98 protein-coding genes and 1 tRNA gene (2 of these 99 only partly in view) are annotated in these 115,343 nt (G+C 62.4%); 44 read left to right on the forward strand and 55 right to left on the reverse strand.

Annotation, left to right across the window (positions count from 1 at the left end):
• The 4 genes in view from IWW33_RS03035 to IWW33_RS03050 are tightly spaced (at most 26 nt apart) and all read right to left on the reverse strand, a layout consistent with a single transcriptional unit that may run on beyond the window.
• Positions 1–980 carry the 5' portion of a glutathionylspermidine synthase family protein gene (locus tag IWW33_RS03035; RefSeq protein WP_125923185.1) on the reverse strand. The gene continues 178 nt to the left of window position 1, outside the view, so 980 of the gene's 1,158 nt are visible here — the first part of the coding sequence; the start codon lies at positions 978–980; its stop codon lies off the left edge, out of view.
• A 2-nt stretch (positions 981–982) separates the two neighbouring features.
• On the reverse strand, positions 983–1,684 hold the full coding sequence (locus IWW33_RS03040; RefSeq protein WP_174141772.1) for a DUF1190 domain-containing protein: 702 nt from the start codon (positions 1,682–1,684) through the stop codon (positions 983–985).
• A gap of 26 nt (positions 1,685–1,710) precedes the next feature.
• A complete protein-coding gene (locus IWW33_RS03045) occupies positions 1,711–2,136 on the reverse strand; it encodes a DUF350 domain-containing protein (RefSeq protein WP_115275394.1) in 426 nt (141 codons plus the stop codon).
• Between the two features lie 12 nt (positions 2,137–2,148).
• Complete coding sequence (locus tag IWW33_RS03050; protein ID WP_119688583.1) at positions 2,149–2,748, reverse strand: DUF2491 family protein; 600 nt, start codon at positions 2,746–2,748, stop codon at positions 2,149–2,151.
• 558 nt (positions 2,749–3,306) lie between these two features.
• Between IWW33_RS03050 and dusA the strand changes: the two genes are divergently transcribed.
• From dusA to IWW33_RS03065, 3 genes are all read left to right on the forward strand, one after another.
• Complete coding sequence (gene dusA, locus IWW33_RS03055) at positions 3,307–4,314, forward strand: tRNA dihydrouridine(20/20a) synthase DusA (RefSeq protein ID WP_119688582.1); 1,008 nt, start codon at positions 3,307–3,309, stop codon at positions 4,312–4,314.
• 232 nt (positions 4,315–4,546) lie between these two features.
• A complete protein-coding gene (tal, locus tag IWW33_RS03060) occupies positions 4,547–5,473 on the forward strand; it encodes a transaldolase (protein ID WP_046787893.1) in 927 nt (308 codons plus the stop codon).
• A gap of 144 nt (positions 5,474–5,617) precedes the next feature.
• Positions 5,618–7,477 (forward strand): alkaline phosphatase D family protein, encoded by a 1,860-nt coding sequence (locus IWW33_RS03065; protein WP_174141774.1) that lies wholly within the window; start codon positions 5,618–5,620, stop codon positions 7,475–7,477.
• A gap of 67 nt (positions 7,478–7,544) precedes the next feature.
• Here the strand turns inward: IWW33_RS03065 and rssC are convergent, their stop codons facing one another.
• Positions 7,545–8,027: an anti-sigma factor antagonist RssC gene (gene rssC, locus IWW33_RS03070; RefSeq protein WP_039602918.1), complete on the reverse strand. Its 483-nt coding sequence runs from the start codon at positions 8,025–8,027 to the stop codon at positions 7,545–7,547.
• Entirely contained in the window at positions 8,024–9,208 is a 1,185-nt protein-coding gene (gene rssB, locus IWW33_RS03075) for a two-component system response regulator RssB (RefSeq protein WP_039602919.1), read from the reverse strand. The genes rssC and rssB overlap by 4 nt, the downstream gene beginning before the upstream one ends.
• 269 nt (positions 9,209–9,477) lie before the next feature.
• Here rssB and IWW33_RS03080 point away from each other — a divergent pair, with 269 nt between their 5' ends.
• Positions 9,478–9,777, forward strand: coding sequence for a PilZ domain-containing protein (locus IWW33_RS03080; RefSeq protein WP_125923182.1), 300 nt, complete (start codon positions 9,478–9,480; stop codon positions 9,775–9,777).
• 51 nt (positions 9,778–9,828) lie between these two features.
• On the opposite strand, the gene IWW33_RS03085 is transcribed toward IWW33_RS03080, so the two are convergent.
• Positions 9,829–10,536: a VacJ family lipoprotein gene (locus IWW33_RS03085; RefSeq protein ID WP_012313585.1), complete on the reverse strand. Its 708-nt coding sequence runs from the start codon at positions 10,534–10,536 to the stop codon at positions 9,829–9,831.
• Positions 10,537–10,724: 188 nt separating this feature from the next.
• Here IWW33_RS03085 and IWW33_RS03090 point away from each other — a divergent pair, with 188 nt between their 5' ends.
• Both IWW33_RS03090 and IWW33_RS03095 read left to right on the forward strand, forming a co-directional pair.
• A complete protein-coding gene (locus IWW33_RS03090) occupies positions 10,725–11,288 on the forward strand; it encodes a hypothetical protein (RefSeq protein WP_046786445.1) in 564 nt (187 codons plus the stop codon).
• 123 nt (positions 11,289–11,411) lie between these two features.
• Complete coding sequence (locus IWW33_RS03095) at positions 11,412–11,675, forward strand: DUF4404 family protein (RefSeq protein WP_012313583.1); 264 nt, start codon at positions 11,412–11,414, stop codon at positions 11,673–11,675.
• A gap of 105 nt (positions 11,676–11,780) precedes the next feature.
• Here the strand turns inward: IWW33_RS03095 and queF are convergent, their stop codons facing one another.
• Both queF and IWW33_RS03105 read right to left on the reverse strand, forming a co-directional pair.
• Entirely contained in the window at positions 11,781–12,611 is an 831-nt protein-coding gene (gene queF, locus IWW33_RS03100; RefSeq protein WP_119688581.1) for an NADPH-dependent 7-cyano-7-deazaguanine reductase QueF, read from the reverse strand.
• Between the two features lie 68 nt (positions 12,612–12,679).
• Positions 12,680–13,183 (reverse strand): cupredoxin family protein, encoded by a 504-nt coding sequence (locus IWW33_RS03105; protein WP_046786447.1) that lies wholly within the window; start codon positions 13,181–13,183, stop codon positions 12,680–12,682.
• Between the two features lie 153 nt (positions 13,184–13,336).
• Here IWW33_RS03105 and cinR point away from each other — a divergent pair, with 153 nt between their 5' ends.
• Positions 13,337–14,017 carry a two-component system response regulator CinR gene (gene cinR / locus IWW33_RS03110; protein WP_115275399.1) on the forward strand — a complete coding sequence of 227 codons (681 nt, stop codon included), beginning with the start codon at positions 13,337–13,339 and terminating at the stop codon, positions 14,015–14,017.
• Entirely contained in the window at positions 14,017–15,354 is a 1,338-nt protein-coding gene (locus IWW33_RS03115) for a heavy metal sensor histidine kinase (RefSeq protein WP_281072859.1), read from the forward strand. The genes cinR and IWW33_RS03115 overlap by 1 nt, the downstream gene beginning before the upstream one ends.
• 116 nt (positions 15,355–15,470) lie before the next feature.
• Here the strand turns inward: IWW33_RS03115 and IWW33_RS03120 are convergent, their stop codons facing one another.
• The 3 genes from IWW33_RS03120 to IWW33_RS03130 are packed head-to-tail and all read right to left on the reverse strand — an operon-like array spanning position 15,471 to position 18,710.
• On the reverse strand, positions 15,471–16,712 hold the full coding sequence (locus IWW33_RS03120) for a lipoprotein-releasing ABC transporter permease subunit (protein ID WP_125923177.1): 1,242 nt from the start codon (positions 16,710–16,712) through the stop codon (positions 15,471–15,473).
• Between the two features lie 56 nt (positions 16,713–16,768).
• Positions 16,769–17,452 (reverse strand): lipoprotein-releasing ABC transporter ATP-binding protein LolD, encoded by a 684-nt coding sequence (lolD, locus tag IWW33_RS03125; RefSeq protein ID WP_172655298.1) that lies wholly within the window; start codon positions 17,450–17,452, stop codon positions 16,769–16,771.
• Positions 17,453–17,459: 7 nt separating this feature from the next.
• Positions 17,460–18,710, reverse strand: coding sequence for a lipoprotein-releasing ABC transporter permease subunit (locus IWW33_RS03130; RefSeq protein ID WP_174141775.1), 1,251 nt, complete (start codon positions 18,708–18,710; stop codon positions 17,460–17,462).
• A 93-nt stretch (positions 18,711–18,803) separates the two neighbouring features.
• On the opposite strand from IWW33_RS03130, the gene IWW33_RS03135 reads away from it, so the two are divergent.
• Together IWW33_RS03135 and IWW33_RS03140 are read left to right on the forward strand one after the other, a co-directional pair.
• On the forward strand, positions 18,804–19,388 hold the full coding sequence (locus tag IWW33_RS03135; protein WP_115275403.1) for a PilZ domain-containing protein: 585 nt from the start codon (positions 18,804–18,806) through the stop codon (positions 19,386–19,388).
• Between the two features lie 31 nt (positions 19,389–19,419).
• Positions 19,420–20,136 (forward strand): glycerophosphodiester phosphodiesterase, encoded by a 717-nt coding sequence (locus tag IWW33_RS03140; protein WP_046786451.1) that lies wholly within the window; start codon positions 19,420–19,422, stop codon positions 20,134–20,136.
• Positions 20,137–20,184: 48 nt separating this feature from the next.
• On the opposite strand, the gene sthA is transcribed toward IWW33_RS03140, so the two are convergent.
• From sthA to IWW33_RS03155, 3 genes are all read right to left on the reverse strand, one after another.
• Positions 20,185–21,579: a Si-specific NAD(P)(+) transhydrogenase gene (gene sthA / locus IWW33_RS03145; RefSeq protein ID WP_012313573.1), complete on the reverse strand. Its 1,395-nt coding sequence runs from the start codon at positions 21,577–21,579 to the stop codon at positions 20,185–20,187.
• A gap of 204 nt (positions 21,580–21,783) precedes the next feature.
• Entirely contained in the window at positions 21,784–22,782 is a 999-nt protein-coding gene (locus IWW33_RS03150; protein WP_174141777.1) for an FAD:protein FMN transferase, read from the reverse strand.
• Between the two features lie 224 nt (positions 22,783–23,006).
• Positions 23,007–24,470, reverse strand: coding sequence for a glyceraldehyde-3-phosphate dehydrogenase (locus tag IWW33_RS03155; RefSeq protein ID WP_012313571.1), 1,464 nt, complete (start codon positions 24,468–24,470; stop codon positions 23,007–23,009).
• A gap of 168 nt (positions 24,471–24,638) precedes the next feature.
• On the opposite strand from IWW33_RS03155, the gene mfd reads away from it, so the two are divergent.
• From mfd to IWW33_RS03170, 3 genes are read left to right on the forward strand one after another with little or no spacing between them, the layout of a single operon-like run.
• Positions 24,639–28,088, forward strand: coding sequence for a transcription-repair coupling factor (mfd, locus tag IWW33_RS03160; protein ID WP_115275405.1), 3,450 nt, complete (start codon positions 24,639–24,641; stop codon positions 28,086–28,088).
• A 9-nt stretch (positions 28,089–28,097) separates the two neighbouring features.
• Positions 28,098–28,670 carry a CsiV family protein gene (locus tag IWW33_RS03165; protein ID WP_115275406.1) on the forward strand — a complete coding sequence of 191 codons (573 nt, stop codon included), beginning with the start codon at positions 28,098–28,100 and terminating at the stop codon, positions 28,668–28,670.
• A 1-nt stretch (position 28,671) separates the two neighbouring features.
• Positions 28,672–31,998, forward strand: a complete 3,327-nt coding sequence (locus IWW33_RS03170; RefSeq protein WP_174141779.1) for a DEAD/DEAH box helicase — start codon at positions 28,672–28,674, stop codon at positions 31,996–31,998.
• A gap of 88 nt (positions 31,999–32,086) precedes the next feature.
• On the opposite strand, the gene nagZ is transcribed toward IWW33_RS03170, so the two are convergent.
• Genes nagZ through IWW33_RS03185 form a run of 3 tightly spaced genes read right to left on the reverse strand, consistent with a single transcriptional unit; the run spans position 32,087 to position 34,380 of the window.
• Positions 32,087–33,085, reverse strand: coding sequence for a beta-N-acetylhexosaminidase (nagZ, locus tag IWW33_RS03175; RefSeq protein WP_174141844.1), 999 nt, complete (start codon positions 33,083–33,085; stop codon positions 32,087–32,089).
• A gap of 25 nt (positions 33,086–33,110) precedes the next feature.
• Positions 33,111–33,632: a L,D-transpeptidase gene (locus IWW33_RS03180; RefSeq protein ID WP_115275409.1), complete on the reverse strand. Its 522-nt coding sequence runs from the start codon at positions 33,630–33,632 to the stop codon at positions 33,111–33,113.
• A gap of 40 nt (positions 33,633–33,672) precedes the next feature.
• On the reverse strand, positions 33,673–34,380 hold the full coding sequence (locus IWW33_RS03185) for a TetR/AcrR family transcriptional regulator (RefSeq protein WP_119688577.1): 708 nt from the start codon (positions 34,378–34,380) through the stop codon (positions 33,673–33,675).
• A gap of 220 nt (positions 34,381–34,600) precedes the next feature.
• Here IWW33_RS03185 and lexA point away from each other — a divergent pair, with 220 nt between their 5' ends.
• On the forward strand, positions 34,601–35,209 hold the full coding sequence (gene lexA / locus IWW33_RS03190; protein ID WP_012313564.1) for a transcriptional repressor LexA: 609 nt from the start codon (positions 34,601–34,603) through the stop codon (positions 35,207–35,209).
• A 13-nt stretch (positions 35,210–35,222) separates the two neighbouring features.
• Positions 35,223–35,699, forward strand: coding sequence for an SOS-induced cell division inhibitor SulA (sulA, locus tag IWW33_RS03195; RefSeq protein ID WP_012313563.1), 477 nt, complete (start codon positions 35,223–35,225; stop codon positions 35,697–35,699).
• A 38-nt stretch (positions 35,700–35,737) separates the two neighbouring features.
• Here sulA and IWW33_RS03200 read toward each other — a convergent pair whose 3' ends face one another.
• The 7 genes from IWW33_RS03200 to IWW33_RS03230 form a co-directional block, all read right to left on the reverse strand.
• On the reverse strand, positions 35,738–35,971 hold the full coding sequence (locus tag IWW33_RS03200; RefSeq protein ID WP_003248777.1) for a hypothetical protein: 234 nt from the start codon (positions 35,969–35,971) through the stop codon (positions 35,738–35,740).
• Positions 35,972–36,021: 50 nt separating this feature from the next.
• Positions 36,022–36,537 carry a DUF6586 family protein gene (locus IWW33_RS03205; protein ID WP_119688575.1) on the reverse strand — a complete coding sequence of 172 codons (516 nt, stop codon included), beginning with the start codon at positions 36,535–36,537 and terminating at the stop codon, positions 36,022–36,024.
• A 115-nt stretch (positions 36,538–36,652) separates the two neighbouring features.
• The gene (topA, locus tag IWW33_RS03210) at positions 36,653–39,262 is read right to left on the reverse strand and encodes a type I DNA topoisomerase (protein WP_046786461.1); all 2,610 of its coding nucleotides are present in this window, start codon (positions 39,260–39,262) and stop codon (positions 36,653–36,655) included.
• 100 nt (positions 39,263–39,362) lie between these two features.
• Positions 39,363–39,614: a DUF1653 domain-containing protein gene (locus IWW33_RS03215; protein WP_115275412.1), complete on the reverse strand. Its 252-nt coding sequence runs from the start codon at positions 39,612–39,614 to the stop codon at positions 39,363–39,365.
• An 80-nt stretch (positions 39,615–39,694) separates the two neighbouring features.
• Entirely contained in the window at positions 39,695–40,870 is a 1,176-nt protein-coding gene (gene fadA / locus IWW33_RS03220; protein ID WP_003248768.1) for an acetyl-CoA C-acyltransferase FadA, read from the reverse strand.
• A gap of 40 nt (positions 40,871–40,910) precedes the next feature.
• The gene (fadB, locus tag IWW33_RS03225) at positions 40,911–43,058 is read right to left on the reverse strand and encodes a fatty acid oxidation complex subunit alpha FadB (protein WP_125923171.1); all 2,148 of its coding nucleotides are present in this window, start codon (positions 43,056–43,058) and stop codon (positions 40,911–40,913) included.
• Between the two features lie 486 nt (positions 43,059–43,544).
• Positions 43,545–43,982 carry a hypothetical protein gene (locus IWW33_RS03230; protein WP_039601787.1) on the reverse strand — a complete coding sequence of 146 codons (438 nt, stop codon included), beginning with the start codon at positions 43,980–43,982 and terminating at the stop codon, positions 43,545–43,547.
• Positions 43,983–44,090: 108 nt separating this feature from the next.
• On the opposite strand from IWW33_RS03230, the gene IWW33_RS03235 reads away from it, so the two are divergent.
• Positions 44,091–44,531 (forward strand): universal stress protein, encoded by a 441-nt coding sequence (locus IWW33_RS03235; RefSeq protein WP_012313557.1) that lies wholly within the window; start codon positions 44,091–44,093, stop codon positions 44,529–44,531.
• 88 nt (positions 44,532–44,619) lie between these two features.
• Here IWW33_RS03235 and IWW33_RS03240 read toward each other — a convergent pair whose 3' ends face one another.
• Positions 44,620–46,548: an ATP-binding cassette domain-containing protein gene (locus IWW33_RS03240; protein ID WP_046786465.1), complete on the reverse strand. Its 1,929-nt coding sequence runs from the start codon at positions 46,546–46,548 to the stop codon at positions 44,620–44,622.
• Between the two features lie 221 nt (positions 46,549–46,769).
• On the opposite strand from IWW33_RS03240, the gene IWW33_RS03245 reads away from it, so the two are divergent.
• A complete protein-coding gene (locus IWW33_RS03245; protein ID WP_174141781.1) occupies positions 46,770–48,698 on the forward strand; it encodes a transglycosylase SLT domain-containing protein in 1,929 nt (642 codons plus the stop codon).
• A gap of 54 nt (positions 48,699–48,752) precedes the next feature.
• On the opposite strand, the gene IWW33_RS03250 is transcribed toward IWW33_RS03245, so the two are convergent.
• Positions 48,753–49,556 carry an MOSC domain-containing protein gene (locus IWW33_RS03250; protein ID WP_115275413.1) on the reverse strand — a complete coding sequence of 268 codons (804 nt, stop codon included), beginning with the start codon at positions 49,554–49,556 and terminating at the stop codon, positions 48,753–48,755.
• Positions 49,557–49,611: 55 nt separating this feature from the next.
• Positions 49,612–50,547, reverse strand: a complete 936-nt coding sequence (locus tag IWW33_RS03255) for a chemotaxis protein CheV (protein WP_046786468.1) — start codon at positions 50,545–50,547, stop codon at positions 49,612–49,614.
• Between the two features lie 354 nt (positions 50,548–50,901).
• Here IWW33_RS03255 and IWW33_RS03260 point away from each other — a divergent pair, with 354 nt between their 5' ends.
• From IWW33_RS03260 to IWW33_RS03270, 3 genes are all read left to right on the forward strand, one after another.
• Positions 50,902–51,327 (forward strand): histidine kinase, encoded by a 426-nt coding sequence (locus IWW33_RS03260; RefSeq protein ID WP_115275576.1) that lies wholly within the window; start codon positions 50,902–50,904, stop codon positions 51,325–51,327.
• 461 nt (positions 51,328–51,788) lie between these two features.
• Positions 51,789–52,679 carry a sensor histidine kinase gene (locus IWW33_RS03265; RefSeq protein ID WP_046786469.1) on the forward strand — a complete coding sequence of 297 codons (891 nt, stop codon included), beginning with the start codon at positions 51,789–51,791 and terminating at the stop codon, positions 52,677–52,679.
• Positions 52,676–53,335: a response regulator transcription factor gene (locus IWW33_RS03270; RefSeq protein WP_046786470.1), complete on the forward strand. Its 660-nt coding sequence runs from the start codon at positions 52,676–52,678 to the stop codon at positions 53,333–53,335. The genes IWW33_RS03265 and IWW33_RS03270 overlap by 4 nt, the downstream gene beginning before the upstream one ends.
• On the opposite strand, the gene yegS is transcribed toward IWW33_RS03270, so the two are convergent.
• A complete protein-coding gene (gene yegS / locus IWW33_RS03275; RefSeq protein ID WP_046786471.1) occupies positions 53,319–54,203 on the reverse strand; it encodes a lipid kinase YegS in 885 nt (294 codons plus the stop codon). The genes IWW33_RS03270 and yegS overlap by 17 nt on opposite strands.
• Before the next feature lie 454 nt (positions 54,204–54,657).
• Between yegS and IWW33_RS03280 the strand changes: the two genes are divergently transcribed.
• The gene (locus tag IWW33_RS03280) at positions 54,658–55,905 is read left to right on the forward strand and encodes a glycosyltransferase family 4 protein (RefSeq protein ID WP_115275415.1); all 1,248 of its coding nucleotides are present in this window, start codon (positions 54,658–54,660) and stop codon (positions 55,903–55,905) included.
• Here the strand turns inward: IWW33_RS03280 and glp are convergent.
• Both glp and moaB read right to left on the reverse strand, forming a co-directional pair.
• The gene (gene glp, locus IWW33_RS03285; protein ID WP_174141783.1) at positions 55,894–57,120 is read right to left on the reverse strand and encodes a gephyrin-like molybdotransferase Glp; all 1,227 of its coding nucleotides are present in this window, start codon (positions 57,118–57,120) and stop codon (positions 55,894–55,896) included. The two genes, IWW33_RS03280 and glp, sit on opposite strands and share 12 nt — an antisense overlap.
• Positions 57,104–57,643 (reverse strand): molybdenum cofactor biosynthesis protein B, encoded by a 540-nt coding sequence (moaB, locus tag IWW33_RS03290; protein WP_039604205.1) that lies wholly within the window; start codon positions 57,641–57,643, stop codon positions 57,104–57,106. Before moaB ends, glp begins: the two co-directional genes overlap by 17 nt.
• Positions 57,644–57,819: 176 nt before the next feature.
• On the opposite strand from moaB, the gene IWW33_RS03295 reads away from it, so the two are divergent.
• A complete protein-coding gene (locus IWW33_RS03295; RefSeq protein ID WP_046786473.1) occupies positions 57,820–58,041 on the forward strand; it encodes a YgdI/YgdR family lipoprotein in 222 nt (73 codons plus the stop codon).
• Positions 58,042–58,123: 82 nt separating this feature from the next.
• A tRNA-Pro gene (locus IWW33_RS03300) sits at positions 58,124–58,200 on the forward strand.
• 53 nt (positions 58,201–58,253) lie between these two features.
• Here the strand turns inward: IWW33_RS03300 and IWW33_RS03305 are convergent.
• Positions 58,254–59,870, reverse strand: a complete 1,617-nt coding sequence (locus tag IWW33_RS03305; RefSeq protein WP_174141785.1) for a methyl-accepting chemotaxis protein — start codon at positions 59,868–59,870, stop codon at positions 58,254–58,256.
• A gap of 190 nt (positions 59,871–60,060) precedes the next feature.
• Positions 60,061–61,824 (reverse strand): ABC transporter transmembrane domain-containing protein, encoded by a 1,764-nt coding sequence (locus IWW33_RS03310; protein ID WP_174141786.1) that lies wholly within the window; start codon positions 61,822–61,824, stop codon positions 60,061–60,063.
• 203 nt (positions 61,825–62,027) lie between these two features.
• On the opposite strand from IWW33_RS03310, the gene IWW33_RS03315 reads away from it, so the two are divergent.
• A complete protein-coding gene (locus IWW33_RS03315; RefSeq protein WP_174141787.1) occupies positions 62,028–62,201 on the forward strand; it encodes a PA1571 family protein in 174 nt (57 codons plus the stop codon).
• Between the two features lie 68 nt (positions 62,202–62,269).
• On the opposite strand, the gene pdxB is transcribed toward IWW33_RS03315, so the two are convergent.
• The 3 genes from pdxB to rlmM all read right to left on the reverse strand — a co-directional run bounded on the left by pdxB (position 62,270) and on the right by rlmM (position 65,638).
• Positions 62,270–63,412, reverse strand: coding sequence for a 4-phosphoerythronate dehydrogenase PdxB (pdxB, locus tag IWW33_RS03320; protein WP_046786476.1), 1,143 nt, complete (start codon positions 63,410–63,412; stop codon positions 62,270–62,272).
• Positions 63,413–63,472: 60 nt separating this feature from the next.
• Positions 63,473–63,715 carry a sulfurtransferase TusA gene (gene tusA / locus IWW33_RS03325; protein ID WP_012313540.1) on the reverse strand — a complete coding sequence of 81 codons (243 nt, stop codon included), beginning with the start codon at positions 63,713–63,715 and terminating at the stop codon, positions 63,473–63,475.
• 855 nt (positions 63,716–64,570) lie between these two features.
• On the reverse strand, positions 64,571–65,638 hold the full coding sequence (rlmM, locus tag IWW33_RS03330) for a 23S rRNA (cytidine(2498)-2'-O)-methyltransferase RlmM (RefSeq protein ID WP_174141789.1): 1,068 nt from the start codon (positions 65,636–65,638) through the stop codon (positions 64,571–64,573).
• Between the two features lie 223 nt (positions 65,639–65,861).
• Here rlmM and acnA point away from each other — a divergent pair, with 223 nt between their 5' ends.
• Positions 65,862–68,603 carry an aconitate hydratase AcnA gene (gene acnA, locus IWW33_RS03335; RefSeq protein ID WP_115275419.1) on the forward strand — a complete coding sequence of 914 codons (2,742 nt, stop codon included), beginning with the start codon at positions 65,862–65,864 and terminating at the stop codon, positions 68,601–68,603.
• 260 nt (positions 68,604–68,863) lie between these two features.
• Complete coding sequence (locus tag IWW33_RS03340; protein ID WP_115275420.1) at positions 68,864–70,429, forward strand: PAS domain-containing methyl-accepting chemotaxis protein; 1,566 nt, start codon at positions 68,864–68,866, stop codon at positions 70,427–70,429.
• Positions 70,430–70,469: 40 nt separating this feature from the next.
• Here IWW33_RS03340 and IWW33_RS03345 read toward each other — a convergent pair whose 3' ends face one another.
• The 5 genes from IWW33_RS03345 to IWW33_RS03365 form a co-directional block, all read right to left on the reverse strand.
• Positions 70,470–71,354: a pseudouridine synthase gene (locus IWW33_RS03345; protein WP_174141790.1), complete on the reverse strand. Its 885-nt coding sequence runs from the start codon at positions 71,352–71,354 to the stop codon at positions 70,470–70,472.
• Positions 71,355–71,405: 51 nt separating this feature from the next.
• On the reverse strand, positions 71,406–71,714 hold the full coding sequence (locus tag IWW33_RS03350) for a hypothetical protein (RefSeq protein ID WP_039603809.1): 309 nt from the start codon (positions 71,712–71,714) through the stop codon (positions 71,406–71,408).
• A 71-nt stretch (positions 71,715–71,785) separates the two neighbouring features.
• Positions 71,786–72,217, reverse strand: a complete 432-nt coding sequence (locus tag IWW33_RS03355; RefSeq protein ID WP_115275421.1) for a D-Ala-D-Ala carboxypeptidase family metallohydrolase — start codon at positions 72,215–72,217, stop codon at positions 71,786–71,788.
• Between the two features lie 104 nt (positions 72,218–72,321).
• Positions 72,322–72,561: a glutaredoxin family protein gene (locus tag IWW33_RS03360; protein WP_039603811.1), complete on the reverse strand. Its 240-nt coding sequence runs from the start codon at positions 72,559–72,561 to the stop codon at positions 72,322–72,324.
• Between the two features lie 74 nt (positions 72,562–72,635).
• Complete coding sequence (locus tag IWW33_RS03365; protein ID WP_196914196.1) at positions 72,636–73,844, reverse strand: ammonium transporter; 1,209 nt, start codon at positions 73,842–73,844, stop codon at positions 72,636–72,638.
• 313 nt (positions 73,845–74,157) lie between these two features.
• On the opposite strand from IWW33_RS03365, the gene IWW33_RS03370 reads away from it, so the two are divergent.
• The 6 genes from IWW33_RS03370 (at position 74,158) to IWW33_RS03395 (ending at position 81,187) form a co-directional block, all read left to right on the forward strand.
• Positions 74,158–74,472, forward strand: a complete 315-nt coding sequence (locus IWW33_RS03370; protein ID WP_012313531.1) for a YqjD family protein — start codon at positions 74,158–74,160, stop codon at positions 74,470–74,472.
• 9 nt (positions 74,473–74,481) lie between these two features.
• Positions 74,482–74,856 carry a phage holin family protein gene (locus IWW33_RS03375; protein WP_115275423.1) on the forward strand — a complete coding sequence of 125 codons (375 nt, stop codon included), beginning with the start codon at positions 74,482–74,484 and terminating at the stop codon, positions 74,854–74,856.
• Positions 74,853–75,182 carry a hypothetical protein gene (locus IWW33_RS03380; protein ID WP_046786484.1) on the forward strand — a complete coding sequence of 110 codons (330 nt, stop codon included), beginning with the start codon at positions 74,853–74,855 and terminating at the stop codon, positions 75,180–75,182. The genes IWW33_RS03375 and IWW33_RS03380 overlap by 4 nt, the downstream gene beginning before the upstream one ends.
• A gap of 162 nt (positions 75,183–75,344) precedes the next feature.
• Positions 75,345–76,676 carry a deoxyguanosinetriphosphate triphosphohydrolase gene (locus tag IWW33_RS03385; RefSeq protein WP_046786485.1) on the forward strand — a complete coding sequence of 444 codons (1,332 nt, stop codon included), beginning with the start codon at positions 75,345–75,347 and terminating at the stop codon, positions 76,674–76,676.
• Between the two features lie 279 nt (positions 76,677–76,955).
• Complete coding sequence (locus IWW33_RS03390; RefSeq protein ID WP_046786486.1) at positions 76,956–77,576, forward strand: response regulator transcription factor; 621 nt, start codon at positions 76,956–76,958, stop codon at positions 77,574–77,576.
• A gap of 8 nt (positions 77,577–77,584) precedes the next feature.
• Positions 77,585–81,187, forward strand: a complete 3,603-nt coding sequence (locus tag IWW33_RS03395; protein ID WP_174141793.1) for a transporter substrate-binding domain-containing protein — start codon at positions 77,585–77,587, stop codon at positions 81,185–81,187.
• 39 nt (positions 81,188–81,226) lie between these two features.
• Here the strand turns inward: IWW33_RS03395 and IWW33_RS03400 are convergent, their stop codons facing one another.
• Positions 81,227–81,571, reverse strand: a complete 345-nt coding sequence (locus tag IWW33_RS03400; protein WP_012313525.1) for a YggL family protein — start codon at positions 81,569–81,571, stop codon at positions 81,227–81,229.
• A gap of 187 nt (positions 81,572–81,758) precedes the next feature.
• Here IWW33_RS03400 and dacB point away from each other — a divergent pair, with 187 nt between their 5' ends.
• Complete coding sequence (gene dacB / locus IWW33_RS03405; protein WP_046786488.1) at positions 81,759–83,222, forward strand: D-alanyl-D-alanine carboxypeptidase/D-alanyl-D-alanine-endopeptidase; 1,464 nt, start codon at positions 81,759–81,761, stop codon at positions 83,220–83,222.
• Positions 83,223–83,285: 63 nt separating this feature from the next.
• Here dacB and IWW33_RS03410 read toward each other — a convergent pair whose 3' ends face one another.
• Together IWW33_RS03410 and rlmKL are read right to left on the reverse strand one after the other, a co-directional pair.
• On the reverse strand, positions 83,286–85,676 hold the full coding sequence (locus IWW33_RS03410) for a diguanylate cyclase (protein WP_196914197.1): 2,391 nt from the start codon (positions 85,674–85,676) through the stop codon (positions 83,286–83,288).
• 94 nt (positions 85,677–85,770) lie between these two features.
• The gene (gene rlmKL, locus IWW33_RS03415; RefSeq protein WP_046786490.1) at positions 85,771–87,963 is read right to left on the reverse strand and encodes a bifunctional 23S rRNA (guanine(2069)-N(7))-methyltransferase RlmK/23S rRNA (guanine(2445)-N(2))-methyltransferase RlmL; all 2,193 of its coding nucleotides are present in this window, start codon (positions 87,961–87,963) and stop codon (positions 85,771–85,773) included.
• A gap of 562 nt (positions 87,964–88,525) precedes the next feature.
• Between rlmKL and IWW33_RS03420 the strand changes: the two genes are divergently transcribed.
• Complete coding sequence (locus tag IWW33_RS03420; RefSeq protein ID WP_003248687.1) at positions 88,526–88,741, forward strand: ribosome modulation factor; 216 nt, start codon at positions 88,526–88,528, stop codon at positions 88,739–88,741.
• Positions 88,742–88,839: 98 nt separating this feature from the next.
• Here IWW33_RS03420 and IWW33_RS03425 read toward each other — a convergent pair whose 3' ends face one another.
• A complete protein-coding gene (locus tag IWW33_RS03425) occupies positions 88,840–89,865 on the reverse strand; it encodes a quinone-dependent dihydroorotate dehydrogenase (protein WP_046786491.1) in 1,026 nt (341 codons plus the stop codon).
• 128 nt (positions 89,866–89,993) lie between these two features.
• Here IWW33_RS03425 and IWW33_RS03430 point away from each other — a divergent pair, with 128 nt between their 5' ends.
• The 5 genes from IWW33_RS03430 to cobA all read left to right on the forward strand — a co-directional run bounded on the left by IWW33_RS03430 (position 89,994) and on the right by cobA (position 95,605).
• Entirely contained in the window at positions 89,994–91,196 is a 1,203-nt protein-coding gene (locus IWW33_RS03430; RefSeq protein ID WP_115275427.1) for a CmpA/NrtA family ABC transporter substrate-binding protein, read from the forward strand.
• An 11-nt stretch (positions 91,197–91,207) separates the two neighbouring features.
• Entirely contained in the window at positions 91,208–91,783 is a 576-nt protein-coding gene (locus tag IWW33_RS03435; RefSeq protein ID WP_039602393.1) for an ANTAR domain-containing protein, read from the forward strand.
• Between the two features lie 165 nt (positions 91,784–91,948).
• Positions 91,949–93,160, forward strand: a complete 1,212-nt coding sequence (locus IWW33_RS03440) for a nitrate/nitrite transporter (RefSeq protein ID WP_046786493.1) — start codon at positions 91,949–91,951, stop codon at positions 93,158–93,160.
• Between the two features lie 9 nt (positions 93,161–93,169).
• On the forward strand, positions 93,170–94,837 hold the full coding sequence (locus tag IWW33_RS03445) for a bifunctional protein-serine/threonine kinase/phosphatase (protein ID WP_196914198.1): 1,668 nt from the start codon (positions 93,170–93,172) through the stop codon (positions 94,835–94,837).
• Between the two features lie 27 nt (positions 94,838–94,864).
• Positions 94,865–95,605: a uroporphyrinogen-III C-methyltransferase gene (gene cobA, locus IWW33_RS03450; RefSeq protein WP_174141795.1), complete on the forward strand. Its 741-nt coding sequence runs from the start codon at positions 94,865–94,867 to the stop codon at positions 95,603–95,605.
• A 97-nt stretch (positions 95,606–95,702) separates the two neighbouring features.
• Here the strand turns inward: cobA and IWW33_RS03455 are convergent, their stop codons facing one another.
• The 8 genes from IWW33_RS03455 to ppsA form a co-directional block, all read right to left on the reverse strand.
• A complete protein-coding gene (locus IWW33_RS03455; protein WP_039603738.1) occupies positions 95,703–96,740 on the reverse strand; it encodes an OmpA family protein in 1,038 nt (345 codons plus the stop codon).
• Between the two features lie 110 nt (positions 96,741–96,850).
• Positions 96,851–97,417, reverse strand: a complete 567-nt coding sequence (gene sigX / locus IWW33_RS03460; RefSeq protein ID WP_039603739.1) for an RNA polymerase sigma factor SigX — start codon at positions 97,415–97,417, stop codon at positions 96,851–96,853.
• Positions 97,418–97,530: 113 nt separating this feature from the next.
• Positions 97,531–98,355, reverse strand: coding sequence for a mechanosensitive ion channel domain-containing protein (locus IWW33_RS03465; protein ID WP_012313513.1), 825 nt, complete (start codon positions 98,353–98,355; stop codon positions 97,531–97,533).
• Positions 98,356–98,357: 2 nt separating this feature from the next.
• Positions 98,358–98,621, reverse strand: a complete 264-nt coding sequence (locus tag IWW33_RS03470) for a CrfX protein (protein WP_115275429.1) — start codon at positions 98,619–98,621, stop codon at positions 98,358–98,360.
• Positions 98,622–98,733: 112 nt separating this feature from the next.
• Positions 98,734–99,729, reverse strand: coding sequence for a zinc transporter ZntB (locus IWW33_RS03475; protein ID WP_046786497.1), 996 nt, complete (start codon positions 99,727–99,729; stop codon positions 98,734–98,736).
• Between the two features lie 27 nt (positions 99,730–99,756).
• Positions 99,757–100,248, reverse strand: a complete 492-nt coding sequence (rraA, locus tag IWW33_RS03480; RefSeq protein ID WP_012313510.1) for a ribonuclease E activity regulator RraA — start codon at positions 100,246–100,248, stop codon at positions 99,757–99,759.
• Between the two features lie 139 nt (positions 100,249–100,387).
• Entirely contained in the window at positions 100,388–101,380 is a 993-nt protein-coding gene (locus IWW33_RS03485) for an alpha/beta fold hydrolase (RefSeq protein WP_223255122.1), read from the reverse strand.
• Between the two features lie 101 nt (positions 101,381–101,481).
• Positions 101,482–103,857, reverse strand: coding sequence for a phosphoenolpyruvate synthase (gene ppsA, locus IWW33_RS03490; RefSeq protein WP_012313508.1), 2,376 nt, complete (start codon positions 103,855–103,857; stop codon positions 101,482–101,484).
• Positions 103,858–104,032: 175 nt separating this feature from the next.
• Here ppsA and IWW33_RS03495 point away from each other — a divergent pair, with 175 nt between their 5' ends.
• Positions 104,033–104,851 carry a pyruvate, water dikinase regulatory protein gene (locus tag IWW33_RS03495; protein ID WP_012313507.1) on the forward strand — a complete coding sequence of 273 codons (819 nt, stop codon included), beginning with the start codon at positions 104,033–104,035 and terminating at the stop codon, positions 104,849–104,851.
• A 210-nt stretch (positions 104,852–105,061) separates the two neighbouring features.
• Here the strand turns inward: IWW33_RS03495 and IWW33_RS03500 are convergent, their stop codons facing one another.
• A complete protein-coding gene (locus tag IWW33_RS03500; protein ID WP_046786499.1) occupies positions 105,062–109,927 on the reverse strand; it encodes an NAD-glutamate dehydrogenase in 4,866 nt (1,621 codons plus the stop codon).
• Between the two features lie 249 nt (positions 109,928–110,176).
• Between IWW33_RS03500 and IWW33_RS03505 the strand changes: the two genes are divergently transcribed.
• The 4 genes from IWW33_RS03505 to IWW33_RS03520 all read left to right on the forward strand — a co-directional run bounded on the left by IWW33_RS03505 (position 110,177) and on the right by IWW33_RS03520 (position 114,078).
• A complete protein-coding gene (locus IWW33_RS03505) occupies positions 110,177–110,530 on the forward strand; it encodes a hypothetical protein (RefSeq protein ID WP_012313505.1) in 354 nt (117 codons plus the stop codon).
• Between the two features lie 167 nt (positions 110,531–110,697).
• Positions 110,698–111,408, forward strand: a complete 711-nt coding sequence (locus IWW33_RS03510) for a FadR/GntR family transcriptional regulator (RefSeq protein WP_012313504.1) — start codon at positions 110,698–110,700, stop codon at positions 111,406–111,408.
• 103 nt (positions 111,409–111,511) lie between these two features.
• Positions 111,512–112,705 (forward strand): L-2-hydroxyglutarate oxidase, encoded by a 1,194-nt coding sequence (gene lhgO, locus IWW33_RS03515; protein WP_115275431.1) that lies wholly within the window; start codon positions 111,512–111,514, stop codon positions 112,703–112,705.
• 44 nt (positions 112,706–112,749) lie between these two features.
• Entirely contained in the window at positions 112,750–114,078 is a 1,329-nt protein-coding gene (locus tag IWW33_RS03520) for an MFS transporter (RefSeq protein WP_012313502.1), read from the forward strand.
• 48 nt (positions 114,079–114,126) lie between these two features.
• Here IWW33_RS03520 and IWW33_RS03525 read toward each other — a convergent pair whose 3' ends face one another.
• On the reverse strand, positions 114,127–115,343 hold the 3' portion of the coding sequence (locus IWW33_RS03525; protein ID WP_174141797.1) for a DUF2235 domain-containing protein. The gene runs 91 nt beyond the window's last position; 1,217 of the gene's 1,308 nt are visible here — the last part of the coding sequence; the start codon falls outside the window, past its right edge — the gene reads right to left on this strand; it ends in the stop codon at positions 114,127–114,129.

The following is a 115,343-nucleotide window of genomic DNA, read 5'->3' on the forward strand; positions in this document are numbered from 1 at the left end:
TAAGGCCCGTCTTCAAAAACCCGCCGGCCATCCTCGGTGCGGATATCCACGTTGGCGCCCTCACGGGAGAAGTACGGCTTGCGCACCCAGCCTTTGGGCACCGGGGCCTGCGGGTTGTCGTCGACGAAGGCCGGCAGCAGGTTCGGATGCCCCTCGAACCACTCCCACAACAACGGCAGGATGCCTTTGTTGGAGATCAGTGCCTTCCACGGCGGCTCGACGAACTGCGTGTCGCAGCCGGTGATCGCCTGGCCGAAGTCCTCATGAAAGATATGCTCCCAGGCATGCAGCTTGAACAGGCGCTGGATGGGCTGGCCCTGCAGGTCGACGAACCGGCCGTTGTCGTGCAGGCCGATGTCTTCCAGGTCGATATGCCGTGTGCGAACACCCGCATGCTCGGCCATCCTGCGCAGGAAATCCGTGGTGCCACGGTCTTCCAGCGAGCCTGAGATGGTCGAAAAATAGAACGCGCCCTGCCCCGGCATAGCGGCAAACGCCTGCACCAGGTCTTCAGCCAGGGTATTGAACTGGCTGGCGTGTGCAGGCAGCAGCCCACGCGCTATCTGCTCCTCCAGCCAGATCAGCTGGAAAGCGGCCGCCTCGTAAAGTGAGGTTGGCGTATCGTAATTGGCTTCGATGAGTTTCGCCGGGCCATTGCCGTCGTAACTGAAGTCGAAGCGCCCGTACAGGTGGGGCTGTGCCTGCTTCCAAGACCTGCGCACCAGGTCGAAGAAGGCCGGCGGGATAGCCAGGCGGGCCATCAGCGCTTCGCTGTCGACGATGCGCCCGACCGCCTCCAGGCACATGGCGTGCAGCGCTTCGGTCGGTGCTTGCAGGTCGCGCACCACCTGGGCTTCGCTGAATTGGTAGTAACCGCGCTCGTCCCAGTAACGCTCGCCATCGATGGTGTGGAAGGCGAACCCCTCACGCTCGGCAGTCGCGCGCCAGTCGGGGCGCTCTGCCAGCTCGACCTTGCGCATGCTCACCCCCCGAAAAAGCTGCCGGACTTGCCACCCCAGCCGCTACGGGCTGTGGCCTGGCTGCCAAAGCCACCACGGGTGATCGATGCCGACGAGGCTGGATGAGATTCCTTGCGGCTCCATCTGCCGCCACCGCCGCCACCGCCGGACGAACCTCCACTGCTGTTTTGTTCATCCTCCCTGGCTCGCTGGATTCCACCCAAGGCCCCATTGTGCGGCCCAAGGCGCGTTCCATTGCGGTTGGCATACAAAGGCTGTGCGCGAAAACGACGGTCGCTGTTGCTGACCACCTGCCCGAGCAGGATACCGGCCACCGCTGCGCTGGCGACATGCCCATAGCCCCCGCCCTGAGCGTAGCCAGCGTCAAGTTGTGACTGGGTCACCTCAGCGGCACTTTCCAACTCGAACCCATTCATGAGCGGCATGTATCGCCCACCGACAGTGGCCTGGCAATTGCCTGCACCGAACTGCGCCTCACACTCGCTCTGGAACGCGAACGTTGGCGCCTGGCGTTGATAGTCGCTCTGCGCCTGCTGGAAGGCATCGGTGCAGATAGCGTTCGGCACTTTGTCATCTACACAGGCAGCGACGGTGTCGTAATTGACCTTTTGGCTGACCGTATACAGTTGTTCCTGCGGACCACAGGCCGTCAGCGCCAGTGGTAACGAACCGGCCAGTACCAGCTTGAAGGAGCTACGTTTCATCGGCGATTTCATTGGCATCCTCCCGCTCAGGCCGAAGGCGTCATGCAGGCCGAGTTCAGAAAGCCGACGCTGATCGCCACGCTGGCGGCGTAGATGGCAGCTGCCATCTCGCCCTGGGCGATGCGCCGTGACAGGCCACGCAGCACCAGGCTGGTGAGGCCGAAGGCAATCAACTGCACCACAGCTGCGATCACCACCCAGGCGACAAAATCGAGAATGCTGACGCTGTAGGCGATGATGTTGCTGGCCGGCAGCGAAAACCCGATCAGCGAACCACCCAGCGCAATAGCGGCCGCCGGGTTGTTTTCGCGGATCAGGGCGAACTCGCGGTGCGGCGTGAGGCGGGTATAGATGAACTGGAACAGCCAGAACATCAGCAGGGCCACACTGATATAGAGGATGAAGCCAGTCACCGCCGAGGCGTTGAGGGACAGGCGCAAAGCGTCGAGCATGGGAGATCCTTGTCAGGTTACGTGAAAGTCCGTGGGGAACAGGGTGATACCCAGCGAGGTGGTGTAGGTAAGCGCTCCGTGCTCATCTTCTTCGACCGAGAGCAGCAGAAATTCGCGCCGCCCTGGCAAACCGGTGTCACGGGCATACAGCATGGACCGGTGCTGGATGCGGTAGCGTGCCTCGGGGCTGGTAACCGCTTCGCATAGCGCAACCCATTCGGCGAGCCCCGCTTCGCGGCCCCATTGCCGGGAGTACAAACTGCCTTCGTGCTCGAAGATCGGCATTCCGGCCTTGGGCACGCTGCCGGTCAGGCGTTGCAGGTGCGCCTGGTCATGGACGGGTACTGCGCTGTGGTAGCCGAACAGCACGATATCGCCCGGTACGGCGCCGTTCATCAGCACCTGCAACCAGTAGTCTTCGTTGTCCAGGTAGAAACGCAACAGGCGCACCGATTGGCCGAGGTCGACCTCGCCAATGGCCCAGACCGCTTCCGGGCCAGGCACCTGAAGCTCCGAGATGCCGTCCAGCAACGGTTTCAGTGAATGGGCAGGCGTGAAGTTGCTGCCACTGCGCAGGCCAAATGGCAGGCTGGCCTGGTGTAAAAGCGACATCGAATACTCCCTGGGGTCGCGGCTTTCCTTGCTGGGGGGCGACACATTAGCGGGTTTCATTGCTAGGGCCAATGCTGATCCTCTGTGGAGGGTTTTCGCAGGTGATAGTTGAGGCCAAAACCAAGTTCGGGCTTGCAGACCCGGCCGCTGTTTTTTGCAGCGGCCCAGCGAGACTAGGGAGCTCAGTTTTCCATCGCAATGGCTCAAGGGCGCGGAAAGGGTGATTCAGAAATGGACTACAGGCTAGAGGGAAAATCTGATCCCACATCTGTAGGAAACCGTTAAAACCATCGCCCCGAAAAGACGGACAAAGAATTTTCACCTCGTTCACTCACGCTTTCCGCGCCCCTCACTTGCCTATGAACAGGCGAACATCCAGCGCTCTTGGTAAACTAGGACATCCTTTTTATGAGGCTGGTATCGACGGGGTAGCTCACCGCCACATCGGCCTTGTTCCTTGCTTGTATTCCTTGCCATTTTTTTCGGCGTTACTCACGTGAATGAGGCTGGTTCACAGCAAAACCCCGAATAAATTGGTACAAAAGTGCGTAGACCTGAATGCCCCTAGATACCGCAACCCCACAAACCACGCGCCCTGAGCCCTCCCGCCGCTTCAGCGTTGCGCCGATGATGGACTGGACCGACCGCCACTGCCGGTTCTTCCTGCGCCTGCTCTCCAGGCACACCCTGCTCTACACCGAAATGGTCACCACTGGCGCCCTGCTGCACAACGACGCGCACCGTTTCCTGCGCCACGATGTGTCCGAGCATCCGCTTGCCCTGCAGCTGGGCGGTAGTGTGCCGGCCGACCTGGCAGCCTGTGCGCGCCTGGCCGAACAAGCGGGCTATGACGAGGTCAACCTCAACGTCGGCTGCCCGAGCGACCGGGTGCAGAACAACATGATCGGCGCTTGCCTGATGGCCCACCCGGCGCTGGTGGCCGATTGCGTCAAGGCCATGCGTGATGCGGTGTCGACGCCGGTGACGGTCAAGCACCGCATTGGTATCAATGGCCGTGACAGCTATGCCGAGCTGTGCGACTTCGTCGGGCAGGTACGTGACGCCGGGTGCCGCAGTTTCACCGTGCACGCGCGCATCGCGATTCTCGAAGGGCTGTCGCCGAAAGAGAACCGCGAGATCCCGCCGCTGCGATATGACGTGGCTGCGCAGTTGAAAGCAGACTTCCCGGACCTTGAGATTGTGCTCAATGGCGGGATCAAGACCCTGGAGGAATCTAAGGCGCACCTGGAGACCTTCGATGGGGTGATGCTGGGCCGCGAGGCTTACCACAACCCGTATGTGCTGGCTGAGGTGGATCAGGTGCTGTTTGGCAGTGATGCGCCGGTGGTCAGCCGTAGCGAGGCGATGGCCAAGCTGCGGCCTTATATCGTGGCGCACATTGAAAGCGGGGGCGCGATGCACCACGTCACCCGGCATATTCTGGGGCTGGGCCAGGGGTTCAAGGGGGCGCGGCGGTTCCGGCAGTTGCTTTCGGCGGACATTCACAAGGCGCCGGAGCCGCTGGTGGTGTTCGACCAGGCGGCGGAGCTGTTGCAGGGGCGGTGAGGTGAATGGGCGGGCCCTATCGCCGGCAAGCCGGCCACAGGGACGGTGCTGTCCTTGGGGGTATCTCCCTGCTTGTGCAGGGTTTGCTGCAGTGTTGCAAGGCGGTGGGGAACCTCGTGCTGGCTGGTGACTCGAATCATCACCCCAGACAATTCGCCACCGCCCCACTGGCCCCTTGAGCGGCCGTCGGGGCTCGGGTAATGTCGAAACATCGCACAGGACAGAGCACGCCATGACTTCCAAGCTGGAACAACTCAAGCAGTTCACCACCGTGGTCGCCGACACCGGGGACCTGGACGCCATCACCCGCCTCAAGCCGGTCGATGCCACCACCAACCCCTCGTTGCTGCTAAAAGCTGCCGCCATCCCAGGTTATGCCGACCTGCTAAAGCAGGTAAAAAGCGATGCCAAGGGCAATGTCGACCTGGCGTGCGACAAGTTCGCCGTGGCGGTGGGCGCAGGCATTCTGAAAGTGATCCCTGGGCGCATCTCCACCGAAGTGGATGCGCGTTTGTCGTTCGACGAACCGGCACTGCTAAGCAAGGCACGCCAACTGATCGAGCTTTACCAGGCCGCCGGCATTTCCAAAGACCGCGTGCTGATCAAGCTGGCCTCCACCTGGGAAGGCATCCGCGCCGCCGAGCAGTTGGAGAAGGAAGGCATCCAGACCAACCTGACCCTGCTGTTCTCCTTCGCCCAGGCCCAGGCCTGCGCCGATGCCGGTGTATTCCTGATTTCGCCGTTCGTGGGCCGTATCTACGACTGGTACAAGAAAAGCACCGGTCAGGAGTACGTGGGTGCCGAAGACCCGGGCGTACAGTCGGTCACGCGCATCTACAACTACTACAAGGCCAACGGCTACAACACCGTGGTCATGGGCGCCAGCTTCCGTAATATCGGCCAGATCGAACAACTGGCAGGCTGCGATCGCCTGACCATCAGCCCGGAGCTGCTGCAGCAGCTGAGCGATGACCAGGGCGAGCTGCCGCAGGTGCTCAAGCCGGGCAATGCCGGCGAGGCCAAGCAGGTGCTCAGCGAAAGCCAGTTCCGCTGGGCCATGAACGAAGACGCCATGGGTACCGAGAAGCTGGCCGAGGGCATTCGCCAGTTCGCCCGTGACCAGGAGAAGCTGGAAAAGCTGATGGCTGACAAAGCCTGATACATATCCGGTTTGCCAGGCGGGCGGTGAATGTTCAGCATTTTCCGCCCGCTTTGCTTTAGCCGTTCAAAAAAGCGTCTTGAATTCAAGGGCCTGTTCGCGACGGTTCGACGCGAATGGGCCGATTAGCCACCAGAGCTGTCCATGACTTCCTCCCCTTTGCCCCTTGTTCTCGCCGGCCCTGTACTGCGCCGCCTGGAGCCTCAGCGCCTGGCCATCTGGCTGGTCGGCAGCCAACCCTTGCAGCCCGAGTTCACCTTGGACGGCGCGGCCAAGGTGGATTGCCAGGTCGTACCGATCGGCCAGCACGCCTTCATCCACCTGCTGGACATTCACTTTGCCCAGCCGCTGCCCAGCAACGTCGAACTCGAATACGACCTGCTGATCAATGGCCAAGGTATCGCTGGCTGGGCGCCGCACCTGCTCTACCCAGGCCGCCGGCGCCCGAGCCTGGTGCTGCGCGACCGCCTGGACCAGTTGCTGCACGGCTCTTGCCGCAAGCCGCACCACCCCGCTGCCGATGGCCTACTTTGCGCCGACCGGCTGCTGCAGGCCTGTACGCGCCCCGAAGAGCGCCCGGCCGTGCTGTTGATGACCGGCGACCAAGTCTATGCCGATGATGTCGCAGGGCCGATGTTGCGGGCGATTCATTCGCTGATCGAGCGCCTTGGCCTGTTCGATGAACACTTGGACGGCGCGGTCGTGGCCGACAGCAGGTCGCTCTATGACCACCCGGCCAGCTATTACCACCGCGCCGACTTGCTGCCTGCCCAGGAACGTAATGAAACCCTGCGTGAGCGATTCTTCGGCGGCAAGCGCAAACCGATCTTCTCCTCAAGCAATGCCGACAACCATCTGGTGACCTTCGCCGAGGTCATGGCCATGTACCTGCTGGTCTGGTCACCAACACCTTGGCAACTGGTCGCACTCGACATGCCTGCGGGCCTTGCCGACCCGCACCAGGCGCGCTACCGCAAGGAACTGCCGCTGATTCAGGCGTTCGCCGACGACTTGGGCCAGGTGGCGCGGGTAATGGCGCATTTGCCTTGCCTGATGATCTTCGACGACCACGACATCACCGATGACTGGAACCTCTCGGCGCAGTGGGAAGAAACAGCCTACGGCCATCCATTCTCGCGACGAATCATCGGCAATGCCCTGCTTGGCTACCTGCTGTGCCAGGCCTGGGGCAACGACCCGCAAGGCTGCAAGGCTATGGTCGGGCAGTGCCAGGCGCTGGCCAGCCCACAACTGGACAGCGAGCAACAGGACCATCTGATCGGTGAACTGCTGCGCTTTCAGGGCTGGCAGTTCAGCCTGCCCAGCAACCCGCCCCTGCTGGTGCTGGACACCCGCACACGCCGCTGGCGCAGCGAAAGCGACCTGGCCAAGCCTTCCGGCCTGCTCGACTGGGAGGCGTTGTGCGAACTGCAGCAAGCGTTGCTGGACCACCCTTCGGCGATCATCGTGTCACCGGCGCCGATCTTCGGGGTAAAGCTGATCGAGACGGTGCAGAAAGTGTTCAGCTGGCTGGGCCACCCGCTGCTGGTGGATGCCGAGAACTGGATGGCACACCGCGGTGCCGCCCGGGTGATCCTGAATATCTTCCGCCACTCGCGCACGCCGGGGCATTACGTGATCCTGTCAGGGGACGTGCATTATTCGTTCGTGTACGAGGTGCTGATCCGCCATCGCCAGCGCAGCCCGCACCTGTGGCAGATAACCAGCAGCGGGATCAAGAACGAGTTTCCCCGCCGCTTGCTGGACGTGCTGGACCGGCTCAACCGTTGGCTTTACTCACCGCGCTCGCCTCTGAACTGGTTTACCCGGCGGCGGGAGATGGAAGTGGTGCCGCGTACGCCCAGCCACAGCAAGGCCGGGGAACGTCTGTGGAATGGGGCGGGGCTGGGGCAAGTGTTTTTCGATGAGCAGGGGCGGCCGGCACGAGTGCTTCAGTTGGATGCCCAGGGGGGTGAAGCTACGGAGTTTGCGCGGCCGGATTAATCGATAGGGTTGCCGTTGCGGGCCGCTTCGCGGGTTTAACCACCAAGAGGCCCAGGGAGGCGGTAGATCAGGACCGCTCCAGCGCGTTCACCAGGTCATGGAACGCTTCACGGTTGGAGTCATTCAGGCCCATGAGGATCTTGTGCGCCTCCAGCACCTTGGAGCGCACCACCTCTTCGTTCTGGTCCTGGGATGGCAGGTCGGTCAGGCATTCCGGGCACGGCACCGGGCGATCGACGATGTTGAACACCTGATCGAAGCCCATCGATTGCAGCAGGCGCGAAATATCCGGGTTGGTGGTGACCACGGTCGGCAGCAGGCCGACCTTTTGCCGCGACAGGATCGACAGCTTGGCCAGCAGGCCCAGGGTGGTGCTATCGATGCTCTCGGTTTCGGTGAGGTCGATGACGATGGCCGAGAAATTCAGCGCAGTGAAGATTTTCTCGATCGTCGCATCCAGCGCCGAACACAAGGTCAGGCGCACTTCACCGACGAATTTCAGCACGAAGGTACCACTTTGCTCGGCGAACTGGATTCTACCGGTACTCATTGAAGGTTCCTGCTTAACACCAATAGGGCGATATCATCCGGCATCTCCCCAAGCGTAGCCAATCCAAATCGTTGGCGCAGCCCATCCAGGCTACCACCCGCTGCCTTGACGATGTCCGGCAAGGCGGCCTCTTTATCTTTGAGCGTGTCCCCTGGCAAAAGATCCAGGATGCCGTCTGACATCAGGGTCAGGCTGAACTGCGGTGGCAGTTCCATCACCAGGTCCTGGTAGGTTGCCTCATCGAACAGGCCCACCGGAAGGCCGCGGCCTTCCAGGTAGCGGGCCTGGCCTGGGGTATACAGCACCGGCAGTGGCAAGTGGCCGCCCACGGCATAGGTCAGCAGGCCGGTTTCTTCATCGATCACACCACCGACCATGGTCACGTGTTTGCCCAGCTTGCAGTTGATCAGGCCACGGTTGATGTGGCTGAGCACTTCCGAAGGCTTGAATTCGCGCAGCTTGCTGCTGCGCTTGAATTCGAACATCAGCCGGGTGGTCATGAACTTCAGCAGCACGGTGACGAAAGCCGACGACGCGCCATGCCCGGAGACGTCGGCAAGGTAGAAGGCAATGCGCCGCTCATCCACGCGGAAATAGTCGGCGAAGTCGCCCGACAGGTACAGCGACGGGATGATCTGGTGCTCGAAGGCAAACTCCCCGGCAACCCAGGGGCTCTCTGGCAGCATGTTCATCTGCACCTGGCGACCGGCAGTCTGGTCCTCCTGCAACAGGTGCAGGCTGGCCTCCAGTTCCCGGTTGGCTGCCTCGAGCTTGTCGCGGTAACGCTGGTTTTCCACCACCAGGCGCGAACGGTCAAGCGCACGGCGCACCGAATGTTCGAGCACGGCAAGGTCTTCCAGCGGCTTGATCAGGTAGTCGGCGGCACCCAGGCGCAAGGCCTCGACTGCATCGCTCATCACGCCGGCACCCGATACCACGATCACCGGCAACTGCGGCGCGCGCTCACTGACCTGGCGGATCAATTCCAGGCCGCCCATCTGCGGCATGCGCAGATCGCAGATCACGAGGTCGGGCTGGTGTTCTTCAAAGACCTGGAGCCCCTGCTGGCCATTACCGGCCTGGAGGACGCTGAAGCCACTGTCTTCCAGATAGGCGGCGAGGCTCGCACGGACCACGTCGTCATCATCGATGATCAGCAGCGTTGCACTGATTTTCTGCATGTGGGCGAACGGCGCCGATTTGGGTTGGTGCAGGGGCGTCTGCAAGGCTGACATCCAACTGCTGGAATACTCTGTGGTAACACTCTACTTGAGTTGTAGGCCAAGAACACGGCCCAGGCAACCGGCAGAGGTACTGTGTAAGGCGCAGACGGTACTCCCATCCGCCAGGCGTTTCAAGCATGCATGGGTCGAGTCTGGTGCTCTTTACAGGCTAAATCACCGAGAGTTATAAGAATGCGACCTGTGCAACCCGATGAGAAGGATGCAGCATGCCAAACACGCCCTCCAACCACAGTGAGAAACGCGACTTCATTCGCATGCGCATCGACACCGAAGTCAGCCTGCTGCATGCCGGCCAGGTGATCGCAGCGGTATGCCTGGACCTGTCCAGTAGCGGCATGCAGGTGCAGGCGCCGCAGCGCTTTCAGGTAGGCGACACCTTGGAGGTACGGATCGACTCCGACCACCCTGCCCTCAAAGGCCTGCATGCCAGCACCGAAGTAGTCTGGATCGCCGACCAACCCGGCGGGCAGCAGAAATTTGGCCTGCGCATCCTGGCCATGCATTGATCTGTTACGAAAAAGGCGACCCGAAGGTCGCCTTTTTCGTGCACGCATGAATCAAAAGTCGTCTTCGACCTCGCCATCCTTGACCTTGAACTCGCGGTTCTGCAGGTAGGCGTTGCGAATGAAGATGTACTTGTCGCCCTGAATCAGCTTTTCTGCCGACAACAGGCTGGCACGGGTATCGACCACATCCAGGGCGAAGATAGAGTTGCGGGTCGGCACATGGTCGATGTAGCGGTACGGCTTGGTATAGCCGTCCGGGTACTTCGCCAGGCCGTCGCGCACGGTGCTCGGGCCCAGCAGCGGAATGACTACGTACGGGCCGCTGGGCAAGCCCCAGTAACCGAGCGTCTGGCCGAAGTCTTCGTCGCTGCGCTGCAGGCCCATCTTGGTGCCCACATCGAAGAAGCCGCCCAGGCCGAAGGTGGTATTGACGATCAGCCGCGCCGTATCAACACCCGCCGCATGCGGCTTGAGCTGCAGCACATTGTTGGCCAGGTTGGTGACATCGCCCAGGTTACGGAAGATATTGTGAATACCGTCTTCGAGGAACTGGGGGGTGACAGCCTGATAGCCCTGGGCCAATGGCTTGAGGGCATAGGTGTCGAGGACATCGTTGAAGCGGAAGATCGGCCGGTTGACCGCCTCCCAGGGATCATCCTCGGTGGCAGCCTGGGTAGCCGCCACAGGTGCCAGCAGCAAGCTGGCACAGACACAGGCCTGGGTGACTCGCTCGATCACACCGGCACCGATCCTACGCATAGATGTTTCTCCATCGAATTTCTCGGCCGCTGGCGCAACGCATGCGCCGCAGGTAAGGCGGCAGTATAGAGGCTTGCGAGCTGATAAACACCTTTACACATTTTTCCTAAATATTTGTGAGCAGCTATTACAAGTCACAGAGACGTAACAATCGCCCAATAGCCTGCAGTGTATTTAGGGACGCTGCCATGCATGATGCACCTGCCTTCACCGCTGTGCTGTTCGGCCTGCGCGGTTGCCTGGTCCAGGCTGCCAACGGCAGCCCCTTGCCCGCCCCCGGCGCCCTCGAAACCCTGGCCGGCCTGCGCCGCCGACAGGTGCCATGTATCTGGCTCGATGACCTTAGCAGCCCCCAGGGCAAACGCCTGGCCAGCGTGCTGCCGGAGTGGTTGCCGGGGCACACCGCCAATGGCGTGCGATTGCCCGCGCCCAACGCCTGCTGGCAGGCACTGATGGCGCTGGACAGCCAACGCCTGGACGGCTGCGTGCTGGTCAGCGGCGAGCCGCGGCTGTTGCAATCAGGCCTCAACGCCGGGCTGTGGACCATCGGCCTGGCCGCCTGCAGCCCGTCCTGCGACCTCGGCTCACAGCAATGGCAAGCCATGACCCCGCAGGAGCAGGAGCTGGCACGGGGCAAGGCCACGCTGGACCTGTTTCGCCTGGGCGTGCACTCGGTGATCGACCACCTCGAAGCGCTGGACACCTGCCTGACCGACATCGCCCTGCGCCGGCGCAAAGGCGAAAAACCCTGACACAGCAGCGTTGATACGGATCATGCAAAGCAACGGCGAGTGGATTACGCTAGAAGACAGGTGCGAACCTTTGCCGCTTCGCTGAGGTCCATGCCTTGCCAAGCCATTGATGGAGAACAGCCAATGCCTGCCCGCGAATTGCAAGAGCGCCTGAACAGCTTGCGCGAGCAACTGGATCGAAACATACCGCTTACGGATGAGGAGCTGGCCGCGCTGCATGAGGAAGCCAGACAGATCGAGGCGCAACTGAAGCTTGAGGAAGCTACGCCAGACAACAACCTGGTCGATGGTGTGAACCTGGCCATAGAGCGTTTCGAGGCCGACCATCCCGACCTCACCGCCACCCTGCGCAGCATTGCCAACTCGCTGCACAGTATGGGTATTTAGTAATAGCTGGGGCCGCTTCGCGCCCCTTTCGCGACACAAGGCCGCTCCTACAGAAGCGGCCTTGTGTCGCGAAAGGGGCGCGAAGCGGCCCCAATCACTCGAACCTTACTGACGCACCAGCCGCACGTTTTCAGGGCTGATCGCCCCAGTACTACGGTACGGATTGATATCCAGCCCACCCCGGCGCACATAACGCGCGTACACGGTCAGATGCTCCGGCTGCAGCAGGCTCTTCAAATCCAGGTAGATCCGCTCCACGCACTGCTCATGAAAGTCCGCATGCTGGCGGAAGCTGATCAGGTAGGTCAGCAGGCTGGCATGGTCCAACGCCCTACCCTTGTACTCAACCACAACACTGCCCCAGTCCGGCTGGCCGGTCACCGGGCAGTTCGACTTGAGCAGGTGACTGTGCAGGGTTTCCTCCACCACCCGCTCGGGGTTGCAGCGCAGCAACTCTGGCTGCGGCTGCTCGTAGTTGCTGATGGTCACATCCAATGCATCAATGCACTGCCCCGGCAGCGCAACCACACCTTGCGCCTCCACTTCTGCCAACGTGCGCACCTGCACGCTCACAGGCTTGCCAGCGGCAGCCGACAGGTCTTTCTCAAGGCATGCCTGCAACTCGCAGATGGTGGCGAACACCGTCTGGTTCAGTGAGTTCAGGTAGAGCTTGAACGACTTCGACTCGATGATGTTCGGCGAATCGGCAGGGATGGCGAACTCCCCTATCGCCACCACAGGTTTGCCGGACGGCAACAGCCAGGACAGCTCGAAGCAGTTCCAGTAATCCACGCCGTACCAAGGCAGGGTCTGGGCGGTCACACCCAGTTCGGCCCACTTGGCCGTGCGCGGGATGGGGAATAGCAACGAAGGCGTGTAGGTGGCAATGTATTCGCTGGATTTGCCCAGCGGGGAATGTTCGGCGGCGGGATGCATGGAAACTGACCTGAAGGTTCGGAAATACCCTTAGTCTACCGGTTTTACATCCCGCCTTGGAGCGCCAGTCACTCGATGGTCAATGCCCCGACCATGCCAGCCTGGTAGTGCCCAGGTACGTTGCAGGCGAATTCGATGGGCGCCGACTGGCGGAAGGTCCAGGTCAGCTCGGCGCGCTGGCCGGGCTGCAACAGCACCGTATTGCCAGCATCATGGCCATGGGCACCGTGGTCCATCTGGCCATGGCCCATACCCTCGTGGCTCATGCCGGCGGTGAACAGCTTGCCTTGCATGGCGATCATTTCTTTCTGGTGCTGGGCGTGCATGGCCTTGTCACCCAGGTTGAACTCATGGGGCAGCTTGCCTTCGTTGATCAGGACAAACCGTACGGTCTCGCCCGCCTTGACCTGCAGGTTCCCGGGCTCGAAGGCGATGTCCTTGAGCACGACCTCGACAGTGCGCGTGGCCTTGGCCGCCGGGGCCGGCTCGCCGAAAGCGAAGCTTTTACCGGTGCCCGCGAGGGTGGGCAGGCTCAACAGGGCAAGCGTAGCGGCGACGAACAGGTGTTTCATGATGACTCCAGTACTTGCAACGGATATGAGGCCACTTTAGAAAGGGCTGACTGGCAGCTACCTGACGGCAAGATTACAACTTTGTCAGCTTGGGTGGAGGCCGGGATAGTCACGTATCATTTCAGCCATTACAGCGCCCATTCTGGACACCGCATGAAACTGCTGATCGTCGAAGACCAGGCCCGCACCGGCCAGTACCTGAGCCAGGGCCTCAGCGAGGCCGGCTTCGCCACTGAGCTGGTCGCTGATGGCGAAACCGGCCAGCACCTGGCCCTGAGCGGCGATCACGACCTGCTGATCCTTGATGTGATGCTCCCAGGCCGCGACGGCTGGCAGATCCTCCAGGCGGTGCGCCAGGCCGGCCTGGACACGCCGGTGCTGTTCCTCACTGCTCGCGATGCAGTGGAGGACCGCGTGCGCGGCCTGGAATTAGGTGCCGACGATTACCTGGTCAAGCCTTTCGCCTTTTCCGAACTGCTGGCCCGGGTGCGCAGCCTGCTACGCCGCGGTGCCAGCCCCAGCCAGGAGACGCAGCTGACCTTGGCCGACCTGCGCCTGGACTTGTTCCGCCGCCGGGCAGAGCGTGCAGGCCAACGCATCGACCTGACCGCCAAGGAGTTCGCCCTGCTTGAATTGCTGCTGCGCCGCCAAGGCGAAGTATTGCCCAAATCGTTGATCGCCTCGCAGGTTTGGGACATGAATTTCGACAGCGACACCAACGTCATCGAGGTCGCCATCCGCCGCCTGCGCCTGAAAATCGATGACCCGCACCGCAACAAGCTGATTCACACCGTGCGCGGCATGGGCTATGTGCTCGAGGAGCGCCACGACTGATGCGCAGGCTTTCCCTTGGCAGCCGTCTGGCCCTGTTGTTCGCCGCCTGTACCGCTGCCGTTTCGCTGGGGGCGGGGCTGCTGTTCAACCGCGCCAGCGAGCAACATTTCGTCGAGCTGGACCAGCAACTGCTCGAATCACGCGTGTCGCTTTTACGCACCCGGCTTTCCGGCCTGCAACGCCCTGCCGACCTGCAAGCACAGCTGGCAGCCCTGCGCAACGAGCTCAGCCACCAGGCCGACCTGGCCTTGCGCATCAATGGCAGCGATGGCAGCCCTTGGTACGCCAGCCGCTCCGCGCTGCCAGACGCGCCGGCCGGCCCAGGACTGGCAACGGTGCATGCCGACGGTGTCGATTACCGCAGCCTGGCCGTGCAACTGAACGACAGCGCCCGACTGACGCTGTTTCTCGACATCACCCATCACCAGCACTTTCTGCAGGGCATGCAACGCCTCATCTGGCTCACCGTCGGCCTGTCCGCGCTGGCCACGGCACTGCTCGGCGCCTGGGCCGCGCGCCGTGGGCTAAAGCCGTTACGGCAGATGGGCCAGGTGGCCGCCGGGGTATCGGCGCGCTCGCTGACCACCCGCCTGCCGGTGGCGCAGCTGCCGGAAGAGCTGGCGGAACTGGGCAGCACCGTGAACGCCATGCTGCAGCGCCTGGATGACGCCTTCCAGCGCCTGTCGGCGTTCTCGGCCGATATCGCCCACGAGCTGCGCACGCCACTGTCAAACCTGCTGACCCACACCCAGGTCACCCTCACCCGCCCCCGTAGCCTCGAGGAATACCGCGAAGCACTGCACGGCAACCTTGAGGAGCTGCAGTGGATGGCACAGATGATCAACGACATGCTTTTCCTGGCCAAGGCCGACCATGGGCTGCTGGCACCAGGGCAGGCAATGCTGGCGTTGCATGAAGAGGTGGACGCGCTGCTGGAGTATTACGCCCCCCTCGCCGAGGACAACGAAGTGCAGCTGCTGCGTGAGGGTGAGGCGACATTGAAGGGCGACCGGCATATGCTGCGCCGGGCACTGTCCAACCTGCTCGACAATGCACTGCGGTTTACGCCGGCAGGCGGGCAAATACGCGTGACGCTGGAGCCTGGGGGGAAGGTTTGCGTGGCCAATACCGGCAAGCCGATCGAAGCTGCTTCATTGCCTAGGCTGTTTGACCGGTTTTATCGGGTGGACCTGGCGCGGCGCGAGGGCAGTAGCGAACATGCGGGGCTGGGCCTGGCAATCACCCGGTCGATCATCCAGGCCCATGGCGGGAGCATCCGGGCACAGTGCAAGGACGGCTGGACGCGGTTTGTAATCGAGTTCAGCGAGCCGCTTTAGATCGCGTGGGCTGATTTGCAGCCCCTTCGCGACACAAGGCCACTCACAAAGCTGACGTGATCGCTGTAGGAGCGGCCTTGTGTCGCGAAAGGGGCGCAAAGCGCCCCACAGTGCAATCAACCAGCCAGCCCGATCGCCGGCTGCACCTGCGAAGCGCGGTATGCCGGGTAGATGGTCGCCAGGAAGCTCATCACCAGCCCGGCGGTGCAGATGATCGCCACATCGCCCCACTGCAGCTCGGACGGCAAACTGCTGATGAAGTACACATCCGAGGTAAAGATGTGCTGCCCGCTCACCCGCTCCAGCCAGCCGACGATCTGGCTGACATTGAACGCAGCAATCACCCCGAGCACGCCACCGATCAATGTGCCGACGATACCGATCAGGCTGCCCTGGACCATGAAGGTGCCCATGATCTGTGCCGGGGTGGCGCCCAGGGTACGCAGGATGGCGATGTCCGGCCCCTTGTCGTTCACCACCATCACCAGGGTGGCGATGATGTTGAACGCCGCCACGGCGATGATCATCATCAGCAGCAGGCCGATCATGGTCTTTTCCATCTTCATGGCACTGAACAGGCTGCCCTGGGTGTGCGACCAGTCATCGGCGCGGTAGGCATCGCCCAGGCTGGCAGCAATGGCCTTGGACACCTGCGGTGCGGCATACAGGTCGTGCAGTTTCAGGCGCACGCCCTGCACCTGGCCTGGCGCCCAGCGCTGCATCTCGCCGGCATCGGCCACGTGCATGTAAGCCTGCGAACCGTCCAGCTCGGCACCCACCTTGAAGATGCCGACCACCGTCAGGCGCTGCATGCGCGGGGTGATGCCGCCCGGCTCCTTGCTGATTTCCGGCACGATCAGGGTCAGTTTGTCGCCGGTATTGAGGCGGAACCGGCGCGCAGTCAGCTCGCCGATCACCACCCCATACTCACCCGGCTGCAGGGCCTGCAGGCGCCCCTGCACGATGTGCTGACCGACGATCGAGACCTTGCCCTCTTCGGCCGGGTCGATACCGCTGACCTGGATGGGCTGCATCGCACCTTTGTAGGAGAGCATGCCCTCCATCTCGGTGATCGGCGCAGCGGCCATCACTGCCGGGTTCTGTAGCGCCGCGTCGGCAGCCTTGCGCCAGTCGTCCAGCGGCTGCACACCGAGGATGCTGGCGTGTGGCACCAGGCCGAGGATGCGCGAGCTCATTTCGCGCTGGAAGCCATTCATCACCGACAGCACCACGATCATCGCCAGCACACCCAGGGACAGGCCGATCATCGAAGTCATCGAGATGAACGAGATGAAATGGTTGCGGCGCTTGGCACGGGTGTAGCGCGCACCGATGAACAAGGGCAAGGGTCTGAACATGTAAAACACCCACTGAAAAAGTTGCGGGGCGGCTCAGGCCACCCCGTGCAAGCGGCTCAGATCGCCACCAGATGACCGTCGTCGAGTTTCAGCACGCGGTCCATCTGGCGCGCCAGGTTGAGGTCGTGGGTCACCACCAGGAATGCCGTGCGCGACGCGCTGGACAGTTCCTGCATCAATTCCTGGATGCCTTGGGCGGTGTGGTGGTCGAGGTTGCCGGTCGGCTCATCGAGCATCACCAGGCCCGGCCGGTTTACCAGCGCCCGGGCAATGGCCACCCGCTGACGCTCACCACCGGACAGCTCGGCCGGCTTGTGGTGCAGGCGGTGGCCCAGGCCGACACGCTTGAGCAGTGCCTCGGCGCGCTCACGCGCCTCGGGGATCGCGGTGCGGCCGATCAGCAGCGGCATGCACACGTTCTCCATGGCGGTGAACTCGGGCAGCAGGTGGTGGAACTGATAGACAAAGCCCAGCTCGCGATTGCGCAGCAGGCCGCGGGCGCGCTCGCCAAGCGCCGACAGCTCTTCGCCGGCCAGCCAGACGCTGCCCTGGGTCGGCCGATCGAGGCCGCCCAGCAGGTTGAGCAAGGTGCTCTTGCCCGAACCCGAACTGCCGACAATGGCCACCCGCTCCCCGGCGTGCAGTTCGAGGTTGAGCCCGGCCAACACTTGTACCGACTCCGGGCCCTCGTCGTAGGACTTGCCCAGGTTGCGGCAACTCAGAACGGCTTTATCACTCATGCGCGACTCACTCATAACGTAGCGCCTCTGCAGGCTGGGTGCGGGCCGCACGCCAGGCCGGGTACAGGGTGGCGAAGAAACTCAGGACCAGCGCCGCACCGCAGACCATGTACACGTCCTGGGCCTGGATCTGCGAGGGCAGGTAATCGATGAAATACACGTCAGCGTTGAGGAACTTGTGCCCGATCAGTTTCTCGATGCCGGCGATCGCCGCGCTGACGTTGAGCGCAGCGAGGATACCGACCACTGCACCGATCAGGGTGCCAATCACCCCGATCACCGTACCCTGAACCATGAAGATGGCCATGATCTGCCCGGGCGTGGCGCCCAGGGTACGGAGGATGGCGATGTCACCGCGCTTGTCGTTGACCACCATCACCAGGGTGGAAATGATGTTGAACGCCGCCACCGCAACGATCAGCAACAGCAGCAGGCCGATCATGGCTTTTTCCATGCGGATCGCCTGGTACAGGTTGCCGTGGGTACGGGTCCAGTCGCGGCTGTAGTACTCCTGTTCACCCAAATGCTGGGCGATGCTCCAGGCCACGCGTGGTGCCTGGAACAGGTCGTCGAACTTCAGGCGCAGGCCCTGCACCTGGTCCGGCTTCCAGCGGTGCAGGCGTGACAGGTCAGCGATGTTGGTCAGGCCCAGGTAACCGTCGATCTCGCCGGCACCGACGTGGAAGGTGCCGACCACGGTGAAGCGCTTCATGCGCGGGAACATGCCGGCCGGCGTCACGCTGACCTCAGGGGCGACGAAGGTCAGCTTGTCGCCGATGGCCACCCCTAGCTTGGCGGCCGCCTTGTCACCGATCATGATGCCCCACTCGCCCCGCGCCAGCTGGTCGAGGCGCCCTTGCTGAATGAAGTTGTCGATGATCGACACCTCACGCTCGCGGCCTGGGTCGATACCGTTGAGCAACACCTTCTGCACCTTGCCATCATGGGTCAGCAGGCCCTGCATCTGGGTATAGGGCGCAACGGCCAGCACCTGCGGATTCTGCTTTACTTGTTGGGCAAGGGCAGGCCAGTCGTTGATCGGCTGGCCGCTCTCGAGCGTGGCGTGAGGGACCATGCCCAGCACGCGGGTACGCATCTCGTGGTCGAAACCGTTCATTACCGAGAGCACCACGATCATCACTACCACGCCCAGGGCGAGGCCGATCATCGAGGTCAGGGAAATGAACGAGACGAAGTGATTACGGCGCTTGGCACGGGTGTAGCGCGTACCAATGAATGCGAAAAGAGGTCTGAACATGTCGGGGCTTGTTCGGATGAAAGGGAACGTCCTTGTGGCGAGGCGCCTGCGGCGGCTTTACACTCGGACCACCGCCGCTACCATGGGTTCGCCATGACGACATTAGACGAAGAAGATCGCCGCGAATACTACCGCATCGAAGATCGGATCGCACTGGAAATCAGCCCCCTGAGCGCGGCCGAAGCCCTTGAGCCAGAACTGTTGCAGGATGATTCACCACTGTTCAACCTGCTCAGCGAGCTGCACCTGTCCGACTTCGAGTCCCAGCACCTGTTGCGTCAGCTAAGCGAAAAGGACCGCACCCTGGCGGCGTTCCTGCGGGCGCAGAACAAGCGCCTGGACCTGCTCAGCGCGGTGGTCGCGCAAACCCTGATCGGCGAGATCGGCCAGCCCCAGCGGGTGATCATCTCCGAAGGCGGCATCGAATTCGCACAAGCCCAGCAAATCGCCCCGGGCACCCGGGTCAAAGTGAAGATGGTGTTGATGCCCCGCGCCCACGGCCTGCTGCTGCGCGGCAAGGTTACCCACTGCGACCCGCGCGCCGATGGCAGCTTCGAACTCGGCACCGAATTCACCGACATGACCGATGCCCAGCGCCAGTTGCTGGCCCGCTACATCCTGCAGCGCCAACAGCAGCAACGGCGCCAGCAGCTGGAACAGGGCGACCCTGCCTCCTGAGCCTTTTCATTTTTGACCTGAAGGAACGAACGTGACCCTCATCTATGGCCACCGCGGCGCCAAGGGCGAAGCGCCCGAGAACACTCTGCACAGCTTCCGTCAGTGCCTGTCCCACGGCGTGACCCGCTGCGAACTGGACCTGCACCTGTCGGCCGACAATGAGCTGATGGTCATCCACGACCCTACCCTCAAGCGCACCACCGGCCGGCGCGGCAAGGTGGTCGAACACCCGGCAGCCGACCTGGTCACCTACGACGCACGCAAGGGCGGCCCGGGCCATGTGCAGCCCTGCCCTATCCCACGGCTGGAAGAACTGTTCGAAAAATGCCCCTTCGAGCACTGGCAACTGGAGGTCAAGAGCGCCTCGCGGACCCGTGCCGCCACCACGGTGCTGGCGATTCGGGAACTGGCACAGCAGTACGGCCTGCTGGACAAGGTGACCATCACCTCAAGCTCGCGGGAAGTACTGGGTGCTGCGCTGGAACTGGTGCCTGACGTGAAGCGCGGCCTGGTCGCCGAGTACGCCTGGCTCGACCCGCTGAAGGTCGCGCAGAACTATGGCTGCGATCTGCTGGCCTTGAACTGGACATTGTGCACTCCCGAGCGCCTGCTCAAAGCACAGGGCCAGGGTTTGCATGTGTCGGTGTGGACGGTCAACGAGCCGGCACTGATGCGCCGGCTCGCTGATTTTGGCGTGGACAGCCTGATTACAGACTTTCCCGGTTTGGCCAAGACCACCCTCGGGTAGGGCTGAAATCGGTCTCCCCGACCGGCTCAGGCCACCGGCCGGAGCCGCTCAAAAAAGCCGGTTCAGGCCGTCATAGGCAGCTACCCGATAGGCTTCGGCCATGGTCGGGTAGTTGAACGTGGTGTTGACGAAGTACTTCAGGTTATTCAGTTCGCCCGGCTGGTTCATCACCGCCTGGCCGATGTGGACGATTTCCGAAGCCTGGTAGCCGAAGCAATGCACGCCGAGGATTTCCAGGGTCTCGCGGTGGAACAGGATCTTCAGCATGCCTTGCGGCTCGCCGGCGATCTGTGCACGCGCCATGCTCTTGAAGAATGCCTTGCCCACTTCGTACGGCACCTTGGCCTGGGTCAGCTCCTGCTCGTTCTTGCCGATCGAGCTGATCTCCGGAATGGTGTAGATGCCGGTCGGCACGTCGTTGACGAAACGCCAGCTGCCGTTGTCGACGATACTGCCTGCCGCCGAGCGGCCCTGGTCATGGGCGGCACTGGCCAGGCTCGGCCAGCCGATCACGTCACCGGCACCGTAGATGTTCGGCACGCTGGTGCGGTAAGCCTCGTCGACTTCGATCTGGCCACGGCTGTTGACCTTGATGCCGATGTTCTCAAGGCCCAGCTTGTCGGTATTGCCGGTGCGGCCGTTGCACCACAGCAAGGCGTCGGCCTTGATCTTCTTGCCAGACTTCAGGTGCAGGATCACACCATTGTCCAGGCCCTCGACCCGCTCGTAGTCTTCGTTGTGGCGCACGGTGATGTTGTTGTTGCTGAAGTGGTAGCTCAGCGCCTGGGAAATTTCCGAATCCAGGAAGCTCAGCAACTGGCCGCGGTTGTCGACCAGTTCGACCAGCACGCCCAGGCCACTGAAGATCGAGGCGTATTCGCAGCCAATTACGCCGGCGCCGTAAACGATGAGTTTGCGCGGGGTGTGGCTGAGGCTCAGGATGGTGTCACTGTCATAGACACGCGGGTGATGGAAGTCGATGTCGGCCGGGCGATACGGACGCGAGCCGGTGGCGATGATGATGTGCTTGGCGTTGAGCTTTTCCACCACGCCATTGGGGCAGACCACTTCGACGGTCTGCTCATCGGCGAAGCTGCCGGTACCGAAGAACAGGTCGACGCGGTTGCGGGCGTAGTAGCCGGTACGCGAAGCGACCTGCTTGGAAATCACCTTCTCGGCGCTCTTGAGCACGTCCGGGAAGGAGAACCAGCGCGGCTCACCGATGGCTCGGAACATCGGGTTGGTGTTGAACTGCATGATCTGCCGCACCGAGTGACGCAGTGCCTTGGACGGGATGGTGCCCAGGTGGGTGCAGTTGCCACCGACCTGGCGACGGCTGTCGACCATCGCCACCTTGCGCCCTGCTTTGGCGGCGTTCATTGCCGCACCTTCTCCGGCCGGGCCGGAACCCAACACCACTACGTCGTAGTTGTAGACAGCCATGCGTACTCCTTCAGAACTGGCCCGCTGGCCACGGTCGCCGCGGGACTCGATCATGCCGCCGGGGCGCCATGAGAAAATTCGGGTGCAGTCTAATCAAGCGTGAACGCCGCGCACATTAACCCTTGGTCGCGTCGTAGGCCAATTTTGCCTGCACTACATGTGCATCCACCGATTCCCTGGCAGCTACCGTCCCTGCTTGCGCTTTCACCTGCCTTTGAGCGCCCGCTCGAAAGCAGGCGTAGCTCGGGAGACGAAGCCACCCTCTGCCCGAGTCACCAATACCGCCGCCAGGTCATGAGCGATGGCAAAATCCCAGCCGCGCTCGGGCCCGAGGATCAGCAATAGGGTCGAGTAGCCGTCGGCCTGCAGCGCCGAGGCATCGAGCACGGTGACGGCAGCCAGGTCATGATCGACCGGGCGCCCGAGACGGGCATCGAAGGTGTGCGAATAGCGCCGGCCATTCTGCTCGAAATAGTGCCGATAGTCACCCGAGGTCGATACACCCAGGCCGTTGGCCGGTATTACCTGGCGGGCGATCTGACGGTCTTCGCGGGGCAATTCCAGGGCGATGCGCCATGGGCTGCCATCGGGTTTGCCGCCCACCGCCTTGAGCTCGCCGGTAACTTCGGCAATGAAGCTGGCGATACCCATGGCACGCAGGCGTGCAGCAATCAGGTCCACGGCGTGGCCAGCGGCGATGCTGTTGAAGTCCAGTTGCACCGGGGCGTCCTTGCACAATGCCTGGCCCTCGATGCGCAAGTGCTGGTAGCCCACACGCAGGCGGGCATTGGCCAGCGCCTGCGGTTCTGGCACCTGCTCATGGCGGGCCTGGGGGCCGAAACCCCAGAGGTCGAGCAGCGGCTCGACAGTGAGGTCAAAGGCACCATCGCTCTGTTCGGCCAAGTGCTGGCCGAAGGTGACCAGTTCGAGCATGTCTGACGGCAAAGCCAGGCACTGGTTGCCGGGGAGCTGATTGAACTGGCTCACCGCAGAGTCGCCGCGGTAGGTCGAGTAGTGCTGATCTATGCCCTGCAGGATCGTTTCGACCGCCGCCTGTACCTGGACAGGCGCCGGCCCGCCTGGCTCGCGGACGTACTGGATGCTGTAGCTGCTACCCATGGCAGGGCCACCGAGGCGCTCCAGGGTGGGGCCTTGGTTGCAGCCGGTCAGCAGCATGAGGATGAACAGGAAGGCTGTGCGCAAATGTATAGTTCTCGGTTGCCAGCACCGGCGCGACCTTGTAGGAGCGGCCTTGTGTCGCGAAAGGGCTGCGCAGCAGCCCCAGCAATTTGTGTTGCTCAGCTGAGACCTGGGGCCGCTTTGCGGTCCTTTCGCGACACAAGGCCGCTCCTACAAATTGCTGGCCGGTGCAGCCATAAAAAACGGGAACCCGAAGGTTCCCGTTTTTTCATTGCCTTACAAGCGAATTAGCGTGGAAACGCTGGCGGGTTCACACCAGCCATGTCTTCCATCACGCGAACCACCTGGCAGCTGTAACCGAATTCGTTGTCGTACCAGACGTACAGGACAACGCGGTTATCGTTGGCGATGGTCGCTTCGGCGTCAACCACACCCGCGTGGCGCGAACCTACGAAGTCGGTGGAAACCACTTCCTGCGAGCTGACGTAATCGATCTGCTTGTGCAGCTCCGAGTGCATGGCGGTCTGGCGCAGGTACTCGTTGATTTCTTCGCGGTTGGTGGCCTTTTCCAGGTTCAGGTTCAGGATGGCCATCGACACGTTCGGCGTCGGTACGCGAATGGCGTTGCCGGTCAGCTTGCCCTTGAGCACCGGCAGCGCCTTGGCGGCAGCAGTGGCAGCACCGGTTTCGGTGATGACCATGTTCAGCGGCGCGGCGCGACCACGACGGCTGCCCTTGTGGAAGTTGTCGATCAGGTTCTGGTCGTTGGTGAACGAGTGAACGGTTTCGACGTGACCATTGACGATGCCGTACTGGTCGTTGATGGCCTTGAGCACCGGCACGATGGCGTTGGTGGTGCACGAAGCTGCCGAGATGATCTTGTCCTCGGCGGTGATGTCACCGTGGTTGATGCCGTGCACGATGTTCTTCAGCGCGCCCTTGCCAGGTGCGGTGAGGATCACGCGGGCAGCGCCCGGGCAGGCCAGGTGCTGGCCCAGGCCGTCGGCATCACGCCATACGCCGGTGTTGTCGACGATCAGGGCGTTGTCGATGCCGTACTGGGTGTAGTCGACTTCGCTCGGGCTCTTGGCGTAGATGATCTGGATCAGGTTGCCGTTGGCAGTGATGGTGTTGTTGGCTTCGTCGATGGTGATGGTGCCATCGAACGGGCCGTGCACCGAGTCACGGCGCAGCAGGCTGGCGCGCTTGACCAGGTCGTTTTCGGCACCCTTGCGCACAACGATTGCACGCAGGCGCAGGCCGTCGCCACCACCGGTCTTCTCGATCAGGATGCGCGCCAGCAGGCGGCCGATGCGGCCGAAACCGTACAGGACAACGTCGGTGCCCTTGCGCGCCGAAGCGTTCTGCTGGCCAACCACGTCGGCCAGTTCTTCACGCACGAACTGCTCGGCGGTCTTGCCGTTGCCTTCCTGCTTGAACTTGTTGGCCAGCTTGCCCAGGTCGACCGAAGCGGCGCCCAGTTTCAGCTCGCTCATGGCTTTGAGCAGGGGGAATGTCTCGTGGACGGACAGTTCGGTTTCGTCGGTCTGACGGTGACGCGCAAAGCGGTGGGCCTTGAGGATCGAGATAACCGAACGGTTGATCAGGCTGCGGCCATAGATCGAGCTCACCACGTTGTTGTTGCGGTAGAGCTGACCGATAAGCGGGATCATCGCTTCAGCCAGAGCTTCACGATCGATCCACTCACCAAGACACTGGTCGGGCTTCTGAGTCACGGGAACCTTCCACATGTAGGGGGAGAAAAAAGGGGCTACATTATGACGCCCCAACGCGTAACCGGCAATGAGCGCCTGTCGTGGGAGCCAAAGCCCGTGCTCATGCCCTTTCCGAGCCTGACAGCACGCACCGGCACCGGTACAATCGGTCTCTTTGCCGCAACGCTTGGAGTGCAATCTCCCGTGTCAGTTCTGCGCCTACCGCAAATGTCGGCCACGGCCGGCAAACAAACCTGGGGCAACCTGCCCGGTGCCGCCCTCAGCCTTGCCATCGCCGAGGCCGCCAGCAGTGCTGGCCGCTTCACCCTGCTGCTGACCGCCGACAGCCAGGCTGCCGACCGTCTGGAGCAGGAGCTGCGCTTCTTCGCCCCCGGCCTTCCGGTGCTGCCGTTCCCAGACTGGGAAACCCTGCCCTACGACCTGTTCTCGCCACACCAGGACATCATTTCCCAGCGCATCGCCAGCCTCTACCGGCTGCCGGAGTTGAGCCATGGCATCCTCGTGGTGCCGATCACCACGGCCCTGCACCGCCTGGCCCCCACGCGCTTCCTGCTCGGCAGCAGCCTGGTGCTGGACGTCGGCCAGACCATCGATGTAGAGCAGATGCGCTCACGCCTGGAGGCCACTGGCTACCGCTGCGTCGACACGGTCTACGAACATGGCGAGTTCGCCGTACGCGGCGCGCTGATCGACCTGTTCCCGATGGGCAGCAAGCTGCCCTACCGCATCGACCTGTTCGACGACGAGATCGAGACCCTGCGCACCTTCGACCCGGAGACCCAGCGCTCGATCGACAAGGTCGACTCGATCCGCCTGCTGCCGGCACGCGAATTCCCCATGCAGAAAGAGGAAGTGACGCGCTTCAAGGCACGCTTCCGTGAGCGTTTCGATGTCGACTTCCGCCGCAGCGCGATCTTCCAGGACCTGGCCAGCGGCATCATCCCCGCCGGCATCGAGTACTACCTGCCGCTGTTCTTCGAAGAAACCTCGACCCTGTTCGACTACCTGCCAAGCGACACCCAGGTGTTCTCGCTGCCGGGCGTCGAGCAGGCTGCCGAGCACTTCTGGAACGACGTGCGCGGGCGCTACGAAGACCGCCGCGGCGACTTGAGCCGCCCATTGCTGCCGCCTTCTGAACTGTTCCTGCCGGTGGAAGACTGCTTCGCCCAGCTCAAGCAGTGGCCGCGCGTGGTGGTCAGTGCCGATGATGTCGAGCCTGGTACCGGCCGTGAGCGCTTCCCCGCCCGCACCCTGCCCAACCTGGCCATCGAAGCCAAGGCCAACCAGCCGCTGGCGGCATTGTCCGACTTCCTCGACCAGTTCAGCGGCCGGGTGTTGTTCACCGCCGAATCGGCGGGCCGTCGCGAGGTGCTGCTGGAGCTGCTCGAGCGCCTCAAGCTGAGGCCGCAGACAGTCGAGGGCTGGGCTGACTTCATCACCGGCAGCCAGCGCCTTGCGATCACCATCGCCCCGCTGGACGAAGGCCTGCTGCTCGAAGACCCTGCCATCGCCCTGGTCGCCGAAAGCCCACTGTTCGGCCAGCGCGTGATGCAGCGCCGGCGCCGCGACAAGCGCGGCGAGGCCGCCAATGATGCAGTGATCAAGAACCTTACCGAGCTGCGCGAAGGCGCCCCGGTGGTGCACATCGACCATGGCGTGGGCCGCTACCTGGGCCTGGCCACGCTGGAGATCGACGGCCAGGCCGCCGAGTTCCTGACCCTGGAGTACGCCGAGGGCGCCAAGCTCTACGTCCCAGTGGCCAACCTGCACCTGATTGCCCGCTACACCGGCAGCGATGACGCCCTGGCGCCGCTGCACCGGCTGGGCTCGGAAGCCTGGCAGAAGGCCAAGCGCAAAGCCGCCGAACAGGTCCGCGACGTGGCCGCCGAGCTGCTCGACATCTACGCCCGCCGCGCCGCGCGCAAGGGTTACGCATTCGCCGACCCGGCTGCCGACTATGCCACCTTCAGCGCAGGTTTCCCTTTCGAAGAAACCCCCGACCAGCAGAATGCCATCGAAGCGGTACGCGCCGACATGCTCGCCGCCAAGCCGATGGACCGCCTGGTGTGCGGCGACGTAGGCTTCGGCAAGACCGAGGTCGCCATGCGCGCGGCTTTCATCGCCGTGCACAGCGGCCGCCAGGTAGCGGTGTTGGTGCCTACCACCCTGCTTGCACAGCAGCACTACAACAGCTTCCGCGACCGCTTCGCAGACTGGCCGGTGACGGTCGAGGTGATGAGCCGTTTCAAATCGGCCAAGGAAGTGGCCAGCGCTGCAGCGGACCTGGCCGAAGGCAAGATCGACATTCTGATCGGCACGCACAAGCTGCTGCAGGACGATGTGCGCTTCAAGGACCTGGGCCTGGTAGTGATCGACGAAGAGCACCGCTTTGGCGTACGCCAGAAGGAACAGCTCAAGGCCCTGCGCAGCGAGGTGGACATCCTCACCCTGACCGCGACACCGATTCCGCGAACACTGAACATGGCCGTGGCCGGCATGCGCGACCTGTCCATCATCGCCACGCCGCCGGCCCGGCGCCTGTCGGTGCGCACCTTCGTCATGGAGCACAACAACAGCACGGTGAAAGAAGCGCTGCTGCGTGAACTGCTGCGCGGCGGCCAGGTGTACTACCTGCACAACGATGTGAAAACCATCGAAAAATGCGCCGCCGACCTTGCCGAACTGGTCCCCGAAGCGCGTATCGGCATCGGCCATGGGCAGATGCGCGAGCGCGAGCTGGAACAGGTGATGAGCGACTTCTACCACAAGCGCTTCAACGTGCTGATCGCCTCGACCATCATCGAGACCGGCATCGACGTGCCCAGCGCCAACACCATCGTCATCGAGCGCGCCGACAAGTTCGGCCTGGCCCAGTTGCACCAGTTGCGTGGCCGGGTCGGCCGCAGCCACCACCAGGCCTACGCCTACCTGCTGACACCGGCGCGGCAAAAAGTGAGCGCCGACGCCGAGAAACGCCTGGAAGCCATTGCCAACACCCAGGACCTGGGCGCCGGCTTCGTGCTGGCCACCAACGACCTGGAAATCCGCGGCGCCGGCGAGCTGCTGGGCGAAGGCCAGAGCGGGCAGATCCAGGCCGTGGGCTTTACCCTTTACATGGAAATGCTCGAACGGGCGGTCAAGGCCATTCGCAAGGGCACCCAGCCGAACCTGGAACAGCCGCTGGGCGGCGGCCCGGAAGTCAACCTGCGCCTGCCGGCACTGATCCCCGAGGACTACCTGCCCGACGTGCATGCGCGGCTTATCCTCTACAAGCGCATCGCCTCGGCGACTGACGAAGAGGGCCTCAAGGACCTGCAGGTGGAGATGATCGACCGCTTCGGCCTGCTGCCCGAGCCGACCAAGAACCTGATGCGCCTGACCCAGCTCAAGCTGCAGGCGGAAAAGCTCGGCATCAAGAAAGTCGATGCCGGCCCGAACGGCGGCAAGCTCGAGTTCGAGGCCGAAACCCCAGTCGACCCGCTGACCCTGATCAAGCTGATCCAGGGCCAGCCAAAACGCTACAAGTTCGAAGGCGCAACCCAGTTCCGCTTCCTGGTACCGATGGAACGGCCCGACGAACGCTTCAACACTCTGGAGGCGCTGTTCGAGCGCCTGACCCCACAGACAGCCTAAGGAAGATCCATGCGTGCCATCCGTTGCCTGACCTTGTTGCTTGCGCTGTTCGCGCCGGCCGCCTTCGCTGAAGGTCTTTATCAGGTGGAAATGATCCTTGTGCGGCAAAACAGCGTGCCGGCCTTCACCAGCCCGTACGCCCCTGAGGACTGGAGCGCCGGCGCCCTGCGCCTGGAAAAGAGCGCCGAACGCCCACTGGCGCTGGAAGATGAAGCCACCCGCCTGCAAGCCACGGCCGACTACACCGTGCTGCTGCACAAGGCCTGGCAGCAGCAGGTCGGCGACACGCCAAGCCGCATCGCCCTGGGTGATGGCCAAGAGCAGTTCGGCCACTTCCCGATCGAAGGCAACCTGAGCATCACCGAAGGGCGCTTCATCGCCGTGGAGGCCAATTTCTGGGTCAACCAGCTCGACAGCAACGGCAATGTGCTCAAGAGCGAGCAGTTCAAACAGAGCAACAGCACCATCAAGGGCGGCCAACTGACCTTCCTCGATGGCGGCCATCTGGCGGTGCTGCTGAAGGTCACCCCGCCAGGTACACGGAAGATGCCGGTGATGGACCCGGAGATGATGGAGCAGTGATGTGACTGAGGGCGACGCACGGCAACTGCTCAGAGCCCATCCGGACTGGGTCGATTTTATCGACGCGGGCGCACTGGCCCGAGGCCGTAAATATGCAGCGCAGGAACGAACGCGAATCCTTTCGCTGCAGGGCCATTCCATCGAGGCGAGGTGCGAGGGCTCGGCGGGCCAGATTTACCATCAGGATATCAAGCTGGTGTTGAATTACGGCGACCTGCGCGTCTTTGGGAGCTGCTCCTGCCCGGTAGGATTGAATTGCAAGCACTGCGTCGCTGCGTTGCTGCAACTGGAGCTCGAAGGTGGAAACCTTGAGGCAGCCGCAACTCAGGAGCAAGCCGCGCTGTCGCTGCCGCCCGACCTGAACCTGTGGGTGCAGGGGCTCGAATCGCCCTCCAAGGCTGCAGCCAGTAGCGAACCGGCACGCAAAGGTCCGGCCATCTACTACCGCATTCACAGCGATAGCGAACACTTTCAGCTCGAGCCGATCAAGGGCACGCTACAAACCGACGGTACGCTGAAAATCGGCCGCATCACCTCAATGCCGGAGATGATCTACTACACACCCCGTTACGTTACGGAAGATGACGCTCGGCTGTTGCGCCTGATCGATGCCCGCAGCAAAACGCTGACGCCCGTGGCGCAACTGGAAGGCAAGCAAGGGGCGGAGCTTTTGAGCTACGCCTTGGCGACCGGGCGCCTGCTGTATGAAGACGACCCCACGCCTTTGCATGCCGGGCCGCAACTGCATGCCGAGTTCCGCTGGGTCAGGCTGGACAACGGCAGCTACAGGGGCGCCTGGCACCATGACCAGCACCTGCAGCTGCAGGTACTGCCCATCGAGCCTTTGCACTACATCGACCGGCATTCGCATCAGACCGGCGAGCTGCAGCATGATCTCGACCCCTTCATCGCCAGCCAGCTGGCACGCGCGCCAACCGTACCTGAACACCTGGTAGTACCTTTGAGTCATCGACTGAACGCCTTGAACCGGCAAGTCCCGACCCCCACCGCCGTGGTCACCGAGCAGATCGAAAACGTCCAGCCCAAGGGCCGGCTGACCCTTGGCAGTCTCGAATTCAGCGCCTACATGCCCAAGACCGGGCGTATGCAGCGCCAGATGCAACACCGCGCCGCCCTTTCCTTCGACTACGATGGGCTGCGCGCCAGTGGCAGCGACGACAAGCCATTGACCCGACTGGTGGATACCACCAGCCAGCGCATCCGCCGCCAGCCCCCGGCCGAACAGGCACTGCGCAAGGCACTGCGCGAGCTGGGTTTCAAGCCCGCCACCCGGCAAAGCAAGGCGCTGCCAGACAGCGCGGGCGAGATGCTTCAGCTGCCCGACGACGAAGCCTGGCTACGCTTCGCCCGCGACGGCCTGCCGCGCCTGCGCGAGGCAGGCTGGGAAGTCGACATCCACCGCGACTTCGCCTTCAACCTGCATGAGGTGGACGACTGGTACGCCAGCATCGAGGAAGCACCAGGCCATGAATGGTTCGACCTGGAGCTGGGCATCGTCGTCGAAGGCCAGCGCCACAGCCTGCTGCCCATCGTGCTGCAGCTGCTGCGCAGCAACCCCGAGTTGCTGCGGCCCAGCGAGCTGGCCCGGCGCAGCGACGACGAACACCTGCTGATCGACCTCAACCGCGGCCGGCTGGACGCCCCCGCGCTGCGCGTCGCCCTGCCCTACGGGCGAATCAAGTCGGTCATGGGCACCCTGGGTGAACTGTACCTGCACGAGGACAACGTCGGCCCCACCCTGCGCATGGACCGCGCCGACGCGGCACGCCTGAACGACATCGAACATTTGCCCCTGCACTGGGAAGGTGGCGCCCATGTGCGCGACCTGGGCCGGCGCCTGCGCGATGCACGCGACCTGCAGGTCGCGCCGCCCGCAGCGCTCAACGCCACCCTGCGCCCCTATCAGCAGCAGGGCCTGAACTGGTTGCAGGCCCTGCGCGAAATGGGCACCGGCGGCATCCTTGGCGACGACATGGGCCTGGGCAAGACCTTGCAGGCCCTGGCCCACCTGCTGCTGGAAAAGCAGAACGGGCGCCTCGCCCACCCTGCCCTGGCAGTGATGCCGACCAGCCTGGTGCCAAACTGGCTCGACGAAGCCCAACGCTTCGCCCCCGACCTACGCGTCCTGGCCCTGCACGGCCCCGGCCGCAGCAAGCATTTCGCCAAGCTGCACGAATACGACCTGGTACTGACCACCTACGCCCTGGTGCCGCGCGACCTCGAGCACCTGCGCGCGCAGCAGTGGAGCGTACTGGTGCTGGACGAGGCGCAGAACATCAAGAGCAGCACCAGCAAGGCCGCCCAGGCTGTCTGCGAGCTGCAGGCCAACCAGCGTCTGTGCCTGACCGGCACGCCAATGGAGAACAACCTGGGCGAGCTGTGGTCGATCTTCCACTTTCTCATGCCCGGCTGGCTGGGCGAGCTCAAACGCTTCAATCAGGATTACCGTACGCCTATCGAACGCCATGGCGACGCGGAACGTCTGGCGCACCTGGTCACCCGCATCCGCCCGTTCCTGCTGCGCCGCACCAAGGAGCAGGTAGCGACCGAATTGCCTCCCAAGACCGAAATGGTCCATTGGGTCGAGCTCAGCGACGCCCAGCGTGATACCTACGAGGCCGTACGCGTGGCGATGGACAAGAAAGTGCGCGACGAAATCGCGCGCAATGGCGCGGCACGCAGCCAGATCGTGATCCTCGATGCCCTGCTCAAGCTGCGCCAGGTATGTTGCGATTTACGCCTGGTCAAAGGGGTCGAGACCAAGGGCAATCAGGCTGACAAGGGCAAGCTCGGCGCGCTGCTGGACATGCTCGAAGAACTGCTCAGCGAAGGGCGCCGGGTGCTGTTGTTCTCGCAGTTCACCTCGATGCTGGCACTGATCGAACAAGAGCTGGAAAAGCGCAAGATCCGCTACAGCCTGCTCACCGGCGACACCCGTGACCGGCGCACACCGGTGCAGCAGTTCCAGCAGGGCGAGAGCGAAGTGTTTCTGATCAGCCTCAAGGCCGGCGGCGTGGGGCTGAACCTGACGGCTGCCGACACCGTGATTCACTTCGACCCGTGGTGGAACCCGGCCAGCGAGAACCAGGCCACCGACCGCGCGTACCGCATCGGCCAGGACAAGCCGGTGTTCGTGTTCAAGCTGATCACGCGCGGTACCGTTGAAGAGAAGATTCAGCAGCTGCAGCAGGAAAAAGCAGCGCTGGCAGCAAGCTTGCTCGACGGGGCAGAGGCTGGGCAGTGGCGTCTGGGGGATGAGGAAATCGAAGCGTTGTTTGCTCCGCTACCCGGAAAGCGGGCGCGCTAGCAGTCAGTCCCGGCTACTTCGCTGGCAAGCCCCCACAGGACTTTCACTGCCTTGGACAGCAGCGAGATACCTGTGGGGGCCGGCACAGTCAATCGACCAATTGCGCCTCGCGCAACGCCCCTAGCGCCTCCAGCCAACGCGGCTGCTGGCGATAATCGGTCCGCGCAAAACCCTGCCCGCGCATGCGTGCAATCCGCGGCGATGGCTTTACCTTCAGCCGCTGCGCCGCGCTCAAAGCCAGCTCTGCTGCCGCCCGGTCATTGCACACCAGGCCCATGTCACAACCCGCACTCAGCGCCGCCTCGATCCGATTGGCCGCATCGCCGACCACATGCGCACCGGCCATCGACAGGTCGTCACTGAAGATCACCCCGTCAAAGCCCAGTTCGCCGCGCAGGATGTCCTGCAACCAACGGCGCGAGAACCCGGCCGGCTGGTTGTCCACCTGCGGATAGATGACATGCGCCGGCATCACTGCCGCCAGCTTCCCGCTGAGGCGGGAGAACGGCACCAGATCTGCCTGGCGCAGTTGCTCGAGGCTGCGCTCGTCCGTCGGAATGGCCACGTGGGAGTCCGCCTCCGCCCAGCCATGCCCCGGGAAATGCTTGCCACAGGCAGCCATGCCCGCTGCATTCATCCCGCGGATGAAGGCGCCGGCCAGCTGCGTGGCACGTTGCGGGTCGCCTTCGAACGCGCGGCTGCCGACCACAGCGCTACGCTGGTGATCCAGGTCGAGCACAGGGGCGAAGCTCAGGTCCAGGCCAACCGCCAGCACCTCAGTGGCCATCAACCAACCGCACTGCTCGGCGAGGTACTCGGCATTGGCGTTATCGGCGATCGCGCGCATGGCTGGCAGGCGCACGAAGCCCTGACGCAAACGCTGCACACGCCCACCTTCCTGGTCGACGGCCAGAATCAGATCGGGACGAATGGCGCGAATGGACGCGCACAGTTCACGCACCTGGCGCGGGCTGTCGATGTTGCGGGCAAAGATGATCAGGCCAGCCACTTCCGGCTGGCGCAGGAGCTGGCGGTCTTCGGCGGTCAGCCATTTACCGGCGATATCCACCATCAGGGAGCCTTGCAGGCTGACGGTCATAGGCAATCCTTCATTACAGACTTAAAGAAGCCCACTGGGGGCATGCGGCCTCCTCGATACGCACCGGGCAATGCGCCGGTACGCGCTCGAACAGGCCAAGCAGATCGGTGTTGCGCAGGCGAATGCAGCCATGGGACAGCGGTATGCCCAAGGGTTCCGTGTCGGGCGTGCCATGCAGATAGATATAGCGACGGAACGTGTCCACGGCGCCCAGACGGTTGACCCCGGCCTCGCAACCGCTGAGCCAGAGGATGCGGGTAAGCACCCAGTCACGCCCGGGATGCTGTGCGTGCAACGCCGGCGACCAGACCTCACCGGTCCAGCGCCGCCCACGCAGCACGGCATTGAGCGGCAAGCCCGCCCCGATCCTCGCTCGCACCTGGTGCAGGCCGCGTGGCGTGCAGCCGGAGCCATTGCGCTCACCGGCGCCATTGCGTGCGGTCGACACCGCCAGGCGCACGCACAACTGCCCATTGGCAAAGCCATAGAGGCGCTGGTCAGCGAGGGAAATGTGCAGGAGATCGAGGTCGGGCATGGGCGCTAGCTTAGCCCAAGCGCCCTGCCCCGCCCAGCCTTCAGGCCTTGGCGGTGGTGCTGGCGGTTTTACTGCGCGGGCGCAACTGTGCGGTGGCCATCGCCTCGTCGGTGACACCGCTGTCGGCGCGCATGCCAGCGGCCAGGAACGGCACCATCAGGCGCATGACCTGCTCTATGGAGGTGTTGATACCAAAGTCGGTTTCGGCAATGGCGCGCAATGCCTTGATGCCGGACATGCTGAACGCCGCGGCACCGAGCATGAAGTGCACGCGCCAGAACAGTTCGAGCGCAGGGATGCGTGGCGCGGCTTCATTGACCAGCAACATGTAGCGGCGGAACACCTTGCCATACATGTCTTCCAGGTAGCGCCGCAGGTGCCCCTGGCTCTGGCTGAAGGCCAGGCCCAGCAGGCGCATGAAGATCGACAGGTCGTTGTTGCTGCGTGGCTGCACCACCAGTGCCTGCTCCACGAGCATTTCCAGCAGTTCTTCGAGGCTGGGCTTTTGTTCCGGCTTGGCCTGGCGACGCTCCAGCTCACGTTCGAGGCTGGCGCAGAACGGCCCGAGGAAACGGGAAAAGACCGCCTGGATCAGCGCCTTCTTGGAGCCGAAATGGTAATTGACCGCCGCCAGGTTGACCCCGGCCTTGCTGGTAATCAGCCGCAACGAGGTTTCCGCGAACCCCCTTTCCGCGAACAATTGCTCGGCAGCATCGAGAATGCGTTCAACGGTTTCCGATTGGGCCATGACTACTCCGCCAGACAGACAAACAGGTGTTTGAAACATACGTTTCAGGCCTACGGATGTCAAGGCTCGGTGACTGTGCGGTCGCCATTAGAAAGCCCAGAGCTGCAAGCTGCAAGCCGCAAGAGGTGTGCGCGCTGCTTTTTCTTGTCGCGTGGAGCTTGCAGCTCATCCAGTACTGTATATAATCCCAGTCACTGTATAAAAAGACAGAGCGCCCGCCATGTTGAAACTGACGCCCCGCCAAGCCGAAATCCTGGCCTTCATCAAACGCTGCCTTGAAGACAACGGCTTCCCGCCGACGCGCGCAGAGATCGCTCAGGAGCTGGGCTTCAAGTCGCCCAACGCCGCCGAGGAGCACCTCAAGGCCCTCGCGCGCAAAGGCGCGATCGAGATGACCCCAGGCGCATCCCGCGGCATCCGCATCCCCGGTTTTGAAGCCAAGGCCGAAGAAAACGGCCTGCCGATCATCGGCCGGGTAGCAGCCGGTGCACCGATCCTTGCCGAGCAGCACATCGAACAATCTTGCAACATCAATCCATCCTTCTTCCACCCCCGCGCCGACTACCTGCTGCGCGTACACGGCATGAGCATGAAGGACGTCGGCATCTTCGACGGCGACCTGCTGGCCGTGCACACCTGCCGCGAGGCCCGTAACGGGCAGATCGTCGTCGCCCGTATCGGCGACGAAGTGACCGTCAAACGTTTCAAACGCGAAGGCAGCAAGGTCTGGCTGATCGCCGAAAACCCCGATTTCGCCCCCATCGAAGTCGACCTGAAAGAGCAGGAAATGGTGATCGAAGGTTTGAGTGTCGGCGTAATTCGCCGCTGAACCAGGAGGCGTCATGCAACAGTTCGTCCAAGCACAACAGCAGGTACAGCTTCCTTTGTTCGAAGCCTTCCTCGCCCAACCGGTACTGCCAGGCCTGAAGGCCAGCGAGCAGGCGCGCAAGAACAGCGAACCGGACCTGTTCAGTGAACTGTCCCTGCGTGGCGCACCCGAACATTGCCAGACCTTGCTGGCACCGGTGCTACGCGAACTGAGCGAAGAGCAAGAGGCCCGCTGGCTGACGCTTATCGCACCGCCGGGCAGCCTGACCCAGGCCTGGTTGCGCGATGCCGGCCTCAACCGCGAGCGCATTCTGCTGCTGCAGCCGCGCGGCAATCAGAGCGCACTGCAACTGGCCTGTGACGCCCTGCGCCTTGGCCGTAGCCACACGGTTGTCAGCTGGCTTGGCAGCGTAAATGCCACCGCGCGACAGCAACTGTTGCGTGCAGCCAGTGCCGGAAACGCACAAAGCCTGAACATCCGCCTCGGCTGATGTTCAGGCTTTGCCTGTAACCCGAAACAACCTGGGTGTCAGTGAAGTACGCGCGGCCCTTCGTCGCGCTCGAGTTCGCCATCCATGAGGCGCCCCGCCATCTGCACGCCCACGCTCAGCATGGCCTTGGCAACCTCAACGTGTTGCCCCTGCAGGAATACCTTGGCGTCTTCCGAGAAATCCAGGGTTACCAGGGAGCCTTCGTCCTCGGCACGACGCAGTTCGATTCGGCCATCAGGCAACTCGACAATTTCTAGAAAAGACGTAGACATAAAGGGCTGTTCTCCGCGAAAGGCCAGTATTGTACCAGCCAAGGCGAATATCAGCACTCACTCAACGCGTCACGGAATCGTCTCACCAGGCCTTTGAGGTTGTTGCGCCAGCTTTCCAGCTCTTCACGCGACAGCGCAGCCTGCTCGGGTTCGTCGAGGTTGACGGCCTGGATGAGTGGCTGAGTGACATCGGTTTTCGCGGTTTTTTTCGCGACCGGTGGTCGGAACAAATCGGCATAAGCGGTGAGCAATTGTGCCAGCCAGGTTTCCCGCTGCCTGGCCAGTTCCAGCAACTCAGCCACCTCGGGAATGGCGATGTCATTCAGGGCGTCATCGGCGAGCAATTGCTCGACACTGGGCGCGGCCGGCAGGCGGTAGAAGCCGCCAATCTCGTGACACAAGCCCAGTAGCGCGCCATACAGGTGGAACAGCGCAGATTCGCGCTCGGCCTGCACCAGGCCTTGTGCATTCATGGCCTGGCTGTCGACAGCCTTGGCCATGGACTCAAGGGCAAGGCCGGCGAAGAAGAGCTTCTGGTTGGTGCGGGTGTAGAGTTCCTGGGCCATCTTGAGTGACCTCCCTAAGGCTGCAAGGCGAATACCTGCAGTTTCAGGGATCGGCGTGTACTTGTCACCAATGAATTGGGGCCGCTAAGCGGCCCCAATTACATCACTGAAACGATCAGCGCTTGTCTTCAACCTTCCAGGCATTACCGTCGTAGAACGCCTTCCACCCGGTAGGCTTGCCATCGACCTCGGACTGCACGTATTGCTCTTTGGTCTTGCGGCTGTAGCGGATCACTGCCGGGCGACCCTCGGGGTCTTTCTGCGGCGCATCGCACAGGAAGTGGTACTTGGGGTCGATCTCATGCTTGTGCGGCACGATCTCCAGCACCAGCGGCGCACGGGTCTCGCGATTCTTGGGGAACTGGCTGGCTGCCAGGAACAACCCAGAAGCACCGTCACGCAGCACGTAGGTGTCGTCGACCTTCTCGCACTTGAGCTCTGGCATGTCCACCTTGTCCATCTTCGGTGGTGCCGCCTCGCCACTCTTGAGCAGCTTGCGGGTGTTCTTGCACGCAGGGTTGGTGCAACCGAAGAACTTGCCGAACCGGCCGGTCTTGAGCTGCATCTCGCTGCCGCACTTGTCACACTCCAGGCTCGGCCCTTCGTAACCCTTGATGCGGTAACTGCCCTCTTCGATCTCGTAGCCGACGCAATCAGGGTTGTTACCGCAGATATGCAGCTTGTGCTTCTCGTCGAGCAGGTAGGCATCCATGGCCGTTGCGCAGATCGGGCAGCGGTGCTTGCCCAACAGCACGCGCGACTCCGATTCACCTTCGTCGTCCGCAGCGATTTCATCGCCCGGCACCAGGTTGACCGTGGCCTTGCAGCGCTCTTTGGGCGGCAGGCTGTAACCCGAGCAACCCAGGAACACGCCAGTGGAGGCCGTCCGGATCATCATCGGCCGCCCACATTCCTTGCACGGAATGTTGGTCATGGTCGGTTGGTTGGCACGCATGCCGCCTTCGGCTGATTCTGCCGTCAGCAGTTTCTTGCTGAAGTCGCCGTAGAACTCGTCCAGAACGTTCTTCCAGTCACGCTCGCCCTGCGCCACGTCATCCAGGCTCTCCTCCATGACGGCGGTGAAACCGTAGTCCATCAGGTTGGCGAAGCTTTCCGACAAGCGCTCGGTAACGATGTCGCCCATCTTCTCGGAGTAGAAGCGGCGATTGTGCAGTGTTACGTAACCGCGATCCTGGATGGTGGAAATGATGGCTGCGTAGGTCGACGGGCGGCCAATACCGCGCTTTTCCATTTCCTTGACCAGGCTGGCTTCGGTAAAGCGCGCAGGTGGCTTGGTGAAGTGCTGACTGGGGTCGATCTGGATCAGCTTGAGCGCTTCACCCTGGACCATCTCGGGCAACACGTCATCTTCGCCCGGCTTGCTCTGCTGAGGCAGCACACGGGTATAACCGTCGAACTTGAGGATGCGACCTTTGGCACGCAGCTCGAAATCACCGGCAGCCACGGTCACACTGGTGGACAGGTACTGCGCAGGCGGCATCTGGCAGGCGAGGAACTGGCGCCAGATCAGCTCGTACAGGCGCTCGGCGTCACGCTCCATGCCGCTGAGCTTGGTTGGGTGCGTATTGACGTCGGAAGGACGAATCGCTTCGTGGGCCTCCTGAGCGCCTTCTTTGCTGCCGTACACCAGCGGTGCTTCGGGCAGGTACTGCTTGCCGAACTCACGCTCGATGTAGCTGCGCGCCATGTCCAGCGCGTCGACCGACAGGTTGGTCGAGTCGGTACGCATGTAGGTGATGTAGCCCGCTTCGTATAGCCGCTGAGCCATCATCATGGTCTTCTTCACGCCGAAGCCCAGGCGGTTGCTTGCAGCCTGTTGCAGGGTGGAGGTGATGAACGGTGCCGACGGCTTGCTGCTGGTCGGGCGGTCTTCACGCTTGAGCACGCTGTAGCTGGACGCCTTGAGCTTGCTCAGTGCAGCCATGGCCTGCGCTTCGTTCAGCGGCTTGAAGGCCTCGCCTTTCTCGCGGGTCACCTCGAAACGCACCTTGGCGTCCTTGGCAGTGCCAAGGTCGGCGTGCACCTCCCAGTACTCTTCGGGGATGAAGGCACGGATCTCGCGCTCACGCTCGACCACCAGTTTCACGGCCACCGACTGAACACGCCCGGCCGACAGGCCACGGGCGATCTTGGCCCACAGCAGTGGCGAGACCATGTAGCCCACCACGCGATCAAGGAAACGGCGCGCCTGCTGGGCATTGACACGATCGATATCCAGCTCGCCGGGCTTCGAGAACGCATCCTGGATGGCTTTTTTGGTGATTTCGTTGAACACCACACGCTTGTAGCGGGTGTCGTCGCCACCGATGGCCTCGCGCAGGTGCCAGGCGATGGCTTCCCCTTCGCGGTCCAAGTCGGTCGCGAGATAGATGGTGTCAGCATCCTTGGCCAGGCGGCGCAACTCTTCGATCACCTTTTCCTTGCCAGGCAGGATCTCGTACTTGGCCTTCCAGCCGTGCTCGGGGTCGACGCCCATGCGCGCCACCAGCTGGCGACGGGCCTTCTCTTTCGGCGACAGGGCCGGCGCCTCACCCGCAGCCTTGCCACGCTTGGCGGCCGGCTCTTTGCTGGCGCTGGCCGAACCGCTGGTGGGGAGGTCACGGATGTGGCCGATACTCGACTTCACCACGTACTGGTTGCCCAGGTACTTGTTGATGGTCTTGGCCTTGGCCGGGGATTCCACAATGACCAGCGATTTGCCCATGGATCGGAGTATTCCTGAATCTGAAGATGAAAAACGCGTCAGGTGCCGGACGCGGCACCGCTATATATAGTGGCAATAGAGTGAGGTCAAGCGCGGTCGTTCACTCGTGCGCCTTGCCAAGCCGTTCAGGCAACCCTTCTTCGGCCTTGACCAAAGCAAAGCGTGGCACCTGCTCGCCGTCAACCTCGACCGACTCCTGGAACATCGAAAGTGGTCGTACCCAGAAGCTGTGGTCACCATACAGGCATTGGTAGAAAACCATCCACTCTTCGCTTTCGGAGTGCCGTGCGACACTGAAGACACGGTACTCAGGCCCTTTGTAATGCCGGTATACGCCTGGTTGTATCTGCATGTCGCCTTCCCTCTTGAAACAAATTCTGTAAAAAAACAAAAGCCGGGGCACAAGGCCCCGGCTGCTGTCCCGCTACGCGATCAGACGCGTTCGAAGACAGTGGTGATGCCCTGACCGAGGCCGACGCACATGGTGGCCACGCCCAACGTACCGCCATTTTGCTTCATGACGTTGAGCAGGGTGCCGGAAATGCGTGCCCCGGAGCAACCGAACGGGTGGCCCAAGGCAATGGCGCCGCCGTGCAGGTTAACCTTCTCATCCATCTTGTCGAGCACTTTCAAATCTTTGAGCACTGGCAGGGCCTGTGCAGCAAAGGCTTCATTGAGCTCGATGAAGTCGATATCGGCCATGGTCAGCCCGGCACGCTTCAGGGCTTTCTGGGTCGACGGCACAGGGCCGTAGCCCATGATTGCCGGGTCCACGCCAGCCACTGCCATGGAGCGGATCACCGCCAACGGCTGGATACCGAGGTCCATCGCACGCTGGCCAGACATGACGATCATGCACGAAGCGCCATCGGTAATCTGCGACGAAGTACCGGCTGTGACCGTACCACCTTTGGGGTTGAACGCAGGCTTGAGCGATGCCAGGCCTTCAAGGGTGGTTTCCGGGCGAATGGTCTCGTCGAAGTCGAAGACCTTCAGGAAACCGTTCTCGTCATAGCCCTGCATCGGGATGATCTCGTCCTTGAACTTGCCTTCGACCGTCGCCTTGTGTGCGAGCTGGTGCGAACGCAGGCCGAACAGGTCCTGTTGCTCACGGGTGATGCCGTGCATCTTGCCGAGCATCTCGGCAGTCAGGCCCATCATCCCGGAAGCCTTGGCAGCGTGCAAGGACAGGTGCGGGTTGGGGTCCACGCCATGCATCATGCTGACGTGCCCCATGTGCTCGACACCACCGACCACGAACACGTCGCCGTTGCCGGTCATGATCGCTTGGGCGGCGGTGTGCAGCGCGCTCATCGACGAGCCGCACAGGCGGCTGACGGTCTGGGCGGCCGAGGTGTGCGGGATCTGGGTCATCAGCGACGCCATGCGGGCGATGTTCCAGCCCTGCTCCAGGGTCTGGTTGACGCAGCCCCAGATCACGTCCTCGACTTCTTTGGGGTCGACCTTGCCGTTGCGCTCCAGCAGCTTGCTGATCAGGTGCGCAGACATGTCTTCAGCACGGGTGTTGCGGTGCATGCCACCCTTGGAGCGGCCCATCGGGGTGCGACCGAAGTCGACAATCACCACGTCTCTTGGATTGAGGCTCATATCAATAATCTCGCTCTACTCTCTCAAAGGCGTTGGCTGCTCAGCTGAAGAAGCGCTGGCCGTTCTTGGCCATTTCGCGCAGCTTCGCGGTCGGGTGGTACAGCGGCCCCAGATCGGCGTACTGATCAGCCAGGGCAACGAATTCGGCCACACCGATCGAATCGATGTAACGCAGCGCACCACCACGGAACGGAGGGAAACCAATGCCGTATACCAGGCCCATGTCCGCTTCGGCAGCGGTTTCGACGATGCCGTCTTCCAGGCAGCGCACGGTCTCCAGGCACAGCGGGACCATCATCCAGTTGATGATGTCTTCGTCGGTGACTTCACGCTGCTCGAAGACGATCGGCTTGAGCACATCGAGCACGGTGGCGTCGAAGACCTTCTTCGGCTTGCCACGCTTGTCGGTTTCGTAGGCATAGAAACCCTTGCCGTTCTTCTGGCCCAGGCGATTGGCCTCATACAGGGCGTCGACGGCCGAGCGGCGCTCGTCCTTCATGCGGTCCGGGAAGCCTTCGGCCATCACATCGCGGCCGTGGTGGCCGGTGTCGATGCCGACCACGTCCATCAGGTAGGCCGGGCCCATCGGCCAGCCGAACTTCTCCATGACCTTGTCGATGCGCACGAAGTCGACACCAGCGCTGACCAGCTTGGCGAAGCCGCCGAAGTACGGGAACAGCACGCGGTTGACCAAGAAGCCCGGGCAATCGTTGACCACGATCGGGTTCTTGCCCATCTTCTTGGCGTAGGCCACGGTGGTGGCGACCGCCACTTCACTGGACTTCTCGCCACGGATGACTTCGACCAGCGGCATCATGTGCACCGGGTTGAAGAAGTGCATGCCGACGAAGTTCTCGGGGCGCTTGAGCGCCTTGGCCAGCAGGTTGATGGAGATGGTCGAGGTGTTGGACGCAAGGATCGCATCCTCTTTCACCTGGCCTTCCACTTCAGCCAGCACTGCCTGCTTGACCTTCGGGTTCTCGACCACGGCTTCGACGACGATGTCGACGTTGGCGAAATCACCGTAGGACAGTGTCGGGCGAATGGCATTGAGTGCCTCGGCCATTTTCGCCGGAGTCAGGCGGCCTTTTTCGACGCGGTTGCCGAGCAGCTTGGACGCCTCGTTCAGGCCCAGCTGGATGGCTTCCTCGCGGATGTCCTTCATCAGGATCGGGGTGCCCTTGACCGCCGACTGGTAAGCGATGCCGCCACCCATGATGCCGGCGCCGAGCACGGCAGCCTGCTTCACATCGTGAGCGATTTCGTCATGGGCCTTGGCTTTGCGCTTGAGCTCCTGATCATTCAGGAACAGGCCGATCAGGCTTTGGGCAACCGAAGTCTTGGCCAGCTTGGCAAAGCCTGCTGCCTCGACTTCCAGCGCCTTGTCGCGACCGAAGTTGGCGGCCTTCTGGATCGACTTGATGGCTTCGACCGGCGCCGGATAGTTCGGGCCGGCCTGGCCAGCGACGAAGCCCTTGGCAGTCTCGAAGGCCATCATCTGCTCGATGGCATTGAGCTTGAGCTTTTCCAGCTTGGGCTGGCGCTTGGCCTTGTAGTCCAGCTCACCGCTGATGGCGCGCTTGACCAGGTCGAGGGCACCGGCCTGCAGCAGTTCAGGGGCGACGACGGCGTCGACCGCACCGACTTTCAGGGCGTCTTCAGCGCGGTTTTCCTTGCCGGCGGCAATCCACTCGATGGCGTTGTCCGAGCCGATCAGACGCGGCAGGCGCACGGTACCGCCGAAGCCAGGGTAGATACCCAGCTTGACTTCCGGCAGGCCGATCTTGGCAGAGGTGGACATGACCCGATAGTCGGCCGCCAGGCACATTTCCAGGCCGCCGCCCAGGGCGATGCCGTTGATCGCGGCAACGGTCGGCACGTCGAGGTCTTCGAACGCGTTGAAGATGCGGTTGGCTTCCAGATTGCCGGCAACCAGTTCGGCCTCGGGCAGCTTGAAGTTGTCGACGAACTCGGTGATGTCGGCGCCGACGATGAACACGTCCTTGCCACTGCTGACGATCACGCCCTTCACCGAGGCGTCGGCCTTTATGGCATCGACGGCCTGGCGCAGCTCGTCCAGGGTCAGGCGATTGAACTTGTTGACGGACTCACCCTTGAGGTCGAACTTCAGTTCGACGATGCCGCTTTCAAGAGCCTTAACCGTGATGGCTTTACCTTCGTAAATCATCAACTGATCTCCACGATATGGAAGCTGAACTGTACACGCCGATCGCTGGTGGAAAAGCAGCGCTTCGCTGCTCTTGCCCAGGCACACCCGTCAGCGCGCTAGTCGGGATTCTGGATGAGCGCTGTGACATACAAACGCTCAATTCATACGCCCGTTTGATTTGGGTATGCACACATTCTCCGAAAAGGTCGGCGTTGTCAAATGCTCACAGGCATGGTGGAAACGCGACTTTCCGGTCATTTTCTAGCGTCTGGGTATAAATCATGATGACAGTGATTGCTGATCATTCATGTCAGCGATTGACCACAAGAAGTAGACCGCGGCATTTTTCGATGCACACCGCTGCAGGTTGGCTACACTGCGACTGGCTTCAAGAATTTCCCGGCCTGCCTGGCCTTTTCTGCTCTGCAGAAACGACAAAGCGGCAACTTGGCATCTGCCCCTGATGGGGTCCTGCCAGGTTGCCGCTTTGTCGTTGAAACGATGTCAGGCGAGGGTTTCGAAGGCGTAGGCAATATCCTGCAACACAGATTTGTCACCCCGCTCGCTCCAGTACAGCGCGAGCATGCGCTTGTCGGCTTCGACCTTGTAAACAGTCCCCGGCAGCCGTGAGAAAACATCATTCAGGCGCGGTTCCTCACACACTTCACGCCATTGGTTCCACCACACACCAGGGCTGACCTGCCAGTAGCACCAGCTGTCTTCACGCCCACGCCGGCGCGCCCGGTGGTACTGCGGGCAGGGGCTGGGCGGCTCTTTTTCCAGCCAGTGCGGCCACTGCTGCGGTGCCAGTTGCATGGCCAGCCCCATGCGCCGCGCCTCCAGGCGCAGGCTCATCTGCTCGCCTTGCTTGCGCGACTGGCGCAGCCAGGCAAACGGGCTGAGAATCAGCGCAAGGATTGACACCACCAGCAATACCGTCATATCTGTAGATCCCATAAAGCGTTGCAAATGAGCGGGTTACTCGGTTTCACGCAAGACCCGCCCGAAGCGACCATACTTCTACTATCGCGATTGTCAGGAGTACAGCTCATGCCTTACGAACATCTTCTGGTCGCCGTCGACCTCACCGAAGAGTGCGACCCGGTGATCAAGCGAGCCATGAAGCTCGCCGAGCCCACAGGCGCCAAGGTCTCGCTGGTGCATATCGTCGAACCCATGGCCATGGCCTTTGGCGGTGACGTGCCAATGGACCTGTCGCAACTGCAACAGCAACAGTTCGACCAGGCCAAGGAGCGCATGGAACGCCTGTTCAACAAATACCCCGAGATCAACCGCGGTGATTCTCACCTGACCTATGGCCAACCGCGCCAGGAAATCCACCAGCTGGCCAAGGAGCAGAACTGCGACCTGATCGTGGTTGGCAGCCATGGCCGCCATGGCCTGGCGTTGCTGCTGGGCTCAACGGCCAATGACGTGTTGCATGGCGCGCCGTGCGATGTACTGGCGGTGCGGTTGCAGAAGAAAGAATGATCCAGGCTGCCCGGCCTCATCGCCGGCAAGCCGGCTCCCACAGAGATCCTGGGGGAGCCGGCTTGCCGGCGATGAGGCCGGGTCTGACTTAGCCTTCCAGCTCGGCCCAGCGCTCTACCAAGGCATCCAGCTCGCCCTGCATCTGCTCCAGCTTGGCCAGCACCGCCGAGGTCTCTTCGATCGGCCGCTGATAGAAGCCCGGCGCGTTGACCTCTTCCTGGGCCGCCGCCATACGCTGCTCGACCGCATCGATCTGCCCAGGCAGCATCTCCAGCTCGCGCTGCAGTTTGTAGCTGAGCTTCTTCTTGGAGGCATCCGCTGCGGCTGCGGCTGGCGCCGGCGCCACCTGCTCGTCCTGCTTCTCCACCACCGCACTGTTGAGCTCGGATTTGCCACCCTTGCTCTCGGTCACGCCCAACAGCTTCGGCGAACCGCCCTGGCGGATCCAGTCCTCGTAGCCGCCAACATATTCACGCACCTTGCCCTCGCCCTCGAACACCAGCGTGCTGGTGACAACGTTGTCGAGGAAGGCCCGGTCGTGGCTGACCATCAGCACGGTGCCCTTGTAATTGCACAGCACCTCTTCAAGCAGCTCGAGGGTTTCGACGTCCAGGTCGTTGGTCGGTTCGTCCAGCACCAGCAGGTTGGCCGGTTTGCTGAACAGCTTGGCCAGCAGCAGGCGCGCACGCTCACCGCCCGACAACGCCTTGACCGGCGTGCGCGCACGCTGGGGGCTGAACAGGAAATCGCCCAGGTAGCTGAGCACGTGACGGTTCTGGCCGTCGATTTCAATGAAATCGCGGCCCTCGGCCAGGTTGTCGATCACGGTTTTTTCCAGATCGAGCTGGTGGCGCATCTGATCGAAATAGGCGACTTCCAGTTTGGTGCCGCGCTCGACCTTGCCCGAGGTAGGCTCCAGGTCACCGAGCATCAGCTTGAGCAGCGTGGTCTTGCCGGTACCGTTGGCGCCCAGCAGGCCGATGCGGTCCTGGCGCTGCAGGACCATGGAGAAGTCCTTGACCAGCATCGGCCCTCCAGCGTGGTGGAAGCTGACATTCTCCAGCACCATCACCTGCTTGCCGGATTTCTCGGCGGCCTCGATCTGGATGTTCGCCTTGCCCTGGCGATCCCGCCGCTCGCTGCGCTCGACACGCAAGGCCTTGAGTGCGCGCACGCGGCCTTCGTTACGGGTACGGCGGGCCTTGATGCCCTGGCGAATCCACACTTCTTCCTGGGCAAGACGCTTGTCAAACAGCGCGTTGGCCGTCTCTTCGGCGGCCAGCGCCGCTTCCTTGTGCACCAGGAAACTGGCGTAGTCACCGTTCCAGTCGATCAGCCCGCCGCGATCCAGTTCAAGGATGCGGGTTGCCAGGTTCTGCAGGAAGGAACGGTCGTGGGTAATGAACAGCACCGCCCCGTTGAAACCGCGCAGGGCCTCTTCGAGCCAGGCGATGGCACCGATGTCCAGGTGGTTGGTCGGCTCGTCGAGCAGCAGCAGATCGGGTTCTGACACCAGCGCCTGCGCCAGCAGCACGCGGCGGCGCCAGCCACCGGACAGCTCGGCCAGGGTTTTGTCGGCAGGCAGTTGCAGGCGGCTCAAGGTGCTCTCCACCACCTGCTGCAGGCGCCAGCCGTCACGGGCTTCGAGCTCGTGCTGAACATGCATGAGTTTTTCCAGGTCATCGTCGCCCTGGATGTTCTGGCTCAGGTGGTGGAATTGGGCAAGCAGTTCGCCAACGCCATCCAGGCCTGCGGCCACCACGTCGAACACTGTCCGCTCGTCAGCCACTGGCAGTTCTTGCGGCAGTTCGCCGATCTTCAGGCCAGGTGCGCGCCAGATCTCTCCGTCGTCGCCCTTCTGCTCGCCCTTGACCAGGCGCAGCATGCTCGACTTGCCGGTGCCGTTACGGCCGATGATGCACACCCGCTCGCCACGGGCGATCTGCCAGGACACTTTGTCCAGCAGCGGCATCGCGCCGAATGCGAGGGACACATCGCTGAATTTGAGCAGGGTCATGTTCGTCTCCAGAAAGCGGGCGCGCATTCTACCTGAGTTGGCCCGTTCCGGCATTAAGTTGACCGCGCTGCCAGGGCATTGCGACATCCGGTCGAACTTAATGCCTTGATACAAGCACAGCGCTTTCACCCGCTGCCGGCAAACAGCTAAGCTAGAACAATAGCTTCCAACAGTGCTGGCTCCGCCGTCACTTTCCCATGGTTCAACTGCCCGGACGTATCATGCGCAGCCGCCTGTTACAGATTGCTTCCTGCCTGCTGCTTACCGCCGCCACCGCCAGCGCGGCACAGGCCATCGACCTCTCCCAGCAACGTCAGTACTACGACGAGGCCAAGCGTGCATTGGCCAAGGGCGACAAGGGCCCGTACCTGCGCTATGCCCAGGCCCTGCGCGACTACCCGCTGACGCCCTACCTGGCCTACGACGAACTGACCGCTCGGCTGAAAAGCGCCAGCAACCAGGAAATAGAAGCGTTCCTGGCCAAACATGGCGACCTTCCCCAGGCCAACTGGATGAAACTGCGCTGGCTGCGCTGGCTGGCCGAACGCGGCGAGTGGAACACCTTCGTCAAATACTATGACCCCAAGCTCAACTTCACCGAACTGGACTGCCTCAACGGCCAGTACCAGCTGAGCCATGGCCTGCGCGCCGAAGGTTATGCCAGCGCCGAAAAGCTGTGGAACGTGGGCAAGTCGCAACCGGCCGCCTGCGACACCCTGTTCGGCATGTGGGCCGCCGAAGGTCAGCTGACCGAGGCCAAGCGCTGGAACCGCGCCAAACTGGCAGCCCAGGCGCGTAACTACTCCCTGGCCAACAGCCTGGTCAAATCGCTGACCACGCTTGGCCCGCAAGGCCGCCTGTTAATCGATGTGGCGCAAAAGCCCGAACTGCTCAACCAGCCATCGCGCTTCACACCGGTCAACGAGGCCATGTCCGATGTCGTCAGCCTGGGCCTGCGCCGCCTGGCTCGCCAGGACCCGCAGCGTGCCATGGCGCTGCTCGACGACTATGCACAGCGCATGCACTTTTCCTCGGACGAAAAAGTCGCGATCGCCCGCGAAATCGGTTTGACACTGGCACGCCGCTACGACCCGCGTGCCCTTGACCTGATGACGCGCTACGACCCGCAGTTGCGGGACAATACGGTCAGCGAATGGCGTCTGCGCCTGCTGCTGCGCCTGGGCCGCTGGGAAGATTCCTACGAACTGACCAAGCGCCTGCCGCAGGACCTGGCCAGTACCAGCCGCTGGCAATACTGGCAAGCACGCAGCCTGGAACTGGCCCAGCCAAACAACCCGCAAAGCCTTCTGCTGTACAGGAACGTGGCACGCGAACGGGACTTCTATGGCTTTCTCGCCGCCGACCGGGCGCAAACGCCCTACCAGCTCAACAACCGGCCACTGGTGCTGAGCCCGCAACTGGTCAGCAAGGTGCGTAACACTCCTGGAATCCAGCGTGCCCTGGAATTCCATGCCCGCGGCCAGATCGTCGACGGTCGCCGCGAGTGGTATCACGTCAGCCGACACTTCAGCCGCGACGAAATGGTTGCCCAGGCGCGCCTGGCCTATGACCTGCGCTGGTATTTCCCGGCCATTCGCACCATCAGCCTGGCCAAGTACTGGGACGACCTCGATATCCGCTTCCCGATGGCCCACCGCGATACGCTGGTGCGTGAAGCCAAGGTGCGCGGGTTGCACTCAAGCTGGGTGTTCGCAATCACACGCCAGGAGAGTGCCTTCATGGAGGATGCGCGCTCCAGTGTAGGTGCCAGCGGCCTCATGCAGTTGATGCCGGCCACAGCCAAGGAAACCGCGCGCAAGTTCAGCATTCCGCTGGCGTCACCGCGCCAGGTGCTCAACCCGGACACGAACATTCGGCTGGGCGCAGCCTATCTGAGCCAGGTACACGGCCAGTTCAACGGCAATCGGGTGCTGGCGTCGGCGGCGTACAACGCCGGCCCCGGGCGCGTGCGCCAATGGCTCAAAGGTGCCAAGCACCTAAGCTTTGACGTGTGGGTGGAGTCGATTCCGTTCGACGAGACGCGTCAGTATGTACAGAACGTGCTGTCTTACTCGGTGATCTACGGGCAGAAGCTCAATGCACCCCAGCCGTTGGTAGATTGGCACGAGCGGTATTTCGACGACATGTGAAGCAATGCCGCCTCTTCGCGGGCCAGCTCGCGAAGAGGCAGGTACTTGCTACCACTACTCCAGCACTTCGACTTCCATCCCCACCTCAAGCCGACCACGGCCATCCACCGCCAGGTTCTGCCCGAACAGGATGTCACCTTCGCGCTCGCGAAAGGTCTTGAGCGTGGCCAACGGCTCCCGGTCCGGGCTGCGCTCTCCGGTTTCAGGGTCCAGCGTGGTGAAGATGCACCGCACGCTCGGCTTGAGCACGCGAAACTCAAGCCCGCCAATACGAATGCGCTTCCAGCCATCTTCGGCAAACGGCTCTGCACCCTGCACCACCAGGTTCGGTCGAAAACGCAGCATCTCCATGGGCCGGCCAATGCGCCGGTTCAACTCCTGCAGCGACCCCTGGCCAATCAGCAATAACGGGAAACCATCGGGGAAAGCCGCCCTGTCGCTGTTCAAGCCATAACCGCTGGGCAGGTAGCGCGCCCGATGCTCGGGGCAGTGGACCAGTCGCACTGGCTTGCCGAGCAATTGCGATAGCCAGGCTGCGGCCTCATCGCCGGCATCCGGCACACGCAACGTGTCACGCCAGATGGTCACACCGCGCAGGCCGTCATCTGCAGGCGGCACCGCCACCTGCAGAGCTGGCAGGCCCGGGGCCTCCAGCAGCAGCGTACCTGCCGCCCCTTCGCCAGCCTTGAGCTGGCCGAGCTGCGGCCAGGCGCGCTGGGTGAGAAAGCGTCCGTTGTCTTGCTCGACCACCAGCCAGCGCCGGTCACCCGACAAACCCAGATTATCGACCAGTGAAGACTGCAGACATTGCGCCTGCCCCGACTTCACCGGATACCGATACAGCTCGCTCAGAAACATCCCTGCCTGCCTCGTGCCATGCCAAATGCCAGATTATACCCGGCAGCCGCAAGGATCACGCAGTGGTCGAATCCAGTAGCAAACGCTGCTTGACCACTTCGACCAAACGATCAGGCTGGAACTTGGAAAGGAAATTGTCGCAGCCGACTTTCTTGACCATGGATTCGTTGAAGCTGCCTGACAGCGAGGTGTGCAACACCACGTACAGCTTGCGTAGGCGCGCATCACTGCGGATTTCGGTGGTCAGCCGATAACCGTCCATTTCAGGCATTTCCGCGTCAGTGAACACCATCAGCAGTTTTTCGCACACATCTTCGCCTGCATCGGCCCAGCCCTTGAGCATGCGCAAGGCCTTCAGGCCGTCGCTGGCAACATGCAGTTTCATCCCCAGTTGCGAAAGGGTGTCACGCAGCTGCGCCAGCGCCACGCTGGAATCATCCACCAGTAGCACTTCGCGGCCACGGGCGCGAGCCAATATCGGGTCAGCGAGCTTGTCGTTGGAGACCTTCGCGTTGTAAGGCACGATCTCGGCCAGCACCTTCTCGACGTCAATGACCTCCACCAGCTTTTCGTCCACCTTGGTGATTGCCGTCAGGTAATGCTGACGGCCGGCACTGGAAGGCGGCGGCATGATGGCTTCCCAGTTCATATTGACGATGCGATCGACCCCACCTACCAGGAACGCCTGCACCGAGCGGTTGTACTCGGTGACGATGATGGTGCTGTCTGGCCCCGGCTGCAGCGGGCGCATGCCGATTGCCTGGGACAGGTCGATGACCGGCAAGGTCTGCCCACGCAGGTTGACCACGCCACAGACAAACGCGTGGCGCTGCGGCATCAAGGTCAACTTGGGCAACTGCAGCACTTCCTGCACCTTGAACACGTTGATGGCGAACAACTGGCGCCCGGCCAGGCGGAACATCAGGATTTCCAGGCGGTTCTCACCCACCAGTTGCGTTCGTTGGTCTACCGTGTCGAGAATGCCAGCCATTGGAAAACCCCCAGGCTCAAGTCGGAATAATGTGAGTTCATCCACCCTATATCGGCGGTTGCGTACGCAGCTTGACCCTTGAGCGAAAATGCTTCGCGGGCCAATTGATATCACATTAACATCATGCTTTACTGCAGCCAGTCAGCCTTGGGCCCATTGCCTGGAGCAGCTGTCGCCCCCCTAGAGCAATATCAGGGAAACCCTTAGCGTCAACCGGGTGCAACCTGATGTTCGCGCTATCCTTTAGCCATTAATGTGACGCCATTCTCACTGCATGAATGGAGTCAGGCTTTTGCTAGCGAACGACACGGCTTGGCCATCACCCGCTCCCGCGCTGCGGCCCGGGGCCTCATGATGGACAGTTCAGCTTTCGACAGCAGCGCCCTGCAGGACTTTCTGCTGGATGCGCAAGTGTTGCTGACCCAGTCCCAGGAGTGCCTTCAGCACCTGGAACTGATCGCCAATGACCCCGACGCCTGCCATTGCCTCATCAACACCCTCGATACTCTTGCCCGGCGCGCCAGCGGCCTGGGGCTGCGTGAAGTCGCCCAATACGCCTCTGCCTTGCAGCAACTGCTCGCTCCAGCCTGCAGGCAGTTGCACCTGCACAATCATGCTTTGCCTGCATTGGCGGCCTGCCTGACCCTGCTGGCCTGGCAACTGGAGCTTGTCGATGCGCACACCGGGCGGCTCGCCCTTGATGCCAGCGAACAAACCAACTTGCTTGCCGAACTGGCAAAAGCACTGGACCAGCCATTGCCGCAAACGTGTGCGCCTTGACAGGAAACCCGTAGCGAATGTGCTGGCACGCACCAGGCCGGCCCCATGGCCAGTCGCCCAACTTGCGCAGATAAACGCACTAGCAGTCATTGACGGTTTGCAACTAAGGCGACGGTGCTTTACCGAATCAGGATCCAACTTGTGAAGGGCTGAAAGTTGCCACACCCTGTTCTACCGGGATTCGCGCAAGTTGAACCGAGCAGGCCAATCGATGGTGGCTATTTGCTGCTCAAATCAGGCATCGCTCCCCCCTGATCGCCCCGCAAACCTTGAGGTTTCAAAGCATTCCCCGCTCGCGACCAAACCGGCCTGAAGTGATACCATGCGCACTAACAAATACCGGTCACCCGTATATGGATCGCCTCAACGCGCACTTGGCAAATATTGAAAGCACCACGCCAAAGCCTGCGGCAAGACATGCGCAAGGCCTCCATCAGCAAGGTTACAGTGGCTTCCCCTCTATGCTCCCACGCTTGAAGAATGCTCTGCGTTGCCGCTCCCTCGCCACTGTGCTGCGCTGGGCGACTGCATTGCTGTGCGTGGCGTCGCTGTTTGCCAACCTGCTGCTGTTCACCGGCGGCCATGCCATACCGGCCAGCCTGATGCTGTTGCAGCTGATAGCAATGTTCGGGGTCGGCTGGCACCTGAGCCAGGGTGCCAGGTCTATCAGCTTGCGCCCGGCAGAACTGGCCGATCGCATGCTCAAAGTCCAGGAAAGCGAACGCCAGCACCTTAGCCGCGAACTGCATGACGACATCGGCCAACTGCTGACCGCTGCCAAATTGCAGCTGGAGTGGTTGCAGCGGCGGCTGCCAAGCGATTTGCAGACGCAATGCGGCGCCCTGCACAGCACACTCGATGACACCCTGAGCAAGGTGCGTGACGTCTCTGCCATCCTCAATCCCCGGCAGTTGGTCAGCCTTGGCCTGGAAGCCAGCCTGCGTGCCCATCTGGTGCGCACGCTAGGCAGCACCGACATGCATTGGAGCCTGGAATGCCATCAAAGGCTGGGTGGCATTTGCGAGGAGGTGACCATGGCTGCTTTTCGCATCGCGCAAGAGGCGGTCACCAACATATTGCGCCATGCCAAGGCGCGCAACCTGACCATCCGCCTGCAGCGCAGCCCCACCGGCCTGAGCTTGTCGATAGAGGACGATGGCCAAGGCTTCATCCCCGCCGCCAATCCGGCTGAGGCAGGCCAGCGCGGCATGGCTGGCATGCAGGAGCGTGCCACAGCGCTCCAGGGCACACTGAAAATTACCAGCCAGCTTGGCCTCGGCACCCGGATCGAGGTCTTGTTCCCATGGCCACCACGCACCCATGAACGCGCCAGGACACCTGCTATCCGATGACCTGTAGACTGCTGCTGGTCGATGACCATTCGCTGATTCGAGCCGGGGTCCGTGCCCTGGTGTCTGACATACCCGGCTACACCGTGGTCGGCGAAGCCGACGATGGCGGCCAACTGCTCGAGCAAGCCCAGCAACTGGCGCCCGACATCGTGCTGCTCGACATTTCCATGCGCTCGACCAGCGGCCTCGATGCCCTCACCCTGCTGCGCGCCTCTGGCAGCACCTGCAAAGTACTGATCCTGTCCATGCACACCGACCCGGACCTGATCATGCGCGCCCTGGAAAGCGGCGCCCACGGCTACCTGCTCAAAGACGCCACCGCAAAGGAGCTGGAGCAGGCACTGGCCGCACTACGCAGTGGCGAGCGCTACCTCAGCCCGGCCATCGCCCACACGGTGATCAACCAGGCGCTGATGCGTGCGCAGCAGGGCAAGCAGCCAAACATCGACCGCCATAACCTCACTGCACGGCAACTGGAAATCCTGCGCCTGATCGTACGGGGCAAATCCACTCGCGAAATCGCTGCCGGGCTTGCCCTTTCGATCAAAACGGTGGAAACCCATCGCTCGCAGATCATGAAACGCCTGCAGATCTACGATGTCGCCGGGCTGGTACTGTTTGCCGTGCGCGAGAAAATCATCAGCCTGGATGACTGAGCAGCGGCGAGTTTGGCGGCAGATGCAGGCGCAGCGCCGCAGGCAGGGCCTCGAAGCGCAGGCTGTCAGCCTGTAACGGCTCACCATCGAGGTTGATGTCCAGGCCTTGGGAGCTCTTGATCTCTACCCAGGGCAAGCGCGCACGAACGAACAGCCCTTCGCCGGCCAGCAGCTCACGCAGCGCCCCCACCACTTCTTGCGGTGCCGGCAGGATAGCGATGTCGAGCAGGCCGTCATCCACCAGGGCATCGGCGCACAATACCTGACCGCCACCTGCCTGGCGGCCATTGCCGATGCCCAGCGCCAGCAAGTCACCCTGCCAGTGGAAGTCCGGGCCTTTCAGCTCCACCGACGCGGCCTGCAACTCACTGAAGCGCGACAGCCCGGTGAACAGGTAGGCCGCTGCGCCCAACACTTTTTTGAGGTCCTCGGAGGTGTTTGCCGTGACCTGACTGCCAAACCCGCCCGTGGCCATGTTCAGAAACATCTGGTCGCCAACCTTGCCCAAGTCGATTGGCCGTGCCGGCATATCCAGCAGCGCCAGCGCCTCAGCCGGCTGCAATGACACACCAGCGGCTTTGGCGAAATCATTGGCGGTACCCAAAGGCAGCAATGCCAGGCTGGCCTGAGTATTTGCCTGCCCCATGGCTTCGGCCACATCGCGCAAAGTACCGTCGCCGCCTCCTGCGACCACATGGGTGTAGCCAGCCGCCAGCGCCTCGGCAACCAGCCGCTGGGCATCACCTGCTTCCCAGGTCACCCGCACATCCAGCGTCCAGCCCCGCTCACGCTGGGCGAGGACGGCCTTGCGCACATCTTCGTTCATCGCCTGCTTGCCGTGCAGGATCACCATTGCCTTACCCATCACGCTTCTCCCAAGGGACCGCTCATTGCAGATCTCGACCACAGGCGCAGGCAGATTGCTGCATGCACCGGCTGATCATGCGCCAACGCCAGACACCCATGTGAACAAAAACCGGTCAGGCCCACATCAACAGCATTGAAAGCTTCAGCCATCAGGCGCATGATCGACAAATATTTGGCCAAAACCGATAAGGCACAATAAAAAGTCGGTTTTTTGACTTTTTGCCGCCAGAGCCTTGGCAGTTCGCAAGCTGCCCATTAGCGCTACGTGCAGCGCCCGAGTCGAGACTGTGAAATGAGCGTTCTCATCCCCTGCATGATCGACACAAGCGAGTACCTGGGCGAAGACGATAGCGTGGGCTTTACTCAAATGTATGGACGCGTCCCGGTTGTAGCCATTGGCTGACTGCCCACGGGCGCGTTTTTTTGTCTGCAGCCTTTAGCGAGGATTGTGGTTCATGCGCATACTCTGGACGCTGCCCTACCTACCCTGGCCAACCACCAGCGGCAGCAAGACCCGGCAATACCACCTGCTGCGCGCCCTTGCGCAGCACGGGCACCGGATCACCTTGCTGGTGCAGTCGAAAGTCCCGCTGAACGATGCCACCCGCGAAACGCTGGAGCCACTGGTCGAGCGGCTGATCGTGCTACCCCGCCGGGCGCTGCACAGCCCGCTCAACCTGCTGGCCTCACCGATCATCGACTACCCCATGCGGGCAATCATCAATGGCTTGGCGCCCTGCCTGCGCCACCGCTTCGAGCAGTTGCTGGACGAGCCCTGGGATGTCATCCAGATCGAGCACAGCTACGGCTTCCAACCCTTCGAAAAAGCCCTGCAGGCCCGCGGCCTGCCCTACATGCTCAGCGAACACACACTCGAATCGGTGATGGGCGCCGCCTGCCATGATCGCCTGCCACTTTGGCTGCGCCCGCTCAATGCGTTCGACCGTTGGCGCTATCGTCGCTGGGAGCAACGCGTACTCTGCCAGCCCACCGAAGTGGTTGCGGTGAGCACCCATGACGCCGAACTGATAAGCCAGATCAGCGGGCGCCCAGTGAACGTAGTGGTCAACGGTGTGGATTGCGAGTATTACCAACAGGTATGTCCCGCACTGCACAGTCAGCGACTGCTGTTCGTCGGCAACTTCGAATACGGTGCGAACCTTGAGGCCATCGAATGGGCGCTGGAAGAAATCCTGCCGCAGGTGTGGATGAGCAACCCTGCGGTGCGCCTGGCCATAGCCGGGCATGCCATGCCGGCCTCATGGAAGCTGCACTGGAACGATCCCCGCATCGAATGGCTGGGTTATCGCCCTGACCTTCGCGAACTGCAGCGGCGCTCGGCGCTGTTCTTCGCCCCTCTGCGATACGCCGGCGGCTCCAAAGTCAAGATTCTCGAAGCCATGGCTGCCGGGCTGCCGGTGATCACCACCAGCAAGGGCGTTTCAGGCCTTGCCGTGAACAACGGCGAGCATTACCTGGGCAGCGATGACGGTGACCAGTTGGCACTGCTGATTACCCAACTGCTCAACCAACCCTGGCGCATGTGCCAACTGAGCGAGGCCGGCCGCCAGTTTGCCCGGCATCGTCATGACTGGAGCGTGGCGGCGCAGCAACTGGAGAACGTGCACATGCGCCTGACCCAGTCAGCGCCTGCCACCGCCCCGCAACCTATAGACCCGTGGCTAGGGCGATCAACCAAGTAGTTCGCTCAACGGTATGAACGGTACGCTGTCACCCTGCTGCGGCGTGCTGCCTTCGCGCACCTCCACCAAGCCCTCAGCCCAGGCGGCGCTGCGCAACACGCCTGAGCTCTGGTTCTTGTAGATGCGCACCCGGCCGTTGTCGATCCGCGCCCGCAGGTATTCGCGACGGGTTCCGGCCTTGGGCCAATCGAAACCCGCAGGCACGTCGAAACGTAGCGGAGTGACTTCGGCAACCCCTTGGCGGCGCAGCAAGTAAGGGCGCGTGAGCAGGCCGAAGGTCACCAGCGTCGACGCAGGGTTGCCTGGCAGGCCGATCACCGGCACACCTTGATAATGCCCGAATGTCAGCGGCTTGCCTGGCTTGATCGCCAGCTTCCACAAGGCCAGCTCGCCCGCCTCACGCAGCGCCGCGCCCAGGTAATCGGCCTCGCCCACGGAAACTCCCCCGGTGGACAGGATCAGGTCGACATCACCCAGGCTGGCCAGGCACTGGCGAGTCCGCACCAGGTCATCAGGCAGGATGCCCATGTCGCGCACTTCACAGCCCAGGCGTTGCAACCAACTGACCAGCAGGCGGCGGTTGCTGTTGTAAATCTGCCCTGGGCCCAGTGGCAAACCTGGCTCGACCAGCTCGTCGCCGGTGGACAACACTGCCACCCGTACCCGACCCACCACCTGCAGTTGAGCATGCCCCAAGGTTGCGGCCAACCCCAGTTCGATCGGGCCCAGGCGCGTTCCTGCGACCATCACCTGTTCGCCCTGGCGTGTTTCCTGGCCTTGGGGACGGACATTCTGCTCAGGCTTGATCGGTTCGAGGAAACGCACCCGGCCATCCTCCAGCACCTCGGTGTTTTCCTGCATCTCGACGCAGTCGGCACCGGCCGGCAGCGGGGCGCCGGTGAAGATCCGCGCGCACGTGCCGGGCTGCAACGGCTCGGGCGCGTGCCCGGCAAAAATGCGCTGGCTGACGGGCAACGGCTGGCCTTGGCAATCGGCCAGGCGCAGTGCGTAGCCATCCATGGCACTGTTGGGCCAGGGCGGCAGGTCGAGCGAGGCAACCAGGTCGGTCGCCAGCACCCGGCCTTCGGCCTCGGCCAGCGGGACGGTTTCGGTGTCCTTGATCGGCGCGGCCTCGGCCAAGGCCAGCAGGCGCTCCAGCGCTTCTTCCACCGGCATCAATGGCCGGGCCTGCGGCGCCTCAGCCACGGCTTTCACAAGCCGCTGCCTGCTTCAGGTGCGCAACGAAATTGCACGGGCGATGGCGGGCATCGAGCTGCTCGGCAAGGATACCGTCCCAGCCAGTGCGCACAGCATTGGTCGAGCCCGGCAGGCAGCACACCAGCGTGCCGTTGGCCAGGCCGGCCAAGGCGCGCGACTGAACGGTCGACGTGCCGATGTCGGCAACGGAGATCTGCCGGAACAGCTCGCCGAAGCCTTCCACTTGCTTGTCCAGCAGGCAGGCCACGGCCTCAGGCGTACTGTCGCGCCCCGTGAAGCCGGTGCCACCGGTAATCAACACGACCTGCACGCGGTCATCGGCGATCCAGGTGGCAACCTGGGCGCGGATCTTGTAGAGGTCGTCCTTGAGCAGCTTACGCTCAGCCAGCTGGTGGCCCGCCGCAGTCAGGCGGTCGACGAACATCTGCCCGGAGGTGTCGGTTTCAAAGGTACGGGTGTCGCTGACCGTCAGCACGGCAATATTCAGGGCCACGAAGGGGGTATCTGCCTTGGCTTTCATGAGTGTTCATCGCAGGGGAAAGGGATGGCCGCATTTATATCACAGGCTGCCCTGCGGCAACCTTGACAGACCCAGGTCAATACTCAGCGATTGGCGCTATGCTGCACTCTAGAAGGAACTTGCGCAGACGCCTTGCGTCTTAACGTCATCTAGCACCATCGCACTGGAGAAACACGATGATTAAACGGACCCTTCCCGCCTTTCTGCTCGCCCTGGGCCTGGGCGCCCTCGCTGGCTGCGCCTCGCCAACCGTGATCACCCTGAACGACGGTCGTGAGATCCAGGCTGTGGACACTCCGTCCTTTGACGAGGACTCTGGCTTCTACGAGTTCGAGCAACTTGATGGCAAGCGTACGCGCCTGAACAAAGACCAGGTTCGTACCGTCAAGGAGCTCTGATCGAGCGCCCTGTTTTGAGCCTAAGCCCTTTTAACAACAAGGGCTTGCGTTCGAAAAAACCATGCAGTAGGATTTCGTTCATCGGAGTGTAGCGCAGCCAGGTAGCGCGTCTCGTTCGGGACGAGAAGGCCGCAGGTTCGAATCCTGTCTCTCCGACCAAATCCTTCAAAAAGCCCGCCATTGTGCGGGCTTTTTGTCATGCGCGATAAGCACTACGCGGTAAGCCGCGAAGTGACCTCACCCAACTGCCCCGACAGCCCATGCAGGCGCTGGCCTGCCTGCTCGGTGTGCTGCACTGCCTCCTGGTTGGCTGTGGCGATGCGGGTAATCTCGACCAGGTTGCGCGAGATGTCCTCGGCCACGCTGGTCTGCTCTTCAGCGGCCGTGGCGATCTGCCGGTTCATGTCACGGATGGCCTCAACCGCCGTGGTGATGCGCTGCAGCATCTGCCCAGCCTGCTGCACCTGCTCGGCCCCCTCCTCGCTGCGCTGCTGCCCGCTTTCGATGGCCTTGACCGCGTCCACGGCACCAGACTGTACCGCCTCGATGATCTGATGGATTTCGGCGATCGACGCCGCCGTGCGCTGAGCCAGGCTGCGCACCTCGTCGGCGACCACCGCAAAGCCGCGCCCGGCCTCACCCGCACGGGCCGCTTCGATGGCCGCATTGAGCGCCAGCAGGTTGGTCTGCTCGGCGATACCACGGATCACTTCCAGCACCTTGCCGATGCGCGAACTGTCAGTTTCAAGATCGCGGATTACCGCCGCAGTACCTGCGATCTCCCGGTTGACCACGCCAATGATGTCGATGGTCTGCTGCATTACCCGCTCGCCAGCCTGGGCACTGTGGTCGGCTTCATCGGCCGCGCGCGCGGCTTCGGCGGCGTGACGGGCAACCTCTTGAGCAGTGGCGGACATCTCGTGCATCGCCGTGGCCACCTGATCGGTACGCTGGAACTGGTCATGGGTACCGCGCGCCATGTCACCGGCGATGCTGCGCAGCTGGCCACTGGCGCCCTCCAGCTCTTGGGCATTGTCCTTGAGCCGGCCAACGGTTTCGGCAAGGAAATCACGCAAGGTATTGGCCGCCCGCGCAAGGCGGCCCAGTTCATCCTCGCGACGGCTGTCGACCCGAGCGCCAAAGCGGCCCTGGCTCAATTGCGCTACGTACTCGATCAACTGGCTGATCGGCTCGATCAGGCTACGGTTAACCCGCCACAGGCTGAGCAAACCGACCAGCAGTGCCGACCCGAGCATCACCAGCATACCCAGCCATACCGTGCGCTCGGCCCTGGCATTGATGCTGGCGGCGCGCTCACGGGCGTCGGCGCGCAACTGCTCGACCAACGCGCTCATCTGCTCGCTGGCAGCACGGTCGACACCTTTGACCGCCAGATCGCCGGCGACGGGGTCACCACCTGCGGCCAGAAACGCCTGGCGCCCCTGCGCGTAGGCCACACCCAATTGCCGATGGCTGTCACGCAGTTGCTGCAAAGGCTCCTTGAGCTTCTGATCACTGCTGTCGATCAGTTGCCCAAGCAACTGCTGAACCTGCTGTTCACGGGCCTGGAACTGCTGCCAGTACTTCTCCAGATCAGCCGGCTGGCGGCCGCGCAGCAGCACGTTCTTCCACTCCTGCACCTGGATCTTGAACTGCAGGTTGGCTTCGTCGATCGATTGCGAGGCCTGCAGTGGTCCATCGACCAGCGTGGCATAACTGCGCACGCTGGAGGACAGAAACTGGAAGCACACCAAGGCAATCAGCAGCATCGCCGCCAGGCTGCCGCCGAGCAGGGTAAGAATTTGTACTCTGAGGGATTTACGCAACATCGCAGATCTCGGGAACAAGGAATGAGGAAACAACGCGCCGCTGGCAGCGCCGCCACAGACATCCATGTCCTCGTTCGCAGGCCAAAAAAAAGCTGCCATCAATCGATAGCAGCCAGGTCGAGCACTTACGCAACAGTTGGAGGGATAGTCTCAAGCAATTGCTACAAAAATGTTACAAGCCTTCGATGCGTCAACCTGCGTTGAACTGCAGCGAGGCCAGCCTGGCGTACAGCGGGCTCTTTTCGATCAGTTCACGGTGGGTGCCCACCGCCACCAGGCGCCCCTTGTCGATGACCGCGATGCGGTCGGCATGCTGCACCGTGGCCAGGCGATGGGCGATGACCAGCGTAGTGCGGCCCGCCATCAGGCTCGGCAGCGCCTGCTGGATCAAGTGCTCGCTCTGCGCATCGAGGGCGCTGGTGGCTTCGTCGAGCAGCAGGATCGGCGCATCCACCAGCAACGCCCGCGCAATCGCCAGACGTTGCCGCTGCCCGCCCGACAGGCCAATACCACCCTCGCCCAGCGGTGTCTGGTAACCCTGCGGCAGTTGCCGGATGAACTCATCGGCATGTGCGCCACGCGCCGCCGCTTCGACCTCGGCCAGGCTCGCCTGCGGGCGCCCATAGCGGATATTGGCCTCGACCGTACCGCGAAACAGTGACGGGTTCTGCGCTACCAGGGCGAACTGGCGGCGTAGTTCGCCCAACGCCAGGCTGGTGATTGGCTGGTTATCCAGAAGGATGCCCCCCTGCTGGGGGTCGTAGAAGCGCAGCAGCAAGTCGAACAATGTCGATTTGCCCGCGCCGGATGGCCCCACCAGCGCCACGGTCTGGCCTGGCTCGATGACCAGGCTCAGGTTGTCGATGGCGGCAACCGATGGCCTGGAAGGGTAAGCAAATACCAGGTTCTTGAGCTCGATACGCCCACCAGCGCGCTGGCGATGCAGCGCAAACGGCTGCTCGGCCTCTAGAATGCTGCTACGCGCCGCCAGCAGTTCGGCGATACGCTCGGCCGCGCCGGCGGCGCGCTGTAGTTCGCCGATGACTTCGCTCAAAGTACCGAAGGCACTACCGACGATCAGGCTGTAGAACACGAAGGCTGCCAGTTCGCCTGCGGAGATGCGCCCGGCGATCACATCCATGCCGCCGACCCACAACATCACCCCCACCGCGCCCAGCACCAGCACGATGACCAGGGTGATCAACCAGGCCCGCTGCGCGATACGCTGGCGCGCCACGGCGAAGGCCGCCTCTACCGTTCCAGCGAACAGCTGGCGGTCTAATGCCTGGTGGTTGTAGGCCTGCACGGTCTTGATCTGCCCCAGCGTCTCGGCCACATAGCTGCCCACATCCGCCACCCGATCCTGGCTCTGGCGCGACAGGCTGCGCACGCGCCGGCCAAACAGCAGGATCGGCGCCAGTACCAAAGGCAGGGCCACCACGACGATACTGGTGAGTTTGGGGTTGGTGATGAAAAGCAGCACGACACCGCCGATCACCATCAGGGCGTTGCGCAGGAACATCGACAGTGATGAGCCGATGACCGCCTGCAGCAATGTGGTATCGGCGGTCAGCCGGGACTGGATTTCCGAGCTGCGGTTGTCTTCGAAAAAGCCAGGGTGCAGCCCTATCAGGTGATCGAACACAGCGCGGCGAATATCGGCCACGCACCGCTCACCGATCCAGGAAACCAGATAGAAGCGGCTGAATGTCCCTATCGCCAACGCCAGCACCAACAGCAGGAACAGGCCGATGGTCTGATTGAGCTGGTGCGCCGAACGGGTCATGAACCCCTGGTCCACCAACAGGCGAATGCCTTGCCCCATGGACAGTGTAATGCCGGCGGTCACTACCAGAGCCAGCAACGCCAACAGCGCTTGGCGACGGTATGGGCGCATGAATTGCCAGCAGAGAAACAAGGCGCGACGCTGACGTGAAGAAACCGGTTCGGGCATGGCGATGGACCACAATGACAGTGAAACAGCAGCCTACCATTCATCCAGCATGGCAGTGCCTATAGCCCATCGTTCTAAAACGCCTCTGGAGGTTTGCCGCACTTTCTGGTGGACTGTAGCTGTCGTGACCTCCAAGAGCCGCTGTCACAGGCCAGTCACGGCACAGGTTTACCTTGATATTGGACCTGATGAGGAGACTGTAGATGAGCTTGCAGCATGGCAGCGACACCCAGAAGCCCCAGAGCACCCCACAACCGAAGGTCTGCGGATCGATCATCGATGCCCAGGGCCGTGAAGTACCGATCACCGAGCAAATGATCCAGCAGGCCTGCAAGGACCTCGAGGAAAGCCGGGTGAAGAAGGTGCGCAAGGGCTGAATGAAGAATTGCTTGAAACCCGGCGCTGGCGCCGGGTTTTTATTTGCCCGGAATGTTCTGCCTGCTCGTCAAACGACCACTGCACCCAAGGCATTGACCATCTGCACCAACTGCGGAGCCTCGCCCCGCAACCGCACCGCTAACCCTTCGATTTCACGGCGTGGCGGATACTGTTTGCGCAACAGGTCGAACGCCGCGCGCTGCTCGGCCGCATCGTCGCTCAGGCTGCGACGGAAATCGGCATCGTCGCGGCGCGGGTCGTACACCGCCCGGCACAACGTCGCCAAGGCCCAGCCAAGGTCAGCTTCGCCATCGAACTCGATCTGCGCCAGTGGCGGTTTGGGCAGCAGATCCTGCAACTGCACGCGCTCGGCCTCACCCAGGAAGCGGCACAACGCCTGGTAGATCTGCGCCGTGCCGCGCTGGCGGCCATCCAGGCTGTAGCCGGCGATGTGCGGCGTAGCCAGGGTGCAGAGGTCGGCCAGTTGCAGGTCGACCTGCGGCTCGCCCTCCCATACATCGAGCACAGCGTGCACGTCTTCACGGTCCAACAGCAACTCACGGAGGGCGACGTTATCCACCACCGGCCCACGGCTGGCGTTGATCAGCCATGCGCCAGGGCGCAGCTGTGCGAGCTGCGCTTGGCCCAGCAGGTGCCAGGTCGGGTGCTCGCCGCCACGCTGCAATGGGGTATGCAGGCTGATCACATCGCATTGTTCGAGCACAGTTTGCAGGCTGACGAAATCGCCCCCCTCAGCCGCCTGGCGCAACGGGTCGCAGACCAGCACCTTCCAGCCCATGCCGTGCAACACGCGCACCAGCCGGCCACCGACCTCCCCTGCACCCACCACGCCGTAGGTGCGCTGGGGCAGCGCTGCACCGTCCAGGTCGGCGAGGGTCAGCAGGCTGCCCAGCACGTAGTCGACCACACCGCGGGCGTTGCAGCCCGGCGCGCTGCTCCAGTGGATGCCGGCTTCGGCAAAGTAATCCAGGTCCAGGTGATCGGTGCCGATGGTGCAGGTGCCGACAAAGCGCACCTTGCTGCCTTCGAGCAATTGCCGGTCGACCTTGGTCACCGAGCGCACCAGCAGCACATCAGCCTCTTTGACGCTGGCGGCGTCCATGCTCCTGCCAGGGTAACGGCGGATCTCGCCGAAACCTTCGAAGAAGGCATCGAGCAGCGGGATATTCTCGTCGGCAACTATCAGCATGGCGCTCTCCTGTCTGGGGAACGCAGTGTAGGTGCTATGCCCGGCACGATCCAGCGTGGATCAGTCGGCTTTCTTGCGAATCCAGTACAGGTAGGTACCGGCCTCTTCCTGCTGCTGCAGCAGTTCGTGGCCGAGGAAGTTGCAGAACTTGGGAATGTCGCGCCGGGTCGAGGGATCCGTAGCGATGACCTTGAGCAGGCCGCCGGCGGCCAGATTGCGCACGTGGGTGTGCAGCATCATCACCGGTTCTGGGCAGTTCAGGCCGGTGGCATCAAGAATGGCGTCGGGGGTGAAGTCAGTCATGGGGTGCTCCGCAAATGATCGCTATTGTGGCGCATAGCGTGGCGCGGACCAATAGTCACCTGCACGCCCGGCGCCGCAAGCACAGCTTGCTCTCCCTCTCCCTTTGCCTTTGCCTTTGCCTTTGCTTTTGCTTTTGCTTTTGCTTTTGCTTTTAAGCGCGCGGTAGCTCAGTCACTACAGATTGCGACTTCAGGAGGCCGAGCGCAGGTCTTGCGGAGGGAGGTGACGGGCATGGATGCCCGTCAAGCGCTTCGGCCCATGGATGGGCCGTGAGCGCGGTCCTCCCGGGAGCAAGGCCGGAGCGAGGGAACCCCGAAGCGTAGCGTAGGGGCCGGATGATAGGAGCCAGCCTTTTTTGGTTACTTTTTGGGGCGTTTGCCAAAAAGTGACCCGCCGTAAGGGCGGAAAGGTGGGTGAGCGTCGCTACAGCAAATGGATATGCCCGGATGAATGAACCCCCCCGCATGAGCTTTGGCTTCTGGCTTCTGGCTTCTGGCTTCTGGCTTTCAGCTAGCGTGAATATCCATTTGCCGTGGCGGCGCTCACTCACCTTTCCGCCCTTACGGCGGGTCCCTTTTTGTCTTGGCAAAAAGGAACCAAAAACCGCCCGCTCCCATCATCCGGCCCCTACGCTACGCTCCGGGGTTCCCTCGCTCCGGCCTTGCTCCCGGGAGGACCGCGCTGACGGCCCATCCATGGGCCGCAGCGCTTGACGGGCATCCATGCCCGTCACCTCCCTTCGCAAGACCTGCGCTCGGCCTCCTGAAGTCGCAATCTGCGGCGTCTGAACTATCGCGCGCTTAAAAGCAAAAGCAAGGCAACGGCAACGGCAACGGCAACGGCAACGGCAACGGCTTACTTTCGTGGTTTCAGGTCCAGCCTGCGCAGATGGCACGTCACTTCCTCGCGGTCGTGATACAGCTGCTTGCAGGCAATCGACACCTTGACCTTGCGCGCCTTGAAGGTCGCCTCCATGCGGTCCAGCAAGCGACGCACCTCGGCATATCGCTGCTTCATCGGCAACTTAAGGTTGACCACCGCCTCCCGGCACAAGCCCTCCCCCAACCAAGTCTCGATCAACGAAGTGGTGCGCGCCGGCTTCTCGACGATATCGCAGACCATCCAGTCCACCGGTTGCTTGGGCTGCCAAGTGAAGCCGTCGGCCATCAGGTGCTGAACCAGCCCGGTGTCCATCAAACTCTCTGCCATCGGCCCATTGTCGATAGCAGTGACCAGCATGCCACGGCGCACCAGTTGGTAAGTCCAGCCACCCGGCGATGCCCCAAGGTCCACCCCGGTCATGTCATCGCCCAGCCGCTGCTCCCACTGCTCCCGTGGAATGAACTGGTGCCAGGCCTCTTCAAGCTTCAAGGTCGAGCGGCTCGGCGCTTCACGCGGGAATTTCAAGCGCGGAATTCCCATCGGCCACAGCGCACTGTTGTTCGCCTCGGCAACGCCAACGAATACCCGACGACCACTGATGAAGGTCAGCAACAGGCGAGGCAGGCTGGCGTTATCGACCAAGCGGCCGGCTTTTTCCAAAGCCTTGCGCAGCGGCACCTCAAACTTGCGACAGAACGTCGACAGCTCCTTGCCGTCGTTGCTGTCGAGCACCTCCAGCCACAGGCTGCCAAACACCGGCAATGCCGCAAGATGCTCAAGCAACACGCTGATCCGGTCGGTCTCAGGCAGTTCGATGTAACTGCCACGCGCCCACTGGCGCGGGAAGATCAGTTGGGCAAAGCGCAGCTGCGCCATCAACCGTTCGGCACCTTCGGCTTCGGCGCAGACAAACTCGGCGCAGGCGCTCTGCGGCTTGCCTTTGGCATAACCGGCAACCCCCAGGCGGGCAGCGTGTTCGCTGATCTCGGCGCAGACCTCGCCCTCGAACCCGGGCCGGCAATGCATGAACAGGGTATTCATCTCTCACTCCACTACGGCTGGCGCACCACAGGCGCCGGCAGGGCGGCGATGATAAAGGAAGATCGGAACCTGCGACATGCCCCGCCGGTCCAGAATAGGGTCAGGGCAGACAAACCGGTCTAACCTGACTCTTCAGCCAGGTCCGTACCGTGCGGGCCGAAACAGAGCGGTGACACCGGCATCATCCAGCCAATGCCGGGCACCGGTGCATAAGGAGTTGGCAATGCCCTCGCTCGATAGCCTGAAAACCCTCAAGACCCTCAAGGTGGCCGACCAGACCTACCATTACTTCAGCCTTACCGAGGCTGCACGACAACTAGGCGACCTGCAGCGCCTGCCCATGTCGCTCAAGGTACTGCTGGAAAACCTGCTGCGCTGGGAAGATGGCGAGACGGTCAGCAGCGACGACCTGCGCGCCCTCGCCGACTGGCTGCAAGACCGTCGTTCCGATCGCGAGATCCAATACCGCCCAGCGCGGGTATTGATGCAGGATTTCACCGGCGTACCGGCGGTAGTCGACCTGGCGGCCATGCGCGCTGCCATGGCCAAGGCCGGGGGCGACCCGCAGCGGATCAACCCGCTGTCGCCCGTGGACCTGGTGATCGACCACTCGGTGATGGTCGACCGCTACGCCACCCCCCAGGCGTTCGGTGAAAACGTCGACATCGAAATGCAGCGTAATGGCGAACGATATGCCTTCCTGCGCTGGGGCCAGAGCGCGTTCGACAACTTCCGCGTAGTGCCGCCGGGCACCGGCATCTGCCACCAGGTCAACCTGGAGTACCTGGGCCGCACGGTATGGACCCGTGAGGCCGATGGGCGCACCTATGCGTTCCCCGACACCTTGGTCGGCACCGATTCGCACACCACCATGATCAACGGCCTGGGCGTGCTCGGCTGGGGCGTTGGCGGGATCGAAGCGGAAGCTGCCATGCTCGGCCAGCCGGTGTCGATGCTGATCCCGGAAGTGATCGGCTTCAAGCTTACCGGCAAGCTGCGCGAAGGCATCACCGCCACCGACCTGGTGCTGACCGTGACACAGATGCTGCGCAAGAAAGGCGTGGTCGGCAAGTTCGTCGAGTTCTATGGTGACGGCCTGGCCGACCTGCCCTTGGCCGACCGTGCCACCATTGCCAACATGGCACCGGAATACGGCGCGACCTGTGGCTTCTTCCCGGTCGATGAGGTCACCTTGGACTACTTGCGCCTTTCGGGCAGACCGCAGCAGACGGTGCAACTGGTCGAACAGTACTGCAAGGCACAGGGCCTGTGGCGCCTGCCGGGGCAGGAACCGCTGTTCAGCGATACCCTGGCCTTGGACATGGGCGAAGTCGAAGCTAGCCTGGCCGGGCCAAAACGCCCCCAGGACCGCGTTGCGCTCGGCCAGGTCAGCCAGGCGTTCGACCACTTCATCGAACTGCAGCCCAAACCCCTGGCCAAAGAAGTCGGCCGCCTGGAAAGCGAAGGCGGTGGTGGTGTGGCAGTGGGCAATGCCGACCAGGCCGGCGAGATCGACTACAGCCACCAAGGCCAGACCTATACCCTGCGCGATGGTGCCGTGGTAATCGCCGCAATTACCTCCTGCACCAACACCTCCAACCCCAGTGTGATGATGGCGGCCGGCCTGGTGGCGAAAAAGGCCCTGGAGAAAGGGCTGCAGCGCAAGCCATGGGTAAAAAGCTCGCTGGCGCCCGGCTCCAAAGTGGTCACCGATTATTACAATGCCGCCGGGCTCACTCCTTACCTCGACCAACTGGGTTTCGACCTGGTCGGCTACGGCTGTACCACCTGCATCGGCAACTCCGGTCCACTGGACGAAGCCATCGAGACCGCCATCGGCAGCGCCGACCTGACCGTCGCCTCGGTACTGTCAGGCAACCGCAACTTCGAAGGCCGGGTGCACCCGCTGGTCAAGACCAACTGGCTGGCCTCGCCGCCACTGGTGGTGGCCTACGCCCTGGCCGGCAGCGTTCGCCTGGACCTTACCCGTGACCCGCTGGGCACCGGCAAGGACGGGCAGCCGGTGTACCTGCGCGACATCTGGCCCAGCCAGCAGGAAATCGCCGACGCCGTGGCCAAGGTCGACACGGCGATGTTCCACAAGGAGTACGCCGAGGTATTCGCCGGTGACGCCCAGTGGCAAGCCATCGAAGTACCGCAGGCGGCCACTTACGTGTGGCAGGACGACTCCACCTACATCCAGCACCCTCCCTTCTTCGACGGCATTGGCGGCCCACTGCCGGTGATCGAGAACATCCAGGGTGCGCGCATTCTCGCCCTGCTTGGCGATTCGGTGACTACCGACCACATTTCCCCGGCCGGCAACATCAAGGCCGACAGCCCGGCCGGGCGCTACCTGCGCGAAAAAGGCGTCGAACCTCACGACTTCAACTCATACGGTTCACGGCGGGGCAACCATGAGGTGATGATGCGTGGCACCTTCGCCAACATCCGCATCCGCAACGAGATGCTCGCCGGTGAAGAAGGCGGCAACACGTTGTACGTGCCCACTGGGGAAAAGCTCTCGATCTACGACGCGGCCATGCGCTACCAGGCTGAAGGCACGCCGCTGGTGGTGATCGCCGGCCAGGAATATGGCACCGGCTCCAGCCGCGACTGGGCAGCCAAAGGCACCAACCTGCTGGGGGTCAAGGCGGTACTGGCGGAGAGTTTCGAGCGCATCCACCGCTCCAACCTGGTCGGCATGGGCGTACTGCCATTGCAGTTCAAAGCCGGGCACGATCGCAAGCAACTGGGGCTCACCGGCAAAGAGCGAATCGACGTACTGGGGTTGGCCGGGGTTCAGTTGAAGCCAGGCATGAGCCTGCAACTGCGCATCACCCGTGAGGACGGGCAGCAGCAAGACATTGAGGTACTGTGCCGGATCGATACGGTCAATGAAGTGGAATACTTCAAAGCCGGCGGGATTTTGCACTATGTGTTGAGGCAGTTGATCGCCAGCTGAAAGCCAGCTGACCGGGGCGCAAATGCGCCCCTTTTTTGTGCCGGAGGCTGGCTCTTGGCCAGCCAATGAGTCATGATTTGACCTGCACGTCACTCCCTGCAATAAACCTGCAATAGTGACGCCATCTTTCGCGAACGTGCGGGCCTGCTAGCGTAATCCCCGCAGTCCGTTCCTGCGCCAAATCAACGAAGTTAAATATCCATTCAATAAAAGTACTGGCTTGCCGATATCTGTCGAAAGCCTTGCGGATTACTCAGCCCATGCGGAACAACCAGCCGATTACCCAACGGGAAAGGACTTTCCCTGCCCAACAACGCTTGATCTCGACCACCAATGCCAAGGGTGTGATCACCTATTGCAACGATGCGTTCGTCGAGATCAGCGGCTTCACGCGCGAGGAGCTGATCGGCGCACCGCACAACCTGGTACGCCACCCTGATGTGCCGCCTGCGGTGTTCGCCCACATGTGGCAGACCCTCAAGCAAGGCCAGCCCTGGATGGGCATCGTCAAGAACCGCTGCAAGTCGGGTGACCATTACTGGGTCAACGCCTACGTCACGCCGATCTTCGACAACAACCAGGTGAGCGGTTTCGAGTCGGTGCGGGTCAAGCCCACCGCCGAGCAGATCCGCCGCGCCGAAGCCCTGTACCAGCGCCTGAATCAGGGCAAGCCCGCCGTTCCGCGCCGTGACAAGTGGCTGCCAGTGCTGCAGGACTGGCTGCCCTTCATCCTGGTCAGCCAGATCGGTTTCCTGATCGGCAACTGGCTCGGGCATTCCTGGGGCTTCGCCCTGGCCGCCGGCCTGTCGGTGCCGCTCGGCCTGCTCGGCCTTAGCTGGCAACAACGCGGCCTCAAGCGCCTGCTGCGCCTGGCCGAACAGACCACTTCCGACCCACTGATCGCGCAGATGTACACCGACAGCCGAGGCGTGCAGGCACGCCTGGAAATGGCCCTGCTCAGCCAGGATGCGCGCATGAAAACCTGCCTGACTCGCCTGCAGGACAGCGCCGAACACCTCAGCGACCAGGCACGCCAGTCCGACGTCCTGGCCCACCAGAGCTCTTCGGGGCTGGAGCGCCAACGGGTCGAGACCGAGCAGGTTGCTGCGGCTGTCAACCAGATGGCCGCCACGACCCAGGAAGTGGCCAACCATGTACAGCGCACCGCCGATGCCACACAGGAAGCCAATCGCCTGACCAGCCAGGGCCGGCAGATCGCCGGTGAAACCCGCGACGCCATCGAGCGCCTGTCGGCGGCCGTGGGTGAAACCGGCGAGACCGTGACGCAACTGGCCAAGGACAGCGACGAAATCGGTGGCGTGGTCGATGTGATCAAGGGCATTGCAGACCAGACCAACCTGCTGGCCCTGAACGCCGCCATTGAAGCAGCCCGCGCTGGCGAAATGGGCCGTGGCTTTGCCGTGGTGGCCGACGAAGTGCGCCAGCTGGCCCAGCGTACCGCTGAGTCCACAGGGCAGATCCATGGCCTGATTGCCAAACTGCAACAGACAGCCAACAACGCCGTGCTCACCATGGAATCTGGCCATCGCCAGGCTCAGGAAGGTGTAGAACGAGTGATGCAGGCTGACCAGGCATTGATGGGGATCAGCGAGGCGGTGGCCAACATTACCGACATGGCGACCCAGATCGCTGCCGCCACTGAAGAGCAGACTGCCGTGGCTGACGAGATCAGCCGCAACATCAGCACGATCGCCGAACTGGCCGACCAGACAGCCGAGCAGGCGCAGCATTCGGCGCTGCTCAGCGAAGCATTGACCACCACCGCCGGTGGCCAGTACTCACTGGTGGAGCGGTTCAACCGCTGACAACCCAGCGCCCCTTCGCGACCTTGCCCGCGAAGGGGCACTACCAACCGAGGGTCAGACGACTCTCGAAATAGCGCTCCTCCCCCGTCAACGGGTCGGCAAAGCGCAAGCTGTGTGCCAGCAGCTTCAATGGCCGCTGGTAATCATCTTCTACCTTGAGCAACTCAGGATAGAACGGGTCGTTACAGATCCCTGCCCCCAGTGCCGCCATGTGCACCCGCAGTTGATGCGTCTTGCCGGTCACCGGCGAAAGGCCGTAGCGCCATAGCTCACCCTGCTTCTCCAGCACCTCGGCCAGGGTTTCGCTGTTATCGTCGCCCGGTACCTCATGCATGCGGAAAAACGGCTCGCCATGCACCAGACGGCTTTTATGCACCAGCGGAAAATCACGCTGGGGCAAGGCCGGGGCGATGGCGTGGTAGCGTTTGTCGATGCGGCGCTCGGGGAACAGCCTTTGGTACGCGCTGCGGGTTTGCGGGTTGGCCGAGAACAACACCAGCCCTGCGGTATGCCGGTCGATGCGGTGCAACGGCACCAGGTGCGGGTTATCCAGGCGCCGGATCAAACGGCGCAGCAACGTCTGTTCGACATACTCGCCGGTTGGCGTAACCGGCAGAAAATGCGGTTTGTCGGCCACCACCAGATGCTCATCCACATGCAGGATGCCTTCCTCTACCGGGATCGGCCGCTCGTTGGGCACCTCACGAAAATAGTGCAGGCGCATGCCGCGACGGTAAGGCAGGTCGGCAGCGATCGCCTGGCCTTCGGCGTTGAGCACCCGGCCACGAGCAAAGCGGTCAAGCCACTGCGCACGCTCGATTGCCTTGAAATGGTCGCACAGGCAATCAAGTACCGTCGCCCAGTTGCCAGGTGGCAGGCAGACCGTGCTGGCTTGCTGGCGGGCGGGGTCGAAAGGCGTGGTCATGGCGAGACTCGGGGCAGGCAGGGCCGGGCATTATCCCCCAACCCCGCCAGCTCAACCAGCCTGGACCATGGCCTCGCTGCGCGCCTTCAGCCAGCGCAGAACCTGCACGGGCTCCCAGCGGCCGGGATCATAGAGCGCATACAGCAAGCCCTGGTAACCCACCACATCCAACCCTCGATGGTAGCCGGCCCGCTGGAACAGCGCCTCGATCTCGGCGAAGCAGGTATTGAAATGAACCTTGCCGAACGGCGTACGGTCATCGGTGACCAAGCCTTCGAGGCGCAGTTCCAGCACGGCGTCACATACCCGCTCCACCGGCATGCGGTTGACGCTGTACTTGAGTTGCTCGACATTGAGCATGGGCTTACCTCGATACTGTATTTATATACAGCATACGAACTTGCATACCCCGCCGTCAATTCATCCCCTGCTCACTGCAAACCTGGCAGGTAGCCTGTACCCCTGCGGATGGTCAGCACTTGACGGCGCGGGACGCTCGGCGTTACCGACAGGTGGACCCAACTGTCGAACTCCAGAATCATCTGGTCGAAATTCACTGCGCTTGCGCTCACCCGGCGGACCACTTCCCGATTACTGATGCCGAATATCTCGAAGTCCGCGGCCAAGCCGTGCAGGTGCTGGCTGCGCGGGGAGCCGCCTATACGCTTGTTCAACGCGGGGGACCGGTAGCCACTGCTGATGATTACCGGCAGGCCAAACAGGGCCCGCACCCGCTCAAGGGCTTCACACAGCAGGTGCAGGTTGCTGATGACTTGCTGCGAGGGCGTATTATCCAGCCCTTCCCGAGCGGCGACCTGCGAGACAATCATCTCTTCCAGGGTAAAATTTGGTGTGATGAACATGACTGCATTCTCGACGATGATGAGGTTCCGGCGTGTGTCGCCGGCACGGCATCTTCGGGTAACAGTTCAGCTCATGCAGGCAGGCGATGCTTCCCCTGCCGCTGTCATTGCGCGAGAAAGGCTACAACCTGTTCAGGATCGAACGGCCAGTGCAGTTCGGCCGAGGTATCGCAACGACGCAGCACGGGAATGATAAGCCCGTAGCGCTCGAACAGCGCCTCGCTCTCGGCGATATCGACCAGTTCGACCAGCAGGCCATGATCGACGAAAGGCATGAGAACGGCTTCGGCCACTTCACACAAGTGGCACCCGACGGTGCCGAAGAGTTGGCATTCAGGCAGCATGGGGCGGGACCCGGTTTGGCATGGATGAGAAGCCTATTCTAGGTCGCCACCGCCCCATGTGCACCTGACCTCGTTCAATCCTGGCTGGTGGCACCGATGCGGTGCAGCGACAAGTCGGCGCCCTGAAACTCCTGTTCATGGCTCAGGCGCAGGCCGAGTACCGCGCGGATCAGCCCGTACACGACAAAGCCCCCAAGCAGCGCGATCAGCACCCCTGCCAGGCTCCCGATCAACTGGCTGGTCAGGCTGACGCCTCCCATACCGCCAAGGCTTGCCTGGCCGAAGATGCCACAGGCTATCCCGCCCCATACGCCGCATAGCCCATGCAATGGCCACACGCCCAGCACATCGTCGATCTTCCAGCGGTTTTGCGCGGCGGTGAAGCTCCACACGAACAGAACACCGGCCACCAGGCCAGTAGCCAGTGCACCGATCGGATGCATCAGGTCCGAACCTGCACAGATCGCCACCAGCCCCGCCAGCGGCCCGTTGTGCAAAAATCCAGGGTCGTTACGCCCGGCCAACAACGCTGCCAGGGTGCCGCCTACCATGGCCAGCAGCGAATTGATCGCCACCAGGCCACTGACGCCTTGCAAGGTCTGCGCGCTCATGACATTGAAGCCGAACCAGCCGATGATCAGGGTCCACGAGCCCAGTGCCAGGAACGGAATGCTCGACGGAGCGAAGGCCACCAGCCGACCATCACGGTACCGCCCCCGCCGTGCACCCAGCAGCAGCACTGCCACCAGTGCCAGCCAGCCGCCCATCGCATGCACCACCACAGACCCTGCAAAGTCATGGAAAGGCGCACCAAAACGCGCCTGCAGCCATGCCTGTGCGCCGAAGTTGCCATTCCATACGACGCCCTCGAAGAACGGATAAATGAAGGCTACGATCAACGCTGTGGCGCACAGCTGAGGCACGAACCGCGCACGCTCGGCGATACCCCCGGAGATGATTGCCGGTATCGCTGCCGCGAACGTCAACAGGAAAAAGCATTTGACCAGGGCATAGCCGTGGTCGGCGGCCAGCTGGGATGCCGGGTGCAGAAAACTCACACCATAGGCAACCCAGTAACCGATGAAGAAGTACACCAGCGCCGAGATGGCGAAATCGCTGAGTATCTTCGACAAGGCATTGACCTGGTTCTTGTGGCGCACGGTGCCCACTTCGAGAAATGCGAAGCCCGCGTGCATGGCAAGCACCAGAATGGCGCCCATGAGGATGAAGAGCGTGTTGGAACCGTGGACCAGGGAGTCCATGGCGCTGTGCATGTTGTCCATGAAAAGGCAGACCTACTGAAAAAAGGCACCAGGACAGTTCAAGAACCTGCATCCATGCACCGGATCGGTGCCAGCCCATTGCCCGGGTACGGTGGACCGAGCGAAGCCTGCGTGGTTTTTTCTTGGGTTTGTCGTGGATTGGGTTAAGGTTTATCGGTATCTGCCGGGGTCGACGCCCTGTATCGGCGCATCGCTCCGGTCTACGCCCCGCGTTGTGGCAATCTTCATTAGCAAGGCCCATACCAGCGACGAAGTGAACCTTCAGCGCACAGCGAAACTCGAATTACCTACACACCTACACAGGGAGAGCACCATGGCCAGCAAATCGGCAAAGACTGCACAAGAGATATTGATGGCGGACTTCCAGGCTTTGGTCCGTGACACCGAGAAGCTTCTGGCCGACACCGCCAATCTGGCGGGCGACCAGGCCGATGAGCTGCGTGAGCAGATCCACGAGCGCCTCACGCAGGCCCGCGAAACCTTGCAACTGACTCAGGAATCGGTGCGTGAGCGTGGCCAGGCGGCCTTGGGTAGTGCCGAGCACTACGTTCAGGAAAACCCTTGGCAGGCCATCGGCATAGCCGCAGGTGTCGGCCTGCTGATCGGCCTGTTGGCCAATCGGCGCTAAGGAGCCTCCATGGAGAATGACGCCATTGGCACCGGTGCCTCGGGCAGGCGCCTGGGCGCCGCGATACTGGGGCTGCTGCACAGCCATATCGAACTGTTCGGTATCGAACTGCAGGAGCAGAAAGGACGCACCCTGAGCCTTTTGCTGTTCGCTGGCCTGGCGCTGGTGTTCGCACTGCTGCTGCTGACAGCCTTGTCGGGCCTGCTGCTGGTGTTGCTGTGGGACAGCTACCGCCTGGCAGGGATCATCGGCCTGTGTGTGTTTTATGGTGTGGCTGCGCTGTATTGCGGCCTACGGCTGAGGGCGGCGGTATTCGACGAGTCCTCGCCGTTTGGCGCCACCCTCGAAGAACTTGCCAAGGACCGGGAGCGCCTGCTGCCATGAGCCTGCCTGAACTACCCAATACGCGTAACCCTCGGGAGCTGCGCAAAGCCCTGCTGCGCCTGCGCATGGAAATGCATCGCCAGCAGATCCGCCAGGAGTCCGGGCAAATGCTGCAGCCACTGCACCGCCTGCGTGGCATGGGCGGCTCATTGCAAGATGGCCTGGGCATCAAACACGCTCCCCTATGGGGCATTGGTGCGGTGGTTGCGCTGGGCTTTCTGACCGGCAAGGGGGTGCGCAGCGGCAACCTGTCACGCCTGGTGCGCCTGGGCACTACGCTGCTGCCGCTGTTGAAGGTGTATCTGCAAGGCTCGCGGCGCTCCTGAGCCACCTCCAGAGTCTTCACTCGCAGGTGACCCACGCGTTTCAAGCGTGGCAAGCACCTGTGAGAGACGGCTTGCCGACGATCAGGCCGGTATCGATTTTCCGCTTGCATAGCCCTGCGCGACACCGGAAGCTACGCCATTCGACCTACAGGAGAGCGAGCCTTGGACTGGCACACCCTGCTCACCCGCGAGCGCCTGGGCAAAGCCCTGTACAGCCCCGATGAACTGGGGCGCAGCCCCTTCCACAAAGACCACGACCGGATCATCTTCTCAGGCGCGTTCCGCCGCCTGGGGCGCAAGACCCAGGTCCACCCCGTCTCCAGCAACGATCATATTCACACGCGCCTGACCCATTCCCTCGAGGTAAGTTGCGTAGGGCGCTCATTGGGCATGCGCGTCGGCGAAACGCTGCGCGACAGCCTGCCAGACTGGTGTGAACCCAGTGATCTGGGCATGATCGTGCAGTCCGCCTGCCTGGCCCACGACATCGGCAACCCGCCGTTCGGCCACTCAGGCGAAGATGCCATCCGCCACTGGTTCCAGCAGGCTGCAGGGCGCGGCTGGCTGGATGACATGACGGATGACGAGCGCGGCGACTTCCTCAACTTCGAAGGCAACGCCCAAGGGTTTCGCGTGCTCACCCAGCTTGAGTATCACCAGTTCGACGGCGGTACCCGGCTGACCTACGCGACCCTCGGTACTTATCTCAAATACCCTTGGACCGCCCGGCACGCTGATGCCCTGGGGTACAAGAAGCATAAGTTCGGCTGCTACCAGAGCGAGTTGCCGCTGCTCGAACAGATCGCGCACAAGCTCGGCCTGCCGTTACTTGAGGAGCAGCGCTGGGCGCGCCATCCACTGGTCTACCTGATGGAGGCAGCCGATGACATCTGCTACGGCCTGATCGACCTGGAAGACGGCCTGGAGATGGAGTTGCTGCAGTACGCCGAAGTGGAGGCGCTGCTGCTCGACCTGGTGGGCGATGACTTGCCAGAAACGTATCGCCAGCTTGGCCCTGCAGATTCGCGGCGACGCAAGCTGGCCATCTTGCGTGGCAAAGCCATCGAGCACCTGACCAACGCCGCCGCGAGCGCCTTCGTCGAGCAACAGCAGGCATTGCTTGCCGGGCAGTTGAGTGGCGACCTGGTCGAGCACATGCACGGCCCGGCCAAGCGCTGCGTGCTTCAGGCCAAGGACATGGCACGCAACAAGATATTCCAGGACAAGCGCAAGACGCTGCACGAAATCGGTGCCTACACCACCCTGGAAATCCTCCTCAACACGTTCTGTGCTGCGGCCCTTGAGCAGCATGGCGGGCGCACCCCCTCCTTCAAGAGCCGCCGCGTACTCGATCTGATTGGTAACAACGCCCCACACCCGCATGATTCTTTGCACAAAGCCTACCTGCGCATGATCGATTTCATCGCCGGCATGACCGACAGCTATGCCAGCGAAATGGCCCGCGAGATGACCGGGCGGTCCAGCCCGACCTGAACCTGGGTACTGCCGCATGCCTTTGCGCATGCGGCCCATTATATTGAGGGATATTTCCTACAACTGCCGCCACTTGTTAAACAGAACGAATATTTACAAAACAAAAAGTTACCAAGAGTCCTTTGACACTGATTCAGATCATTACACTTCGTAGCTCTAATTGCTTTCTGCTGTAAGCCATTTCCCATATACGTTTAATCGCCACACTTCACACCCCATGTCAGATGCAACTGGGTTAATGTGCCCCCTGCCTCGTCATCCGCCGCAGGGAAGTTGAACATGCACTCCGTATTTATTGTCGATGACCACCCGGTCATCCGCCTGGCTGTCCGTATGCTGCTTGAAAACCAGAACTACAAAGTCGTAGGCGAATCGGACAATGGCGTGGACGCCATGCAGATGATCCGCGAAACAATGCCCGACCTCGTGATTCTGGATATCAGCATCCCCAAGCTTGATGGCCTCGAGGTCCTCTCGCGCTTTCAGACCATGGCCTTGCCGCTGAAGGTACTGATCCTGACCGCGCAATCGCCTGCGCTGTTCGCCGTGCGCTGCATGCACTCAGGTGCGGCAGGCTATGTATGCAAACAGGAAGACCTGAGCGAACTGCTCAGCGCTATCAAGGCGGTACTGGCCGGATACAACTACTTTCCCAGCCAGGCCATCCACACGGGCCACGAAACAGCAGACACCGATCTCAGGCTTTTCCGGCAGGTCAACGATCGCGAACTCATGGTACTGCAACTTTTCGCCCAAGGGCGCAGCAACAAGGAAATTGCCAAAGGCATGTTTCTCAGCAACAAAACCGTCAGCACTTACAAGAAGCGCCTGATGCAGAAACTCCAGGTCGACACCTTGGTCGACCTTATCGAGATGGCCAAACGCAACGCGCTGGTCTGAGGTGTCAAATGGCGCAACTCCTTGCCTGGCTGGCCCTTGCACTGTCATTGGCCTGCTGCGCAGCGCAGGCTTCTCAGCTTGAGGCGGTACCGTATTCCCTTCTTGCCCGCTCCTCTGCCTCACCGGTAACGCCGCCACTGACCGCGCCACAGAGGGAATGGCTGATGGGCCGGCAATACCTGAAGCTGGGCACGTCAGCACCGGATTATCCGCCCTTCGACATAACCAGTGGCGGGCGCGACTATCAAGGACTCACCGCCGAATATGCCAGCCTGATCGGCAAGGTACTGCAGGTGCCGATTCGAGTGTTGCGCTATCCCAACCGGCAAGCTGCAGTAGAGGCGCTCAAGAAGGGGGATATCGACTTGCTCGGCAGCGCCAATGGCTATGAAGCAGCGAGCGAAGGCCTGGCGCTTTCGCACCCTTATGCCGTCGACCAGCCGGTGCTGGTGACCCGCGAAGACGAACGCCGTACGCTCAATCGCGGCATGGGCGGCATGCGTCTGGGCATGTTGTATCACTACCTGCCCCGAGAAGAAGTCAGCACTTTATATCCCCAAGCCGAACTGCTGGCCTTCGGCTCGTCTTCCCAAGCCCTCAATGCCGTCGCGTTCGGGCAGGCTGACGTATTCATCGGCGATACCATATCCACTCACTATCAGCTCAACCGCGGTCACCTGCCGCGCCTGCGCATGGCAAGCTTCGGCAAACATGAGAGCGTCGGTTTCAGTTTTGCAATGCGCGCCCAGGATACCCATCTCAAGGACCTGGTGAACCTGGCCCTGGAGCGCCAGCCAGCCGCCGTGCGCGCCAGCATCTTCAAACGCTGGAGCGCCGGCAGCGACCTACTGTTGAGCGACCGGAAGCTGCAGCTCACGGCCGAAGAGGAGCAGTGGTTGCGCCGCCATCCTGTGATGCAGGTGGCTATCGACGAGACGGCCGCACCGCTGTCCTATTTCGACGGCAATGGCCATTTCCGCGGGATTACCGCCGACCTGCTGGATCTGATCCGCCTGCGCACAGGGCTGCGCTTCGACGTTCAGCGTGCCAACGGCATTGCCGAGATGATCGCCCGGCTTGAGGACGGGCGCGTGAACATGATCGCAGCGCTTGCCGTGGATGACATGAGCGAGGAGCACTTGCAACTCAGCCGACCTTACCTGGAAAGCACCTATGTGCTGGTCACGCGCACCGAAACGCCCCAGTACACTTCACTGGAACAACTGCAGGGCCGGCGCATCGCCATCACCCGCTACAGCGAGATGTCCGAACTGCTGGCAACCCGGTATCCGCAGACCGGCTGGATCGAGACCGAAAGCCCCTACTATTCCATGGCACTGTTGAGCAGTGGCGCAGTCGATGCCGTCATCACGACCTTGATCGATGCCAACCACGCCATAGCAGGTAACGCCAAACTGGTCATCCGCAGCACGGTCGGTACCGATCCTGCGAGCTTCGCCATGGCCACCTCGGCGCAGGCAACAGAGTTGGCATCGATTCTGGACAAGGCGCTGCTGAGCATTTCGCCGGAAGAACTGGGGGTGATCAACAACCGCTGGAGTGGTTACAGCCAGCATGATGACAGCAATTGGCTAGGCTTCAGGCGCCTTGCCTTGAAAGTGTTGCTGGGGACCGCTTTGCTCCTGCTGGCGGCGCTGCTGTGGAACGCCCGGTTGCGCCGCCAGATCAAACAGCGCCAGCACGCCGAGCGCGCCCTGAACGATCAGCTGGAGTTCATGGGCGCACTGCTCAATGGCACCCCGCACCCCATGTACGTGCGGGACAGGGCGGGCTGCCTGCAAAGCTGCAATGCCAGTTATCTGGAAGCGGTGCAGGCGACCCACGACGAGGTCATAGGCAGGCGCCTGGAAGACAGCCTGTTCGCGGGTTCGGAAAGTACCCGGCAGATCCATGCCGATTATCTGCAGGTGATGGCGGCCGGGGTTCCGCTGATCATCGACCGCCCCTTGCGGCTCAAGGATCGCGAAATCACGATCTACCACTGGATACTGCCGTACCGTGATTCACTCGGTGAAGTCCAGGGCATCATCGGCGGCTGGATCGACATCAGCGAGCGGCGCAAGCTGGTGCAGGAGCTGCGCGAGGCCAAGCAACTGGCTGATGATGCCAACCGCGCCAAGAGTACCTTCCTGGCTACTATCAGCCATGAGATTCGCACCCCGATGAACGCGGTCATCGGCATGCTCGAACTGGCGGTCAAGCGTGCCCATCAAGGGCAGATCGATCGCACCTCGCTGGAAGTCGCCCACCATTCGGCAAAGGACCTGCTGGGCCTGATCGGTGACATCCTGGATATCGTGCGTATCGAGTCCGGCCACCTGTCCCTTGCGCCCGAGCCTGTCGACCTTGCGGCGCTGGTCGAATCGGTGAGCCGCGTGTTCGATGGCCAGGCACGGCAAAAAGGCCTGGCCTTCGACGTCGTCATCGACTCCAGCGCACGCTGCCACGTCCTGCTCGACCCACTGCGTTTCAAGCAGATCCTGTCCAACCTGATCAGCAATGCCATCAAGTTCACCGGGCAGGGCCAGGTGCGCATCAGCCTCAGCCTGCGCGAAGAAGCCCCGTCAGCGCCCCCAAGCCTTGACCTGGAAGTGCGTGACACCGGCATTGGCATTCACGACGATGACCTGCAACGCCTGTTCAACCCCTTCGTTCAGGCCAACCCGCATAGCCAGGGGGCTCGCGCAGGCACGGGCCTGGGCTTGGCCATCTGCCGTAGCCTGTGCGAAATGATGGGCGCAAGCCTGAGTATCAAGAGCGTGCCGGATTTCGGCACGCAGGTTCGCTTCAGCGTACCGCTGCAACGTGTCGACGCACTGCCGCCGCAGGTGCTGGAAGCCGATGACATGGATGTACCCGATGCCCGGTTGAAGGTGCTGGTGATCGACGACCACCCGGCCAACCTGATGCTGATGGCGCAACAGCTGGGGTACCTGGGCCTGAGCCAGGCCACTGCCAGCGATGGCCGCGAAGGCCTGGAAAAATGGCGTGAAGGGCAATTCGACGTGATCGTCCTCGATTGCAACATGCCGCACATGAACGGCTATCAGCTCGCGGCCGCCGTGCGCGCAGAAGAACGCCAAAACGGGCGCCCTCACTGCGTGATCCTGGGCTATACCGCCAACGCCCAGCCCGAAGTCAGGCAAAAATGCCTCAGTGTCGGCATGGACGACTGCCTGCTCAAACCCATCAGCCTGCGCACACTCAGCCAACGCCTGGCGAATATCGCTCCCAAACGGGAGCAGGCCGCAACGAAGGTACCGTTCAATATCAAAGGTCTGAACAGTATCGTTGGCGACAACCCCAACGACCGTGAACTGTTTCTCAAGGCCTTGCTGATGAGCCTGCAGCAGGACCTGGCAACGCTCATGGGCCTGGACCCTGACGTCGAACCCGAGGCCGTCGGCGAGCAGGCACACAAGATCCTCAGCGCGGCGCGGATGCTGGAAGCGCAGCACTTGATGGCGGCCTGTGAGGCCCTTGAACAAAGCGGGTTGCCCGCATCACAGCTGAAACTGCGGCGACAGGCTTTGGCACGGCACATGCGCCGCGTAGAGAAAGCCTTGGCCAGAGAACTGACCAAGCCTTGATGAAGCGGCCGCCCGAGCGGGCGCCGCTTCAGCCATGCATCAGGAAGCCGGGTTGATCGGCTTTTCCGGATACCAGGCGTCCAAGAGCGGGCTGACTTCGATGGAGGTCAGTTCGCTACGGCCTTTGAGCCAGGCTTCGACAGTGGCGCGTTGCTCTTCGCTGACCGAGCCACGCTCTGCCAGGCAGACCAGGCCGAAATCATCACCACCGACATAGTCCAGGCCGTTGGCGTCCATGGCTTCTGCCAGGAAGGCGTCGAGGAAGGCATCGATGGCTTCGTCGGACAGGTCTTCCTTGAAACCCAGGTTCAATTCAAAACCCAGCTCCTGGAATTCATCAACGCACAGCTTCTTGCGCAGACGACGGGAACGGTTGGTAGCCATGAAACAATCCTCTTGAGTAATAACGCGCGGCACTTTAACAGTTTCCGCAGTACAACGGCGCTTTTCCGTCGAACGTGGCGCATGAGCGCGGCGCTTGGGGCATAATGCGCACTATATTTCGTAGAGGGGCGATCATCTCATACAGCCCCTATGTCTTTTTCCCTCGTCCGCAGGGTATGAATCTCATATGATCAAATCGCTCCGCCCCCTCGTTCTCGCCGGCATGCTCCTGCCGTTCGCCCTGCCCAGCCAGGCCGCAGCCGTCAACACCACGCTGCCCCCCAAGGTTCAGCAGGCGCTCAAAGCCAGCAAACTGCAGGACACAGCACTGTCGCTGGTGATGCTGCCGCTCAATGGCCCCGGCACGCCGACCGTGTTCAACGCTGATGTCTCGGTCAACCCGGCCTCGACCATGAAGCTGGTCACCACCTATGCAGCCCTCGAACTGCTCGGCCCGACTTTCCAGTGGAAGACCGAGTTCTACACCGATGGCACCCTGAGCAACGGCGTGCTCAACGGCAACCTGTACCTCAAGGGCGGCGGTGACCCGAAGCTGAACATGGAGAAGCTATGGCTGCTGATGCGTGACCTGCGCGCCAACGGCGTTCGCACCATTACCGGTGACCTGGTGCTGGACCGCAGCCACTTCGTACAGCCCAACCTGCCGCACTTCAATGATGACGGCGGTGACGTGAACAAGCCCTTCCTGGTCAAGCCCGACTCCTTGCTGGTCAACCTCAAGGCCCTGCGCTTCGTCGCCCGCAACGATGGCGGCAAGGTAACCGTCGCCGTCGAGCCACCCATTGCGAGCATTCGCATCGACAATCAGGTCAAGGCAGTTGCCTCCAGAAAATGCACTGGCGATGTACGCTACAACCCGGTGCCTCAAGCCGATGGCATGAATGTCGTGGTCAGCGGCCAGCTGGGCGATGGCTGCAACTCGCAGACGTACCTCGCGCTGCTCGATCACCCAACCTACGCCGCCGGTGCCGTGCGCGCGATCTGGAACGAACTGGGGGGCAGCATTCAGGGCCGTGACCGCATCGAAAACGTACCCAAGGGCGCTCGCCTGCTGGCACGGGCCTTCTCGCCCGACCTGGTGGAGGTGATCCGTGACATCAACAAATACAGCAACAACACGATGGCCCAGCAGCTGTTCCTGAGCCTCGGCGCACAGTTCCGTACCGATGCCGATGGCGACGATGCCCGCGCAGCCCAGCGCGTGGTTCGCCAGTGGATGGCCAAGAAAGGTATCACCGCGCCCCACCTGGTGATGGAAAACGGCTCTGGCCTGTCGCGCGCTGAACGGGTAAGCACGCGCGAAATGGCCGCACTGCTGCAGGCGGCGTGGAATAGCCCCTACTCCGCCGAATTCATCAGTTCAATGCCGTTGGTGGGCATGGACGGCACCATGCGCAAGCGCCTCAAGCGTACCGCCTTGGCCGGTGAAGGCCACATCAAGACCGGTACCCTGAATACCGTACGCGCCATTGCCGGCTTCAGCCGTGACAGCAACGGCAATACCTGGGCAGTGGCGGCGATTCTCAACGACCCGAAACCTTGGGGGGCATCGCAGGTACTCGACCAGGTACTGCTGGACCTGTATCGCCAGCCCAAAGCCGCTAACCGGACGGTAGGCGTCAACCCATGATCTGACTTGGGCAAATACCAACTTCATCGCCGGCAAGCCGGCGATGAGGCCCGTACTGCCCGCTCAGCTCAACTCTGCCTCGACACGGTCCCTGCCTGCCTGCTTGGCCGCATAGACGCCGGCATCAGCCCGCAGCAACAAGGCATCGGCCCCCTCCCCCGGGCGCCATCCGGCCACGCCAAAGCTTGCAGTCACTTTGCCAACCCCGTCGACAGGCAAATTGCGCACCCCTTGCCACAGCTCCATCGCCAGGAGCCGCGCCTGTTCAGCATTGCTACCAGGGCAAGGCACCATGAACTCTTCACCGCCAAGCCGGCAGAATACGTCCGTACGCCGCAGACGCTGGCCGATACGCTGGCAGAGGCTGCGCAACACATGATCCCCCACGGCATGACCGTACTGGTCGTTGATCCTCTTGAAATGGTCGATGTCGAGCATGATCACTGCCAGTTCCTGATCATCACGCTGGGCGCGGTCCAGTTCGGCCTTCAGCCGCTCCTGGAAGTAGCGGCGGTTGTGGATACCGGTCAGAGCATCGGTCACCGATAAGGTCCGCAAGTCCTCCTCCACGCCCTTGAGGTCGGAAATATCGGTCAGGTAGCCATGCCAAAGCGTGCAACCGTCTTCACCGACTTCCGGCGTCGCCTCCCCGCGCACCCAGCGCAACCCGGCCCTGGGCAGGCACACACGGTACTCTTCACGCCAAGGGGACAGGTGTTCGGCCGAGTAGCGCACGGAGCGTTGAACGCGCTCCAGGTCATCGGCATGGATGCGCTCGAACACCACTGTGGCGTCCTCGCGCAGCAACTGCAGGTCGACCTCGTAGATATCGAACAGGCCCTGACTGGCATAGGGGAAACACGAGTGGCCATTAGCGTCGAGGCGATACTGATAAATGCCGCCCGGCACCTCGGCACTGAGCTTCTCCAGCAGCCGATCACGCATTGCCAACGCCTCGTGCACCCGACGGCGCTCGGTGACATCGATGCAAATCGCCAGGTAACCTACCCATAGCCCCTGCTCGTCAAGCACCGCGGTCACCAGCATGTTGGCCAACAACTGGCTGCCATCCTTGCGCACCAAAGTCCACTCGCCTGGCTGCGCGCCACCCTCTTGTATGGTCTCGGCGAACATCGCCTGGCCACCATCGATGTGGCGCCCGTAGCGCAGGCCCAAGGCATGGGCGCGAAGGCTGAGCTCCTCTGGCAGAAGCAAGTCTTCCAGTTGCAGTTTCCCGACCGCTTCGCTGGCCGCGTAGCCAAGCATGCGCTCGGCACCGGCATTGAAAGTACTGACCACACCCTTCAGGCTGGTCGCGATGATAGCGACCTGGGTAGCGGCATCGAGCACACTGCGCAGCTGATTATGCGTCTCGCGCAACGACTGCTCACTGACGCGCAACTCAGCGGTGCGCTGCTCCACCAGCTTGAGCGCACGTTGCCGCTGGCTGAACAGGTTGTACAGCAAGGCACTGAGCAACAGGCTTAGCAGGCCACCGAGCAAGCCCACCGCCAGCGCCGCAGAGGAGCGGTTGGCCTGCATGAACACCTGGCTTGGGCGGATATCAAGCTGGAAATGATGGTCGGCCAGGTGCAACAGCTGCGTGCTGACCAACGCCAACGGCGCGGCCGGGTTCTGCGAGTCGAACAACAGCTCATGGCCATTGCGCCCACTTGGATCGACGATCCGCACCACCAGATTGTCCTGGGCAATGGCCGGCAAGCCGTCCGTGATCAGTTGCCGCACGTTCAGCAGCGCCATGACATACCCTGCGGGGTTGCCGGCCTGCGCGCTGTAGAATACCGGCGCCACCATCAACAGCCCGCGGGCGTAGCCCGGTGCCACACTTATCATGTCCAGCGGCGCGGACACTGCCATGCTGCCGGGTTCCAAGGCACGCATCAGGGCCTGGTCACGTACCGCCTGGCCGCGCAGGTCCAGCCCGTAGGGTTGCCCCTGCATCTGGGTTGCCTGGGTGTAAAGCACCGGGAAGTAGTGATCGCGCGGCGGCGCCGGGTGCCAATTACCGCGCTCGTCCAGGTCACGGATTAGGTAGGCCTGCCCCAAGGCGGCACTGGCCTTGCGCTCGAAGTCGCGCCGCTGCGCGCCCTCGACCCGCGGCGCCCAGGAGTAAGCCTGGGTGCGCCGCAGCAGGGGGCGGGCGAAGCCGTCGAATTCACGTGGAGTGATGTCGTTGGAGAAGCTGAAAAAGCGCCGCAAGCTGTCCAGGCGCTGTTCCTGGTCGTCGAAGCGCTCGGCGATACGGCTATAGCGCTCGCTGGCCAGCAGCTCGAAGCGCTGGCGCAGCTGCTGCTTGTAAAACGCATGCGTGGCCAGCGCCAGGGCAATCGACAGCAAGCTGCCGGCCACCAACGCCACCAATGCCACTGCCCAGGCAGCCATCGCCTCGCTGCACAGGCCCAGCACCTTCGCACGCACGCCATACTTCGACATAGATCGATCTCGTCACGTCAGCGTCCTGCGAAAATCATGGCCCTGTGCTGAGTTATAGCTATTGGCCATTAGCGACGCAATGTTGCCTGTCGCTTTAGCGCAATTGCAGGCGCCAGGCGCGGTGGATACGGTTGTTGCGGGCGAAGTCCGGGTCCAGTGTCTGCGCAGTGATTTCCTCTACCACGTAGCGCGCAGCCAGATGCTCGTCGAGCTGGAACTTGCGGAAGTTGTTGGAGAAGTACAACACACCACCGGGCGCCAGGCGCGCCATGGCCAGGTCGAGCAGTTGCACGTGGTCACGCTGCACGTCGAACACGCCTTCCATACGTTTGGAGTTGGAGAAGGTCGGCGGGTCGATGAAGATCAGGTCGTAAGTGTCGCGATTGGCTTCCAGCCAGGCCATGACATCACCCTGCTCCAGGCGGTTGCGCTCGGAGAAGCCGTTCAGCGACAGGTTACGCCGCGCCCAGTCCAGGTAGGTCTTGGACAGGTCGACGCTGGTGGTACTGCGCGCACCGCCCTTGGCGGCATGCACGCTGGCCGTAGCGGTGTAACAGAACAGGTTGAGGAAGCGCTTGTCGGCGGCCTCGCGCTGAATGCGCATGCGCATTGGGCGGTGGTCGAGGAACAGGCCAGTGTCGAGGTAGTCGGTGAGGTTGACCAGCAGCTTGACGCCGCCTTCACTGACCTCATGGAAGCGCCCTTCGGTGGCCTGGCGCTCATACTGGCGGGTGCCGCTCTGCCGCTCACGGCGCTTGAGCACCACGCGCTGCGGGTCGACGCCCAGCGCCTGGGGGATCGCCGACAAGGCATCGAGCAGGCGCGCCTGGGCCTTTTCCGGGTCGATCGAGCGCGGCGCAGCGTACTCCTGTACGTGTACCCAATCCTGATAGAGGTCGACCGCCAAGGCATATTCAGGCATATCGGCATCGTATACGCGGTAGCAGCCGATCTGTTCCTTGCGGGCCCACTTGCCCAGTTGCTTGAGGTTCTTGTGCAGGCGGTTGGCGAACATCTGAGCGCCTTCGGACAGGCGTGCAGGCTCACTGGCTACCGGCAGCGGTCGGCGGGTATCACCGCTATCGGCCTGGGCCTCGCGACGTTCACCGGTAACGAACTGGTCAGGCTGCACCTTGAACAGCAGCAGCTTGCACGGCAGCGCGCCGTTCCAGAACGCATATTGCTTGTGGCTACGGATGCCCATGCGCTTGCCCAGCTCCGGCGCACCGGTGAACACTGCAGCTTCCCAGCCCATGCACGCCTGGCGCAGGCGCTCGCCGAGGTTCTGGTAGAGGTACAGCAAGCTGGCTTCGTCACCCAGGCGTTCGCCGTAGGGCGGGTTGCTGATGACCAGGCCCTTCTGGTTTTGATCCGGGCGCGGCTCGAAGCTGGCGACTTCTCCCTGATAGATCTTGACCCACTCACTCAGGCCTGCGCGTTCGACGTTGTTGCGCCCCGGCTGGATCAGCCGCGGGTCTGCCTCGTAGCCGCGAATCCACAGCGGCGGTTTGGCCAGGCCGGCCTGTGCACGGGCCTGAGCCTCTTCGTGAACCTTGCGCCAGGTGGCCGGCACATGGCCAAGCCAGGCGCTGAAGCCCCAGCGCTCGCGCTTGAGGTTAGGTGCCATATCGGCGGCGATCATCGCCGCTTCGACCAGGAAGGTGCCTACACCGCACATCGGGTCGGCCAGGGCGCCACCCTCGGCGGCGATGCGTGGCCAGCCGGCACGGATCAGCACCGCCGCGGCCAGGTTTTCCTTGAGCGGCGCAGCACCTTGCTGCAGGCGATAGCCGCGCTGGTGCAGGCTGTGGCCGGAGAGGTCGAGCGAAAGAATCGCCTCGCCCCGGTCCAGACGCAGGTGAACACGCACGTCCGGGTCGACTTTTTCTACCGATGGGCGCAGACCTTCACGATTGCGCAGTTTGTCGACGATGGCATCCTTGACCTTCAGCGCGCCAAAGTGGGTGTTGTCGATGCCCGAGCCATGGCCGCTGAACTCGACCGCCAGGGTACCGTCGGCCGCCAGGTGATCGGCCCAGTCGACAGCGTTCACGCCATCGTAAAGGTCGTCGGCATTTTTCATGTTGAAGCGCTTGAGCACCAGCAGCACGCGGTTGGCCAGACGCGACCAGAGGCACAGGCGGTAGGCGGTTTCCATGTCGGCCGCGCCGCGGATGGCCGAGGTGTGCTCGCGCACATCGTCAAGGCCCAGGCCCTTGGCCTCTTCGGCAAGCAGGCCTTCCAGGCCTTTGGGGCAGGTGAGATAAAGTTCGAAACGGTCCGACATGTGTATTCCAGAGCCTTGGGCTATTTGAGTGACGAAGCGACGCATCGCCCCGCCGATGTTTGCCCGAACGCCCTTCCAGCAAGCGTCCGAGTGGCCTTGATCTGCGCAGTATGCAGCAGCTGATGGGCCGGGCCGCCTGATCGATCTGCTCTCGCCAGTGGCAGAGACAGCTTAGATCATCAGGCAGTACAAAAAATTTCTGTCGACTTCAGGGTCGATGTGACCCTTCGTCGCATTACCAAATATTTCTTTCATCGCAGCGCAACGCTGGCGAAATGACGTCAAGGTTCAGCAAACCCCGGCCATAGCGGGCTCAACGCCAAACAAGGTTGAGTCGCATTTATTTACTTATCCCTTCACCCTTGGAAACGTTACGTGCTTATGACAAATCGATCATTCCCTCGGTGACTCGCATTCGTTAGAACTGGTCTCAGGCCGCTTCGCAACGAAGTGGCACTTTCAGCCCGCCACGCCGGCAGCGGGCGCAAACCGGCAGAAAGACTCTGCCCGGCCTCGGAGAGGCCGACGGGACATTACAGTCAACAAGTGAGGGCAACACCCTATGAGAAGACTTAAGCGTGATCCGTTGGAAAGAGCATATTCACGTGGCTACCAATATGGGGTCACCGGCAAATCCCGCGAACTTTGCCCCTTCAATCTTCCTTCTGTTCGCCAAGCCTGGATCAACGGCTGGCGTGAAGGTCGCGGTGATAACTGGGACGGAATGACTGGCACCGCTGGCATCCATAGACTCAACGAAAATCACGCCGTTGGCTGAACGAGGACACTGAATTCGAGTCACCATGCACGCCCCATCCGGGCGGCGGGCTAAGGCCCAGGGGCCCCTTGACGGGGCCCTTTTTTATGCCTGCGTGATCATGCCCGCGGCATTGCGGCGATCGCATCCACTGCCTCACGGATCAGCGCCGGCCCTTTATAGATGAAGCCTGAGTAGATCTGCACCAGGCTCGCGCCAGCGGCAATCTTCTCTGCGGCATGCCGGCCTTCGGTGATACCCCCAGCAGCAATAATCGGCATCTTGCCGCCCAGCTCGGCCGACAGCACCTTGACGATATGGGTGCTCTTTTCCAGTACCGGTGCACCGGAAAGGCCGCCCGCCTCCCCCCCATACGGCAGGTTTTCCACACCTTCACGGCCCATGGTGGTGTTGGTAGCGATCACCGCATCCATGCCCGATTCCATCAGCGTTGCCGCCACCAGCGCAGTTTCTTCATCACTCATGTCCGGCGCGATCTTGATCGCCAGCGGCACACGCTTGCCATGCTCGCCGGCCAGCTGTTCGCGGCGCTCGGCCAGGGCATCGAGCAGCTGCTTGAGCGAATCGCCGAACTGCAGGCTGCGAAGGCCTGGGGTATTGGGCGAGCTGATGTTCACGGTGATGTAGCTGGCGTGGCCATAGACCTTGTTCAGGCAGATCAGGTAATCGTCGACCGCGCGCTCTACCGGGGTGTCGAAGTTCTTGCCGATGTTGATGCCCAGCACACCGTCATAACGCGCGGCGCGCACCCGCTCGAGCAAGTGATCGACGCCCAGGTTGTTGAAGCCCATGCGGTTGATGATTGCCGTGGCCTCTGGCAGGCGGAACAAGCGCGGCTTCGGGTTGCCCGGCTGCGCTCGCGGGGTCACGGTGCCGATCTCGACAAAACCGAAGCCCAGCTGGGCAAAGCCATCGATGGCCGCGCCATTCTTGTCCAGGCCTGCCGCCAGGCCGACCGGATTGGCGAAGTTCAAGCCCATCACCGACACCGGCAATGCCGCCGGCTGCTTGCACAGCGCGCCGTTGAGCCCGAGGCGGCCACCGGCGCCGATCAGGTCCAGGGACAGGTCATGGGAGGTTTCCGGGGAAAGCTTGAACAGCAGCTGGCGGGCCAGGGTATACATGGGCGGGCAAGGCTCAGGGGTGAGTGAGGTTGCGATTATAGCCAGCGTGCGGCCGGCATGACAGCGCCTTGGCACATGCGTTGCTACATCGCCTGCACACAGCCTATTCAGTACAGGCGAGGATCTACGTGAATACATCACCCCTGGCATGGGTCAACGGCAGCGATGCGCCAGAAAAACCCAGCCTCGATATCGGTTTCATGGCCCTGACCGATTGTGCTTCGGTTGTGGTAGCGGCCACCCAGGGCTTCGCCCAGCAACACGGCCTGACACTCAACCTCAAACGCCAGGGCTCATGGGCCGGCCTGCGCGACAAACTGGCCAGCGGTGAACTGGATGCCGCTCATTGCCTCTATGGCCTGGTCTATGCCGTGCACCTGGGCATCGGCGGGGTGCCGGCCAGCGACATGGCGGTGCTCATGGGGCTGAACCAGAATGCCCAGGCCATCAACCTCTCCCCCGCCCTTCAGCGCAAGGCTGTGACCACACCTGAAGCACTGGCACGTCACGTGCACCAGCAGGGTGCAAAACTGACCTTCGCCCAGACATTCCCCACTGGCACCCATGCCATGTGGCTGTATTACTGGCTGGCGAGCCAAGGCATTCACCCCCTGCACGACGTCAATAGCGTGGTGGTGCCACCGGCGCAAATGATGGCGCACATCCAGGCTGGCCGGATCGATGGCTTCTGCGTCGGCGAACCCTGGGCAGGCGCCGCCGTAGCGCAGGGCCAGGGCTTTACCTTGGCTACCAGCCAGTCGATCTGGCCCGACCACCCGGAAAAGGTCCTGGCCTGCGCCCGCACCTTTGCCGAGCAGTACCCAAACAGCGCCCGGGCGCTGGTCAAAGCGATCCTCGCCGCCAGCCGCTTCATCGAACAAAGCCAGGAAAATCGCCACGGCACCGCGCAACTGCTCAGCGGCAGCGCCTACCTGGATACGCCCATTGAAAACATCGAACCGCGGCTGCTCGGGGTGTATCAGGACGGCCTTGGCAACCACTGGCAGGACCATCATGCCCTGCGCCTGTTCGATCAGGGGCGGGCCAATGTGCCTTACCTGTCCGACGGCATGTGGTTCATGACCCAGTTCCGTCGCTGGGGGCTGCTGCGCGATGATCCCGACTACCTCGGCGTGGCGCGCCAGGTCCAGCAGCTGGCGCTTTACCAAGAAGCCGCCGAGGCGCTGGGCGTGGCTTGCCCTGGCACGCCCATGCGCAGCAGCCTGCTGATCGACGGTATCCGCTGGGATGGCAGCGACCCATACGGCTACGCCCGCAGCTTCAGCCTGCACGCCTTGGGCGATACGCCCGATGCCCGTATCGGTCTGTGAGGGTCACCAACATGCTGCGCATCCTGCTGATCGACGATACCCAGAACAAGCTCGGCCGCCTCAAGGCTGCACTGCGCGAAGCCGGCTTCGAGGTGATCGAGGCGCCAGACCTGACCATCGACCTGCCCGCCTGCGTCGAGATGGTGCACCCGGACGTGGTGTTGATCGATACCGACTCACCCGACCGTGACGTGATGGAACAGGTGGTGATGGTGAGCCGCGACCAGCCGCGGCCGATCGTGCTGTTCACCGACGAGCATGACCCCGGGGTGATGCGCCAGGCGATCCAGGCCGGGGTCAGCGCGTACATCGTCGAGGGCATCCACGCCGCCCGCTTGCAGCCAATCCTGGACGTGGCCATGGCCCGCTTCGAGAGCGACCAGGCGCTCAAGGCCCAGCTGCAGGCCCGCGACCAGCAACTGGCCGAGCGCAAGCGCATCGAGCAGGCCAAAGGCCTGCTGATGAAAATGAAAGACTGCAACGAAGAACAGGCGTACACCCTGATGCGCCGGCAGGCCATGAGCCGCCAGCAGAAGCTGATCCAGGTGGCTGAGCAGATCATCGCCATGCACGAGATGCTGGGGTAAGCAGGCGACCGTACAATGTTGGCCCAGCTCTTGCTGAAGATATCGCACCGGTAGCCAACGGCGGTTGCCCACAAACCCCGACAAAGACGTCGCTCACCCCTCCATGCCAGTGGACCGGGTAGCGGCGTCTTTTCGTTTCCGTTGCATTGCCGAGTGAGGTGTTCGATGAGTACCAGCTTCTGGAAATCCGGGCATGTGCCCACGCTGTTCGCTGCGTTCCTGTATTTCGACCTGAGCTTCATGGTGTGGTACCTGCTCGGCCCGCTGGCCGTACAGATCGCCACCGACCTGCAACTGAGTGCACAGCAACGGGGCCTGATGGTCGCAACACCCATCCTCGCCGGTGCCGTGCTGCGTTTTGTCATGGGCCTGCTGGTCGACCGCCTCTCACCGAAAACCGCCGGGCTGATCGGCCAGGTCATCGTGATTGTCGCCCTGGCCTGTGCCTGGTACCTGGGCGTGCACACCTACGAGCAAGCCCTGCTGCTCGGTGTGTTTCTCGGTGTTGCCGGCGCCTCGTTCGCCGTGTCGCTGCCGCTGGCCTCGCAATGGTATCCGCCGCAACACCAGGGCAAGGCGATGGGCATCGCTGGCGCGGGCAACTCCGGCACCGTCTTCGCCGCGTTGCTGGCCCCGGTGCTGGCCGCAGGCTTTGGCTGGAACAACGTGTTCGGTTTCGCCGTGATCCCGCTGCTGGTGACGGTCGTGGTGTTCGCCCTGCTCGCGCGCAATGCACCACAACGGCCCAAGCCAAAGGCCATGGCCGACTACCTCAAGGCGCTGGGTGATCGTGACAGCTGGTGGTTCATGTTCTTCTACAGCGTCACCTTCGGCGGCTTCATCGGCCTGGCCAGCGCCCTGCCCGGCTATTTCAGCGACCAGTACGGCCTCAGCCCGATCACGGCAGGCTACTACACCGCCGCCTGCGTGTTCGCCGGCAGCCTGATGCGCCCGCTGGGCGGCGCCCTGGCCGACCGTTTCGGCGGTATCCGCACCCTGCTTGGCATGTACAGCGTGGCCGCCATCTGCATCGCTGCCGTCGGCTTCAACCTGCCCAGCGCCACAGCGGCCCTGGCGTTGTTCGTCAGCGCCATGCTCGGCCTGGGCGCGGGCAACGGTGCGGTGTTCCAGCTGGTCCCCCAACGCTTCCGCCAGGAGATCGGCGTGATGACCGGGCTGATCGGCATGGCCGGCGGCATCGGCGGCTTCCTGCTGGCAGCCGGGCTCGGCACCATCAAGCAGCACACCGGTGACTACCAGATGGGCCTGTGGCTGTTTGCCAGCCTGGGCCTGCTGGCCTGGTTCGGACTGCACGGGGTCAAGCAGCGCTGGCGCACCACCTGGGGTTCTGCAGCGGTCACCGCGGCGCGGGTCTGAGGCGAACCGATGAGCCTGCAACTGAGTTTCGCCCAGGCCAGCGCCACGGGGCCGCGCGAGGAGAACCAGGACGCCTTGCGCCTGGTCACCCCGGCGCCGGAGCTTGCCGCCAGCAAGGGTTACCTGTTCGCCCTTGCCGACGGCGTCAGCCAATGTGCTGACGGCGGCCTTGCAGCACGTGCCAGCTTGCAGGCCCTGGCCATGGATTACTACGCCACCCCCGCCACCTGGGGCGTGGCGCAGGCACTGGACCGCCTGCTGTCGGCACAGAACCGCTGGCTGCGCGCTCAGGGCAGCCAGCCGCTGCTGACCACGCTCAGCGCGCTGGTGCTGCGCGGACGCCGCTTCACCCTGGCACACGTCGGCGACTGCCGCGCCTATCGCTGGCACGACGGCCGCCTGCAGTGCCTGAGTGAAGACCATGTGTGGGACCAACCCGGCATGCAGCATGTGCTCAAACGCGCACTGGGCCTGGACCAGCACCTGCTGGTGGACTACCTGGACGGTGAGCTGCAGCCCGGCGAGTGCTACCTGTTGCTCAGTGACGGCGTCTGGGCCAGCCTGGGTGACCAGCACATCCAGGCCGTACTGCGCGAGCAGCCCGACCTGCAACTGGCCGCCGATACACTGGTCGCCAGCGCCCACCACAATGGCAGCCAGGACAATGCCAGCGCCCTGCTGGTACGGGTCGAGCGCGTGGGCACGGCCAACCTTGGCGATACCCTGGTTCAACTGCAGCAATGGCCCTTACCCCGCGAACTGCGCGAAGGCCAGGCAATCGATGGCTGGCAGATCGAGGCGCGCCTGGCACAAAGCCGCCAATCGCTGTTGTACCGCGTGCGCGACAGCCAGGGCCAGCCGTGGCTACTGAAAACCTTGCCCGCGGAACGCGAACAAGAGCCGGGCGCTGCCCAGGCGCTGTTGCTTGAGGAATGGTTCCTGCGCCGCGTAGCCGGCCGCCATTTCCCCGAACTGCACGCCGCCAGCCAGCGCCAGCACCTGTATTACGTGATGCGCGAGCACAGCGGCCGAACCCTGGCCGCCCAGCTGGCCGAGCAGGGCCCGTTGCCACTGGCACAGTGGCTGGAAGTGGCCCGCCAGTTACTGCAGGCCGTTGGTGTGCTGCACCGACGCAACCTGCTGCACCGTGACATCAAGCCCGACAACCTGCACCTGGGCGAAGACGGCCAACTGCGCCTGCTGGACTTCGGCCTGGCGTACTGCCCAGGGCTGTCCGAGGACCCGCGCCACGAACTCCCCGGCACGCCTTCGTACATCGCCCCGGAAGCCTTCGACGGCCAGCCGCCGAGCCCGCGCCAAGACCTCTACGCAGTGGGTGTGACGCTCTACCACCTGTTGACCGGGCATTACCCCTATGGCGAGGTCGAAGCTTTCCAGCGCCCGCGCTTTGGCCAATCGGTCAATGCCGCGCGCTATCGCCCCGACTTGCCGGAATGGCTGCAGCACAACCTGCAGCAAGCCGTGGCCACGGACCCGGCGCAGCGCTTCGAAACCGCTGAACAGTGGTTGCTGCTGCTCGAACGGGGTGACCGCCAGGCGCTCTACAGCCATCCACGCCCACTGCTTGAACGGGAGCCACTGAAGGTCTGGCGCACCCTGGCCCTGCTGTCCCTGCTGCTCAACCTGATACTGCTGTTCAGCCTGTTCAAGGGCTGAGCACGCCTTGCCGATGAGGAAACCCTGATGAATGCGAAAGTCTGGCTGGTCGGTGCCGGCCCTGGTGACCCCGAACTGCTCACCCTGAAAGCCGTGCGTGCGCTGCAACAGGCCCATGTAGTGATGATCGACGACCTGGTCAACCCGGCCGTGCTGGAACACTGCCCGCAGGCACGGGTGATCGCCGTGGGCAAACGGGGTGGCTGCCGCTCCACGCCCCAGGCGTTCATTCAGCGCCTGATGCTGCGCCACGCACGGCAGGGCCGCTGCGTTGTGCGGCTCAAAGGCGGCGACCCGTGCATTTTTGGCCGTGGCGGTGAGGAGGCCTTGTGGCTGCAAGGGCATGGCATCGAGGTGGAGGTGGTAAACGGTATTACTGCAGGCCTGGCAGGCGCGACCCAGTGTGGCATTTCGCTTACCTCACGCGGGATCAGCCGTGGCGTGACACTGGTGACCGCGCACACCCAGGATGACAGCGAGCTGAACTGGACGGCGCTGGCACAGGGTGGCACGACCCTGGTGGTGTACATGGGGGTAGCGAGGCTGGAGCAGATTCGCCAGGGCTTGCTGGACGGCGGCATGGCGCCGGGGATGCCGGTGGCGATGATCGAGAATGCGTCACTGCCCGGGCAACGCGAGTGCCGCAGCGACTTGCGGGGGATGCTGGAGGATGCGCGGGCGTTCAGCTTGCGCAGCCCGGCAATCCTGGTGATTGGCGAGGTGGCAGGGAACCTGGAGGTCCATCAGCGGATGGCGGCAGCCGGATGACGCGGTGTTCATCGGCTTAATGCCTTGCCTGGAAACTACATGCTCCAGACACGAAAAACCCGGCCGAGGCCGGGTTTTTCAGTGAAGCTTCAACCAATTACTTGGCTTGGGCTTCTACCTGAGCTTCAACGCGACGGTTGACAGCACGGCCTTCTTCGGTGGCGTTGTCGGCAACCGGACGGGTTTCGCCGTAGCCAACCGAGTCAACACGAGTCGACTCAACACCGTACTGCTGGGTCAGCACGTCTTTGACGGCGTTGGCACGACGCTCGGACAGCTTCTGGTTGTAAGCGTCTGGGCCCACGGAGTCAGTGTGACCTTCAACCACGGTGGTGGTCTGTGGGTACTGCTTCATGAAGTCAGCCAGGTTCTTGATGTCGCCGTAGCTGTTAGGCTTGACGACCGACTTGTCGAAGTCGAACTTGACGTCCAGCTCAACGCGAACGACTTCGGCAACAGCCGGGCAGCCATCAGCGTCAACGGTAACGTTGGCTGGGGTGTCTGGGCACTTGTCGACGTTGTCGCAAACGCCATCGTTGTCGCTGTCGGAGCAGACTTCAGCAACTGGAGCAGGAGCCGGGGCAACTTTGCCACCGCTGCCACCGAAGTTCAGACCCACACCAACGGTCGGGCCCCACTCGGTGTTGCCGTTGTCGATGTTGTACATGGCTTCTACGCCGGCACGGGCGAAGAACATGTCGGTGATGTACCACTTGGCGCCAGCGCCAACGTTGGCGAAGGTGGAGTGGTCACGGCCGCTACGAGTGGCCTGGCCCAGGCTCTCGTGAGCGAAACCAGCGGAAACGTACGGACGCAGCGCGTCGCCTACGGTACCGAAGTGGTAGGTAGCGTCGAGCTTGGCTTTGGAACCTTTGATGTCTTTGTTGAAGACTTCGCCACGAGCGTTGTGGGTCTCGTTGTAGCCCAGGTCCAGGGAGACGTCGTCGGTCAGGAAGTAACCGAGGCGAACACCAGGGTTGGTGCCGTCGTTCTGGAAGTTACGCTCGCTGTCGTAGTACTGCTTGGTCACGTTGCCTTCGATTTCGACAGCGCCTTGGCCTTGTGCCAGAACGCCGAACGAAGTAGCAGCAACGAGCGAGCCAATGGCCAAGCCCAAGGTGTTTTTCAATTTCATCCGTTAAATCCCCATCTGGTGATAGTTAAGCAGTCCCACCAAAATCCGGCGGACAACTCGACGGCAAGTCTAGCAGAACTTGCCGATTCGTTAGAGATATTCGCAAGGGGCTAAGTTTCATCCATACCTGCAAATTTCTCTCTAAGCTTGTCCAGCGCACGCTTGTAGCGCATTTTCGTTGCGCTCAGGCCCATGTGCATGATATCCGCGATCTCCTGAAATTCCAGTTCCGCAACAAATCGCAGCACCAGAATTTCCCGGTCGATCGGGTTCACGTACACAAGCCATTTGTCCAGGCCACCCTTTTCTTCGGGTTTGGGTGCCTTGTCTTCAGACGCCTCTTCAACAGGGTCAAGACTCAAGGCATCCATCAACCGACGTTTGCGGCGCTCCTTGCGGTACTGGGTAATGCACTCGTTATAGGTAATGCTGTAGAGCCAGGTCTTGAACTTGGATTTACCCTCGAAGTTCTTCAGACCGTAAAGCACCTTGAGCATCACCTCCTGACAGACATCGTCAGCATCCCGGTCGTTCCCCAGATAACGCGCGCACACGTTGAACAGGGTCCGCTGGTAGCGCCGCATGAGCTCTTCATAGGCGCGGGTAACGTGATACAGCTCCTCATGCGAACGCGCCACCAACTCCTCGTCGGTGAGCTCGCGCGGGTCGTAACGCATGGGCGGCGAATGAACTTTATTCAAAACGGATCTGGCCGACAGTCAGGTCAATGTCGCCGCTCGGCCACGTGGGCGGATTTCTGCGGCGGCATACATTAACAGCTTTTGGACAATTAGCGGCTATTGACGCGTTGCTCGAGCAGCACACGATTAGACAACGACACCAGTTCGCCATCATCGGTCAGCAACGTCGTCTTTACCGTGCCGATCTCCTCGATCTGCCCCTCGACCTCTCCAATCCGCACCTGCTGGCCGACCTGGTAAAGCTCACGCACATAGATACCGGCCAGAATCTGCCCAGCGATTTCGCGACTGCCGAGCCCCATCGCAAGCGCAACGGCCAGACCAACGGTAATCAGCCCGATCACGATCACATGGTTGAGCAGGTCGGTCTTGACCTCGAGCTGGCTGATCGCCACCGAAATACTGATGATGATCACCAGGCCTTGGGTAATGCGCCCAAGGCCTGCGGAATACTCAAGGCCGATACCTTCGGCAGCGCCACGCACCAGGCCGTTGGCCACTTGCGCCAGCAGCACGCCAACCAGCAACACCAAGGCCGCACCAAATACCTTTGGCAGGTAGAGGGCAAGCATGTCGAGGGTTGCGGAGACGCGCTCGAGGCCTAGCGATTCGGCAGCAGAGACCAGGAAAATCAGCAGTACGAACCAGTAGACGATCTTGCCGATCAAAGTCGAGATCGGCACCTGAATGCCGCCACGGCTGAGCATTTTGGTCAAGCCGGTACCGGCCATCAGGCGATCCAGACCAAACTTGGCCAGCAGCTTGGACAACAGCGTATCGAGCAGCTTGGCCACCACGAAACCGAGCAGCACCACGACCAGCGCGCCGAACAGGTTGGGGATGAAGTTCGCCACCTTGGTCCATAGGGCGGTCATGGCAGTGACCAGGCTCTGGGTCCAGAGATCGAGTTCCATATTCAATCGGCCTTATCAGCTTTGCTGCCGTCGGCAGCGTTACGGGCAGAAGTGCGGCGCACCGGCGCGACATGCGCCGAGCCATTGTTCACGGCGATCAGCAGCGCCTGGCTCCAGCGGCCAAGCAGGCTGAACAGGTCACCGGCGCCAACCTGGCGGTTGGCGGTTTTCAGCACGCGACCCAGGCACGCAGCGTCGTCACGGTCCTCACCGGACGGCGACGCGTTGAGCAGGTCACGCAGGGATTGTTCAAACGGATCGTGCATGTGCACCTCGCGCAATGTCAGTCAGAGACGAGAGCGACAGACACCGGGTCACACTTCGGCTCATGTTGCGGCCGGCTTGCCAGCGACAGGGCCGGTGAATTCCAATAAGCATTCAAACCCACCGCAGCCGTCGGAACAGCCACCACTGCCCCACCGCAAGCCCGAGAACGACGATACAGGCAAACAGGAAACCATAGGGGTTTTCCGCCCCCGGAATGCCGCCGACATTGATCCCCAGCAACCCGGTGACGAAGCTCATGGGCAGGAAAATGCAGGTGATGATGCCGAAGCGGTACATGGTCCGGTTCATCCGCTCGCTGCGCCGCCGGTCCTCGCTTTCTAGCACCAGCGCGGCCCGCTCACGGGCCAGCTCCAGCTCTTCCAGGTAGCGGATCAGGCTGTTGTTCAGCTCGTTCCAGTAGTCTGCGTCCGCATCGGCGAACCAGCTCCAGCGGCTGCGCGACAGCTGGGCATAGATCTCCCGCTGCGGGGCGAGAAAACGCCGCAGGCCGGCGGCTCGGCGACGAATCTGCTGCAAGCTGCCGTGCTCAGGGCTGTACCGTTCGTCGGATTCAACCTTTTCTTCCTCCAGATCGACCAGCTCCGACAGATCGTTGACCAAACCCTGCACTTTCTCGGTGAGCAATTCGCCCATCAGCAGCAGCAACTCGGACGCCGATCTGGGCCCCCTGCCCTCGTCCAGCAGACGGAGAATTTCGTCACTGGCGCGCAAAGGCCGCAAGCGTAGCGAAATGACCCGCCGCGCCTGGGCGAAAATACGTACCGATACCATGTCTTCGGGCTCGGCGCCCGGGTTGAGGTTCACCCCACGCAAGAACAACAGCAGCTGTTCATCGGCCAGCGGCAACAGGCGCGGACGGGTGTTTTCCTCCAGCAGCAGGTCGCAGGCGAACTCACTCAGGCCGCTCTCTTGCTGCAGCCAGGTACGGGTCTGGGGATGACTGCGATCCCAGTGCAGCCACAGGCTTTGCTGTGGCTGCAACTGCAGATCGTCCAGCTCGGTCCGGGGGATCGAGCGCGCGCCGCCTTTACCATCGAGCACCAGGGCGTGCACCAGCCCCCACTGCGCGTTGTCTTCCTCGAACATCAAAGCTCCATCAGCGCGTGCGGCGCATCACTGCGGCATTTCCAGCGGGCTTGGCGAGACGATCACACCATTGTTGTCGGCATACACATACTCGCCAGGGCGGAACGTCACGCCGGCGAAGGTCACAGCCACATTGAGGTCGCCGATACCGCGCTTGTCGGTCTTCATCGGATGGCTGGCCAGCGCCTGCACACCGACGCTGGTCTGGATCAGCACATCGACGTCACGCACGCAGCCATAGATCACCAGGCCTTCCCAGCCGTTCTTGGCAGCCTTTTCGGCAAGCATGTCACCGAGCAATGCACAGCGCAGCGAACCACCGCCATCGACCACCAGAACCTTGCCCTTGCCGTCGAGCTCAACCTGCTCTTTGACCCGCGAGTTGTCCTCGAAGCACTTGATGGTAACGATCTGGCCACCAAATGAATCGCGGCCACCGAAGTTGCTGAACATCGGTTCCAGCACCTGGACCAGGTCCGGGTAGGCGTCGCACAGGTCGGGCGTTACGTAATGCTGCATGGGAAGCTCCTGTCAGTCACAACGAAAGCGGGTGTCTGCCAAGGCTACACCGGGGAGGCAGTCGCAGTCATCCGGGACTGCTCGGTCATCTGTATTTCGCCTGTCGTAGCCCAAGCGGGCCACGACACCCAGCAGAAAATCAGCTGACCGTGACTGGCTCCGTAACCACGGTCGCCCCATGCACCGGCAGCAACGGCTGGCGCAACCAGCGTTGCACCAATGGCCACACCTGCGCCTGCGCCGCCTTGCTCACCAGCATGTCGACATGCCCGAACGCCTCGAAGCCTTCCTCGCGCCCCAGCCTGAGGAACTGCTTGCGCTCGCCACCCAACTGATCGAACAGCTTGCGACAAGCCCACACCGGGTCCTGGAAGTCTCCCGCGCCAGCCACTGCCAGCACCGGCACATCCACCTCGGCAAGCCCCGCCCACCAGTCACTGTCCTCGTCACCAAAACGGCCAAACAGGCCGTGCCAACGCATGCTTTCCAGCGCCAGGCCTATCGGCTCATCCTCAGGCCCGCGCTTGAAGCGCGGGCCGGAAATCTGCCCCCAACGCCTGAGCAGCAGCTTTGCGCCCCAGGTCAGGGGTGGCACCTTCAACGGCCAGTACACCCGGCTGATCTGGGTACCGAAAAACGCGGCACTGGCGACCTGCCCGGACTGCAGAAAACCACCGCCAAGCGCTGCCGCCAAGGTGGTACCGCCAAGCGAATGGCCTATCCAGTGGGGGGCTGAACCGGACTGTTCTTCAACGAAGGCCGCGATCAGCGGCAAGTCATAGCGGGCATAATCAGCGACCCGGTTGTGCCGCCACTTGTGGTTGCGCGGCGACAACCCGTGGCCACGCATTTCCGGGATCCAGACATCGAAGCCCGCACGTGCCAGGTAAGCCCCCAGGCCAATGCCCTTGGGCGAATACCAGAAACGCCGATTGGAGAAACTGCCATGCAGGAGAATAACCGGCACGCCTTGGGCGCCACCCTGGTCGGCCAGCCCCAGGCGGGTCACGGCCAGTTCGACGCTGGGGTCAGGGCTGTTGCCGGCCTTGATCCGGTAGACGTCTTCACTGAGATCACCGCGGCGCTCGGCACTGAGCAAGGCCACGGGGAATAGAACACTGCTGCTTTGCATAAGGTTGCTTGATGCACAAAAAAGGGCGGGATCCATCACTGGAACTCGCCCTGGAAAAAACCAGGCGGGGGCACGCCAGACGCGCCCCCGCATTTCATCTATCAGACCGCGCCCTGGCCCTCGGCCAGGAAGAACCAGGTCTCGAGTACCGAGTCGGGGTTCAGCGACACGCTTTCGATGCCTTGCTCCATCAGCCACTTGGCGAGGTCCGGGTGGTCCGACGGGCCCTGACCGCAAATACCGATGTACTTGCCAGCCTTGTTGCACGCCTGGATGGCATTGGCCAACAGCTTCTTCACCGCCGGGTTACGCTCGTCGAACAGGTGGGCGATGATACCCGAGTCGCGGTCCAGGCCCAGGGTCAGCTGGGTAAGGTCGTTGGAACCGATGGAGAAGCCGTCGAAGTACTCGAGGAACTCCTCAGCCAGGATGGCGTTGGACGGCAGCTCGCACATCATGATCACGCGCAGGCCATTGTCGCCACGGGCCAGGCCGTTTTCAGCCAGCAGGTCGACCACTTGGCTGGCTTCGCCCAAGGTGCGCACGAACGGCACCATGATCTCGACGTTGGTCAGGCCCATCTCGTTACGCACGCGCTTCAGTGCACGGCATTCAAGCTCGAAGCAGTCACGGAACGACTCGCTGATATAGCGCGAAGCACCGCGGAAGCCCAGCATCGGGTTTTCTTCTTCCGGCTCGTACAGTTTGCCGCCGATCAGGTTGGCGTACTCGTTGGACTTGAAGTCCGACAGGCGCACGATGACCTTTTTCGGGTAGAAGGCCGCCGCCAGGGTGCTGATGCCCTCGACCAGCTTCTCGACATAGAAGCCGACCGGGTCGTTGTAACCGGCGATGCGCTTGTCGACGCTTTCTTTGAGCTCCGGCGGCAGGCCGGCGTAGTTCAGCAGCGCCTTGGGGTGCACGCCGATCATGCGGTTGATGATGAACTCAAGGCGCGCCAGGCCGACACCGGCGTTGGGCAGCTGGGCGAAATCGAAGGCGCGGTCCGGGTTGCCGACGTTCATCATGATCTTGAACGGCAGGTCGGGCATGGCATCGACCGAGTTCTGCTTGACGTCAAAGCCCAGTTCACCTTCAAAAATGAAGCCGGTATCGCCTTCGGCGCAGGACACGGTCACGCCCTGGCCATCCTTGAGCAGCTGGGTGGCGTTGCCACAACCTACCACTGCCGGAATACCCAGCTCGCGGGCGATGATCGCCGCGTGGCAGGTACGCCCACCGCGGTTGGTGACGATGGCGCTGGCGCGCTTCATCACCGGCTCCCAGTCCGGGTCTGTCATGTCGGAGACCAGCACGTCGCCCGGCTGCACCTTGTCCATCTCGGACACGTCCTTGATCACGCGGACCTTGCCCGCGCCGATGCGCTGGCCGATCGCACGGCCTTCAACCAGTACGGTGCCCTTCTCCTTGAGCAGGTAACGCTCCATGACATTGGCGCTGGCGCGGCTTTTCACGGTTTCAGGGCGGGCCTGCACGATGTAGAGCTTGCCGTCGTCACCGTCCTTGGCCCATTCGATGTCCATCGGGCGCTGGTAGTGCTGCTCGATGATCATGGCCTGCTTGGCCAGCTCGCTGACCTCGGCGTCGGTCAGGCAGAAGCGCGCACGTTCGGCACGGTCGACTTCGACGGTCTTGACCGAGCGACCGGCCTTGGCCTCGTCGCCGTAGATCATCTTGATCGCCTTGCTGCCCAGGTTGCGGCGCAGGATGGCCGGGCGGCCGGCCTGCAGGGTGTTTTTGTGTACGTAGAACTCGTCAGGGTTGACCGCACCCTGCACCACGGTTTCGCCCAGGCCGTAGGCGCCGGTAATGAATACCACATCGCGGAAACCCGACTCGGTGTCGAGGGTGAACATGACACCGGCGGTGCCGGTTTCAGAGCGGACCATGCGCTGCACGCCGGCCGACAGGGCCACCAGCTTGTGGTCGAAGCCCTGGTGCACGCGGTAGGCGATGGCGCGGTCGTTGAACAGCGAGGCGAACACTTCCTTGGCCGCGCGGATCACGTTATCGACGCCACGGATGTTGAGGAAGGTTTCCTGCTGGCCGGCAAAAGAGGCATCCGGCAGGTCTTCAGCGGTGGCCGAGGAACGCACGGCGACGGCCATGTTGTCGTTGCCAGCGGCCATCTCGGCAAAGGCCGTACGGATTTCCGAATCCAGTCGAGCCGGGAACTCGGCCTCCATGACCCACTGGCGAATCTGCGCGCCGGTCTTGGTCAGGGCATTGATGTCATCGACATCCAGCGCGTCGAGCGCGGCGTGAATGCGGTCGTTCAGCCCGCTTTGCTCGAGAAAATCACGGTACGCCTGAGCCGTAGTGGCAAAGCCGCCCGGCACCGACACGCCGGCACCGGCGAGGTTACTGATCATCTCGCCCAGGGATGCGTTCTTGCCCCCCACATGCTCCACATCATGGACGCCGAGCTTATCGAGGGAAACTACGTACTCTACCAAGGTGATCTCTCCACTAACTGTATTGGAAAAGCTCAAGGGCGCCCGCCTGCCTTTTGACTGGGCCGGACGCTTGTGGCCTGTACCTGGAAAATAAGTGAGAATGCCGACAGCCGCATTCGGCAAACCGAACTTATCATATCCAAGAAACGTCATCAGCTTAAGGCCCAGATCGCAAATGAAACGAACCGCGTTCTTCATCTCCGATGGCACCGGCATCACTGCCGAAACCCTGGGCCAAAGCCTGCTCGCGCAATTCGATAGCATTCCATTCAACAAATTCACCCGTCCGTACATCGACACGCCGGACAAGGCGCGCACGATGGTGCAGCAAATCAATGCCGCCGCCGAGCGCGACGGCATGCGCCCGATCATCTTCGACACCATCGTCAATCAGGACATCCGCGAGATCCTGGCGACGTCGAACGGCTTCATGATCGACATCTTTTCGACGTTTTTATCCCCGCTCGAGCAGGAATTGACTGCCCATTCGTCGTATTCCGTCGGCAAGTCCCACTCCATTGGCGGTAATTCCAACTACATGGAGCGCATCGAGGCGGTGAATTTCGCGCTCGACAACGACGACGGCGCGCGCACCCATTATTACGACAAGGCCGACCTGATCCTGGTCGGCGTATCGCGTTGCGGCAAGACCCCGACCTGCCTGTACATGGCGATGCAGTTCGGCATTCGCGCGGCCAACTACCCGCTCACCGAAGACGACATGGAGCGCCTGCAGCTGCCGGCGGTGCTCAAGAAGCATCACAACAAGCTGTTCGGCCTGACCATCGACCCCGACCGCCTGACCGCCATCCGCCACGAGCGCAAGCCCAACAGCCGTTATTCGAGCTTTGCCCAGTGCGAGTTCGAGGTACGCGAGGTCGAGAGCCTGTTCCGGCGGGAGAACATCCCCAACATCAACTCCACGCATTTTTCGGTGGAGGAGATATCGGCAAAAATCCTGGTGGAAAAAGGCGTGGAGCGGCGGTTCAAATAACACACGGCCCCGTAGGAGCGGCCTTGTGTCGCGAAAGGGGTGCGCAGCGCCCCCGCAATTCATGCATCAGGCTGATATTGCCGGGGCCGCTACGCGACCCTTTCGCGACACAAGGCTGCTCCTACCTGGGGGCCGATCATCCGTAAGGCGGGCGCCAGCATGAAAAAGCCCCGGCATCACTGCCGGGGCTTTTTCATTTCAGCTGTCCGATCAGGACGGCACCGCCACCGCCTGCCCGCTCATCGCCAGGTCGACCAGCTCGCGGTTGGCCACCGCGTACATCGCATAGTCGGTACCCGTCGCATTGCGCAGGTCGTCGAGCATGGCACGCCAGCGCTCGACCATTACCCGATGTTGCTCGGCCCACAGCGCCACGCGGGCATCCATGTCTTGCGGGGCATCGACCATCTGCAGCACCGAGATGGTGATGGCCCGTTGCTGCAGGTCGATATCGTCGCGGAACGCCTCGCGGGCCAGGGCCTGCCAGTTGTTCTCCACCGGCAGGTTGCTGATTTCCTGCAAGTACCAGGTCAAGTCCAGCGCACTGCCCACGGCGAAGAACGCCTTGGCCACCTGGGCCGGCTCATGCCCGGTCACGTCTGCCGCCTCGATGATCGGCAGCAACGTGTACAGGTGGCTGGTGCCTGCCACCATGCGTGCGAGCAACTCCGGCACGCCGGCATCGACGAAGCTCTGATAGCGGACCATCCAGCGTTCGCGGGTCGGGCCCTCCAGCAGTTCGTCGAGCTTGAGCCCCAACTGGGCGATTTTCGGCCCGAAGTGCGCGGTGTCGCGCCCGGCATCCTGCTCGTTGCGCCGGCTGCGCAGGAACCAGCGGGTCGCGCGGCGCCCCAGACGCATCAGCTCGTCCATCAGGGTCAGCTGGATTTCCGCCGGCACCTGGTAGTCCAACGCCTCTATCTGGCGGAACCAGTGCGGCAGATGGAAGATGTCACGCACGATCACATAGGCCCCGGCAACATTGGCCGGGCTCATGCCGGTCGACTCTTTCAGCCGCTGGACGAAGGTGATGCCCATGTTGTTGACCAGGTCGTTGGCGATCTGGGTACTGACGATCTCGCGCTTGAGGCGGTGGCGGCGCATGGCTTCGCCGAACTTGCTGACCAGCGACGGCGGGAAGGCGGTTTCCATGTCGCGGGTCAGGTAGTCATCGTCCGGCACCAGCGACTTGAGCAACTGCTCCTTGAGGTCGATCTTGCTGTAGGAAATCAGCACTGACAGCTCGGCACGGGTCAGGCCCTGGCCGGCCGCCAGGCGATCGGCCAACTGCTCCTCGGTCGGCAGGAACTCGATGGCACGGTCCAGCTTGCCACGGCTCTCGAGGTCGGCCATCAGGCGCTTGTACTCGGCGATCCGCTCGCGGGCGCGACGCGCCGCCAACGAAAGCGCCTGGGTCTGCTTGTAGTTGTTGCCAAGCACCAGCCCGCCCACTTCATCGGTCATGCTGCCAAGCAGCTGGTTGCGCTGCTTCTCGGTCATGTCGCCACCCTGCACCACTTCGTTGAGCAGGATCTTGATGTTGACCTCGTGGTCGGAGCAGTCCACCCCACCGGCGTTGTCGATGAAGTCGGTATTGGTGGCACCGCCGTTGAGGCCGAACTCGACACGGCCGAGCTGGGTCATGCCGAGGTTGCCGCCCTCGCCCACCACCTTGCAGCGCAGTTCGTTGCCGTTGACCCGCAACGCGTCATTGGCCTTGTCGCCGACATCGGCGTGGCTTTCGCTGCTGGCCTTGACGTAGGTACCGATGCCCCCGTTCCACAGCAGGTCTACCGGTGCCTTGAGCAATGCATGCAGCAGCTCGGTCGGTGTCAGCCGGTCGGCCTCGATGGCGAAGCGTTCCTTCATTTGCGGCGTGATGGCGATGCTCTTGGCACTGCGCGGGAAGATCCCGCCGCCTTCGGACATGATGCTGGTGTCGTAATCGCTCCAGGCCGAACGCGGCAAGTCGAACAGCCGCTGGCGCTCGGCGAAGCTGCTGGCCGGGTCCGGGTTCGGGTCGATGAAGATGTGCAGGTGGTTGAACGCCGCTACCAGTTGCAGCTTGTCGGACATCAGCAGGCCGTTGCCGAACACGTCACCGGCCATGTCACCGACGCCGATGACGGTGATCGGGTCCTGCTGCACATTGATGCCGCGCTCGCGGAAGTGGCGCTGCACGCCCACCCAGGCACCACGGGCGGTAATGCCCATCTTCTTGTGGTCGTAGCCGGCAGAGCCACCCGAGGCGAAGGCATCGCCCAGCCAGAAGCCGTAATCGATGGCGATGCCGTTGGCGATGTCGGAGAAGGTCGCGGTGCCCTTGTCGGCCGCCACCACCAGGTACGGGTCATCGTCATCGTGACGCACCACGTTGGCCGGTGGCACCACGCCGCCGTCCTTGAGGTTGTCGGTAATGTCGAGCAGGCCCGAGATGAATATGCGGTAGCAGGCCACGCCTTCGGCGGCGATTTCGTCACGCGTGCCGCCCAGCGGCAAACGCCGTGGCAGGAAGCCGCCCTTGGCACCGACGGGCACGATCACCGAGTTCTTCACCTGCTGGGCTTTGACCAGCCCAAGCACCTCGGTACGGAAGTCCTCTTCACGGTCCGACCAGCGCAGGCCACCGCGTGCCACATTGCCGAAGCGCAGGTGCACACCCTCGACCCTTGGCGAATAGACGAAGATCTCGAACTTGGGTACCGGTTTGGGCAGCTCGGGGATCAGCTTGGGGTTGAACTTGAAGCTGAAGTACGACTTGCTCTGGCCGTTGGCATCAGGCTGGTAGAAGTTGGTGCGCAGGGTGGCCTTGATCAGGTCCAGGTAGCGGCGCAGGATGCGGTCCTCGTTGAGCACCTGGACATCGTCCAGGGCGCTGAGGATGGCTTGTTCCAGGCGTTGCTGCTTGTCGTCCAGGTCATCGGCAGTGAGCTTGCGCGCCAGGTAGAAGCGGGTCTTGAACAACCGGGTCAGCTCACGGGCGATGTCGGTGTGGTTGTTCAGCGTGCTGGCGATGTAGCCAAGGTCGAAGCCCAGGCGGATCTGCTTGAGGTAGCGGGCATAGGCGCGCAGCAGCGCCACGTCGCGCCATGGCAGGCCGGCGGTGAGCACCAGGCGGTTGAACGCGTCATTCTCGGCATCGCCCTGGACGATATGGATGAACGCGTCCTGGAGCACGTCGTTGAGTTGCTGGATGTCCAGGCTCAAGCCTTCGCTGTAAGTGAAGGCGAAATCGTGGATCCAGTATTCACGACCACTGGCGTGGCGCAAGCGATAGGGGAACTCGCCCAGCACACGCAGGCCAAGGTTTTCCAGGATCGGCAGCACGTCCGACAACGCCAATGGCGTGTCCGCGTGGTACAGCTTGCAGTGCAGCAAGCGTTCGCCCAGACGCGTCAGCGGCTGGTAGAAGCTCATCGCCAGCGGCTTGCTTTCGGACAGGGCCAGCACATGTTGCAGGTCGACCACCGCAGAATGGGCGGCAAAGCGCTCACGGTAGCCGGCCGGGAAACCTTTGGGGAAATCGGCGAGAATATTGGTGCCCTGGGCTTCACCGAAGTTCTCCACCACCAGCGCGGCGTAGTCGTCATGCCACGAGCGGCAGGCCTGGATCACTTCGTTTTCCAGTTGCTGCGGGTCGATGGCGATACGGTTCTTCGGATCGACGCGCAAAATCAGCTGCACGCGTGCCAGCACCGATTCGGAGAAGAACGTCCAGAACTCGCAGTCGCTGGCCTTCAGGCGCTCCATCAGCACCTGCTGGATCTTCTGCCGCACTTCGGTGGAGTAGATTTCCCGTGGCACGTAGGCCAGGCAGTAGCAGAAGCGCCCGTACGGGTCCTTGCGCAGGAACACACGGATCTTGTTGCGCTCCTGGATCTGCACGATCGACATCACCGTGCTGAACAGCTCGTCGACCGGGGTCTGGAACAGATCGTCGCGTGGCAGCACTTCGAGTACCTGGGCCAGTTCCTTGCCCAGGTGTGCCTTGGCGTCGAAGCCGGAGCGGCGCTCGACCTCGGCGACCTTGACCCGGATGTATGGAATGGCGTGCACGCTCTCGCCGTACACCGACGAGGTGTAAAGGCCCATGAAGCGGTGTTCCTTGAGCACCTTGCCATCGGCGTCCAGCTGGCGGATCGAGACGTAATCCGGGTAGGCCGGGCGGTGGACCCGGCTGGGCAGTGCAGCCTTGGCGAACGACAACAGCAGCGGCTCTGCAAGGTAAGCCACCGCGTAGTCTTCGATACGCAGCTCTTCAGGCGTCAGGCCCACACGCAAGCGGCGCGGCAAGCCCAGGAACGACTGCTCGTCGTAGACCATCTGGCCGCCGGCGCTGTCGGCCTGCACGGTGAATTCTTCATAACCGAGGAAGGTGAAGTGGTTGTCCAGCAGCCACTCGAGGAACGCCTTGACCTCACCCTTTTCGTGGTGCGCTGGCGCAAACGCGGTTTGCTCCACCTGCGCCATGACTTCCTGCAGCTTGGCTTTCATCGGCTCGAAATCGGCCACCGCCACCCGCACCTCGGCCAGCACCTGCTCGATTTCGCGGGTGAGCACCGTCAATTCGGCAGCGTTGGCGCAGCGGTCGATCTCCAGGTACATCAGCGATTCATGGCACACACCCTCGCCCTGGGTACCCTTGGGCAACAGCTCGAGCAGATTGCCCTTGGCGTCACGACGCACGCTCAGCACCGTGGTCTGCAGCGTGTGAATGCTATAGCCGCGGCGGTTGAGCTCGGTACGTACCGAATCCACCAAGAACGGCAGGTCATCGTGCAGCACCTCGACCACGGTGTGGGTCGACTGCCAGCCATTGCGCTCGTAATCGGGGTTGTACACCCGCACCTGCGGATGCGCGGGGTCGAAGCGCTCGATGATGCGCCAGGCGGAAAGGGTACAGCCGGCCAGGTCCGACAGCCTGCGCTGGGTGAGCTCGTCCATGGAAATGATGCCGAAGAACTGTTCGGCGAACAGCGCCACTTGTGGCAGTGACTGCTCGCTGATGTGCTGCGCCAGGGCCGCTTGCAGTTGATGCTGGAAGTCGGCTTTGCTGGCTGCGGTGAAGAACGCCATCTGTGGTACTCCGCTTGGGCTTTGTAATAATTGAAGCGTCGCGTACATCCGACGATCACGGATCAACGATAGCCAACCCGTGGCAAGCCGGACGGTAATGTTCAGGGCTCGCGGAAGCTTAACGACTGATCGGTCATTACCGCTTGCAGCGCTGCGACAATTTCGGTCAAGGGGGGGAAACTTTACGTTTATCGATGCCCCCAAGGCTGTCAGAATTCACTTTCGTTTCCATTGACCCGAGCCGCCTTCATGCAAATCAACACCGCCCTGCTGTTCGCCACCCCTTGCGATGACGAGGAAGACAACATGGCGACCTTGTGCTGCCACAGCGACAAGGGGCAGATGTTCCTGCTCACCCGCTACCCGGATGAGGACACCGTGGACCTGACCCTGGACGATGAACCGTCGACGCTCGATGGCCTGAAGGTGACCCTGAGCGCAAAGCGCCTGCTGATCGAAGTGGCGGCCGGGGATCGAGATGCGTTGAAGGGTGACGAAACGCTGGAGATCGTGCTGACATCGGCAGGGACTGACCTGGAAGAGGTCGAACTGACCTTGCGCAACATTCTGGAGGGGACAGGGACCTTCGTCAGCGAGCTCTGAAAGCCTGCCTGACGCGGCCGTCCAACCGCGGAGCGGTGGCTTCTCTGCGCGAGACGGCTCACCGGTGCGAGGGCCATGCCTGGCAACGCACACCTGATCGAAACGATTGACATCCCATACCCGCTACAGGCATTGTCTGACAACCTGACCACTAGGCAATCGCTTCCATGCTAGAACTCCAGCGCCCCGACACTCTGGTCGAACGGGTTGTCAGCGCCATCCGTGCAGAAATCGATTCCGGTCGCCTGGCCGCCGAAGCGCGCCTGCCCACTGAACAGCAACTGGCTGAACAACTGAACGTCAGCCGCTCGGTAGTGCGCGAAGCGGTAGCGCAGCTCAAGGCCGATGGCGTGCTGATCGCCCGCCGCGGGCTTGGCTCCTATATCTCGAAAACCCCCGGGGGCACGGTGTTCCGCTTCCCCGGCAGTACCGGTCGCAAACCCGACCTGGTGCAGATGTTCGAAATGCGCCTGTGGATCGAAACCCAGGCAGCGGCCATCGCCGCGCGCCGACGTGACGAACACGATCTGGCGAACATGGCCCAGGCCCTGCAGGAGATGCTCGACAAACGCAGCGACTTCGCCACTGCCTCGGCAGCTGATGTGGCCTTCCACAGGGCCATCGCCGAAGCCAGCAAGAACGATTACTTCGTGGCCTTCCATGACTTTCTCGGCGGCCAGTTGGCCAATGCACGGCGCACCGCCTGGGAAAACTCCGCAGCCCATTCGGTGGGCGGCTCGGCCGAAGCCAATCGCGAACACCAAGCGCTTTATCAGGCCATCGCCGACGGTGACCGCCAAAGGGCTGCGGCGTGTGCCGAAGCGCATCTGCGCGCCTCTGCCAAACGCCTGAAAATAGAACTACCTGCACTCGACTGATACCCAGAGCTTGCTGCGACCCGGCAAGCTCTTTTTTTACGCATTCATTAGTCTGACAACCTGATAAGCAGATCCACCGACAAGAATCCCAAGGTACCCCTGCATGACATACGACTACTGCATCATCGGCGGCGGCATCGTCGGCCTGGCCACCGCGATGGCCCTGCTCCAACAACGCCCCGGGGCGTCATTGCTGATACTGGAAAAGGAGTCCAGCCTCGGCCGCCACCAGACGGGCCACAACAGTGGGGTGATCCATGCGGGCATTTACTATGCCCCGGGTAGCCTCAAGGCCGAGTTGTGCAAGCGTGGAGCCCTGGCGACCAAGGATTTTTGCCGCGAGCACGGCATTGCCTTCGATGTCTGCGGCAAACTGCTGGTGGCGTCCAACCCGCTGGAAATGCAGCGCATGCAGGCGCTGTACGAGCGTTCACAGCTCAACGGGCTGAAGGTCGAGCGGTTGGACGCCAGTGAACTCAGGCGCCGCGAACCCAATATCGCAGGCCTTGGTGCGCTGTTCGTCGATGCCACCGGCATCGTCGACTACAAGCAGGTGTGCGATGCCATGGCCAAGGTCATCGAGCAGGCCGGCGGCGAAGTGCGCCTGGCCACCACCGTGCAGGCCATCCGCGAGTTTGGCGATCATGTCGAAGTGTGCGATCACAGCCAGACCTGGCATGCCCGCCAGCTGGTCGCCTGCGCCGGCCTGCAATCCGACCGCCTGGCGCGCCTGGCCGGGGTAAAGATCGACCACCAGATAATCCCATTCCGCGGTGAGTACTATCGCCTGCCAGCCAGCAAGAACCAGATCGTCAACCACCTTATCTACCCGATTCCTGACCCACAGCTACCGTTCCTCGGTGTACACCTGACGCGCATGATCGACGGCAGTGTCACCGTCGGCCCCAACGCCGTGCTGGGTTTTGGCCGGGAAAACTACCGCAAGTTCGCGGTGAACTGGCGCGATGTGGCCGAGTACGTGCGCTTCCCTGGGTTCTGGAAAACGATCTGGAACAACCTCGGCTCCGGCACCACCGAGATGAAGAACTCGCTGTTCAAGCACGGCTACCTGGAGCAGTGCCGCAAGTACTGCCCGTCGCTGCAGGCCGGCGACCTGCTGCCCTTCGAGGCAGGCATCCGTGCCCAGGCCGTGATGCGCGACGGCACCTTGGTCCACGATTTTCTGTTCGCCGAGACCCCGCGCATGGTGCATGTCTGCAATGCACCGTCACCGGCTGCCACCTCGGCGATCCCCATCGGCCAGATGATCGCTGAAAAGATCCTCAAGGCCAGCTGAACCCTGCTGCACACCCCAACTACAAAGACAATAAGGAACATCAGATGTCGGTACACGAGGCGGCCCCGGCCGCGAGCGAGACACCAGCACAGAAACGCAAGCGCCTGCGCAAGGTGGCGGCGGCAACCATCTTCGGTTCGATGCTGGAGTGGTATGACTTCTACCTCTACGCGACCATGGCGGCGATCGTGTTCTCGAAGATTTTCTTCGATGCCAGCAACCCGGCAGTGGCTTCACTGCTGGCGTTCTCCACGTTTGCCATCGGTTTTGTCGCGCGCCCATTCGGCGGGGTTCTGTTTGGCTACCTGGGCGACCGCTTCGGCCGCAAGCATGTACTGGTTATCACGTTCTGCATGATGGGTGTGTGCACCGCGCTGATCGGTCTGATCCCCAGCTACGCCTCGATCGGTATCTGGGCACCGATTCTGCTGGTAGTGATCCGCATCATCCAGGGCCTGGGCGCCGGTGCAGAGCTGTCCGGGGCGGCCGTCACCTCCTACGAACATGCCAGCGAAGGCAAGCGCGGCAGCCAGGGCGCTTGGCCAGCACTGGGGCTCAACCTGGGCTTGCTGCTGTCGTCGCTGACCGTTTACCTGCTGACCATGAACGGCAACGAGTTTCTCCTCGCCGGTGGCTGGCGCATTCCGTTCATCGCCAGCATCGCCCTGGTGGCGATCGGCCTTTGGGTGCGTAAGAGCATTCCTGAGACACCGGACTTCAAAGAACTCGACAAGGCCGATGCCAAACCGCAGGAGTCACCGCTGAAACTGCTGTTCAGGAACGATCTCAAAGGCTTGGCCGTGGTGTTTTTCGTGGCCATCGGCTACAACGCTCTGAGCTACATATTCAAGACGTTCTCGCTGGCATACCTGACTCAGTTCAAAGGTGTCGAGGCACATGTCACCTCCCTGTCGGTGACCATCGCCAGCCTGGTGGCGATCTTTGCCGTACCGTTCTTCGGCTGGCTGTGCGACCGCTGGAGCAGCAAGACCGTGTTGATGCTCGGCGGCGTGCTGTCGGCGCTGTTTGCTTATCCATTCTTGCAGTTGCTGAGCAGCGGTGAGCCAACACTGATCTATGTGGCCATTGCCATCGGCACCGGCCTCCTCGCGCCAATGATGTTCGCCCCCCAGGGCTCGTTCCTTAGCCGGCAGTTCCCGACCCAGACGCGCTCTTCCGGTTTCGGCACCGGGCGCGAGATTGGCACTGCAGTGGCCGGCGGCCTGGCGCCCCTGGGCGGCCTTGCCTTGGTGGCGAACTCGGCGACCCACTCCACCGACGGCGTGGCTTTGATCCTGGCGGTTTCCGGTGTGCTGGTGGTGGTGTTTGCCTTGTGTGACCAAGGCCGCAAGCACTCCAGTTCGAAAAACTGACCCGGGCCGGCCTGCACATCGATAATGGTGGGCAGGCCGGCACCCGCATCAGCCAACCGGGTTCTTGTGCAGCACCCTGCCCGCCTTGCCCGGCCGGTCGATGTAAAACGCGTCCAGCGCACTGTTATCCAGCCCTTTCACTGCGTTCCAGTGCGCCGATGTGTGCACATACTTTGCCTGCAGCAACGCTCGTTCCTGGGGCGTCAGGCGCAGTTGCGCACATTGCCCGAGGGCAAACTCATGCAGTTTGCGGCTGACAGGCAGCAACTCTGCCGGCAGGTGATGCGCATCGTCACTGCCCAAGGGAGCGAACGGTACGCCACCGCGCACGGCCAGTTCACGCATGATGCTGAGGTAGACACGTGACAGGTGGCCACTGACTTCACGTTCTCGGTACACAGCGGCATACACCTGCTTTTCCGGGTCATCACGCCTGGCTCGGCTGCCTTCGATCGGCACCTCCCAGCTGAGCAGCGTTGGCCGCGGATCGACCAGGCCGGCAAAAGTCGAGGTCAGCAGCCCATTGACCGCCGCATGGGCGCTTGTGCATTCGGCCGGCGTCGTCCGCGCGACCCGGCTCGACTGCGGTTTGCACAAAAGAACCTGCTCACGCATGTGCTCACGATAACCGCCACCGATATTCGAGTGCACACCCGGCACGACTATGTCGTTGTCGCTGCGCACCAGCGGGAAGTTGTGGCGCTGCTCATCGCCGGCCACCAGTTGCACCACCTGCCGGGCGACAAGTGTGTCCAGCCCGAGACGCAAACCGCCGTATTGATCGCTGGCAGGGTCGAAGCTGCCTTGCAAAGGTGCAACGATTGCCGCCACCGTATCGAACAGACCAATGAAATTGATCGCCCGGGGCCCGTGCAGCTCAGCCGGCAAGCCCGCCTCCTCCTTGCCCAGCCGATTGGCCAGATGCCTGGCCGCCGCAGCACCTCGACTGAAACCGAACAGGTCGAATTCGATGCACTTGGGTACAACCTGCGGATGCTCAGCCCGATAATCGCGCAGCTGCCTGCCAACCTCCACCAGCGCCTGATCTACCCGGGCCGCCACCCCCGCGCTTCCACGCCCCGTCGCCTGGGCGAAGGACGAGTCAGGCGCACCGTGTGTTGTACCGATACCTTCCACATAAACGCTGAAATGAACCTGACCTTGCACAGGCCCGGAGGGATAAAGCGCGTGCAGCAGGGCAATGTTACTGCGGGCATTGGCGTAACTACCCCCTGCGCAAGCGCGGCCGGTGGAAGCCAAGGGTG

It is taken from the genome of Pseudomonas sp. M2 (genome assembly GCF_015751845.1).
Lineage (GTDB): Bacteria > Pseudomonadota > Gammaproteobacteria > Pseudomonadales > Pseudomonadaceae > Aquipseudomonas > Aquipseudomonas putida_E.

Coding starts and splice junctions, on each gene's coding strand:
- IWW33_RS03040 (WP_174141772.1), bottom strand. CDS start 1,684: ATGAAACGTAGCTCCTTCAAGCTGGTACTGGCCGGTTCGTTACCACTG.
- IWW33_RS03045 (WP_115275394.1), bottom strand. CDS start 2,136: ATGCTCGACGCTTTGCGCCTGTCCCTCAACGCCTCGGCGGTGACTGGC.
- IWW33_RS03050 (WP_119688583.1), bottom strand. CDS start 2,748: ATGTCGCTTTTACACCAGGCCAGCCTGCCATTTGGCCTGCGCAGTGGC.
- dusA (WP_119688582.1), top strand. CDS start 3,307: ATGCCCCTAGATACCGCAACCCCACAAACCACGCGCCCTGAGCCCTCC.
- tal (WP_046787893.1), top strand. CDS start 4,547: ATGACTTCCAAGCTGGAACAACTCAAGCAGTTCACCACCGTGGTCGCC.
- IWW33_RS03065 (WP_174141774.1), top strand. CDS start 5,618: ATGACTTCCTCCCCTTTGCCCCTTGTTCTCGCCGGCCCTGTACTGCGC.
- rssC (WP_039602918.1), bottom strand. CDS start 8,027: ATGAGTACCGGTAGAATCCAGTTCGCCGAGCAAAGTGGTACCTTCGTG.
- rssB (WP_039602919.1), bottom strand. CDS start 9,208: ATGCAGAAAATCAGTGCAACGCTGCTGATCATCGATGATGACGACGTG.
- IWW33_RS03080 (WP_125923182.1), top strand. CDS start 9,478: ATGCCAAACACGCCCTCCAACCACAGTGAGAAACGCGACTTCATTCGC.
- IWW33_RS03085 (WP_012313585.1), bottom strand. CDS start 10,536: ATGCGTAGGATCGGTGCCGGTGTGATCGAGCGAGTCACCCAGGCCTGT.
- IWW33_RS03090 (WP_046786445.1), top strand. CDS start 10,725: ATGCATGATGCACCTGCCTTCACCGCTGTGCTGTTCGGCCTGCGCGGT.
- IWW33_RS03095 (WP_012313583.1), top strand. CDS start 11,412: ATGCCTGCCCGCGAATTGCAAGAGCGCCTGAACAGCTTGCGCGAGCAA.
- queF (WP_119688581.1), bottom strand. CDS start 12,611: ATGCATCCCGCCGCCGAACATTCCCCGCTGGGCAAATCCAGCGAATAC.
- IWW33_RS03105 (WP_046786447.1), bottom strand. CDS start 13,183: ATGAAACACCTGTTCGTCGCCGCTACGCTTGCCCTGTTGAGCCTGCCC.
- cinR (WP_115275399.1), top strand. CDS start 13,337: ATGAAACTGCTGATCGTCGAAGACCAGGCCCGCACCGGCCAGTACCTG.
- IWW33_RS03115 (WP_281072859.1), top strand. CDS start 14,017: ATGCGCAGGCTTTCCCTTGGCAGCCGTCTGGCCCTGTTGTTCGCCGCC.
- IWW33_RS03120 (WP_125923177.1), bottom strand. CDS start 16,712: ATGTTCAGACCCTTGCCCTTGTTCATCGGTGCGCGCTACACCCGTGCC.
- lolD (WP_172655298.1), bottom strand. CDS start 17,452: ATGAGTGATAAAGCCGTTCTGAGTTGCCGCAACCTGGGCAAGTCCTAC.
- IWW33_RS03130 (WP_174141775.1), bottom strand. CDS start 18,710: ATGTTCAGACCTCTTTTCGCATTCATTGGTACGCGCTACACCCGTGCC.
- IWW33_RS03135 (WP_115275403.1), top strand. CDS start 18,804: ATGACGACATTAGACGAAGAAGATCGCCGCGAATACTACCGCATCGAA.
- sthA (WP_012313573.1), bottom strand. CDS start 21,579: ATGGCTGTCTACAACTACGACGTAGTGGTGTTGGGTTCCGGCCCGGCC.
- IWW33_RS03155 (WP_012313571.1), bottom strand. CDS start 24,470: ATGTGGAAGGTTCCCGTGACTCAGAAGCCCGACCAGTGTCTTGGTGAG.
- IWW33_RS03165 (WP_115275406.1), top strand. CDS start 28,098: ATGCGTGCCATCCGTTGCCTGACCTTGTTGCTTGCGCTGTTCGCGCCG.
- IWW33_RS03180 (WP_115275409.1), bottom strand. CDS start 33,632: ATGCCCGACCTCGATCTCCTGCACATTTCCCTCGCTGACCAGCGCCTC.
- IWW33_RS03185 (WP_119688577.1), bottom strand. CDS start 34,380: ATGGCCCAATCGGAAACCGTTGAACGCATTCTCGATGCTGCCGAGCAA.
- lexA (WP_012313564.1), top strand. CDS start 34,601: ATGTTGAAACTGACGCCCCGCCAAGCCGAAATCCTGGCCTTCATCAAA.
- sulA (WP_012313563.1), top strand. CDS start 35,223: ATGCAACAGTTCGTCCAAGCACAACAGCAGGTACAGCTTCCTTTGTTC.
- IWW33_RS03200 (WP_003248777.1), bottom strand. CDS start 35,971: ATGTCTACGTCTTTTCTAGAAATTGTCGAGTTGCCTGATGGCCGAATC.
- IWW33_RS03205 (WP_119688575.1), bottom strand. CDS start 36,537: ATGGCCCAGGAACTCTACACCCGCACCAACCAGAAGCTCTTCTTCGCC.
- topA (WP_046786461.1), bottom strand. CDS start 39,262: ATGGGCAAATCGCTGGTCATTGTGGAATCCCCGGCCAAGGCCAAGACC.
- IWW33_RS03215 (WP_115275412.1), bottom strand. CDS start 39,614: ATGCAGATACAACCAGGCGTATACCGGCATTACAAAGGGCCTGAGTAC.
- fadA (WP_003248768.1), bottom strand. CDS start 40,870: ATGAGCCTCAATCCAAGAGACGTGGTGATTGTCGACTTCGGTCGCACC.
- fadB (WP_125923171.1), bottom strand. CDS start 43,058: ATGATTTACGAAGGTAAAGCCATCACGGTTAAGGCTCTTGAAAGCGGC.
- IWW33_RS03230 (WP_039601787.1), bottom strand. CDS start 43,982: ATGACGGTATTGCTGGTGGTGTCAATCCTTGCGCTGATTCTCAGCCCG.
- IWW33_RS03235 (WP_012313557.1), top strand. CDS start 44,091: ATGCCTTACGAACATCTTCTGGTCGCCGTCGACCTCACCGAAGAGTGC.
- IWW33_RS03240 (WP_046786465.1), bottom strand. CDS start 46,548: ATGACCCTGCTCAAATTCAGCGATGTGTCCCTCGCATTCGGCGCGATG.
- IWW33_RS03245 (WP_174141781.1), top strand. CDS start 46,770: ATGCGCAGCCGCCTGTTACAGATTGCTTCCTGCCTGCTGCTTACCGCC.
- IWW33_RS03250 (WP_115275413.1), bottom strand. CDS start 49,556: ATGTTTCTGAGCGAGCTGTATCGGTATCCGGTGAAGTCGGGGCAGGCG.
- IWW33_RS03255 (WP_046786468.1), bottom strand. CDS start 50,547: ATGGCTGGCATTCTCGACACGGTAGACCAACGAACGCAACTGGTGGGT.
- IWW33_RS03260 (WP_115275576.1), top strand. CDS start 50,902: ATGGACAGTTCAGCTTTCGACAGCAGCGCCCTGCAGGACTTTCTGCTG.
- IWW33_RS03265 (WP_046786469.1), top strand. CDS start 51,789: ATGCTCCCACGCTTGAAGAATGCTCTGCGTTGCCGCTCCCTCGCCACT.
- IWW33_RS03270 (WP_046786470.1), top strand. CDS start 52,676: ATGACCTGTAGACTGCTGCTGGTCGATGACCATTCGCTGATTCGAGCC.
- IWW33_RS03280 (WP_115275415.1), top strand. CDS start 54,658: ATGCGCATACTCTGGACGCTGCCCTACCTACCCTGGCCAACCACCAGC.
- moaB (WP_039604205.1), bottom strand. CDS start 57,643: ATGAAAGCCAAGGCAGATACCCCCTTCGTGGCCCTGAATATTGCCGTG.
- IWW33_RS03295 (WP_046786473.1), top strand. CDS start 57,820: ATGATTAAACGGACCCTTCCCGCCTTTCTGCTCGCCCTGGGCCTGGGC.
- IWW33_RS03305 (WP_174141785.1), bottom strand. CDS start 59,870: ATGTTGCGTAAATCCCTCAGAGTACAAATTCTTACCCTGCTCGGCGGC.
- IWW33_RS03310 (WP_174141786.1), bottom strand. CDS start 61,824: ATGCCCGAACCGGTTTCTTCACGTCAGCGTCGCGCCTTGTTTCTCTGC.
- IWW33_RS03315 (WP_174141787.1), top strand. CDS start 62,028: ATGAGCTTGCAGCATGGCAGCGACACCCAGAAGCCCCAGAGCACCCCA.
- pdxB (WP_046786476.1), bottom strand. CDS start 63,412: ATGCTGATAGTTGCCGACGAGAATATCCCGCTGCTCGATGCCTTCTTC.
- tusA (WP_012313540.1), bottom strand. CDS start 63,715: ATGACTGACTTCACCCCCGACGCCATTCTTGATGCCACCGGCCTGAAC.
- rlmM (WP_174141789.1), bottom strand. CDS start 65,638: ATGAATACCCTGTTCATGCATTGCCGGCCCGGGTTCGAGGGCGAGGTC.
- acnA (WP_115275419.1), top strand. CDS start 65,862: ATGCCCTCGCTCGATAGCCTGAAAACCCTCAAGACCCTCAAGGTGGCC.
- IWW33_RS03340 (WP_115275420.1), top strand. CDS start 68,864: ATGCGGAACAACCAGCCGATTACCCAACGGGAAAGGACTTTCCCTGCC.
- IWW33_RS03345 (WP_174141790.1), bottom strand. CDS start 71,354: ATGACCACGCCTTTCGACCCCGCCCGCCAGCAAGCCAGCACGGTCTGC.
- IWW33_RS03350 (WP_039603809.1), bottom strand. CDS start 71,714: ATGCTCAATGTCGAGCAACTCAAGTACAGCGTCAACCGCATGCCGGTG.
- IWW33_RS03355 (WP_115275421.1), bottom strand. CDS start 72,217: ATGTTCATCACACCAAATTTTACCCTGGAAGAGATGATTGTCTCGCAG.
- IWW33_RS03360 (WP_039603811.1), bottom strand. CDS start 72,561: ATGCTGCCTGAATGCCAACTCTTCGGCACCGTCGGGTGCCACTTGTGT.
- IWW33_RS03365 (WP_196914196.1), bottom strand. CDS start 73,844: ATGGACAACATGCACAGCGCCATGGACTCCCTGGTCCACGGTTCCAAC.
- IWW33_RS03370 (WP_012313531.1), top strand. CDS start 74,158: ATGGCCAGCAAATCGGCAAAGACTGCACAAGAGATATTGATGGCGGAC.
- IWW33_RS03375 (WP_115275423.1), top strand. CDS start 74,482: ATGGAGAATGACGCCATTGGCACCGGTGCCTCGGGCAGGCGCCTGGGC.
- IWW33_RS03380 (WP_046786484.1), top strand. CDS start 74,853: ATGAGCCTGCCTGAACTACCCAATACGCGTAACCCTCGGGAGCTGCGC.
- IWW33_RS03390 (WP_046786486.1), top strand. CDS start 76,956: ATGCACTCCGTATTTATTGTCGATGACCACCCGGTCATCCGCCTGGCT.
- IWW33_RS03395 (WP_174141793.1), top strand. CDS start 77,585: ATGGCGCAACTCCTTGCCTGGCTGGCCCTTGCACTGTCATTGGCCTGC.
- IWW33_RS03400 (WP_012313525.1), bottom strand. CDS start 81,571: ATGGCTACCAACCGTTCCCGTCGTCTGCGCAAGAAGCTGTGCGTTGAT.
- dacB (WP_046786488.1), top strand. CDS start 81,759: ATGATCAAATCGCTCCGCCCCCTCGTTCTCGCCGGCATGCTCCTGCCG.
- IWW33_RS03410 (WP_196914197.1), bottom strand. CDS start 85,676: ATGTCGAAGTATGGCGTGCGTGCGAAGGTGCTGGGCCTGTGCAGCGAG.
- rlmKL (WP_046786490.1), bottom strand. CDS start 87,963: ATGTCGGACCGTTTCGAACTTTATCTCACCTGCCCCAAAGGCCTGGAA.
- IWW33_RS03420 (WP_003248687.1), top strand. CDS start 88,526: ATGAGAAGACTTAAGCGTGATCCGTTGGAAAGAGCATATTCACGTGGC.
- IWW33_RS03425 (WP_046786491.1), bottom strand. CDS start 89,865: ATGTATACCCTGGCCCGCCAGCTGCTGTTCAAGCTTTCCCCGGAAACC.
- IWW33_RS03435 (WP_039602393.1), top strand. CDS start 91,208: ATGCTGCGCATCCTGCTGATCGACGATACCCAGAACAAGCTCGGCCGC.
- IWW33_RS03440 (WP_046786493.1), top strand. CDS start 91,949: ATGAGTACCAGCTTCTGGAAATCCGGGCATGTGCCCACGCTGTTCGCT.
- IWW33_RS03445 (WP_196914198.1), top strand. CDS start 93,170: ATGAGCCTGCAACTGAGTTTCGCCCAGGCCAGCGCCACGGGGCCGCGC.
- cobA (WP_174141795.1), top strand. CDS start 94,865: ATGAATGCGAAAGTCTGGCTGGTCGGTGCCGGCCCTGGTGACCCCGAA.
- IWW33_RS03455 (WP_039603738.1), bottom strand. CDS start 96,740: ATGAAATTGAAAAACACCTTGGGCTTGGCCATTGGCTCGCTCGTTGCT.
- sigX (WP_039603739.1), bottom strand. CDS start 97,417: ATGCGTTACGACCCGCGCGAGCTCACCGACGAGGAGTTGGTGGCGCGT.
- IWW33_RS03465 (WP_012313513.1), bottom strand. CDS start 98,355: ATGGAACTCGATCTCTGGACCCAGAGCCTGGTCACTGCCATGACCGCC.
- IWW33_RS03470 (WP_115275429.1), bottom strand. CDS start 98,621: ATGCACGATCCGTTTGAACAATCCCTGCGTGACCTGCTCAACGCGTCG.
- IWW33_RS03475 (WP_046786497.1), bottom strand. CDS start 99,729: ATGTTCGAGGAAGACAACGCGCAGTGGGGGCTGGTGCACGCCCTGGTG.
- rraA (WP_012313510.1), bottom strand. CDS start 100,248: ATGCAGCATTACGTAACGCCCGACCTGTGCGACGCCTACCCGGACCTG.
- IWW33_RS03485 (WP_223255122.1), bottom strand. CDS start 101,380: ATGCAAAGCAGCAGTGTTCTATTCCCCGTGGCCTTGCTCAGTGCCGAG.
- IWW33_RS03495 (WP_012313507.1), top strand. CDS start 104,033: ATGAAACGAACCGCGTTCTTCATCTCCGATGGCACCGGCATCACTGCC.
- IWW33_RS03500 (WP_046786499.1), bottom strand. CDS start 109,927: ATGGCGTTCTTCACCGCAGCCAGCAAAGCCGACTTCCAGCATCAACTG.
- IWW33_RS03505 (WP_012313505.1), top strand. CDS start 110,177: ATGCAAATCAACACCGCCCTGCTGTTCGCCACCCCTTGCGATGACGAG.
- IWW33_RS03510 (WP_012313504.1), top strand. CDS start 110,698: ATGCTAGAACTCCAGCGCCCCGACACTCTGGTCGAACGGGTTGTCAGC.
- lhgO (WP_115275431.1), top strand. CDS start 111,512: ATGACATACGACTACTGCATCATCGGCGGCGGCATCGTCGGCCTGGCC.
- IWW33_RS03520 (WP_012313502.1), top strand. CDS start 112,750: ATGTCGGTACACGAGGCGGCCCCGGCCGCGAGCGAGACACCAGCACAG.